The organism is Stenotrophomonas muris (assembly GCF_052751275.1).
On the sequence record NZ_CP199879.1, the window covers coordinates 1,354,912 to 1,465,774 of the forward strand.

A 110,863-nucleotide genomic window follows, 5' to 3' on the forward strand; every position below is an offset into this window, starting at 1 on the left:
ACCAGGCCAGCCGCTCCGCCGTTCTCGCCGGCCGACTGGATGCCCTGGGCGACGCTGGCCTGCAGGTTGGAATTGCCGCGCGAACCCGACAGGGCATCGGCGCGCTGCACGGTCTTCAGCAGTTCGCGGGTGTTGGCGTCGTACTCGATCGAGACGATGGCGGTCTTGACGATGGCCAGGCCGCGGTCGGACTTCCACTGGTAGCCCTGCTCGACGGCGGCAGACAGGCTCTGTGCAAAGCCCAGCGAATCCTGCTGCAGTTTGGTGATGCGGTTGCCCTTGCCCGGGTCGTTCGTGTACAGGCTGAAGGCCGGGGCCAGCGAACCGACCACTTCATTGAACAGCTGGCTGGCGGCGGCGTTGTCCAGGTCGGTGAAGTCGAACACCTGACCCGGCTGCAGGTAGCTGGCCGGCACGAAGTTCTTCACGAACAGGATCGGGTCGACGATCTTGAGCGTGTAGGAGCCGCGCGTGACCGCACCCACCTGGGTGCTGAGGAAGCCGTCGTCCCAGTAGATTTCCGACTGGGTACCGAAGCGGTTGTCCGGCAGTTCCTTCAGCGACACGAAATACGCCGCCTGCTGCGAACCCGGCTGGCCGCCGAACTTGAAGCGCTCCCAGCTCTGCTTGATGAACGTGCTGACCAGGCCGTCGCCGGCGAAGATCGACTGCGAGTTCAGATCGTCCGAACGCCACTCGTAGCCACCCGGTTCGGCGACGAACGCGGTGATCGCGCCGTCCTGGAACAGCAGCAGGCCGTAGCCCTCCGGCACGATGATCTTCGAGCCGTTGGTGATGATGTTGGACGAGCCGCTGGTATTGGAGCCGCGGCCGGCATTGGTGCCGCGCGGTACCGCCGCGAACAGGGCCGCCGTCGAGGGCAGGCCCGTGGGCACGGTGTAGAAGTCCTTCCACTGGTCGGCCAGCACACCACCCACCGCACCCTTCACCGCCTGTACCAGACCCATGTCCAACTCCCTGTGATTCGAGGGCAGGCACCATGCCTGCCGAGCTGGACTGACTATAGAGGAGCGGGATGGGCCGCCGCCACCGCCGCGCGCGCCTGCCATTCATCATGGCGCGACGGCGACGGCAGGCTTTCAGGCCATGCCGCGCGCGATCAGGGCATAGCCGATCATCAGTGCCAGGCACAGTGGCAGGGTGAGGAAGGAGGCGATCATCCAGCGCAGCGCCTTGCGCGAAGCCTCGGTGGCCGCGCCGATCTGGCCGCTGGCGACCAATGACGTGCTGCGGTTGGCGTAGACGGTGGCGACGATGCCGAACGGCCAGAAGCCGGCGATGATGCTCAGGATGGCCCACATCAGGTAGTTCCTGGGGGGCACGGGTGGCGGGGTGCGGTCCATGCGGTCGATCTCCTTGATCGTGCTGCGGTCGGGAGCGCGAGTATGCCGACAGGCCAGGTGCAGCGGAAGGCATGCCACCCGTGCGTGGTGCGCAATCTTCTGCTGGTCGATGGGTCATTGATCGGGGGCGGCGCCGCGGCAGGCAGGCGCGGTGGCCTGCGGGCCTGGGCGAGCAGGCGGTGCAGCCGTCGCGGCGGCGCAATACGTTCCCGTCCCTGGTTCGCTCAGACGCGTTGATCATCAGCGTGGATGGAATCCCGGCGCCTTGCCTTCACCTGCTTTGCGGTGCGCGGTGCACGGAAACGCGGGCGACAAATATCCGGCGCGGATATTCACGTCATTATCATGCTTATTTTCTGGAAACTCGTTTCCCATAATCCAGGGACGCGATGGCCGGAACACAGGGAGCGCCGCGTCACAGGCAGTGCCGCCCTGTGGCGCACGACCCCGGCCTGGACGACGTCCGCCTTGCCGACCTCCAGCAGCGATGGCAGTTCCCGGCACTGCGGGAGCGGACAGCGTGCACGGCACCAGCGGTGCGACCAGCGGGCACGGCATGCGGCGTGGACGTCGCAGCATCCCGCGATGATGCCGGAGGGCCTGCATCGCGAGATCGCCCGTTGCAGATGCATCGGGTCGCCATTCCAAAGGGGAGTTTCGATGCACAGGCAAGTCAGTGAGATGCTGCAGCGCGCTTATCGGCCCTATCCGTCATTGCCCGAGCTGCTGGGCGCGTTCGTGAAGGAGCTGTCCCAGCACAAGGTGATGCGGGGTGGCCAAGTGCGGTTGCGTGGTGCGGTGGCAGGGGCAGCTGCGGGGTTGCCAGCTGCGTCCGGGCAAGAGGTTTCCTTGCAGCGGGTTCCCATCCGCTATGGCGGCGAGGTGTTGGGTGAGCTGCACCTGGAGGGCGAGAAGGGCCGGCTGGATGGTAGTGCCCTGGCGCTGGGGGAGCAGTTTGCCCAGCGTTGCGCGCATCTGATCAAGCGCTACGAAGCCAAGGCCTGGGCCGAACAGGCATTGAGCCGGCCGCTGTTGCTGGTCGGCGCCGGCGAGGCGCTGAAGCAGATGGATGAATTCGTGGAACGCGCGGCGGCCAGCCCGTTGCCGGTCCTGCTGCGCGGCGAGTTTGGTACCGAGAAGATGGAGCTGGCCGCCGCCCTGCACAGTGGCGGCCCTTCCCGGCAGGGCCCGTTTGTGGAAGTGAACTGTGTTCACCCGCTGGGCGAAGCCAGCGACTGGTTCGCGCGCGCGCAGGGCGGGACGCTGTACTTCCACGAAGTCGACGAACTGCCGGTGCCGCTGCAGGGGCAGCTGTCACATCGCATGCGTGGGCTGCCTGCCGCTCAAGCTGACGCGCTGGCGGCCGGCCCGATACGGGTGATCGCGTCGACCAGCGCGGACCTGGAACAACGGGTGAGAGAGAAGCAGTTCTCGCGCGCCCTGCTGGCTGGGCTGGAGTTCCTGACCGTGGATATTCCACCGCTGCGCGAACGGGTGGAGGACATCGGCGCGCTGGCGGCGCGTTCGCTGGAGCTGCATGGATTCAATCCCCGCGTGCTGGGCGACGATGTGCTGGAAGCCCTGTGCGCGCACGACTGGCCCGGCAATCTGCTGGAAATGGAGCGGGTGGTGGTCCGGCTGGCGGTGATGACCGGTGGCCGATGCATCCGTCGTGAGGATCTTGCACGCCACGCGCCGGATCTGGCTGCAGGCCACGTTGCCAGCGATGTCGGGCGCGCCCCGCAACGGCTGCCCGCGGTTGAGCAGACCGTCGGTCCTGCGCCCGCGCAGCCGGATACGCCGCGGGCAGCGCATGAAGGCCTGCACGACGGTCTGAAACGCGCTCTGGCCTACCTGAAGGACCATGCCGCAGAGCCGCTCACGCTGGGCGACCTTGCCCGTCAGGCCCATGTGAGCCAGTCACACCTGGGATTCCTGTTCCGCAGCGAGCTGGGCACGACGTTCAAGCTGCTGCTGCAGCAACTGCGCATCGAGCACGCCAAGCAGCTGCTGCGGGATGGGCAGCGCCTGCGCATTACCGATGTCGCACTGCAGGTCGGCTTCGGTGACCTGAGCCACTTCGAAAAGAGCTTCCGGCGCGCGGTAGGGGTCAGCCCGCGCAGCTACCGGCGAAGCCCGCACCAGTAAAAGCAACGCCCCGGTGCAGGCGCGGGCCTGCCCGGGGCGTTGGGATGGCAGACGCAGCGTCAGCGCGCGTTGGCTTCGGCAGCGCGCTGCACGGCATGTTCGGCCGCTTCGTCCGCGCGTCGCGCGGCCTCGGCGGCGGCCTCGACCGCGCGTTGCGAAACCTTCATCGCGGCGCGGATGCCTTCTTCACTGGCAGCCATTGCGGCGTCCGCCAGTTCCTGGGCGATCTCCATCGGGGTTCTGCCCGCCGGATGGGCGGGAGTGGGCTTGCCGGGAAGCGGGGTCGGGAAGGTCATCGTCGGTGCTCCTGCTGGGGATGAGGGGGGAACACCGTCACTGCGCTCCCCCAGGATGTGGCGCAATGCCGCCTGGGCATCGGCCAAGATCTTCTGCGCCTGTTGCCGGGCCGCCAGGCGTCCGGCAGCAACGGCCGCGCCGGCTGCCGAAGCAAAGGCCTCTGTTGCTGCCTGCACGCCATCGCCATCTGGCGCCGGAGCCGGGTTCACACTGCATCCTTCTGATAATCCACCCGCGCTTCATCGCCCAGGTGGCGGCGGGTTCGGCGGTAATCCTGCAGGGTGATCACATTGTCCTCCACCTGTATCAGCGCCTTCGCTCTGGAACCATCGATCGCGAACTGCACGCTGGCACCGTCCTGGCCCAGCCGGCCACGGGAAACCGGATGTTCGTTGAGGAATTCCTGCGCATCGCGCAGCTGCCACCGCGCGGCCTCGCGCAACCGGCTGTCATCCTGCAGCAGTTCGGGTTCGTCGTCGAAGCAGGCCGCCATCTGCTGGGCGGCCAGCGAGATGCGGGCATAGCCGATCTGCCGGTGCGCGGCCAGGCTTGCGTCGATCGCCTCGCGCACCTGCTCTGGCGACGGCAACTGTGGCAGCTGCGGCCCGTCCAGGAAGCCGAACAGGATCGGCAGCACCTGCTGCAACGCACGGGTGGCACGCGTCAGCCGATGTTCGCGGCTGCCACCTCCTGTGCTCACCCGCTGGTAGAAGCGGAAGTAGTCGGCAAACTCGATGGGCCTGCGCGCGTGCAGCAGCGCGAAGCCGGCAGCGTCGGCCAGGTCGTCGCGCCCTGCGGCGGACATGCCCACCTCACCGGCCAGCTGGTGGAGCGCCACCGATTCGCGAAAGTCCAGCTGCTGCAGCAGGGGTGCGTCGACCGCGCCGATCGAAGCCAGGAACGCGCGCGAGGCGCCGAGCTCGGCGTTGGTCAGCAGCCGGTGTTTTTCCAGCACTCGCTGTGCCTCGTTGTGCGACAGGCGTGTCTCGTCATCAAACTCCATGTTGCGCAGGGCACCGAGGTCGCTGGCACCAAGGCTGAGCAGCTTGACCGGGCCGATCTGCAACCCGGTGCGCGGCAACCATGTCATGCGCGAACCGTGCAGGCCCTGTTGCACCCCATCGAGCATCGTGCCCTCGTCGGAGAAGGCGTAGCGGTGCTCATGCGATTCCATGGCCCACTTCAACCAGTGCTCGCCGCCGTCGATGAACTGAAGGACATGCCTGCAGGATTGACTGATCAGGTTGGCCTGGGGGATGGAACGACCGGCAATGAAAATGCTCATGCGTGGATCTCCTGGCGGCCTCACTGGGCCGGAAATTCCTTGAGGACGGTCGCAGCGGCATTGCCGACGCGGTTGAAGTCGGCGGTGGCCCCCTGCATCATGTTCTGCGCCTGCGTGAGCACCCTTGCATACTTTTCGTCCCCCGTCGCCAGGTACTGGGCCATGGCCACGCCGGCCGCGGTGGTCGCGATGGTTGAGACATTGCGCAGGGCGTCGGCGGCATCCTGTACGGCGATCGCCGCAGACTGGGCCACCGACTGGTAGGCCTTGCCGGCACCACTGGTCGTCACGACGGTCGCTGACATGGTGGCCGTCTGCACCTGGTTGATCACATCGATGATCTGGGCGTTGACGTTGCTCGGGTCCATACGGGCTCCTTGATGGGCGGGTGGGGCCGCAGGCGGCCTGCAGTCTGTCAGGCCCCGGCGTCAGCGTCGTCTGCCGGGGAAGGGGAAGGGGAAGAGGAGTCTGGCGCGGGATCCTGGGCGGGACCTGCGTCCGGATCCGGACCGGACGCGGGGTCGGGCGCAGGACCGGGCGCGGGCGCTGCCGCATTGCCTGCAAGCGTTTGGAGTGCATGCAGGCTGCTGGTAGCGGCCGCAGCGTCGGCAGTGGCACCGTGGGTCTGTGCCTGCAGGACGCTGATGGCGGTCTTTCCTTCTGCGGTGGCCGCGGCGATCACCGCCGCAGGCGAAGGGGGCGCCGGCACCGGGCCGGGCAGGGGGATGACCTGCGGTGGTGGCGGCGGAGGGGGTTCCGGAGCGGGTGGCGGCACCGGCCAGGGAGCGTTGATCATCTTCGCGCAGGTGGCGGTGACCGCTGCGTTGCTGACCATGCCTGCACCCTGCTGGCGCGCGACGGCGTTGTGCATGGCGGTGCCCAGCGTCTCCAGCATCACCATGTCCAGCATGCTGAAGGACTGCGCCGGACCCTGGGCCACCAGCAACGTCGAGGCGGCGCTGACGCTGTCGACGATCTGGCTGTTGACGGTGTTCTCACTGCTCATGACGGAACGGCTCCCTTCTGGATGATCAGGGCCAGGACCTGGGCCAGGCTTGCGCCGGCGGTCACCTGGCCGCGTTGCTGGTTGGCCACCGCGTTCTGCATTGCCAGGCCGAGGCTGTCGGCCATCGCCAGGTAGGTGGCGGACATCGCGAACGAGGGGGCAAGGGCGATCGCCACACCGGATCCGGCGCTGGTGGTTGCCAGCAGGTAGCCGGTGGCGGGCGATGCGGCCATCGATCAGGGGCCCGACGTGACGCCGCCCTGGGCGGGGGCGCGGTGGTTGGCGTCACGCCGGGCCGACACGTCAGCGCAGGCCCAGGATTTCGCGGGTGGCCACGCCGTTGGAGGCGGTGTCGATCGCATACAGCGTGGACACCCCCTGGGTGGTCGACGCCTGCATGGTCACGTAGGACTGCTGCTGGTTGTTGGTGGCGTTGTGCGCGGCGTTGGACAGCGCCTGGCTGGTGGCCACGAACAGGTTGCCCATTGCGATGGCTGGCGCATCGCCAAGCACCTTGGTGTTGACCTGCGAGACCGAATCGGTGATCTGGCTGTTGACGGCGGTGGGAAATGCCATGGTGGAAGCTCCTAGGGTGGACAGCACTACAGGAACGGAGATTGCCGGCACTCAATGGAATCAGCCGAGAATCTTCCGGGTGGCGGCGCCGGTGGCGCCGGTATCGACGGCGTAGAGCAGCGCGACGCCCATCGTGGTCGCGGCCTGCGCCGTGACATACATCTGCTGCTGGGCGAGCGTCGCGTTGTGGGCGGCATTGGCCAGCGCCTGCGCGGTGGCCTGGTACAGCGTGCCCATTGCCGTGGCAGGCGCCACGCCCAGCAACTGCAGGTTGGCCTGGCTGACCGAGTCGGTGATCTGGTCGTTGACGGCCGTGGGAAATGCCATGGCTCAGCTCCTTGCCTGCCGGCGCATCACGCGCCGAGGATCTGCTTGGTGGCCACGCCGGTGGTGGCGGTGTCGATCGAGTACAGCGTGGCCACGCCCATGGTGGTGGCCGCCTGCGCCGTCACATAGGACTGCTGCTGCGCATTGGTGGCGTTGTGGGCGGCGTTGGCCAGCGCCTGCGCAGTGGCCTGGTACAGATTGCCCATGGCCACGGCGGGCGCGTCGCCCAGCACCTTGGTGTTGGCCTGGGTGACCGAATCGGTGATCTGGTCGTTTACAGCGGTCGGGAATGCCATGTCGATCTCCTTGAGGTTGGCGGGTCAGCGATGGAACGACAGATCAGGAGCCCAGGCCGCGGACGCGGGTGCTGAGGATTTCCTTGCTCGCTACCGCCGTGGTGGCGGTATCGATCGAGTACAGAGTGGCCACGCCCATGGTGGTGGCCGACTGCGCGGTGACGTAGGACTGCTGCTGCGCGTTGGTGGCGTTGTGGGCGGCATTGGCCAGCGCCTGTGCGGTGGCCTGGTACAGATTGCCCACTGCCACGGCGGGCGCGTCGCCCAGCACCTTGGTGTTGGCCTGGGTGACCGAATCGGTGATCTGGTCGTTTACCGCGGTTGGAAATGCCATGTCCTGCTCCTGCGAAAGGGTGGAAGTGCGTGGTATCCAGTGTCACGGTGCGTTGCCTGCAGCGGCCTGGGCTTCACCGTGGGGCCAGAGTAGGAAATGGCGCCGCCGCCGGATTGGCGGAATCGACGGAGAATGCGGTGGGATCACCGTGAAGGTGCGGCGTGAATACGGCGGAACTGATGATCATCGCCGTCGTCGCCAGCGCTGGCGCGTTGCCCTGGAGCACACACAGGGCCTGCGCGTGGGCAGCGCGATCCGGCGGCGAGGGGCTGTCGGCCACAGCGTCGCCGGATCGGGCGGGTCAGAGCATGTAAGGGATCTTGAACGCCAGCGTGAAGTCCGGTGCATCCGGGGTCAGCCCGATGCCCAGCAGGGTCACCAGCGTGGTGTGCTGGTTGAGCGCATACGTCACACCCAGATTCAGTGACGCCGCGTTGGCGTCGCTGCCAATCACTTTCATCCACTTCCCGCCCTGGAAACGGGTGGAAGCGCGGGCGCTGATGCGGTCGCTGAAGGACAGGCTGAGACTGGTGCGCTCGTTGAACGCAAAGGCCACGCCGGCGCCGAAGTAGACCGAGCCGCCGAGCTTCACGTCACCTGGGTTGACCGTGTCGGGGTTGCTGTCGATGTCACTGAAACCACGCGGGAACGAATGCACGTAGCCGAGGTTGGCGAACAGGATCGCCGGATCGGCTGTCTTGACCATCGACAGCCCGACGTTGGCCTGCCACACGCCATTGCCGGTCGGTTGTTCCTTGGGCACGGCGAAGCGGATGTAGTCATCGTCATCGCGCTCGATCACTTTCCAGTCCAGGCCGTAGGGCGCACGCCCGGTGGGCGCGGTCACTCCGGCGGTGAGTACGGCTTCCGGGCGCCAGCCGCGCTCGCCGAACAAGCGGTAATTCGCACTCAGGCCGATATCGCCCAGGCCGTTGCCATTGGTCTCTTCCTGCGCGATCGCGGCCGCCGCACCGCCGGCACCGCCCTTCTGGTAGACGGTGCGCCGCGCCAGGTATGGCACGTCCAGGTTGAGCGTCAGGTTCGGGCTGACGCCCCAACGCGCGGCCAGATTGTAGGTGAGCGAATCGGACTCGACGTTCTCGATGGCGATGTTGCCGAGGAAGATCGCATCCAGCGCCAGGAAGCCATTGAGGGTGAGCTGCTTGCGGTCGTAGCGGGCGTAGGTGAGGCTGTTCTCGACGGTGAAGCGGCGCGAGAACAGCGCCGACTGCTGCTGTTTCACATCATCCACGCTGCGCCGCGATTCCTGCTTTGCCTGCTGCGCCTCGGCGGCACTGCTGGCATAGCCTTCGCTGCCCGGTGACGTCTGCAGGGGCGAGCCATGCTCGACGGGCGCAGCCGTAGACGGGGCCATCGGGCCAACCTTCCCACTCAGGCGCGCCTGCATCGCCTGCACCTGCATGTCCAGTTCGCGCAGCCGCCGCACTTCCTGCGCGTAGTTGGATTTGAGCTGCTCCAGCTGGCTGGCCAGCGCCTGCACGTCGGCGCCATCATCCGCCGCGGGTGGCGCGGCGAAGGCGGTGCCCGCCAGCGCCGCCAGCGCCAACGGGGTGATCCTCATCAGGGTGTGCATGTTCGTGTCCTGCGTTGTGGAGCGCTTCCCCCAACGCCGTGCCGTGGTACTACCGGCCCGGCCCCATGCCGCGGTTCATCGCAATCGCCTGGGCCACGTTCTGGCTCAACGGCAGGTTGCCGCCCGCGGTATCCCGCACCAGCTCCAGCCGCAGCTGGTTGCTGGCGATCTGGCCGTCACCGGCCAGGGCGATGCCCTGGCCGACGCTGCCGTTGCGTATCCATTGCTGGACCAGGCCCTGGCCATCTACCTGCAACAGCAGGCGTGCCTGGTTGCCGTCGAGCACCGCGGAGGCCGAGACGCCTTCGGCCTGTGCGCTGATCGAATGGGCACCGTCACCCGGCAGGGCCGGCACCGCGCCATTGCGTACCACCAGCGTGGTCGCATTGCGGGCGACGTTGCCATCGCCGGCCACCTGCACGCTTTGCACCACGCCGCTGGCGTTGGCCAGGCCGCTGCTGTCGATGCGGCGACCCTGCGTGTCCGGCAGCGGCGCATCTGCGGCGGTGACGTGCACGCTGGGCTGGAAGCTCAGTTTCGGGCTGCCCCCGCCGCGGAAGTCCATGCCCAGGGTCAACGCACCCTGCAACACGCTTCCGTTGCTGGCCTGCCACTGCGAGACCATCGTCACCCCGAACCAGGCGACAGTATTGCCGCCCACGGTGTAACGGCCCCGCATCAGGTTCAGTTCGGGATCCGGGATTTCCTTCAGGCCGCGCCCGGGCGCCGCGTCCGCCGCCTGCAGGGGCAGGGCGGGGCAGGCCAGCAGCAGGACCATCAACAGGCGGTGACGGAACATGGCGGAACCTCCTTCAGAACAGGTCGGCGTGGCTGAAGCCGAAGTCGACCAGTTCGGCATCGGTGATCGGCCCCTGTCGCGCGTAGAGCGCGCGGGCACTGGGCCGTTCGCTGGGTTGCAGCAGAACCGTGTTGCGATCGAAATCGCTGCCGATCACCACGAAGACGGCACGCGATGGCCACGCAGCGAGGAATTCAGGCAGCGCCAGGCTGCGGTTGCCGAGGATGGGATCAGCCACCTCGACCACACCGTCGCGCACCTGCTTGAGCACCACGAAGTGGCGGAAGCCGCGCACGTCCATCAGCACAAGACCGGGAACGCGAAGCGTGCGCAGGCGTGTTTCATCGATACGATAGCCGCGCCCGCGCATGCCCAGCGATTCCACGTAGCGCTTGATGTCGAGCAGCGAGAAACCACGCTCGGCCACCAGTGCTGGATCGGACACCCCCATCATTCCTTCGATCACCGTCGCTTCGTCGGTCTGCAGGTGATAGGCATGGCGCAGGATGGTTGCCAGTGCGGCCGCCCCGCAGCTGTAATCGGTGTGCTGGCGCACCACGTTGCGGTAGCGCCGTTCCTGCATGCTTTCCACCTTCTGCTGCAGCAGTGCGCCATTGGGTAGCACGCTGGCGAAGCCGACGTCGCCCGCCCGCGCCGATGCACCGCCCAGCAACAGCAGGCAGGCCAGCAGGCATATCGAGAGACGGTGGCCGATCATCACGTTCTCCAGCAGCAGGAGGGAGCCCCTGCCCCAAGGGGGAGGAGGAACAGGGGCTCCCGGGAACCCGGCCATTGGCGGACGGCCGGGGTGGTGCACTTACTCGCCGTTGCCGCCACCACCGCCGGTGCTGGGCTGGGCTACGGCCAGGGCCAGGCTGTTGGCCTGCAGGTTGCCGGTGCCCGCCGCCACGTTCACGCCGATGTTGCCGGAGGCGCCGGAGAAGGCACTGCCGGACAAGGCCGACGTGTTGGTGGCGTTGACGTTCACCCAGCGCGTGGTGCTGACCGTGCCGCTCAGGCTGGCGTACAGATCGGCCACGCCCAGTTCGACGAACTGGCTGGTGCCGCTTTCACGCGTATCGAAGCCCAGGCCGCCCACCCCCGGCCGGTTGGGGTTCATCGTGGCGTTCTGGATCTCGTTGTCCAGGTCGATGTGGCCGGTACTGTTGCCACCCGGGTGCGGCAGTGCGCCGTTCCACGTATCCAGGTAATAGTTGGCCATCTGGTAGGCATTGCCGGTGCCGCGGTAGGTGCCGGCGCCATAGCCCCACGTCAGGCCGCTGACGCCGCCATGCAGGCCGACCTGCACGGTATCGGTGTAGGACTGCACGAAGCCGGCATTGCTGACCGTGTTGCCGGTGGAGACCTGGTTGGAGCTGATGCTCGACTGCGCCACCGCCGTGGTTGCGACCGAGGCCGCGAGCGCGTTCTTCTGCTCGTTGTTGTTGCCCGAAGCAATGTTGACACCGATGTTGCCTGACGCACCGCCGAAGGCATTGCCACCGAGACCTGCGGCATTGGTGACGCCGGAGTTCATGGTCGCGTTGCCGAAGCCGGCCTGGTTGACGAACACCTCGGCGTCGGCCATGCCGAAGCTGAAGGACGCATCGGCAGCGGACAATGACGCGGCATTGTCCTGGGCGTTGTTGTCCCCCGATACCACGTTGAAGCCGAGGTTGCCGGAGGCGCCGGCACCCACGCTGTCACCGATGGAGGCACTGTTGGTGACCAGGCTGTTGCTGGTGGCGTTGCTGCTGATCGACTGGCGGTTGTCGATCACCGCAATGGCCGCCGAGTCGAGGTCGATGTCACCGGTGATGGTGGGGTCGCCGGAGAAATTGACGTCGGTGCTGAGGCGCAGGTCCTTCTCCAGGTTCACGTCGACGCCGTGGTTGTTCTTTTCCTTGCGCTCGTCGGCCTGGATGGTGCTGTGCTTCTGCACATTGACGTTGACGGTGCGGTTGCGTACGTCGTTGTCGGTGTGGTTGTGGGTGTCGTTGCGGGTTTCGCTGACGGTGTGGTTGTGGTTGATGTTCGCGTTGGCGTTCTGGTTGTCCCAGCCATTGGCCGCAGCGGCGGTCGAGGCAGTGGCAATCGCCATGGCGAGCATGGTCCGTTTGACGGTCGCTTTCATGGTGCCCTCTCTCTCATCGGGTGGTGCATCGGTTGGGTGGTTGTCACGGGCGGTCCTGCACGACCAGGCCCAGCACATTGGCCGTGTCGTTGCCGCTGCCCGCGATCTGATTGAGTTGCAGGACCCCGTCGAATCCCCGCAGCGCGGTGCTGGTGACACCGGCGCTGCGGGTGCCGGTCGCGACGCCGCGACCGGCGTCGTCCCGCCCCCCTGCCAACGCGGAACCTTCGGCGGCCAAGGCCGTATCGTCGGATTCGCGTATGCCCTGTCGAGCCAGCGTCGCGCTGACGACGTTGAGCGTCGTGTTGGCGATGCCGCTGGCCTGGTTGATGGATGCGATGCCGCTGGCACCGGCCAGCGCGTTGCCGTCGATGACGGCGGTGGCGTGCGCCGGTGCGCTCAGCACGCGGTTGCCGGCCCGCAGTTGCCGGTTGCCGATCGACACGTCGGCGCGTTCGCCGGTGGCGATGCCATGCAGGTTGGCCTGCAGGTTGAGGTCACCGGCCGCCTGGTTCACCGCGATGGCGCCGTTTGCACCCGCCAGGGCGTGACCGTCGATGCGGGCCACGTCGAGGTAGGCGAGCATGCCGCTGTAGTCGTCGGCCTGCGCCATCAACGGCGTGGCAAACAGGACCAGCAGCAGCCAACGTGCCCGCTTCACTTGCCACCTGCCGGGGCCGGGCCCTGCAACGGGAACTGGGCGAGCGCGCCGCGCACGGTATCGCCGATGCCGCGGGTGCTGTTCCCGACCGCGCCCAGTGGGCCACCCAGTGCGCCACCGAGGCTGCTGCCGAGCATGCCGTCACTGCTGCGTCCCGGCGTGCCGCCCAGGGCCTGCTGGGCGACCCGTTCGACGGTGGTGCCCGTGGGGGTCGCGGTCGCAGCCGTGTGCCCCGCCCCCATGCCGGCATAGTCCTCATCGCTCAGCTCGTCCATCGCGTTTGCCGGGGTACCCGCACCGAGCGCCGTCGCAATCTCGCGCTGTGGTTTCGGGTCGGCGATCAGCGCCATGCCCGGGGGCGCCATGCGATAGGCCGGCCGCGCGGCCACATCCCGCAACAGGACGATTTCGCCCGGTTGTGCCTTCACGCCCTGGCGGGCACCGGAGGCAGAGGCGCCCGCGGCGCCCGACAGCAGGGCCACGGCCAGCATTGCCAGCAGGCCGCGAATGGGGGTGATGCCGTCCATGCCGATCTCCCGTGATGGGTGCGGCGGAACCACGCATCAACCGTGCCAACCCTGAAAGGCTTGGCAGCCAGGGGGGTGGGCACTGGCGGGTGTGGGGCGTTGCTGCCGCGTCGTTACAGCGGCGTGGGAAAAATGTTGGGATTGCGCAGCGCCAAGCGCCGTAGGGCAAGGCAGGCGCCCGACTGTCGCATGGGTGTTACAGGTGCCGCCGCGGACTGTAACGATGCCGCTTCAGCCAGTGCCTTCTTGACGCGCCGCTCATTGCGCCGCCGTTTAGCGCAGCGCTAGGATCCGCGCAACAAAGGCCGCCGCGGTGGCCGTAGAGGTCCCGGCGGAGGGGCGGCACGCCGGTGATTGCCTGACAGTCCGCCGACGGTGTCCGGATGCTGGGGGAAGCATGGCAGCGGTCCCGGAGGCTTCTGCGTCACGATGCGTGCTCTGGTTCGGCGAGCCGCTGGCGAACGAGCGCAGCGCGCTGGCAGCCGCAGGCTGGTACGTGCGTCGCATCCATCCCGACCCGGCGATGGCCATCGGCCTGCGCGGGCGCGACCGGCTGCTCGCCGTGCTGGATCTTCGCCATCTGGATGCGCCGGCCCTGCAATTGCTGGCGCCGTGGATCGAACAGCACGCGCATCTGACGTGGCTGGCGGTGCTGCCGCCTGGCGCAGGGGCCACGCCTGCCGCGTGGCTGCCCTTGTTGCAGCGTTGCATCTCGCGGTTCACGCTGCCTTTCGGCCTGCAGGACCTGGTGGCGGCGATGCGCCAGCAGTTCGACGCGGAGGATCCTTCTGCCGACGAAGTGTGCGGCGGGCAGGGGCCGCGCGCATTGATCGGCGAGAGTCCTGCGCTGCATGCGGTGCGCACCGTACTGCACAAGTTCGCGCCGGTCGATCTGCCGGTGCTGGTCACCGGCGAGACCGGCACCGGCAAGGAGTTGGCGGCACATGCACTGCACGCGTTGTCCGGCCGTGCGGGCAAGCCGTTCATCGCGGTCAACTGCGGTGCCATCCCTGCGAACCTGGTGCAGTCGGAGCTGTTCGGCCACGAGCGTGGTTCGTTCACCGGCGCCGACAAGCGCCAGATCGGCGTATTCGAATCGGCACACGGCGGCACGGTGTTCCTCGACGAGGTGGGTGACCTGCCGGCCGAAGCGCAGACCAGCCTGCTGCGCGTGCTGCAGGAGGGCACGTTCGAGCGCGTGGGCAGCAGCCAGCCGCTGCGGGCGGACGTGCGGGTGCTCGCGGCCACCCACGTCGAACTGGAGCACGCGGTGGCGCAGGGGCGGTTCCGCAGTGATCTCTACTATCGCCTCAACGTGCTGCGCGTGCTGATGCCGCCATTGCGCGAGCGCGGCGCTGATGTGCAGCTGCTGGCCGAGCATTTCCTGCGCTGCTTCCGCCTGCGCCACAGCGTGCGTGCACGTGGCTTTGCACCCGCTGCGCTGCAGGCGATGCGGCGTTTCGAATGGCCCGGCAACGTGCGCGAACTGCTGAACCGGGTGCAGCGGGCGGCGATCATGGCCGAAGGCGAGCTGATCAGCGAGCGTGACCTCGAACTGGGAGGGCCCGTGCATGCGCCGCCGGGGGCGATGCTGCACGATGCCCGCGGCCAGGCCGAACGTGATGTGCTGCTGCAGACGCTGCGGCAGACCGGCTACAACGTCTCCGAGTGCGCGCGGCAGATGCAGATCTCGCGGGTGACCGTGTATCGGCTGTGCCGCAAGCATCGGCTGGAGCTGCCGGCGCAGCGCTGATCAGCCGGCCGGCACGTGCTTGAACAGGCGCAATGGCGTGCCTGGAAGACGCTCGATCACGCCCTTGGCCTCCAGGTCCAGCTGCACGGCTTTCAGCCACCAACCGGCCGTGGCGCCTTGCGGAAACAGCGATGCGGGCAGGTGCGGCAACAGCGCCTGCTTCGCCTGCGCCACCGTCATCCCGGGAGGTTGCCTGGGCAAGGCACGCAGCAGGGCCGCGCGCATGGCCATGTACTTGGCGCGATCCACGCGCTGGATGTGCCCGGGCGTGGTGATGCTCTCGATCTCGATCCGCTCGGGCTCAGGCATGGCTGTCTCCCGTGATCTCGATGCGTGGGCTGCGGAAGCCCATGGAGATCCACGCCTTCAACAGCCGGGCATGGAACCGCAGCGAGTGGGTCTTCAGGTTGGGCACGTCGCCGGGAAGGACAGACGCGTCGGGAAGATCGTTGACCATCGTCCGCATCTCCACGGCGGGGCGTATCGCGTCCGGCCACAACAGCCCATACAGGCTCAGCCAATGGCCACCGCTGAACTCCAGGAAGAGCGGCGTATTGCAGCAGCCCGCCACGACGCGGCGGCTGCCGGCCGTGCTGGACAACCGCCACGCGTGCAGCCGGGAATGCCCGGCATCGATGCGGACGCGATCCTTGCGCTGCATTACGAAATGCGTCTGGCCCTGAGGTCCCAGCACCTGCGGTACGCCGGGCATCGCCTGCATCCGGACGCCGGCCCTGCGGCAGCTGTCGCAGCAGCATTCGACGCTGGCGATGGGGCTGCCGGTGGTGGTCAGGCGGACCTGGCCGCAGGCGCAGGCAAGGGACTGTTGGGAAGGCATCTGCATTTTCTCCTGGGGTACTCAACCTCTCGACGAACGGGCGCGTGGGAAATCGACACCCACTGCCTTCAGGGCGGCATCATCCGGTAGCGGACGCGGTACAGGTCCAGTCCCTCACCACCGGCGCGTCGCGCCGAGTAGGTCAGCGTGTCGCGGCGCGAGCCATCCAGCATCGCGCCGTAGCTGTCGCCGCTGGGCGCGTTCACGGGCGATGGCAAGGCATGGCCTGCGTCATAGCGGCCTCCACGTTCGTAGGCAATGAACTGGCGCACCGGTGCGCTGCCGAAGTCCTGGGCGCGGGCAAATACCACCGTTCGGCCGTCGCCCAGGAAGGTGGCATCGAACTCCTGCGCTGCGGTATTGAGGTCTCCCGCCAGCGGCCGTGCCGGCTGCGCGACGCCGCCGATCATCGCCGCGCTGTAGAGGTCATGGCCGCCAGCACCGCCCGCACGATCGCTGGAGAACAACAGCGTACGACCGTCGGGCGAGAGCATCGGCGCGAACTCATCGGCCGCGCTGTTCACTGCGGGGCCAAGATTGACTGGCTCCCCGAATCGACCGTCGCTCCCCATGCTGACCCGATACAGATCGTCACCGCCCTGGCCGCCTGCGCGGTCCGAGCAGAAATACACGACGCGCCCATCTGCGGAAAATGCGGGATCGAAGTCGCGCCCCGGCGTGTTGAACGGCACTGGCGTGGCCGGCCGCCAGCGGTCACCTTCGCGGTGCGAGATCCAGATGTCGTAGCCCCCAGGCCCCCCCGGCCGGTTGCGGCTGAACCACAGGGCGGTATTGCCGTCCGGACTCAGGGTCAGCCGGATCTCGTCATGCTGTGTGGAGGCAATGCCGGGGGCGAAGCGCTCGGCGGGGCCGATGATCCGCAGCACCACGGGCGGGGAGGGCACGGGCAATGCCGATGCCAGCAGCATCACGGCCAGCAGCGCCTTCATGCCTGTCGCTCGAAGTCGCTGACCCAGTTGGTTTCCCAACTGCGTCCACCATCGGCGGAGGCCGCCTGTTCCCAGCGCGCCGAACGCGGGGTGATGCGTGACCAGATCACCCGCGTCTGGATCGCCCGTCCCTCGTGCTGGTCCTCGCCGAAGAAGCGGCCGACACCGGCCTCGAACCCCCCGCGCAGTGGCGCGCCGATCCGGGTCGGCGCGCGGCCATCCAGCCACCAGCTGAGCCAGTGCCGCTCGGCCGCATTCCAGGCGCGGATGCCCATGCCGCGCAGCGGTGCTCCAGGCACGTCCATCAGGTTGTCGCCCACGTTGCCGAATCCGCCCAGTACCGGCCAGTTGTGCAGGGTGCCATTGAACGCGTCCCACGCATCGCTGCCTGCCAGCCGAGCGCGCAGGCGGCGATGGCGCACGTTCCAATGGCCCACCAGGAAATCAAAATCGCCCGGTGCATCCGGCAGCTTCGGAAGCGGAGTGGGGATCGCAGCAGTGCGCCGGAACCAGTTGCGCCAGTTCACTTCCCAGTGGGCACCGGCATCGTCGGAGAACGCCTGCTCCCACCACGGCTCATCGCCGTGGATGTCATGCCAGCGGAACCAGACCTCGATGGGGCGTCCCTTGAAGTCATCGCGACCACGGAAGCTGCCGCCATCGCCTGCGAAGGCGCCGCGCACGGGCGCTTCGATATGGGCAGGGGTGCGCCCATCGATCCACCAGATCGACCAGGTGGAAGACACCGGATCGAAGGCACGCACGCCCAGGCCCCTGTAGGGGCCCGAAGGCAGTGCCATGACGTTGTCATCGATGGTGCCGAGCCCGCCCAGGGTGAGCCAGACCGCGCTGGCGCCGGTGAAGGCGTCCCAGCGGGTATCGCCCACCAGGCGCTCCTTCAGGCGTTGGTGCCGGACCTGCCAGTTGCCCTGCAACCATTTCCAGTCTGCGCTGGGGCTGGCCAGGGCCCACCCGGAGGGCAGGGCGGTGGACGCTGCCGTGGCGGCCAGGGTGGCCAGGAACTGCCGTCGATCCATGTGCGTTATCCCGCGCCGGAGGTGCCTCCATCGTTGCGCGTGCGAGGGGGATTGACCACGCGGAAATCGGGGCTCAGGCTAAGCCACACTTATGGTGACCCAACGCCAGCTGCCATCGCTTGTCGCCATCCGCGCCTTCGAGGCGGCGGCACGGCTGGGCAGCTTCGCCCGCGCCGCCGAGGAGCTCGACACCAGTGCGGCATCGGTGAGTTACCACGTGCGCCGGCTGGAGGCCCAGACCGGGACCTGCCTGTTCCTGCGCCACGCCCAGCATGTGGAATTGACCGCCGCCGGTGCGAGCGTCGCAGTGGAGGCCACCCGGGCCTTCGACGCGCTGCGCGCCAGTTTCATGCGCGCCGCTGACATGGATGCGGCACGACTGCGCCTGTCCGTTCTACCGACGCTGGGCACCAGCTGGTTGACGCCGCGCCTGGGCAGTTTCCGCGCGCGCCATCCAAGCATCGTGCTGGAACTGGACCTGTCGGCAGAGCCGCAGGACCTGGCCGCCGGGCGTTTCGATGCCGCCATCCGCAACGGGCATGGTGCGTGGCCCGGGCTGCAGGCCACGCCCCTGTTCCCCAGCATTTTCACTCCGCTGTGCGCGCCAGCGCTGCTGCCGGCGGCAGACGGGCTCGGTCGGCGGGCGTTGGAGGTTCCACTGCTCGGCAGGCCTGACTGGTGGGCGCTGTGGTTTTCCGCACATGGTGCTGTTCCGCCACCGGACCCGGAGAGCTTCGTCACCCCCTTTGCGATGGAGCATCTGGATGTCGGTGCTGCCATTGCCGGGCAGGGCATCGCCATCGGCTCGCCGATCCTGTTCCAGGCCGAACTGGACAGTGGGCGCCTGGTGCAGGCACATCCCGGTGTGGCCAGCGACGGGCGTGGTTTCTGGTTCGTGGCACCGACGGCGCGCAGCCGCAGCACCAAGGTCATCGCATTCGGTGACTGGCTGGGCGAGCAGGCCGCGCAGGCCAGGCGTGCGTCGCGACATCATCTGGCACACGCGGTGACGCCATGAACCAGAGCCCGGAACTGTTGCGGCGCCTGCTGCGTGCCAAGGACCGGATGGACCACGCCAGTCACGAGGACTGGCCGGTGGCCCGCCTGGCCGAGGTCAGTGCGGTATCGCCTGCGCATTTCGCGCGTTCGTTCAAGCAGGCATTCGGCCTGCCGCCGCACCGCTACCTGCTCAGCCGCCGCATCGAACGGGCCGTGGCGATGCTGCGTGACACCGAGCTGCCGGTCACCGAGATCGCCGCGCAGACCGGCTGGAGCAGCCTGGGCACCTTCGGGCGCATCTTTCGTGACATCACCGGCGACAGCCCGGGCAATGTGCGCCAGCGCGAGCGCGCCGGCGAGGCGACGCCGGCCAGCGTGCCGGAATGCCACGCACGTGCCGCGCAGCGACCGGACCTGAACATCGCAGTTTTGGAGAAGCGCCGCCGCGAGGCGGTTGCTAACGTGGATCCCACCTGAGGGAGGTCCCATGACAAACACTGTGAACACGGTCGGCCTGTATGTGCGCGACCAGGATGAGGCGCTCGCGTTCTACGTCGGCACGCTCGGCTTCGAAGTGCATACCGACGTGCGCAATGGCAGCTACCGCTGGCTGACGGTGCGCAGCCCCGGCCAGGACGGATTCCAGCTGGGCCTGTTCGTGCCCGGTCCGCCCACCCACGATGCGGCCACCGCGCAGGCGCTGCAGCAGCTGGTGGCCAAGGGCGCAATGCCGCCGCTGGTGCTGGCCGTGGATGACTGCCAGGCGCGCTACACGCAATGGCTGGCGCAGGGCGTGGAGTTCACCCAGGCGCCGGTCGAACGCTACGGCGCCATCGATGCGGGGTTCCGCGACCCGTCCGGCAATGGCTGGAAGATGATCGAAGCGCGCTCCGAAGCGAGGCGCCGTCAATGAGCCGCGGTGGCTGGGCGCGGCCCGTACATCGCTGGACCTCGATCGTCTTCACCCTGGCGGTGATCGCCAACTTCGTCGTCCGCGGGCTGGGGCAGGGCGAGCCTGCAGCGTGGATCACCTATTCGCCGCTGCCGCCACTGTTCCTGCAGCTGTTCACCGGCCTGTACCTGTTCGTGCTGCATTACGCCGGGAAACGCCGCGGCGCCGCGCTGGGCGCTGCGGGCTGAGGCCGCCTCAGGCGGCTGCGTCGGCGGCGTAGGCCGCCAGCACTGCCGGCAGCTGCTCCATGCGCTGGAAGATCACCTTCGCGCCCGCAGCGCGCAGGGCCTCCGGCGTGCTGTGGTGCGGGCCGCCCTCGCTGAAACCAAACACGGTCGCACCTGCCGCGACGCCGGCGGTGGCGCCGGTCACGGTGTCTTCGATCACCGCGCAGCGCTTCGGGTCCACGCCCAGCGCTGCGGCGGCGGCCAGATAGACATCCGGGTGAGGCTTGGTGTTCGGCATGTCCTGGCCACTGAACACATGGGCACCGAAGGCATCAAGGATGCCGACCTTGCCCAGCTGCAGCTTCACCTTGAACAGGTCGGCACCGGAGGCGCAGGCAATCCGCCCGCCGGTGGCCGCGGCAATCGCACGCACGGCCTCGGGCGCCCCCTGGATCGCCTCTAGGTCCTGCTCCAGCGCACGGTTGCGCTGCTGGCGGAATTCCTCCAGCCATTGCTCGGTGAACGGCTTGCCGGTGCGCTCTGCGATCAGCCCAGCCAGATGAGCCACGGACTGGCCGAGGAAGACCTCGCCCGCCTGCGCCGGGGTCAGCGGCCAGCCGCGTGCGGTCAGCATTTCCGAGAGCACACGGGCCACCAGCGGCTCGGAATCGACCAGTACGCCGTCGCAGTCGAACAGCACGGCATCGAAGGGGAAACGGGACATCTACTACTCCGGGAACAGCCAAAGGGGCGACGTGCCCGCCATTTTCCCATAGCGGGTCGGGCGGGGCACGCGGGCCACAGGAACGCTAGACTGCCAGGTCAGCCCGCCCAGCGCCTGCACGGGAATACGCCTTGAACCGATTGCGATCATTCTTCAGTGCGTACCCCATCCAGTTCGCGATGGCCGCCAAGCTTTACGTGCTCTGTCTGTATCTGCCCGTAGCCCTCCGCCTGGTCGAATTCGGGCGCCGTCTGGGCCCGCCCGAGGCCTCAGGTGAAATCGGCTACGCGCTGGCGGAGCTCGGTTTCCACCTGAGTCTGTCTGCCGGAGCGGCGGTACTGGTGTCGATGCTGCTGTTCGGGCGTCGCGGCGCGCTGCGGATCCGCCACCCGGTGATCGCTTCGATCGCCTTTTTCGGGTTGCTCGTCGTGCTGGATCGCGCCATGCGCATTCCGATGGCGCAGTTGCCGTTTCCAGTCTACAGCGTCGCCGCCATCAGTCTGATGCCGCTTGCGCATGCACTGGTCCTCACGCTGCTGGCCTTGGTGCCGGCGCTGCTGATGCAGCGGCGCATTCCTGCCGAGGGCGGGCACCATCACCTCATCAGTGCCAGCATCGCCGGCGCGGTGACGCTGGTGGCCGGCAGCTGCCTGCTTCCCATCCTGGTGGCGCAGCTGCCGGTGGGATTCTCGCCCGGCGAGTTCATCATGCCCGTTGCCGACGGCGCCGCGCAGCTGCAGATTGCGAGCCTGATCCTGCTGGTGGCCTGCGCGCTGGCCACGTTTGCCGGCCTATGGGCCGGCGCGCCGTCGCCGGAACCCGCATCGACGGCGCGCACGATGGTGGTGTCGCTGATCCTGCTTGCCACGGCGCTGCTGATCATCCTGGCCAGCATGGCTTATCTTCTGCGAGCGCTGTCCGCTGGGGCGCCGACGACAGGTCGCGGGCCTGTCGTTGCCACCGTCGTCGGCGCCGCAGTGCAGTTCCTGCTGGCCAGAGTGCTGGCGTCACGATGGCTGCGCGCACAGGCATCGTGACGTTCCTCTGCCCCCCGATCAGCCCAGGTCACACCCGGCCGGCTGCGGCCAGGTGGTGGCCGGCAGCATGTTCTTCAGCGAGGCCGGCGCGTTGATCGCCACGTAGCTGGCGCCCAGCAGTTCCTCCAGATCGGAAATCGTCACCAGGTAATTGTCCAGGCTGCCCAGGTTGGCCTCGTTGGGGATGATCCAGCTGATCGCCTTGGCGGTTCCGGTGTTCGGGTCGCGGGTGATGATCGTCTTCCAGAAGAACTCCGGCGTCGGAATGCCATGGCTGGCCAGGAAATAATCGTTGGCGGCATCGCCGTAGACCACGCCACCGTAGACGTCCACCGGCGCGATGTCGCGGTAGCACTCGGCCACGTTCTCGGCCTTCACCCAGATGCCCTGGTTGAAGCTGGACACCTGCGGCACGATGTTGGTCATGTAGTTGGCGCGACGGATGTAGGTCGCGTCGTAATCCATGTGGTTGGACGTGACCAGATGGCCACGGTCATAGCCGGATTTGATGCTGGCGTAGGACGCGGTGCTGGTCTGGCCCAGGCAACCGGCCGGCAGGTCCGGGTCCTTGTAGAAGCTGGACGGCCGTGCGGCCGAACCGGTATCGGCGGTGAGCGTGTACTCGTAACGGGTGGCACTGTGGATGCTGCAGTCGTAGGTGAGCACGAAGCCGCCCTTGTTGAGGGTGACTACCTGGGCCTGGGCTGCGCCGGCAAAGGCGCTGAGGACGAAGGCAAAGACGAAGCTTGCAAGGCGCATTGCGATTCTCCAGCAAAGAGTTCAGGACGCAGCTGCCCGCCACGACCAGGCCCGGCCTGTGTCATGTGAAGGCGTTGCGGATACGGGTGATGCGGAGTGCAGTAGAGCGAGGCCGCGATGAGGAGGGCCCGGAAGGCCGCGCGGTGTCGCAAGCGTCACAAGCTGTCGTCTTTTGGTCAACGACGAGAACGCGAAGCTGTGACCGGGTGCAAGCACTGGTGATGTGTCAGATCACGCGGTCCGTGGCTGACATGCGTACGTGCTAAGCACCCTTGCAGGTGTGAAGTGCATGCTGGACCGCGCATCCTCCGCGGCCCGGTTCCGCACCGATTGGCTCTACAAGGAAGCCTCTTGCCCAGCATCCGGCGCCAGGCAGGCGGCCCTGCTTTGCTCGCTCGAGTCCGCAATGACCGCCTCGCTGAAACCACTTCGGCTCAAGTACAGGCGATTCCACCGATCCAGTGCATCGCCGTCACGCGCCCAACAGGCGTAGCGTGTAATGGTCTCCAGATTGTCGATGGTCGGGTAGCGCTGTGCGATTTCGTCCAGCCCCTGGCGCATCAGCGGCCAATCGGGTGTCGCCGCGCGGAAGTGATCGGCCGAATACGCGGTGGCTGACCAGTACAGCCGTGCGTAGCGCATGGCCCGCTTTTTCTTCGGGATACTGGCCATCGAGCGCCGTGCGAAGGCTTCCATCTTCCGTGCGCTGCCGCCCCAGGCCGGCGTGAAGTGCTGCAGGGCAATGAAGTGCAGCGGCTCGTAGTCGGGGAAGGCCTTCGCTGCACGGTCGACGAGCGTCAGTAGTTCTTCGTCATCCGCGCCCTCGCGCAGCGCGATCAGCACGCTCATCTCGTGCCAGAACGGGTCGCCGCCGGCAACGCCCTCATGCGATTGCAGGTAGGCCTGCGAAGCCGCGTTGTACTCATGGAACTGAGCCCAGTCTTCGGCATTGACGGTGTTGGCGTAACCATTTCCGCGGTAGCTCCAGGCCAGGTTGAGCGGAATCCGTGCAGTCATCAGGTGGGCTGCCGGCGACTTTGGCGCATGCTGAACCCAGCGCGCCGCCCAGGCCGACCAGCGGTTCCAGGCCTCCACCTCCTGCCGCGCCGTGCCGATTGCACGCGACATGCAGAGGTAGAAACGGCCCAGCCGGGATTCGCCGGCGGCGTTGAGCTCGCCCGTGCGGAGGCGCGCGGCCATCGCGTCCAGTGCCGGAAAGTCGTCGTTGGACATCAACTGCGCGATTTCGCTGCAGTCATCCGTGACGTCGGGGTCCCGGGCCGCCACGGCTGAAGGGGCGAACAGACTGGCCACGCTCAAGAGCGTGCCGACGAAGAGCGTCCTGCGCATCGGGGGGGCATCCTTGCATTGATGGGAGCCTGCGGAGGACCGCAGTGCCGCGAAGCATACCAAGGTGCGCTTTGCGCCATGCTGCGTCGCAAGGTGCCAGCCACCATTCGCACTGGTACGGTCCGACCCGTTGCACCACCACCGACGGGGAGAGACGACGATGCGCAAGCTTTTGCTGCTGTTGATCCTGCTGACCGGCCTGGCGCCCACCGCCTGGGCCGCCACGGTCAAGACCACCCATCGCACCATTCCCAGCTGGGATGGCACGCCTCTCGGGGCCTTCGTCATCGAGCCGCAGGATGCCGGCAGCGGGCGCTATCCGCTGCTGGTCATGCCCAGCAGCTGGGCGGTGCCCAGCGTGGAGTACGTGGGCGTGGCACAGTCGCTGGCGCAGCGCGGCTATGTGGTCATCAGCTACAGCTCGCGCGGCTTCTGGGAGTCGGGTGGCAGCATCGACATCGCCGGGCCCGCCACGGTCGAGGATGTCAGCGCGCTGATCGACTGGGCGCTGGACAACACCCGCGCCGATCCGGCCAGGATCGGGGTCTCGGGCATCTCCTATGGCGCCGGCACCAGCCTGCTGGCGGCGGCGCGCGATCCCCGCATCAAGGCCGTTGCCGCACTCAGTGGCTGGGCCGACCTGCAGGCGTCGCTGTACAGCCATGACACACCCAGCGCCCAGGGCATCGCCCTGCTGGTGGCGGCGGGCCTGGCCACCGGCCGCCCCGGCGCGGAGCTGGCCACCATCAACCGCAATGTGCTGGTCGGCAATTACCAGGGGGCGGTGGACTCGCTGCTGCCGGTGGCCGCACAGCGCAGCCCGGCCAGCGGCCTTGAAGAGATCAACGCCAACCAGCCGGCGGTATTCCTCGCCAATGCCTTCAATGACAGCCTGTTCCCGCCGGGCCAGCTGGTCGATTTCTTCAACCGCCTGAAGGGGCCCAAGCAGCTGCAGTTGCGCCACGGCGACCATGCCCTCAACGAGGCCTTCGGTGCGTTCGGCATTCCCAATGAGGTCTATGCCGCCGTGGGCGACTGGTTCGACCACTACCTGAAGGGCGTGGACAATGGCATCGATCGCCAGGCAGCGGTGCAGCTGAAGTCGCAGAAGGGCAGCTGGAGCCGCTATCCGGACTGGCAGGCCACCAATGCGGGCGCCGTCAGCTACGGCCTGACCGCACCCTCCGGTTTGCTGCTGCCCACTGGCGGCCTGGCAGAGAACGGTGGCGCTACCGGCTGGAGCTACCGCATCGGCAGCGGGCTGCTGACGGCTGCCAATTCCGGCGTGGTGATGGCCTCCGGTGCACTGCAGATGATCAACCTGCCGCCCGGCGCCTATGTACCGTTCGTCGGCCGCAACGCCGCCGGCGTCTGGCAGGGCCCGATCTACTGGAGCGCACGTCGCCTGGATGGCGCACCGGAAGTGCGGGTGACGGTGACGCCCAGCCGCGCCAATACCACGCTGTATGCCTACCTGTATGCCGAAGACGTGCTGGGCAACGGCCAGCTGGTCAGCCACAAGCCCTACACCCTGCGCGGGGCCGTGCCCGGCCAGCCGAAAACAATCGATCTCCGCCTGGAAGCCAGCAGCTGGAACCTCCCGGCCGGCAGCCGCCTGACCCTGGTGGTCGATACCGTGGACCTGCGCTATGCAGGCATCAGCCAGCTGGGCGGTGCGGTGACCTTCAGCTCACCGGCCAACGCGCCTTCGGTGCTGAAGGTGCCCCTGCATTGACGTGGCGCCGCGCCCGTTGCGGCGGGCGCGGCACGACAGACCTGAAAGTTGCCAGACTGGAGCGCAATCCAGTCGAGAGGTGAATCGATGGCGCTCGCATCGTTGCTGGTCGGCGCGGTACTGGCAGCAGGCACCCAAGGCTGTGCCACAGATTGGCCGAGCACGCTGTTGATGGATCTGGAGGCTGCTGACGCGGCCCTGCGCGGCAGCCATCCCGGGGTGGTTGACCCGCACAATCCCGGCTTCGTCTCCCAGATGGACGGCGCCCTGTCACTTGCACGGTCGCGCGCGCGCCAGGTCGACAGTTTCGCCGGCTACTGGTGGGCGATGAAGGGCTATGCGGCCACGTTCAACGATGGCCACGTGAGTCTCAATCCATTGGCGGGCGCCCCCATGCTGCCGGCCCGATGGCCCGGGTTCCTGACGGGCTTCGAAGGTGACGCGCAGGTGGTGATGGTCGTGGATGGACGCCCCGGTCGGCCGCCCATGGGCGCGCGATTGCTGTCCTGTGATGGCGTCGATGCACAGGCACTGGCTGAGTGGCGCGTGGGCGACTTCAGCGGGCGCTGGAACCTGCAGGCGAGCCGTATCCACGCTGGCGGCGAGGTGCTGCTTGAACAGGGCAACCCGTTCGTGCCGACGTTGCACAGCTGCGTCTTCTGGGTGGATGGGCGCCAGAGCGCCTACACGCTGCAATGGCTTCCGATTGATACGGCAACACGCGAAGCGCGACTGGCCGATACCCGTCGCAGCTTCCGCCCAGCCAATGGCTGGCACACATTGGCCGGTGGCGGCTACTGGATCACCACCAGCAGCTTCAATGCCGATCCAGCCACGCGCAATGCCCAGCAGCTGACCGAGCTTTTGCAGCAACTCATCACCCCGGTGGCCGACGCACTGCAGCAGGCACCGCGGGTGGTGCTGGACGTGCGCGGCAATACCGGAGGTGCGTCGCACTGGAGCATCGCGCTGGCCCGTTTGATCTGGGGGCCTGCAGCGGTGGATGCATTGCGTGACGAGAGTTGGGCGGAATGGCGGACGTCGGAGGCCAACATCGCGCAGCTGCGCGGCTTCCTGCAGAAGCTGAAGGCAGCACACGACGCGTCGCCCGAACTGCTGCACATGCTGGAAACGGTCACCGCAGGGATGGCCCGTGCCGGTGCGAACGGTGAGGCGCTGTGGCGCGAACCGGCGGACGCGCCGGTTGGGCCGATGCGTCCGCCCGCTGCAGCCGTTCCGGATCGCAGCGGCAGGGTGGTGATCGTGGCGGACGCCTCCTGCGGCTCAGCCTGCCTGGATGCACTGGATCTATGGAAGCGGCTGGGCGCTCTGCAGGTGGGGGTCGAGACGTCCGCCGACAGTGTCTACATGGATATCAGGCCTCAGCCATTGCCCAGTGGGCTGAGCCGGATTTCGGTGCCCATGAAGGTCTACCGCGGTCGCGGGCGCGGTTCGAACGAGCCCTACGTGCCGGATCGCCGCTACGCGGGGGACATGCGGGACACGCAGGCGCTGGAGGCATGGATCCTGGAGGGCAGGGACTGATCGGACCTGATCGGAACCCGCCGCCCGCGCTGCGCTGATGGAGGATCATTCCCCCTGTGGCAACAGCACCCGGATCATCTCGTGCTGCCTGGACAGATTCGCCCGTTGCACGAAACCCTGGACGATCGAGGCTGCCACCTTGCGCTGGTTGTCCATGTCCAGCAACGGCGCGATGGCCTGCCCGGAACCGTCGGGGCTGTCCCGGAACGGGCAACCGACCGGGCCAGCCGTGGTGAATGTCAGGATCGCCTTGGCCACGCGCGCCGACGGCGAACGCGGCGCATCGAAGATCACCAGCGTTCGCTCGTAACTGATACCCGTCGCACGTACGGTCGAGTGCAGGGAATCCTCGATGGTCATGTGCGCGCCGAGATCCTCGGCAAGCGCATTCAAGCAGTTGGCCGCCGTCGCCTTGCGCAGCGTTGCAGGGTCGGTGCGGATGATCATCGCGCAGTCGACGCCGGAGATCGGCACCTGGGTGACATCCAGGTAGGGGTTCTGTGCCAGCGTCCCGACCAACGCCAGATCGTCGCTGTAGCCACAGGATGCGGCAGATGTCTGCAGGCGTTGCAGCAGCGTTGCGACCCGCTGCGCGACCCACTGCCGCCCCTGCCGCAGGCGATGCGTGTGGGTGGCCGACAGGGCGCCGTGATCGAATCCCGAAGATGACGCCTGCATGCGCATTTTGACCTCACGCATGCAGGCATCGACCTGCTGCATGCAGTCCCTGTCATCGGCGAACACCGGCGCCGCCGAGATGCCATCGATCACCCTGCCGAACGTCGCCAGGTCGCCCTGCTGGTCGCGGTACCAGTCGTGGATGCGCTGCACATTGCGGCGACGCTTCTCCAGCTTGTCCGCACCCGGCCAGCCGGGATAGGCGGCGATCTCGCACAGCATGGTCAGGCCTTCCCACAGGTGGTACTCCATGCTGGGCAGGGGCAGCCGCCAGCGCTCTTCCGCGCCGGCATCCTCGGCAATCACCAGATGGTTGCGGATGATGTCCGACCACACTGTCACGGCCTCCACGGTATCGCGGCGCGGCGTGGTCACATCGATCAGTTCCATCAGGATCGGCCGCGGCGTCACCGGGTCGTCGCCGACAGGCGCCTTCGGATCCTTCACCCATCGCGCGTGCCAGGTGTAGCCCATGCGGTACAGCACGAACGGCTTGATGCCGTCGTTGAGGATGATGCCGGGTGGCGGCGGAGGGGCAGGTGGCGGCTGCACGGGCAGTGGCGGCTGCGGCGGGGGCAGCACGGACGGGCTGGCCAAGGCCGTGGAGGTGCCGATGCCCTTCAGCGGTTCGCTGGTGAACAGATGCAGGCCCGCGCGGTCACGCTGGTAGACCTTCCGGAACGCCTGCGGAGTGTCACAGGTCACCAGGCACTGCTGGCCGGGCGGCACATGGATGTCCACCGGTGCAAGATCCACCACTTGGCCGGCCAGCGGATTCTGGTTGGGTGGGAAGACACTGATCTCCAATGCGATGTTGAGGCCGGCGCCGAGCATCACCTCGATCACGATGTCCTCCACGCCGCCGTGCAGGGCGTCCTGGGCCGGGATCGGAATCCAGGGATTGATCACCACCTGCGTATCCCAGTCGGACCGGCCGAAATCGAACAGCGTCGGTGGCGGCTGGGCCGGGCGTTCAAGCAGTGCGTCCAGTGCGTTGCCGCCCTTGACGTAGAAGAACATCAGCGGCTCGTCAGGCTTCAGGCTGTAGTCGCGCCGTACCTTGCTGGACAGGCTGCGCAGCTGGTCCTTGATGTCCGACAGGGCCTTGACCACGACCGAGCGGACGTCGGGATACGCCTGCGCGTTGTTGATCTGCGCGGTGAGCTGCTTGCTGATGTGGCGCCGGGCCTCGCGCTCGGGCGTGCTCTCTTTCATGGTGGGCCTCGCTGGGCTTGCAGGGGATCACATGGGTTCGCGCTGGAGGCTCAGGCGGGTGACAGCAGGGCGGCGATCTCCCGGTACCAGTCGATCTCCTGGCTACCGGGCCTGGCGCTGGCCAGGGCCTCGTCAACCTCCAGTGTTCCTTCGCCCGGAACCTCCACACGTGCCCCGAGGACATTGCGCAGATTGGCCACCGGCACCCGTCCGATGCTCGCCACCTCCCAGTCGGTCACCAGGCAGGACTGGGGGCGCGCAGGGCTGCTGGCACTGGCCTGGACGTTGTTCTCGGCCTCCTGCGCCATCCGCAGGAGCTCCTCGGCCGTGGTGCGGAAGCGAACCAGGGAGAAGCTGCCTCCCCCATCCGGAAACAGCCGGGCACGCAGATCGCATGCGGCGCGTCCCTGCCCAAGCCAGATGCCAAGCTCCTCCTCGAACTCGCGGCGCGCGGCGCGCTCCTTGCGTTCGTTGTTCAGGCGGCCGCCGCCGGGCAGGGCCCATTGCCCCGCCTGGTTCACCAGCGCCGGGGGCAGGCCATCCGACCACGCCCCGACTTCCGCCACCAGGCGTTGTGCCAGTATCAACGCAGCGGCCCAGTTCGGCGCACCCCGGGTGGGCGGCGGCAACGCGATGGAGAGCTCCCGCAAGGTTGCACGCGCAGCGCTGAACGTGGGAGGGGTTCTTGCGTCCTCGCGGAACAGGCTCTGCAGAGCGGCCAGCGTCTCCATGGCGATGTCATCGGTCTGCGGATGCGTGCGTTCGGCGCTTTCAAGCGCCCGGTCCAGTGCGTCCATGGTGCGGGGCAGCGTGCGTTCGCCGCGGTAGGCGACTGACCCTGCGGCGCGCCAGGCGCCGGAAAGCAGCTTCTTCACCAGATCCCAGTCCTGCTCTGTGCCACCGCCGGACGCGTTGCGGATGGCCAGCACAGCGGCCATCGCCTCGGCAGAAAGTACGACCACGGAATTGCTGCCCCACCAGCTGTTGAGCACCCGTTTGCGGACGACCAGATAGTGGGCTCCATCCCAGACTGCGACGTAGACCTGGTTCATGGTGCACCCCTCCGTTCAACCTGCGTGGAGGGGGCTGGGCGCATTGCCGCTGTGCCAGCGATAGTCCGGGAAAGGCATGCCATGTCTCGCTCCTGTGGGCTCGAAAGGTGGGGGCGGCGACGTTGCCATCGGGGGTGCAGGCCGTGCGTCGCCGCGAATCCACTGTAGGAGCGAGGGGCGAGGGAGGATCGGCGCCAGCCACGATGTATGCGGCGGAACCGACGGAACAGGAGCGCGGGTGCATTGATTTCCCCGCATTGGCGCAGAGCCCGTGGCCGCCCAGGGATCAGCGACTGCCGGCGCCTGCCTCCGGGTCGTGCAGCACGCGCAGCTTCTTCTTGTTGATCTTGCCGACGCTGATCACCTGGCTGTTCCTGAAGGACTACCTGCGTTGAGTGGCAGCCGCTGCAGCGTCAAGCCTGGCGGTCGAGACACCATGCTAGCCTTCCCCTTGGCAGGAGTGCCTGACAGGGGGAAGGCATGGACACACGACGCCGCGTTCCCAGCGTATTGACTGCATCCGGCATGCTCGCACTGGCACTGTTCGCCAATGCGCTCGCGCATCCGGGCGGGCTCGACAAGCAGGGGTGCCACACCAACCGGAAAACGGGTGAGTATCACTGTCATCGAGGCGCTCCAGCGGCACCTCGATACGTCGACACTCCGCGCAGCAGTTTCGCCCCCGCGCCCGCGCGCAGTTCCCGGGTGTTTGCCAACTGCGCGGAGGCCCGCGCCGCCGGGGCGGCGCCGGTACGGCGTGGTGATCCGGGCTATGGCCCGCACCTCGATCGCGACAATGATGGCGTGGGCTGCGAACCCTATCGCGGCCGCAGGTAGGGCATGGCCCGCCTGGCTTCAACTCCCGTTTCCCCGCATTCGTCGGCAATCGCCGGGGATCGGTCGCACGATCTCCCCGTATGGCAGGGCCATGCCCTAGGCTGTTGGGATTGAACTGCTGGGATGCAAGCAACCATGAACCGCTGGATTTTCCTGGCATTGGCCACGCTCCCGTTCACTGCCGGTGCCGTGGTCATCCGTGATGATGTGGACGACGCCCGGTATCAGATCGATGCATCGGCCTTCCCCGCGCTGGCCGACATGCCGGGCGAGGGGCACGGCGTCCTGATCGCGCCGCGCTGGGTGCTGACCGCCGCGCATGCCGCGCCGATGGAAGGGAGGGGCGCCACCATCACCATCAATGGGAACGGCTACGGCGTCGAGCGTGTCTTCCTGCACCCCGGCTACCGGAAGATGCCCGAGGCGCTGGGCAAGGAAGCGATGGCAACCGGGAGCGCGTCGAAAATCCACGCGTTCCTGGCAGCATCGGATGACATTGCACTGATCAAACTCGCCGCACCGGTGAGCGATGTGCCGCCGGTCGCACTCTACCGTGGCGCCGACGAGGTCACGCAGGTTGCCGCCCTGATAGGGAGAGGCGCCACCGGCAATGGTGCGACTGGCCTGGTGCCCGGCGGGCCGCATCGTACGACGCTGCGGCGGGCCTGCAACGCGATCACCGGCGGCAACACGCGCTATCTCTGGTACCGGTTTGATCCGCCTCCGCAGGGCCTTCCCCTTGAAGGCGTGCTCGGCAACGGCGACAGCGGCGGCCCGCTGGTGATCGAGAAAGATGGGGCCTGGCAGCTGGTGGGCCTCGGTTCCTGGATCACCGCCGTACCCGAGCATGCGCTGGAAGCGGGTTTCTATGGGCAGGTGGTCTACAACGTGCGTGTGTCCCGCTACATCGACTGGATCGAAAGCATCATCGAGCGTGACGCGTCACTTTAATTCTTGTTCCCGTAGCCCGGCGGTGCGGAGCAGGCGTAGCGGAAGCAAGCGCGCCTTAACGATTCATGGTCTCGAACAAGCGCACGGTGCGGATCTCAGCCGGTGCGACGGGCGCTCGTATCCTTCCTGGCATGAGTCCTCCCTTCGATCTTCCAGAGTTCATGACGGTCACCCGGCCCTCCGGCTGGGTACGGAGCGGCGAGCGCTGGGACCTGTGGTGGAACGGGCGCTCGGTGGCCAACATCGTGCCGCATGCCGAACTTGGCTTCCGGGTCTACCTGGATGCACGCAGGATGTCCCAGACCAAGGTGGTGGCCGCCACGAATGTGCGGCAGGCCAAGCGCTACGCCGAGCGCTGGTGTGCTGCGCGGCTCTGCCCACAGCTGCGGCTGCGCGAGGCAGTGGCACGCCTGGTGGACGTAGCGCCGGAAACAGGCGCTGCGCCGTCGCCCGCGCTTTCGCGGGAACAACGGCAGCAGGCCCGCCGCCTGGCCGAGGCCGGGGCGGGGGAGGTGGTACGGATCAAGCAGGCACTGGCGCCGCGACAGCCCGCGATGAAGACCCGACCGGAAGTGCAGGGGCGGGGTGGAGCCTGGTCGATACCCGGCCGGGCTCCGTCAAACCGACATTCGAACAACAATTCCTCCCCAGCCAGGGTTATGCCGAGAGTTCTTCGCGAACGATCCTCGCTCCCGCGCTGAGTGCGCGCAGCTTGCCCCTGGCCACGTCGCGCGCCAGTGGCGCCATGCCACAGTTGGTGCTCGGGTAGAGCTTGTCGGCGTCCACGAACTGCAGCGCCCTGCGCAGGGTGTTGGCCACGTCCTCCGGGGTTTCCACCGTGGTGGAGGCCACGTCGATGGCACCGACCATCACCTTCTTGCCGCGCACCAGCTCGATCAGGTCGATCGGCACATGGGAGTTGTGGCATTCCAGCGAGATGATGTCGAGGCTGGAGGTCTGCAGCTTCGGGAACGACTCCTCGTACTGGCGCCATTCCGAACCCAGCGTCTGCTTCCAGTCGGTGTTGGCCTTGATGCCGTAGCCGTAGCAGATGTGCACCGCCGTCTCGCACTTCAGCCCTTCGATCGCACGCTCCAGGGCGGCCACGCCCCAGTCGTTCACCTCGTCGAAGAACACATTGAAGGCCGGCTCATCGAACTGGATGATGTCAACGCCGGCGGCCTCCAGTTCCTTCGCTTCCTCATTGAGGATCTTCGCGAACTCCCAGGCCAGCTTTTCGCGGCTCCTGTAGTGCGCGTCGTACAGCGTGTCGATCATCGTCATCGGGCCCGGCAGCGCCCACTTGATCGGCTGCGTGGTCTGGCGGCGCAGGAACTTCGCATCCTCCACGAACACCGGCTTCGGGCGGCTCACCGCGCCAACCACGGTCGGCACGCTGGCGTCGTAGCGGTTGCGGATGCGCACGGTTTCGCGCTTCTCGAAGTCGACGCCGCTGAGATGCTCGATGAAGGTGGTGACGAAATGCTGCCGGGTCTGCTCGCCGTCGCTGACGATATCAATGCCGGCGTGCTGCTGTTCCTGCAGGGACAGGCGAAGGGCGTCCTGCTTGCCTTCAAGCAGCGCTTCGTCCTGCAGCTTCCAGGGTGACCAGAGTGTTTCGGGCTCTGCCAGCCAGGAGGGTTTGGGCAGGCTGCCTGCGGTGGAGGTGGGGAGCAGCGTCTTCGTCGGCATTGTGTCGTGTGTCCTGGGGCGGTTGGTAAATCGATGGATCAGCGGGCGGCCCACTGCTCAAGCACGGCGCGGTACGGCTTGATGAAGTGCTCTTCGGTGAACCTGCCCTGCTTGACCGCCAGCTGGCTGCGCTCTTCGCGGTCGTAGACGATGCGGGTGGAGGAGTAGTCCTGGTGCTTCAGGCTGGGCTGGTAGACCTTGCCGGCCACGGAATTGGCGTTGTAGATCTCCGGGCGGTAGATCTTCTGGAAGGCTTCCATGGTGCTGATGGTGCCGATCAGTTCCAGGTTCGAGTAATCGCCCAGCAGGTCGCCCTGGAAGTAGAACGCCAGCGGCGCGACGCTGCCCGGTGGCATGAAATAGCGCACCTGCAGGCCCATCTTGTCGAAGTACTGGTCGGTGGGGGAGAACTCACCCTGGCGGTATTCCACGCCCAGGATCGGGTGATGGTTCTCGGTGCGGTGGTAGGTCCTGCTGCTGGAAACACTGATGCAGATCACCGGCCCCTTGCTGAAGTTGGCGCGGTAGGCGTCCGAGCGCAGGAAGTGCTGGAACAGCTTGCCGTGCAGGTCGCCAAAGCCCTCCGGAATGCCGAAGGTGTCCTTGCCCTCGTTGCTGGCCGGCAGCACGACGCTGAAGTCGTAGTCGCGCACGTAGGACGAGAAGTTGTTGCCAACGATGCCCTCGCTACGCACGCCGGTCTGCGTATCGACGATGGTCGGCCGCAGCACTTCGATCAACGGGAACGGATCGCTGCCGTCGGCGCCGTCGATGTGCATCTCCACGGTGATGATGTCCAGCTCGACCGCATAGCGGTCCGCATTCGGGTTGTCCCAATGTGCCAGGTCGTTGAAGCGGTTGTTGATCATGCTGATCGTGTTGCGCAGGTTCTCCCGCCGCGACGCGCCGCGGGCCAGGTTGGCGAAGTTGGTGGTGATGCGCGTGCCCTCGGCCGGCTGGTAATCCTCGTTGAAGGGGATGTGCGTGATGCTGAAGGTGAAGGTATCGGTCGTCATGGCGGCGTTCCGGGTTGCGGGGTGACATCCAGATGCAGGTCGGCGGCGTCTGGCATTCAAAGCGTTGCGGTGGCCTCTGCGGTAGCGGGAGGCGCGGCGCGATGGGACAGCGCCAGCAGGGGCATCGCCCGCTGCACGGCCAGTCGCGCACGCTGGATCAGTGCGTCGTTGTGCACGCGGCCCTCGGCGAAATCGCGGTCGGTGGCGTAGACGCCCAGGGGCAGGGTGCGGGCCTGGAAGAAGCTGAAGAGCGGGCGCAGCTGGTGGTCGATCACGAGGGCGTGGCGCTCGCTGCCGCCGGTGGCGGCCAGCAGGATCGGGGTGTCGACCAGCGCATCCTGGTCGATGAAGTCGAAGAAGTGCTTGAACAGGCCGGTGTAGGAGCCGCGGTAGACCGGCGTGGCCACCACCAGGACGTCGGCCTGTTCAACCGCAACCAGCTGCCGCTCCACGGCCTCGGGCAGCTGCGAGCGCCACAGCGCACCGGCCAGCTGCGGTGCCAGCTCACCGAGTTCGATCAGCTGCTGTTCGCTGTGGATGTCCTCGCCGATCAGGTCCAGCAGATGCTCGGCCAGGGCGGCGGCCCGGGAGGGGCGTTGCAGTCCGCCGGAAACGGCGACGATACGGAGGGGGCGGGTCATCTGTTCGCTATCAGCGGGGGAGGGGAGCGCCTTCGGGCATCTGCAGGTGCGCAGCCCTGCAGGCCGGCTGGGTCAGCAGGCTGGCAGGCAACCGAAGGCATGACCCGATCCTAGCCATGCCCTTCCATGACGTAAAATGGTATTACTTCACCAATCCATGAATGAGATTCATCGTCATGTTGGAACGGATCCACCTCAGCATCGTGCAGCAGGTCGAACAGCAGGGCTCGCTCACCGCGGCCGCCGGCGTGCTCAACCTGACCCAGTCGGCGCTCAGCCACAGCATGAAAAAGCTGGAGCAGCAGCTGGGCACCGATGTCTGGCTGCGCGAGGGCCGCAGCCTGCGCCTGACCCAGGCCGGGCAGTACCTGCTGGCGGTCGCCAACCGGGTACTGCCGCAGCTGGACCTGGCCGAGGAGCGGTTGGGCCAGTTCGCGCAGGGCGAGCGCGGCGCGCTGCGCATCGGCATGGAATGCCATCCGTGCTACCAGTGGCTGCTGAAGATCGTCTCTCCCTACCTGGCGGCGTGGCCGGACGTGGATGTGGACGTCAAGCAGAAGTTCCAGTTCGGTGGCATCGGCGCATTGTTCGGTTACGAGATCGACCTGCTGGTCACGCCCGATCCACTGCTGAAGCCGGGCCTGAAGTTCATCCCCGTGTTCGATTACGAGCAGGTGCTGGTAGTGGCCAGCAACCACGCCCTGGCCAAGGTGGACCACGTAAAGCCGCGCCAGCTCGGCCAGGAAGTGCTGATCAGCTACCCGGTGCCGTTCGAGCGCCTGGACATCTACAACCAGTTCCTGCTGCCGGCCGGCATCACCCCGCGGCGCCACAAGGCCATCGAAACCACCGACATCATGATGCAGATGGTGGCCAGCGGCCGCGGCGTGGCTGCCATGCCGCGCTGGCTGGTGGAGGAGTACGCCACGCGCATGGACGTGGTGCCCGTACGGCTGGGCGCCAAGGGCATCCCCAAGCAGATCTACCTGGGTGCGCGCGAGGCCGATACCGGTATCGACTACCTGCAGGCCTTCATCGAACTGGCCCGCAACAGCTCGCCGCTTGCCGGCAATGCACGCGAGGCGCGCTGATGCCGGCCGGTACCTCAGCGCACGCGGAATCCTTCATCAACGCCTTTTCACTGGAAGTCAGCGCGAAGGCCATGCCTGCGCTGCGCGCCGAGGCGGATCGGATCCCGCGCGGTACGGTCATCTCCATTCCCTGGCTGGCCAGCGAGGATGACGACGCCCGCCTGGCCGCCGCACGCACGGTGCGCGCGCTCGGCTTCGAACCGATGCCGCATCTCTCTGCCCGGCGCATCGGGTCGCACGTGGCACTTGAACGCTTCCTGGAGCGCGCGGCCGGCGACGCCGGGGTCGCGCGTTGCCTGCTGATCGCGGGCGACCTGGCCACGCCCGCCGGACCGTTTGCCGATAGCGCTTCGATCATCCAGACCGGTGTTCTGGAGCACTCCGGGATCAAGGTCGTTGGTATCGGCGGACACCCGGAAGGGCATCCGGTAATGAGCAGTGACGAACGCTGGCAGGCGCTTGAGCGTAAATGCCAGAGCATCGAAGCGCGCGGCATGGCCCCCTTGATCGTCACCCAGTTCGCCTTCGATGCCGATGCCGTGCTGGCCTGGCTGGATGCACTGCGCGCGCGTGGCATCAGCGTCCCGGTGCTGGTCGGCGTGCCGGGCCCGGCCAGCGTCTCTCGCCTGCTGCGCTACGCCGCGATGTGCGGCGTGGGCGCCAGTGCATCGATGCTGGCCCGGTATGGCATCTCGATCGGCCGGCTGCTCGGCACGGCAGGGCCGGAGGTGTTCGTCGATTGCCTGGTGAAGGGGCTGACCCGCGCCCATGGCCAGGTCAGCCCGCATTTCTTCCCGTTCGGCGGTATTGCGCCGTCGCTGGAGTGGGTGGCGCAGTACCGGCGGCGCATTTCCATCAGCCAGCGCCGATGATCTGCGTCATGGCACGGATCGCGTTGTCCGGGTGCCGGGTTGATCCAGCGAAGGCGTCGGCCTGGAAAGCCTCCCATTGCAGCCACGCATGCCCAGGTCGAGGCGCTCTGCAATGCCCTGCGGGTTGATATCTCCGGCGCGATTGATTAGCACGACGAGCGTTCTTCGATCGGTGGGACGGTGCCGGAGATACCCGGTAAAGCCTGCGGTCCCGCCGCCATGGCCGACTACCTTTCCGCCATCGGAAACTTCCCAGCCGGCCCCCCAGCCCGCCTTGCTGCCATTGGCGAGGAGTGTGTCGCACCACATCCGCTTCAGGGCCGACTCGGGCAACAGTCGATGCTGGTCCAGCGCCACAGCAAAGCGCGCCATGTCGTCGATGCTGGCGAGCAGGCCGCCGGCGGCCCATGCCGAGCCCGGAGCAGTGGGGGGCGGTGCGCGCCAGTGGCCATCCTGGAACAGATGCCCCTGGGCAACACGGCGCCGATCGTCGGCACGACGCGGTCCCGCATCGCGCATGCCCAGCGGCGACAGTATCTCCTCCTGCAGAACCCGCCAGTAGTCCATGCCGGTTGCATGCTCGATGGCCAGGCCGAGCAGGATGTAGTTCGTATTGGAATAGGCGTGCCGCGCACCGGGCGCAAACGCCAGCGGCCGCTCGGCCACCTCTGCGAGCAATTCACGGGGGGCTGGATTCGTCGGCATCAACCGCAGGAAGTTGTCTTCATTCAGATAGTTGGGAATGCCTGAGGTATGGCTCAGCAGCTGCAGCAGCGAAGTGGATGCCCATACGGAAGGCAACCCTTCCACGTACTGGCCGATGGGCGCGGTGACGTCGAGCAGATGCCGCTGCTGGAGCCGGAATATCAGCAGGGCCGTGAACAGCTTGGTGATCGACCCCAGTTCGAACACGGTATGGCGATCAATCGGTGCAGGCCGGGTGTCATTGAGCCTCCCGGTCGTGGACAGCGCGGCAATGCGCCCGTGATCGACCAGAACGGCCGCCATGCCAGGCTGCCGTTCGGCCTGCAGCAATGCGGTCAGCGAACCGCATCCCGCCAACGTCGCCCGGCTCGCCAGCGCCGATGGTGCTGACAGGCCGCAGCCGGTAGCCAGCAGCGCCGCACACAGGCGGCGTCGAACAGGGTCGTGGTACATGCACGTGGCTCGCAGCGGCGTCGTGGTGATGGTAGCGCGGACCGAGGGCCGGCCCGCTCAGGGTGAACCGGGTGAATCCACCCCGACAGCTGCCGGGGACGCGCAGCATGCCGGCGGGTCATCCGCGATGGCTGACAGCTGTCACTGGCTGCAACCCGGGCGGAAGCGAATAGTGAGCGCCAAGGCGAGGACACCTCGCCACCACTCAGCCACCACTCACCAGGGGGACCGCTCATGAACATGCTCCAGCAACTCGCCTCGCAGACGCCGATCTGGGTCTGGCTGCTCCTGGCCTTCCTGGTCACCCGTGGCATTGCCGCCATGAAGCCGGCCCAGACCTCGCTGCAGAAGCTGGCGATCGTGCCCGGCCTGTTTGCCGTCTGGGGTGCGTGGTCGATCAGCCATCGTTTCGGCGCGTCGCTGATCGCCTGGAGCGAGTGGCTGGCCGGCATCGCCACGGGGGCCGCGCTTGCCTGGCTGCTGTTGAGTCGATTGAAGCTGACGCTGGACCGCAGCACCGGCAAGCTCTGGCGCAGCGCGGACTTCAGCCTGCTGCCGCTGCTGCTGGTCACCTTCCTGGTGAAGTACGGCTTCGAGGTCGCATTTGCGGTGTCGCCGACGCTGACCGCCAGTGCCGGCTTCAGCGCCGCCTACCTGCTGCTGACCGGCGGGTTCACTGGCGTCTTCGTGGGCAAGTACTGTCGCTACCTGGCCTCGCTGCGGATGGATGCGGCGGGGAAGGGACTGGAAACCGCAGGTTGATTGACCTGGTAGTGCCGGTCGCTGGAGGCTCCGCAGGTCATCGGCAATCGAGTTTGGCGTTACCATCGGAGCGGCTGCACCTCCCGTGAGAGCCCGGGATGGATGGAACCATCTGAGCAGGAATCGATAGTGGAAGCGATACATCCGGTCGGCGTTGCAGGGGGAATGCGGATCATCTGGTTTGCCTGGGTATCAGGTGACCATGATCGGGTGATGTCCAGCAATGGAAGGCCTGTCTGCGATAGCAGCAAGGAAGGGCTGGAGGGTCAGGTTGCCACGCGCGGCCGAGTCCTGGACTGGGAAGGAGAGTCCGTCATTGACCTCGACTGGCTGATCTCGTCTGTAGATTCAGGGCGGGAGGTCGACCCCGGCGAGGTCGTGGATGCATGGAATTTCATGACGGACCTCTCCAGGGTGATCGACAACGCCCCCAATCAGCTGTTTCATGCCGAGTTGATGGAGACCTATGACATCTTCTTTTCGCAGTGCGAGGTCGCTCAATCGCTTGGTCTGAGATCGATTTCCATTGCAAGGCGCGATCTGGATCGAGCCCTTGTTGTCCTGCGCGACGGAAGGCGAATGGTGCAGGGCATCCAGTTGAACATTGAAAGTCCTATGCCGTCGCCAACCGTCGGGCGCACGCATGAGATCCATTGATCTGTGGACAATGAAACGGAACGCCAGGAAGGCTGGGTTGCGGGTGGTTGGCAACTTTCTGATTGTTTCGTACACGCGCGATGTGATCTCCGGGTTTGCCATGGACCCAGCGCCGTCCTCCATCTATGTATGGACCTTCGCACTTCCGGTCTATGACGGCCTGCCACACCTGCATATGTCTCTCGGCCAGAGGGTCGCTTGCCCGGAAGATCCAAAGGACTTTTTCCGCGGCACGCACGAGGCTCACCTCGCAATGCTCGAAGGGGTGAGAACAGCTGCGGACCTTCTGATGTATGTTGAAGAGGCCGGTTTCGAGGGCGATTACTGCCAATGGGTGAAGTACCTGTCCACCATTCGCCTGGGCGATTTCCCGGCCGCAGACGCTGCACTGAAGAATCTGCTCGCACTGCCGGTGTCCAGCGCGATCCGCGGAAGACTGGACAGGATGCTGGAGGCAATCGGGCGAGGTGGCGAATCAGGCGCGCGGCAGCTTCTGCAGGAATGGTCGATGCAGACGGCCCGATTGATGGGTGGCAGCAGCACATTCGCCTGGAGTCAGGACAGCACAAGCGCGTGAACCGTGCGGTTGCTCACGCCTCCCCACGCCACTGGCTCATCAGCATCTGAAGGAATCGCTCTGCGGTGGGCGAGAGCAGGGCACCCCGTCGGCGGACGATGCCGATCGTGCGCGACACCACCGGGTTGCCGATCGCGCGCGTCACCAGGGTGGGGTGATCCCCGTCCGGCGTGGCCATCTTCGGTAGCACCGACACGCCGATGCCGGCCTCGACCATGCCCAGTGACGTCGACAGGTGCGTCACCTCGTAGTGCCAGCTCAACTTGAGGTTCTCGCGCGCCAGCGCGCCGTCCAGCAGCGTGCGGTTACCGCTGGTGCGATGCACGGTGATCAGCTGGTGCTCGGCCAGATCAGCCCATTCCACTTTGCGCTTGCGGGCCAGCGGATGATCGCGCCGGCAGGCGAGGACGAAGGGGTCCTCGGCCAGCACGTCGAAGTCGAGATTCGGATCGTTGGCGCCCATGAAGTTGATGCCGAACTCGACTTCACCACGTTCCACTGCCTGCAGACCCTCCGTGGCCGGGATATCCAGAATGCGGAAGCGCACGTTCGGGTGTGCTTCGTGGAAACGCGCCATCACGCTGGGCAGGAAGTAGAACGCCGCCGTCGGCAGGCACGCGATGGTCACGGTGGCGCCGCGGGTGTCTTCGCGGCCGCGCAGCGAGAACAGCGAGCCATCGAATTCCTCCAGCATGCGGCGCACCAGTGGCAGCAGGTTCTCGCCGACAGCGGTGGTACTGACGCTGCGCGTGGTGCGCTCCAGCAGCGGCGAACCCACGGCCTGCTCCAGCTTCTGTATCCGTCGGCTGAGCGCCGGCTGGGAGACGTGCAGGATTTCAGCGGCGCGATGGAAGCTGCGTGTCTCCGATACCAGCAGGAACGCGCGTAGATCCAGGATTTCGCAATTGATGCTCATTGGGTATCAATCATCCAAAAATCAGCAATTCACAGATCAATTAGGGTCATGCCAGTATCGAATCACAGAGGGGTCATTCATCCCCTATGCGCATCAATCTAGCACACGTATGTCCAACGATCTGCTCAGCATTCCCTGCGTGCTCATGCGCGGCGGCACCTCCAAGGGCCCGTTCTTCCTGGCCAGCGACCTGCCGGCGGACACCGCCGAACGGGATCGCCTGCTGCTGGAAGTGATGGGCTCGGGCCATCCGTTGCAGATCGACGGCATCGGCGGTGGCAACGCACTGACCAGCAAGGTGGCGATCATCGACCGCTCGAGCCGGGCGGACGCTGACGTGGACTACCTCTTCGCCCAGGTCCGGGTGGAGCAGCAGGTGGTGGATACCTCGCCCAACTGCGGCAACATGCTGGCGGCCGTCGGCCCGTATGCCATCGAGCGTGGGCTGGTGCAGGCGCAGGATCCGCAGACCGAGGTGCGCATCCACAACGTCAATACCGGCAAGCTGATCATCGCCACGGTGGAAACGCCGGGCGGCACTGTGGCCTACCGCGGTGATACGCGCATTGCCGGCGCGCCGGGCTCAGCCGCGCCGGTCAGGCTGTCCTTCCTTGATGCGGCAGGCGCCCGCACCGGCAAGCTGCTGCCCAGCGGGCATGCGCAGGAAACCATCAATGGCGTGCCGGCCAGCCTGGTGGACTGCGCCATGCCGATGATGCTGGTGCGTGCCGAAGACCTGGGCGTGCGCGGTGATGCCTCGCCCGCCGAACTGAACGCGGACGCGGCGTTCATGCGCCGGCTGGAAGCGCTGCGCATCGAGGCGGGCGCCCGCATGGGCATCGCCGACGCCGGCAACAAGGTCATTCCCAAGCCGGTGCTGCTGTCGGCGCCGCAACAGGGCGGCGATCTGCAGGTGCGCTATTTCATGCCGCACCAATGCCACACCGCACTGGCCATTACCGGTGCGGTCGGCCTGGCCACCGCCGCCGTCACGCCGGGCACGCTGGCCCACACTTTGGTCGGATGCCGGTCCGTTCCCGGCAGCATTACCCTCGAACATCCGAGTGGGGCCCTGGAGGTGGGCCTCAGTCGCAGCTCGGGCGATTCGCCGGTGATTGCCAGCGTGGTCCGCACCGCACGCCGCTTGTTCGAGGGGCGCGTGTACGCGACTTCGCCCGCGCCCGCCACGGCCAGTGCCACCCAAGCCCGCCAATGGACGTCAGCGGCATGATCTGAACCCGGACGGGCCTGCGTAGACGCGCATGCCCGCCATTACAACGTAGATGCTTCACTCCTGGGAGGGATGATGTACAAGCAGTTCTTCTTGGCCGCGCTGTGCGCGGCCGGTCTGGCCGCGGCCGGATGCAGCAACAGCGGGCGCAGCGAAGGCGCATCCGCCGGCGGTGGCGACAATGCCCCGGTACGCATCAGCGTCGGCTCCTACAACCTCAACAACCTGCCGTTCTTCATCGCCGACGCCAAGGGGTACTTCAAGGACGTCGGCCTGCAGGTGAAGACCGAGAACTTCGCCCAGGGCGGCTCCAAGGTATTGCAGGCGCTGGTGGCCAATTCCACCGACGTGGCCGTCGGCTTCTACGACCACACCATCCAGATGCAGGCCAAGGGCAAGGACGTGGTGGCCTTCGTACTGCTCTCGCGCAACTCCGGCCTGGTGATGGCCGGCCGCGAGGATGCCACCTTCGATCCGGCGCGCCCGGAGACCATCAAGGGCCAGAAGGTCGGGATCACCGCGCCGGGCTCCTCGTCCGACTTCTTCGTCCGTCACTTCCTCGCCCAGCACGATATTCCGGCCGACAGCATCTCGTTGATCGGCGTCGGCTCGGGCGCCGCAGCGGTGGCCGCGCTCGAGCAGGGCAAGATCGACCTGCTCGTCAACTATGATCCTGCCGCCACCCTGATCACCGAGCGCAAGGTCGGCAGGATCATCCTCGACGCGCGCAGCGACGACGGCGCCCGCCAGGTCTATGGCGGCCTGTACCCGACCTCGGTGATGTACGCCAACCAGAGCTTCCTGGACACGCGACCCGAAGCGGCCGAGAAGATCGCCCGCGCCGAGCAGATGGCCTTGAAGTTCATCGCCGACAACAGTGCTGAAGACATCGTGGCCGCGCTGCCGGACAGCTACGTCTCCGGTGACCGCGCCACCTATGCCCGCGCGGTGGAGAACGCGCGCGCGATCTTCACCCGGGACGGTCACTTCACGCCTGCCGATCTGGAAACACCGCTGAAGGTGCTGCGTGAGTTCAACACGGATGTCGCCAAGGCCGATATCGATCTGTCCCGGACCTATACCAATGCCTTCGTCGAGCGTGCCAACGCTGCGGCGCCGGCTGCCCAACCGTAAGCGGAGGTAAACCATGGCCCTCAATGCCACCGTGCGCCAGTTCAATGGCGCGCCGCAGCTGGAGCCTGCACAGACCATGGTCGCCATCAACAAGGTGACCATGTCCTTCGGCGAATTCACCGCCGTACGCGATGTCGACATCCAGGTGGGTGACGGCGAGTTCCTTGCCATCGTCGGACCCACCGGCTGCGGCAAGAGCACCATCCTCAATTCCGTGGCGGGCCTGCTGAAGCCGTCGTCGGGCCAGGTCAGCATCGATGGCCGTGCCGTCAGCGGCGTGCAGGAGTCGGTCGGCTACCTGTTCCAGCAGGACGCGCTGCTGCCGTGGAAGACCGCGTACCAGAATGTTGAACTCGGCCTGCGCTTCCGCGGTGTGCCCGAGGCCGAACGCAAGGCCAAGGCCAACGCGTGGCTGGCCAAGGTCGGCCTGGCCGGCTTCGAGCATCGCTACCCGCACCAGCTGTCCGGTGGCCAGCGCAAGCGCGTGCAGATGGCCCAGGCGTTGATCGTCGAGCCGAAGGTGATCCTGATGGATGAGCCGTTCTCGGCGCTGGACATCCATACCCGCCACCTCATGCAGAACGAGCTGCTGCGGTTGTGGCAGGAAGACCGGCGCTCGGTGATCCTGATCACCCACGATCTGGAAGAAGCGATCGCCCTGGGCGACCGCGTGGTGGTGCTGTCCTCCGGCCCGGCCAGCCGCGTGGTGCGCAGTTTCGATGTGGATCTGGAACGGCCGAGGAACGTGGCCGAAATCAAGCTGGATGACCGTTTCACCGACCTGTACCGCGACATCTGGGCCTGCCTGCGCGGCGAAGTGGAGAAGAGCTATGCACGCCAAGACTGACAAGTTCATCCAGCTCGCGCTGGTGGTCGCCGTGTTCGGTGGCTGGGAAGGCGGCATCGCGCTGGGCGTGATCGATCCGTTCTTCTTCCCATCGCCAACCGCCATCGTGCAGCAGGCCTGGACCTGGCTGTCCGATACGTCGTTCTATCAGCATGTCTACATCACGCTGACCGAAACCGCGCTGGGCTACATCATCGGCACCGGCCTGGGTGTGGCCGGCGGCGTCTGGCTCGGCCTGAGCCGCCGCTCGGCACGCATCCTCGATCCCTTCATCAAGGGCTTCAACGCGATTCCACGCGTGGTGCTGGCGCCGATTTTCGTGCTGTGGCTGGGCCTGGGGCTGTGGTCGAAGGTGGCGCTGGCGGTCACGCTGGTGTTCTTCACCACGTTCTTCAATGCCATGCAGGGCGTGCGCGAGGTGAATCCGGTGGTGCTGGCCAATGCCCGCATCCTGGGGGCGAGCCGCAGTGACCTGCTGCGCCATGTCTACTTCCCCGCAGCGGCGAGCTGGATCCTGTCTTCGCTGCGTACTTCGGTCGGCTTTGCCGTGGTCGGTGCGATCATCGGCGAATACCTCGGCGCCTCGGCGGGCCTGGGCTACCTGATCGCGCAGGCAGAAGGCAACTTCAACGCTGTGGGCGTGTTCGCCGGCATCATCATCCTGGCCGCCTTCGTGCTGGTCATCGACGCGCTGCTGGACGTGGTCGAGAACAAGCTGATCACCTGGCGTCCCAACGCCCAGGCACAGGCCACCAGCTGACCCGGACGGGCTGAGCCCGCCTGCCGCGCCGCCGGGCCGATCCGGCGGCGCGCGCTTCCTTCCCCGATCTTCCCCCGCACCACCGCAACGGGCCAGCGCCAGGCCAGGGGGCCGGCTGGCCGGAGAGAGCCCATGAACCATTCCAACGTGCTGCCGCTGGCAGCGCTGTCGGTCGCGCTCGGCCTGCTGTTGGCCAGTGGCCATGCCGACGCACAGTCCACGTCCTCGCTGCCCGCGCCGCTGAGCCAGGCCGAGCTGTCACGCCTGGTGCAGCAGCAGGCACTGCAGATCCAGCAACTGGAAGCACGCCTCCGCGCCGTCGAGGGCGGGCAGGGCAGTGCGAGGGCACCGTCAACGCCGCCCGCGCCTGCGCTGGAAACGCGGGTGGCCGCACTGGAAACCAGCCAGTCCAGGCTGCCGAAGGTCTCCTGGGCCAAGGGTGCACCGGAGTTCAGCAGTGCCGACGGCACGACGGTGTTCCGCCCCCGTGGCCGCCTGTTCGTCGATGCCTCGAGCACCGACGGTTCGGCGGTCGCCGACCGCAACGTTTCGGGTACCGAGATCCGTTCGGTGCGCCTGGGGGCCGAGGGGCGCTACGGCACCCTGGGCTGGGTCGTGGAGGGCGACTTCGCCGACAACGCGGTGGCGTGGAAGTCGGTCTACGCCACGCTGGACCACACGCTGTTCGGCCTGCCGGCCGATCTCACGATCGGCAACCGCTTGAACGATCGCGGTATCGATGGCTCAAGCAGCACGTCCAACACGCCGTTCCAGGAACGCAACGTGGTCGGCACGCTGCTGCTGCCGCAGCGCGGCCTGTTTGGTATCGGGCTCACCGAGCGGGTGTATGGAAGGGGCTGGCATGCCAGCCTGTCGGTGGCCGGCAACGACCTCAACAACGCCGGCACCGACAACGACAGCCAGACCTGGGCCACCCGCGTCCACTGGAATCCGCTGGACACCGCCGACGCCACGGTGCATCTGGGCGCATGGGCCTTCCACGAGAAGATTCCCGCCGGGGCCAGCGGCGTGGTGCGCAGTTCGGCCATCGCGGGGCATTTCAACGATCTGGTCAGGATCACACCGGGCACGCTGGTGGGCGCCGAGCGCAGCACCGCCTACGGCGCGGAACTGGCCGGCTTCTTCGGCCCGGCGTGGGCAACCGGCGAGTGGGGTACGCGAAGCCTGCGCGGGGCCGATGCCAGCGGGCGCTATGATCGCGACCACGAAGCGTGGGCGATCTCGGCCGGCTGGTTCCTGGCGGGCGCGCTGCCGTCCTACTCGGGCAAGGCCGGCACGTGGGGCAAGGTGAAGGTGGCCGATCCGGTGACGCGCGGCGGCAGCGGTGCGTGGGAGCTGAAGGGCCGCTATGAGGACGTGGACTATGCCGAACTGCCCAGTGGTGGTACCGGTCACGCGTGGACACTGGGCGCGAACTGGTACCTCAACGATTTCAGCCGGGTGATGTTCGAAGCCGTGCGTTGGCAGACCCGCCACCGCAGCGGCAGTGCGGCGGGCAGGGATGAAGGCACCACCTTCAATACCCGTCTGCAGCTGGTCTTCTAGGGCCGGGCCGCCGCCTGCATTCTGGTCACAGCAGCAACAACGCAGCGATGAGTGCAGGCGGCATCACCAGCGCGCCGACGCGCAGGAAGTCGAGCGCGCTGACATGCTCGCCCTCGCGGCGCAGCGCCACCAGCCACAGCATCGTGGCCAGCGAGCCGGTCACCGACAGGTTCGGGCCCAGGTCCACGCCGACCAGCAGTGCGGCACGGGTCTGCGCCGGCAGGTCTGCCACCTGGCCCAGCGAACCGGCGGCCAGGCCGACCGGCAGATTGTTGGCTACGTTGCTCAGCAGTGCAGCGGCGCCACCGGCCAGCCAGCTGGCCTGGTGGGGAGAAGCCTGCGCCATGGCCTGCAGCGCGCTTGCCGCAGTCTGGATGACGCCGGTCTGCGCCACCGCCTCCACCAGCACGAACAGACCGGCCACCAGCGGCAGCACGCCCCAGGCGACATGCCGCAGCAGCGGCAGCGGGCTATGGCGCTGGCGTATCACCACGACCGCCACGCTCAGCGCGCCGGCGCAGAACGTGGCCAGGCCCAGCGGTCCGTTCAGCGCGGACGTCACCAGCAGTACGCTGCCGGTGAACAGCACGCCCAATGCACTCAGTCGGCCACCCTCGGTCAGCGGGCGATGTTCCGGTGCGGCGACCAGCGGCTGCGCGATTTCGCGCCGGTGTACCCAGCGCAGCACCAGGTAGGTGGCACCGATCGCCGCCGCCGACGGCAGCGCGAACTGCGCCAGCCACTGCAGCAGTGGCGGCATGTGCTGGCCGTACACCACCAGGTTGGCCGGGTTGGAGATGGGCAGCACGAAGCTGGCCGCATTGGCAATGAAGGCGCAGACGAACAGGTAGGGCAGGGGATTGGCGCGCGCCGCCTTGCAGGCCGCGTAGACCGCCGGTGTCAGCACCACGGCCGTTGCATCGTTGGACAGGAACACCGTCACCAGCGTGCCGACCAGGAACACCAGGTCGAACAGGCGTCGCCCCGATCCGCCCGCATGCCGCACCGCGTACAACGCCAGCCAATCGAACAGGCCTTCGCGCCGCGCCAGTTCGGCCAGCACCATCATGCCGACCAGGAACAGGTAGACGTCGCGGCCTTCGGCTACCGCGCCCCATGCGGTCTGCAGCGATACCGCGCCCAGCAGCGGCAACAGGGCGGCAGCGCCCAGCGCCCACACATACTCGGGGATGCGGAAGGGACGGAACAGCAGGCCGATGGTGGCAACGGCGACCGCTGCCCAGATCACGAGGGGGGAATGGGGGGCAAGCATGGAGTGGGGGCTTCAGCGGCACCGGCAGCGACCCCGGCGCAGGTGCTCCTGGCGCACGCGATCAGCGGATGGGCGGCCGCTGCAATCATCGCAGGTTCCGGGATCGCCGCATCATACCGTGCGCACTGGCATGGCGACTGCTGGGGGGCCGGGCGCGTTGGTGACGAACCCGGCGTCCGGTGCGGATAGGCAATCAAGCGCGGTATGACTTCAGGCACTGCAGTTTGACTACATGTGTAGTCAGACTGCGGGCACACTCACTGGAAGAGAACGCAATGCCAACGTCCTGCTGGTTGTCCTGCGCCCTGGCCCTCGTGATCGGCATCGCGGGGCCCACCCATGCGACGCCGCGTGCCGACGCCCTCGCCACGATCGAGCGCAACGCGCGTGCTTCGCATTCCGATGCGGTGCTCGTGATGCATGACCGGGACACGCTGCTTGAGCTGAAGCCCGCCCCCGCGCAGGAATCCGTGCACCTGATGTCGGCAACCAAGTCCGTCGTCGCGCTGGGCATTGCGTTGCTGCTGGACGAAGGCAAGCTGGCTTCGATCGACGTACCGGTCAGCCAGATCTATCCGGAATGGAAACAGGGCAGGAAGAGCCGCATCACCGTGCGCATGCTGCTGGACCACACCTCCGGCCTGCAGAACGTGGCCAACGCGGGCGCCGAACTGGAAGGGGCCCCGGACCTGGTCAAACTGGCACTGGCAGCCGAGCTGAGTGACGACCCGGGCGCCGTGTTTTCCTACAACAACAAGGCCACCAACCTGCTGCCCGGCATTGTCGAGCGCCTGGCGGGCGAGCCGCTGGATGCCTACCTGGATGCGCGCCTGTTCAAGCCGCTGGGCATTGCCCACCACACCTGGATGAAGGATGAGGCAGGCACTCCGCTGGGAATGGCGGGCCTGTCCCTGCGTGCCGCCGATCTTGCCGCCATCGGGCAACTGTTGCTGGATGGAGGCGTGGCGCCGGATGGCAAACGACTGTTGAGTGAACGGTCAGTGGCATTGATCACTGCTGAAAGTGCCCGTTCGCCTGACGTGGGCCTGTTGTGGTGGCGGATACCAGCGTGGGAACGCTATCAGCTCAAACCCCGGCTGGATGACCTGCTGGCCGGGCACGGCGTTGACGATGACGTGCGCCGCGCCGTGCAGGCCAGCGCGGGGCGCACGTTCGACAGCCGGGGGCAGTTGATCGCATTCCTCACCGAACGGTTGGGTGCGGACGGGCCGCAGCGTTACGCCAGCCAGATCGCCGCGCGCGGCCTGAAGCTCGCCGATCTCTACGACATCACACGGGGACCGGTCGTCGGCTTTGCCGCCAACGGCTACCTGGGCCAATACCTGATGATCGTTCCGGAACAACGCGTCGTCGCAGTGCGCCTGATCCATCGGCGCGAGAGCCACCGCGCCCCACAGGACGACTACGCGTCCTTCTTCGCCGATGTCCTGCAATTGGCGCGGGCACTGCAGTAGGTGCTGCCGTCATCATGTCCACGCGCTCTGAACAACTTCCTGGAGCCTTCTTCACTGTCGTGCCGCCTAAGGTGGGATGACCCCTTGGCCGCCGGGATACTGAAGCATGTTTGATTACCAGGACTGGACCTTCCACGCCAATGGGCGCACGGTGGTGGCGCGCGTGGCGCTGGACGGCGACGGGGGCGGCACCATCAACCGATACCAGCTGATGCCCGGGCCGGCGCAGTCGGGGCTGTGCATCAAGGTCGCCTCCCAGGACGAGGCCGCGCAGAAACTGGAAGCCGAAGTGATGAAGCTGCTGGGACCGGAGTGGTAGCCCCTGCGTAGCGCCACGGTGAGCGGCTCATCTGCTCCGTCCACGATCACGGCGTTGGCCGCGAAAACGGCGGAGCCGGACGGAACGAGTACGGCGAGCCGACTGCGGCGGCGATGCGCTGGAGAGCGTTCACGGTGCGTTCCTTTCTGGATGACCCGCAGGCGCGGGCATCTTTCCTGCGGCGGGTGAGCGGTGACCGGATGCAGCGGCAGCCCGGTCATCAGTAGCGGGGTGATTCCAGCGCCGCTACGCGCGCTGCCGATTTGCTGCGCTGCATGGTGACAAGCGCGAACCCGGGTGATTACTCTCCGCTGCAACGCGATGGTAGCGCTACCAGTCGGACGGGGATCCAGGGTCCAGGGGCTGCCTTCTTTGCCGCGTGTTTGTCCTGGCAGGCTTGAAAAGCAAGTGTAAGTCGCGGCGTGCTCCAGCAGCCGTGCTGTTCGGTTTGGAATGCGGGCCACGCCCGTGCGTGCCCCTGGGAGGGGGCGGTACATCCATTCGATCGTATGTCAGAGGGGACTTTCATGAGCACTTGCAGTTTCCGTGGCACCCCGGGCCCGAGGTCCGGTTCATGAGCCGCGCGTTGGCGAAGTTCCGGTCCCGGGCCATGTTCACCTTCGTGGGTGGCGCCCTGGTCATCAATCCTGCGTTTGCGCAGGACGCAGCAACGGCAACCGGGCAGCAGCCGCAGAGCCAGTCGCAGCCCACCCAGCTCGATGCAGTGCAGGTCACGGGCATACGCAACAGCCTGAGCCAGGCCATGGACATCAAGCGCGACTCGGCGGGCGTGGTCGATGCGATCAGCGCCGAGGACATCGGCAAGTTCCCCGATACCAATCTTGCCGAGTCGTTGCAGCGCATCACCGGCATCTCCATCGAGCGCCGTGACGGCGAGGGCGCGCAGGTGACCGCGCGTGGCTTTGGTCCGCAGTTCAACATGGTCACGCTCAATGGTCGCCAGATGCCCGGCGCCGATGCATTCGGTGCCTCCGGGCAGGTGGCCATCGGCGGTGTCGACGGCGGCACTCGCGCCTTCAATTTCGCGCAGCTGGCCGCCGAGGCCATCAATGGCATCGAGGTCTACAAGACCAGCCAGGCACAGGTGCCCAGCGGTGGCATCGGCGCGACGATCAACATCCTGACCTCGCGCCCGCTCGACCACGCCGGCATCGTGGCCAATGCCGGGGCAAAGCTGGTCTCCGACCAGAGCCAGCCGTTCGACAACGACCTGACGCCGGAGCTGTCGGGCATCTTCAGTTACAGCAATCCGGAAAAGACCTTTGGCGTCAGCCTCAGCGCGAGCCAGCAGAAGCGCAAGGGCGGCTCGGTGCAGGCCACGGAGAACTACTGGAACGTGCAGCCCTGGACGGGGTCGATGCCGGGCAACCCGACCGTGGTGAACGCCCCGGCCGTCGGCCAGCTCTATGCGCGGCCCAACGACCTGCGCTACGCGTTCTCCGAATTCGAGCGCGAGCGAGTCAATGGCCAGGCCGTGCTGCAGTTCGCACCGACGGACAGCCTGACCCTGACCATGGATTACACCTACTCGACCAACGAGATCACCGAGAATCGTGGCGAGCAGGGCATGTGGCTGCAGAACAGCAACTACACCAATGTCCAGTTCGACACCTCCGGTGCGGTCGCCACCCCGGTCTACATCCGCGAGATCGCCGGCACCAAGGACTTCGGGCTGGAACAGCAGCGCAGCATGCAGGAGTACAAGCTGGGCTCGCTGGGCTTCAACGCGGTCTGGAATGTCAGCGACCGTTTCAAGCTCAGCTTCGATGCGCACAATTCGAAGAATGAAAGCCGCCCCAATGACCCACTGACCGGCGGCGGCTCCATCTTCATGAGCATTGCCGGCACCAACAACTGCACCCGTGGCCCGCATTGCGGTGGCTCCTGGGTACAGGAGTTGAACTTCAACAATGGCCTGCCGGTCGGCACCCAGGTCTGGTATCCCAGTACTGCCGATGCGATCGCCGGGACCAATGGCGTGGTCAATCCGGGCTTCCAGGAAGGCGAGATCGGCACCCAGGTGCTGCGCGTCAACGCGCAGACCCAGATCAGCAAGATCAAGCAGGCGCGTGTCGACGGCGAATGGAACTTCGACCACGGCCGCTTCCAGTTCGGCGTGGATACGAACAAGTCCACCACCCACCGCATCCAGGCCGCCGAGGCCTATTCGACACTGGGCGACTGGGGCGTGGCCAACGTGGACCGGGATACCGCCGCCGGCCTGATGGACCTGCTGCAGCCGGTCAGCATCGTCGGCCTGTTCGATGACTACAGTGCCAACAGCTGGCCGGCCTGGCGCGGCAATGCCGGGCAGCTCGCGCAATGGGCGTCGCGCGAGTACGGCGTCGGCCTGGGCGTGGATCCGCAACGCGCGGCCGACAACTTCGTGGAAGAGAAGACCAAGGCGGCGTACTTCCAGGTGGAGCTGGACGGGGAGCTGGGCGGCATGCGCACCAATACCCGCCTGGGCGTGCGCTATGAAACCACCGACGTGGTGTCGACCTCGGTCATTGCCGTTCCCGAGTCCATCGAGTGGCAGGCCAACAACGATTTCCGCATCGTGCTGTCCGATGAGCAGCAGCCCTTCACCGAGAAGGCCAGGTACAGCTACATCCTGCCCAACCTTGATTTCAGCATCGACCTCACCGAGGAACTGAAGGGTCGCGTTTCGTTCGGCAAGAGCATTGCCCGCGCGCCGTACGGCAACCTGTATGCAGGGCCCGGTGCCCAGCAGCCGTTCGGCTCGGTGCTGATCGATCCCTCGTCGCGCGCCAGCGGCAATTCGCAGAACCCGAGCCTGAAGCCGCTGGAATCGGACAACCTCGACCTGGGGCTGGAGTGGTACTTCGCCGATGCCAGCTATGTGTCATTGACCTACTGGAACAAGTCGGTCAGCAACTTCATCGGCAACACGGTCGTCCAGGAGAGCCTGTACGGCCTCACCGACCCGACCTCCGGGCCGGATGCGCGGGCGGCGTTGGACTTCCTGACCAGCGGCGCCTGCGTGGCCCAGGTCGGGCCGGCCAATGCGGCCGCCTGCTCAGCCAACGACACCTCGCTGTTCACCGCACTGGCGCTGCTGCGCAACAATCCAGCTGGCCTGGGCGCCTACAACGGCACCGATGCGCAGGTACTGGCCACCGAAGCGGCCTACGATCTGTATGGGCAGGCCAACGACCCGCTTTACCAGTTCAACGTCAATCGCCCGATCAACCAGAACAAGTCCAAGCTGCATGGCTGGGAACTGGGCGGCCAGTACTTCTTCGGTGACACCGGCTTCGGCGTGCTGGCCAACTACACCGTGGTCAAAGGTGATGTCGGCTACAACAATGGCGGCGATCCGGGTATCGACCAGTTCTCGCTCACCGGCCTGAGCGACACTGCCAACGCCATGCTGATGTACGAGAAGTACGGGTGGTCGGTGCGCCTGGCATGGAACTGGCGCGACCAGTACCTGATCCTGGCCAACCAGGGTTCCAGCCGCAATCCGTACTACGTGGAGCCGTACGAGCAGTGGGATCTCAGCGTCAACTACGCGCTGGATGACCACTGGTCCTTCAGCCTGGAGGCGATCAACCTGACCGGCGAGGATGTGCGGTGGCGCTCGCGCACCTCGCAGATGATCGTCAAGCTGGCCGACCAGAGCCCGCGCTACATGCTGGGCGTCCGCTACAAGTTCTGAGCCTGGTTGCCGATGCGCCCGGCACGGTACCGCTGCCCGCCAGCGGTGCCGTGCCGGGACGGTGTCGCCGCACCTGCCGCGCCTGCGCTACCCTGCTGGCCAGCCACCCCGCACTGGACTGGATACCTCGATGGCCCGCTATGAAATGCTCAACAACATCGCGCATCGGGACCTGAAGGTCGCCATCGGATTCGGGCCGCAGTTCGGCGATGCGGTGGGCATGGTGCCGGCCTATCCCAGCGAGTTCGCCGAACTGCAGCGCGAGTATCCGATCTTCCTGCGCCGGGAGGCCGGGACCGGGGCGTGGCAGTCCGTGGCCCTGCTGGGTTTCGAGCAGCACGAGAACCTGTACCTGCAGGACGGACGCTGGAATGCCTCCTACCTGCCCGGCGCGGCCGCAAAAGGGCCGTTCCTGATCGGCTTCCAGGAGCACTACGTGGACGGCCTGCTCACCCAGGACGCGGTGATGCACGTCGACCTGGACCATCCGCGTGTCACCTCCGGCGCCGGTGAGCCGGTGTTCCTGCCGCAGGGTGGAAACACGCCTTACCTGGACCACATCGCTGGCGTGCTGCGCGGCATCCACGAGGGCAGTGCCTTCGCGGCCGGCATGTTCACGATGCTCGACGACTGTGGCCTCATCCAGCCGGTCACGCTTGATGTGCAGCTCGCGCCGCATCACCGCGTGGGCGTGAGCGGATTGCACGGCATCGACCGCGAGCGACTGGCGGCGCTGGACAGTTCACGCCTGGCGGCGTTGAACCGCGCCGGTTACCTGGAAGGTGCGTACCTGATGCTTGCGTCGCTGCATAACATGCGCCGCCTGATCGCCGAGAAGCAGCGCCGTCTCCGCGTCCAGGACGGCACCGCGCAGGCGGTCAGGAACTGACCGGTGCAAGCCCGCCTGCCGATACGGATCCTGGAAGGCATCGATCCTGCTGGCTTGCCATTGGCCGCCCTGGTGGAGGCCGGTGAGCCGGTCGTACTGCGCGGCATCGCCAGCGGTTGGCCACTGGTCCAGGCCGGACTGGGTAGCGCGCGTGACGCGATGGCGTACCTGTGCAGCGTCGATGCGGGTGCGCCCATCCAGTACTCGTTCGGCGGCGCCGAGATCGCGGGTCGCCCGTTCTACAGCGCGGACTTCACCCGGCTGAACTTCGAAGTGCGGCGCGGTGTACTCGCCCAGGTGCTGGAAGAGATCGCCGCGACGTTGCATGCGCCGCGGCCGCCAACCTATTACGTGGCCTCGCTGCCGATCACGCGGGCACTGCTGCCGGCATTCGCGCAGGCCAACGATGCCGGGCTGGCGAAGCAGGGCATCGACGCCACCGCCAGCATCTGGATCGGCAACCGGGTGACGGCCTCGTGCCATTTCGACACACCCGACAACCTCGCCTGCTGCGCGGTGGGGCAGCGCGAGTTCACGCTGTTCCCGCCCGCCCAGGTCGACAACCTGTATCCGGGCCCGCTCGATCCCACGCCGGGCGGACAGGTGGTCAGCGTGGTGGACTTCGAGCGCCCCGACTTCGATCGGCATCCACGTTTCCGCGAGGCGCTGGCGCATGCACGCAGCGCGGTACTTGGGCCCGGCGATGCGATCTTCATTCCCAGCATGTGGTGGCACCATGTACGCAGCCTGGAACCGTTCAACGTGCTGGTGAACTACTGGTGGCGAAGCTCGCCGGCCTGGCTGGGGTCGCCGCTGGCGGCGCTGCAGCACGCGATGTGGTCCGTGCGCGACCTGCCAGCGCGTGAGAAGCAGGCCTGGGAAGGGCTCTTCCGTTACTACGTATTCGGCCCCGGCGAGCGCGCCGGGCAACACCTGCCTGACACGGCGCGCGGGGATCTGGCACCGTTCGACGAGCAGCGCGCCCGCCGCATGCGCGCGATGCTGCTGGGCAGGCTCAACCGTTGAGAGAGGGCACCGTGTTGGATACCCAGAGCACGCCTGCAGGGCGCATCCGCAAGGTGGTCATTGCCGGTGGCGGTACGGCGGGATGGCTGGCCGGCTGCGCGCTGGCGCATCAGTTCCGTGACCAGCTGCAGATCACGCTGGTCGAGTCCGAGCAGATCGGCACGGTCGGCGTCGGTGAGTCCACCGTGCCGCCGATCCGCACCTTCCATCGCTTCCTGCAGATCGACGAGCAGGAGTTCCTGCGCGCGGTGGCCGGCACCTTCAAGCTGTCGATCTCGTTCGAGAACTGGCGCCTGCCGGGGGATCGCTTCTTCCATCCGTTCGGCACCATCGGCCATGGCACCTGGGCGGCACCCTTCCATCACTTCTGGCTGGACAGCCTGCGCCGCGGCATGCCCTCGGAGCTGGGCGACTTCAGCCTGGAGAGCATCGCATCGCATGGCGACCGCTTCTCGCTGCATACCCAGCCGCAGGCCAGCTATGCGTATCATTTCGATGCCAGCCTGTATGCGCGGTTCCTGCGCCGCAGGGCCGAGGCCCACGGCCTGCACCGGATCGAAGGCAGGATCGCCCAGGTCAGGCAGCACGCGCACGACGGTTCGGTGCAGGCGCTGGTACTGGACGACGGCCAGGTGATCGAGGGCGACCTGTTCATCGACTGCACCGGCTTCCGTGGCCTGCTGATCGAGCAGACGCTGGCCACCGGCTACGAGGACTGGCACGAATGGCTGCCGTGCGACCGCGCCGTGGCGGTGCAGACCGAAGCGGTGGCGCCGCCGGTGCCCTATACCCGGGCGATCGCCCACGAAGCGGGGTGGCGCTGGCACATCGCGCTGCAGCACCGCGTTGGCTGCGGGCTGGTGTATGACAGCCGCCACCTGTCCGATGACGAGGCCGCAGCGAAGCTGCTGCGCGATGCCGGGGCTCCACCCTTGCGCGATCCATGGAAGGTGCCGTTCCGCAGCGGGCGCCGGCTGAAGGCCTGGAACAGGAACGTGGTGTCGCTCGGGCTGGCCAGCGGCTTCATCGAACCGCTGGAGTCGACCAGCATCCATCTGACGATCAGCGCGGTAGTGCGCCTGATCCAGCTGTTCCCGTTCGACGGCATCAGTGCGTCGCTGGTGAAGCTGTACAACGATGTCAGCCGCCAGGAAATGGAGCACGTGCGCGACTTCATCATCCTGCACTACCATGCAACGCAGCGCACCGAACCGATGTGGAAGGCGTGTCGCGAAATGCGCGTGCCCGAATCGCTGCAGCAGCGGCTGAGCGCGTGGCGCGAGCGTGCACATGCGTGGCAGGACCCCGGCGAGGTTTTCCGCGTGGAATCCTGGACCAGCGTGCTGCTCGGGCAGGGCATCGCGCCCGGTCCCGCCCACCCGCTGGCGCGGGCCGTGAGTGACGCCGATCTGCGCACCCTGTTGAAGGGCATCCAACAGCCCGTGCAGCAGGCTGCCGCGCAGATGCCGGCGCAGGCGGAGTTCATCGCGCAGTACTGCAGGTCCGGCGTGGACGTGTGGCGTTCGACGGCAGCAGGCGCGTAACAGGGTTTTGCGTTGCAGCACGCTTTTTCCGCTGCAGCTGGTTACAGTGCGGCAACACCGCTGGCGATGACGCGCGCGGTGGCAACGAGGGGGCCGGACACCACGCCCCCTTTTTGAGTCCACGGAATGTTAGCGCTACCTTTTTTTGATCGGAGGCGGTTTCGATGGGTCTGGTTGCAGGGATCGATGCAGGGACGCAGAGCCTGAAGGTGCTGGTCTATGACCCGCGGACGCAGGTGGTGGTGGCCTCGGCCAGCGTGCCGCTCGCGCTGGACAGCGGTGCCGACGGCAGCCGTGAACAGGCGCCTGCCGGCTGGGTGTCGGCCCTGCGCGACTGCTTTGCCAGGATCGACCCCTCGCTGCGCGCTCGCATCGTCGCACTGGCGGTATCGGGGCAGCAGCATGGGTTCGTGCCGGTTGATGATGCTGGCGAGGTACTGGCGCCGGCCAAGCTGTGGTGCGACACCAGCACCTCGGCCGAATGCATCCAGATCATGGACGCCGTGGGCGGGTTCCAACGGACCATCGCGCTGGCGGGCAACCCGATCCTGGCCGGCTACACAGCGTCCAAGCTGCCCTGGACCCGGATCCACCGTGCCGACGCCTATGCGCGGCTGGCGACCATCCTGCTGCCACACGACTACCTGAATTTCGTGTTGACCGGGCAGCGGTTCTGCGAGCTTGGCGATGCGTCCGGAACCGGCTGGCTGGACGTGCGCACACGCACCTGGTCGCAGGAACTGCTGCGCGCCACCGATCCTGATCGTGATCTTGCCGCCTGCCTGCCGCCGATCGCCGCACCCGACGCCCTGTTCGATATCGCGCCGAAGGCCGCGGCCGCGCTCGGGCTTGCAGCGGCGGTGAAGGTGGCCGTTGGCGGCGGCGACAACATGATGGCGGCGATCGGCACCGGCTGCGTCACGGAAGGTCGACTGGCGATGAGCCTGGGAACCTCCGGAACGCTGTTCGCCTATTCCGGCTCGCCAATGATCGATCCGGACGGCGCGTGGGCGGCGTTCTGCTCGTCCACCGGTGGCTGGCTGCCGCTGATCTGCACCATGAACTGCACCGTAGCCACCGAACGCGTGGCCAGCGCCTTCGGTTTCAGCACCCGCGACGGCGATGCGCACCTCCACGCGACGCCGCCGGGCGCAGGGGGGCTGGTGATGCTGCCGTTCCTCAATGGCGAACGCACCCCCGACCTGCCGCTGGGCAAGGGCGTGCTGGCTGGCCTGGACATTGCCAATTTCACCCCGGCGCACGTGTACCGCGCCGCCGTGGAGGGCGCGACCTACAGCCTGAAGTACGGCTACGACGCCTTCGTCCGCGCGGGCATGCAGTTCGATCGCATCGTGCTCACCGGCGGCGGCAGCAACAGCGCGGCCTGGCGTCAGCTGGTGGCTGATGTGTTCGGCCTGCCGGTGGACGTCCCGGTGCAGGCCGAAGGCGCGGCGTTTGGTGCGGCACTGCAGGCGCTGTGGGCGCTCGCCCGGGCGCAGGGAGACGCCACCTCGATCAGCGACATCACCGCGCGCCACGTCACCGTCGATCCCGCGCAGTCCGCACGGCCGGATCCGGATCGCAGTGCTGCCTATGCACGGGCCTACGCACGCTTCCTCAGCCATCTCGATGCCATCACGCCGCTGCAGCGCGGCTGATGGCTCCTCCACGACACCCCGTACAACGACAGGAGCACGCACCATGAGCACGCAGCCCTTCATCGGCGCCAAGGAGTACTTCCCCGGCGTCGGCCGCATTCCGTTCGAGGGCAAGGGCTCGGACAATCCGCTTGCCTTCAAGGTCTACGATGCAAACCGGGTCATCGGTGGCAAGACCATGCAGGAGCATCTGCGCTTCGCCGTGTGCTACTGGCACACCTTCTGCAATGCCGGGCACGATCCGTTCGGCCCGGGTACCCGACAGTTCCCGTGGGAGGCAGCCTCGCCACTGGCCACGGCCGAAGCGAAGGTGGACGCGGCGTTCGAGTTCTTCACCAAGCTGGGCGTGCCGTACTGGTGCTTCCACGATATCGACCTGGCGCCGGATGCCGACGACATCGGCCAGTACCAGAAGAACCTCTCGCACATGGTGGCCCTGGCCAAGGCGCGCCAGGAGGCCACCGGCGTCAAGCTGCTGTGGGGCACGGCCAACCTGTTCTCGCACCCGCGTTACATGAACGGCGCATCGACCAACCCCGACTTCGCGGTGGTCGCGCGCGCAGCGGTGCAGGTCAAGGCCGCGCTGGAGGCCACGGTCGAACTCGGCGGCGAGCACTACGTGTTCTGGGGCGGACGCGAAGGTTATGCGTCGCTGGCCAATACCCAGATGAAGCGCGAGATCGAACATTTCGCGCGCTTCCTCGCCATGGCCCGCGACTACGGCCGCAGCATCGGCCTGAAGGGCAACTTCCTGATCGAGCCCAAGCCGATGGAGCCGATGAAGCACCAGTATGACTTCGACAGTGCCACGGTGGTGGGCTTCCTGAAGGAGCATGGGCTGGACAAGGACTTCAAGCTCAACATCGAAGCCAACCACGCCACGTTGTCCGGGCACACCTTCGAGCACGACCTGCAGGTTGCGTCCGACCATGGCCTGCTCGGCAGCATCGATGCCAACCGCGGCAACGCGCAGAACGGCTGGGACACCGACCAGTTCCCCAGCGATCTGTACGACACGGTGGGTGCGATGCTGGTCGTGCTGCGCCAGGGCGGGCTGGAGGGCGGGTTGAACTTCGATGCCAAAGTGCGCCGTGAGTCGACCGACCTTGAGGATCTGTTCATTGCCCATATCGGCGGCATGGATGCGTTCGCACGCGGGCTGGAGGTTGCCCATGCACTGCTGACCGAGTCGCCCTGGGAGCAATGGCGCAAGGAGCGCTACGCGAGTTTCGACAGCGGCGCCGGCCAGGAGTTCGAGCGTGGCACGCTCAGCCTGCCGGACCTGGCGGGCCTGGCCGCCCGCCTCGGCGAACCGCACCAGGCCAGCGGCAAGCAGGAGCGTTACGAAAACCTGCTCAACCAGTACCTGCTGCGCTGAGCGCGGCAACGGTGCACTCAAGGGGACGGGAATGAACCAGGCAGCAGGCAGCGGTGAGAACACCCGGCTGATCGTACTGATCAGCGTGGTAGCGACGATTGGCGGTTTTCTGTTCGGCTTCGACAGCGGCGTGATCAACGGCACCCAGGACGGCCTGCACCAGGCGTTCCGGTCCGGTGAATGGATGCAGGGGTTCGAGATCGCGTCGATGCTGCTGGGCTGTGCGGTGGGCGCGTTCAGTGCTGGCCGCCTGGCCGACCGCCTCGGCCGTCGCAACGTGCTGATCCTGTCGGCGGTGATGTTCCTGCTGTCGGCACTCGGTGCCGGGGCGGCGGCCTCGTCGGGCTGGTTCATTGCGGCGCGGGTGGTGGGTGGGTTCGCGGTAGGCGCGGCGAGCGTGATCTCGCCGGCCTACATTGCCGAGGTCGCTCCGGCCCGCTATCGCGGCCGCCTGGCCACGGTGCAGCAGATCGCGATCATCACCGGGCTCACCGCTGCCTTCCTGTCCAACTACCTGCTGGCGGCCGCAGCGGGCGCGTCGACCGAGCCGCTGTGGGCCGGGCAGGCTGCCTGGCGCTGGATGTTCTGGATGCAGGCCGCGCCATCGCTGGTGTTCCTGCTGCTGTTGCTGACCATTCCTGAGAGCCCGCGCTACCTGGTGGTCAAGCGGCGCAAGGACGACGCGCTGCGCGTGCTGACCCGGCTGCTCGGCAACGACAAGGCCCGCGCCACGCTCGAAGAGATCGATGCCTCGCTGTCCAACGACCACCATCGCCCGCGCCTGTCCGATCTGAAGAGCCGGGCGACCGGGCGGATCCGCCCGATTGTGTGGGTCGGCGTCGGGCTGGCCTGCTTCCAGCAGCTGGTCGGCATCAACGTGGTGTTCTATTACGGCGCCGTGCTGTGGCAGGCGGTCGGCTTTTCCGAAAACGACGCGCTGCTGATCAACGTGCTGTCCGGCGCGCTGAGCATCGGCGCCTGCGTGGTCACGGTGCTGCTGATCGACCGGATCGGCCGCAAGCCCCTGCTTTGGTTCGGCTCGGCCGGGATGTCGCTGTCGCTTGCACTGGTGGTGGTCGCGTTTGCAAGTGGTTCACTGGCCGACGGGCATCTGCAGCTACCCGGGCGCATGGGCACGCTGGCGCTGGTGGCGGCCAATGCCTATGTCGTGTTCTTCAACCTGTCGTGGGGGCCGGTGATGTGGGTGATGCTGGGCGAGATGTTCCCGAACCAGATCCGCGGTTCGGCACTGGCGGTCGCCGGCGCAGCGCAATGGACCTCCAACTTCGTGGTGACGGTGACGTTCCCGATGCTGCTGGCCGCGGCCGGGCTGGCGGCCACCTACGGCATCTACCTGGTGGCGGCGATCATCTCGGTGATTTTCGTGGTCCGGCATGTGCACGAGACCAAGGGCAAGGAACTGGAGCAGATGGAAGGATGAGCGCCATGACATCGCAGACCTCCGTATCCCGCAGCGGCATGCTGCTCGCAGTAGTGATGCTGGGATTGCTCGGTTGCCACGGCCAGGACCGGCCCGCCGCCACTGCGGGAACCGCCAGCGACCCGTGGCCGCAGGTCACCTGGCCACTGGCCGCGGATCCTGCTCTGGAGAAGCGGATCACCGACCTGATGGCCGGCATGACGGTGGAGGAAAAGGTCGGCCAGCTCGTGCAGGGCGACATTGCCAGCCTCACCCCCGATGACGTGCGGCGCTACCGCCTTGGTTCGATCCTGGCCGGTGGCAATTCCGACCCCGGTGGCCGCTACGATGCGTCGCCAGCCGAGTGGCTGGCGCTGGCAGACGCCTTCTACGACGCCTCCATGGACACGTCGAAAGGCGGCAAGGCCATTCCGCTGCTGTTCGGCATCGATGCCGTGCACGGGCAGAGCAACATCATTGGCGCCACGTTGTTCCCGCACAACATCGGGCTGGGCGCCACGCGCAATCCGGAGCTGCTGCGGCAGATCGGTGGCATCACCGCGCTGGAAACCCGCGTCACCGGCATGGAGTGGACGTTCGCACCGACCGTTGCGGTACCCCAGGATGATCGCTGGGGCCGCAGCTACGAGGGCTACTCGGAATCGCCCGAGGTGGTGGCCAGCTATGCCGGCGCCATGGTGGAGGGATTGCAGGGCAGGGTGGGAACACCGGAGTTCCTCGATGGCCGCCATGTGATCGCCTCGGTGAAGCACTTTCTCGGTGATGGCGGCACCACCGACGGCAAGGACCAGGGCGACACCCGCATCAGTGAGCCGGACCTGGTGCGCATCCACGCCGCCGGATACCCGCCGGCCATCGCCGCCGGCGCGCAGACCGCGATGGCATCGTTCAACAGCGTCAATGGTGAAAAGATGCATGGGCACCGGCACTACCTCACCGATGTGCTCAAGGGACGCATGAACTTCGGTGGCTTCGTGGTGGGCGACTGGAATGGTCATGGCCAGGTCAAGGGCTGCACCACCACGGACTGCCCGGCCACGATCAACGCGGGCCTGGACATGGCGATGGCCTCGGACAGCTGGAAAGGCTTCTACGAGACGACGCTGGCTGCGGTGAAGGACGGCCGGATAACGCCGCAGCGCCTGGACGATGCGGTGCGCCGGATCCTGCGGGTCAAGTTCCGCCTGGGGCTGTTCGAGGCCGGCAGGCCGTCCACGCGGGCCGTTGGCGGGCAGTTCGCACTGATCGGCGCGCCGGCACATCGCGCGGTGGCCCGGCAGGCCGTGCGCGAATCGCTGGTCCTGCTGAAGAACCAGAACGGCGTCCTGCCGCTGTCGCCGAAGCAGCGGATCCTCGTGGCCGGCGACGGTGCCAACGATGTCGGCAAGCAGGCCGGGGGCTGGACGCTCAACTGGCAGGGCACCGGCACCACGCGCAAGGACTTCCCCAATGCGGACTCCATCTACGAGGGCATCGCGCGCCAGGCCAGGGCGGCCGGTGGTGAAGCCGTGCTTGCCGTTGACGGTCGCTATGCAGTGAAACCCGACGTGGCGGTGGTGGTGTTTGGCGAAGACCCCTATGCCGAGTTCCAGGGGGACCGGCCCACCTTGGCCTACAAGCCGGGCAACGAAACGGATCTGGCGCTGCTCAAGCGACTCAAGGCCGATGGCATACCGGTCGTCGCGGTCTTCCTGAGCGGGCGGCCGCTCTGGGTGAACCGGGAAATCAATGCCGCCGATGCCTTCGTGGCCGCGTGGCTGCCGGGCTCGGAAGGCGCCGGCATTGCCGATGTACTGCTGCGCGGAAGCGATGGCCGGGTGCAGCACGATTTCAAGGGCAAGCTCAGTTTCAGCTGGCCGCGCACCGCCACCCAGTACGCCAACAACGTCGGCCAGAAGGACTACGATCCGTTGTTTGCGTTCGGCTTCGGCCTGACCTACGCCGACAACGGCGACCTGGCCGCGCTGCCGGAGGCATCGGGCCTGACCGGCAACGAGGGCGCGACCGGCGTGTTCTTCGCGCGCGGTGATGCAGGCCCCGGCATGGCGCTGCGCCTTGAGCAGGCCGCAGGCCAGGGCCTGACCGTGACCCGCGTGCCGGACGCATTGCCCGATGATCGGCTGAAGATCACCGGCGTGGATCATCTGGCGCAGGAGGATGGGCGACGCCTGGCCTGGTCGGGCAAGGGCGAGGCCGTTGCTGCACTGCAGTCGCACACGGCGCTGGACCTGCAGCGCGAATCCAACGGTGACCTGATGCTGCTGACCACGCTGCGCGTGGACGCTGCGCCGGAGGGTGAGGCGTGGCTGTCGGTCGGTTGCGGCGTGGGCTGCTCGGCACGCATCGCCATCGGGCCGTCGCTGGCGGCGCTTCCACAAGGCCAGTGGAAGCGCGTTGGCGTGCCGCTGAAGTGCCTGGCCAAGGCGGGTGCAAAGCTGGACGCGATCGACCGACCGTGGTCGGTGGTGACGGCCGATGCGATGACGATCTCCGTGTCACGCGTCGCGCTGGGCGCACTGAACGAAGCCGAGGTCGCCCTTGGATGCGGCGCATGATTGCTGCCGGCCTGACCGGCACCCTGCCGCCTACTGCGCAGGCGCAGGCATGAGGGCGGGGCCTTCGCTACCGGCGCGTGGGCGGTGCGGCTACCGAACCGCGTGCGATCAGCCGATGCGGCATCACATGTTCGCGCAGCACCGTTGCGTCCCCCGCAGGACGGCGGATGGTGCGCAGCAGGATGTCGATGGCCGCGTTGGCCATCGAGGCGATGGGCTGGTGGATCGTGGTCAGTTCCGGCCACACGGTGGTGGCGGCCGAGGTGTCATCGAAACCCACCACCGACAGGTCGCGTGGCACTTCCAGCCCGCGCCGATGCGCCACGGAGATGGCGGCGGCGCCCATGTCGTCGTTGCTGGCGAAAATCGCGGTCGGTGGCCGGCGCTGGGACAGCAGCTTCTCGGCCGCTGCCAGGCCGGACCGGTAGGTGTAGTCACCGTGCTGGACCAGGCCGGGCTCCACCGCCAGCCCGGCCTCGCGCAGGGCGGTGACGAAGCCGTCGTAGCGGAGCGCACTTGCGCTCAGGTCATCGCGCCCACGGATGAAACCGATGCGGGTGTGTCCCTGCCGGAGCAGGTGATCGGTCATTTCCCTACCCGCACTGAAATCGTCGATGCGGACGCAGGACAGGGCCTCGCTCAGGCGACCCGATGCGATGGCCACCACCGGAATGCCAGCCTTGACCAGTTCGCTTACGGCGGCCTGCGATTCGCACAGCGGCGGCGGCAGGATCACGCCGTCGACGCGTCCGGCGAGCGCACGCGCCGCCCTGCGTTCGGATTCGGCATCCAGGTTGTCCCAGTAGTCGATGACCAGCTGGATGGCGGAACTGGAGGCGACGCGCAGCAGGCCCACCAGCAGTTCGCGCAGGTAGGCGCCGCTGGGGTTGGTGTAGATCAGCGCAATGCGCGTGTGCTGTGCAGCGGCCAGCGAACTGGCGGCAAGATTGGGCGTATAGCCCAGCTCACGCACGGCGCGCAGCACGCGCTCGCGGGTGACGTCGCGCACCTTGCCCTGGTTGATTACCCGCGACACGGTCATCGGCGAAACGCCGGCAAGGGCCGCAACCTCGTCGATCGTCACGCCTGCGGTTCTGCGGCGAACCGATTTCTTCGGCTTGTCCAATGCACGATCCCTTTGTTCTTGGTGGCGCTGCCGCGCGGGTGCGAAGGACGATGATGCGCTGCCCCGGGCCCGGACGTAGTCTACAAAGGCGCATGTTAACGCCGTTGTTGCGCGCTGTCGGCACGCAGCTGTGGGCCCTGCTCGTGCTGCTGGCCTGTGTTGGCGGGGCACGGGCGGAGGATGGCTATGCGCTGTGGATGCGCTACCAGCCGGTTGCCGCAACGGTCGCTGCCGATTACCGGCGGCAACTGGCCGAAGTGGTGGCCCCGGATCGCACGCCGATGCAGCGCGCCACCCGCGACGAGCTTGCGCGCAGCCTCCCTGGATTGCTGGGAGCGGCGCCGCCAATGCGAACGGCAATCAGTACCGAGCGTGCCCTGGTGCTGGGCACGCCGCAATCTTCGACACTCGTCGCCGCGTACGGCAACGAGATCGCCACGTTGGGCAACGAGGGGTTCCTGATCCGGCGGGTCCGGATCGAGGGGCGCGATGTGCTGCTTGTGGCGGCACGCCAGGATGTCGGCGTGCTGTATGGCATGTTCCATCTGCTACGCCTGCTGCAGCGTGGCACCCCGCTGCAGGCGCTGGATGTGCGTGAGTCGCCGCAGGTCGCACTGCGTGTGCTCAACCATTGGGACAACCTGGATCGTTACGTCGAGCGTGGCTATGCGGGCAGCTCGCTGTGGGACTGGCAGACGTTGCCGCAGTGGCGTGACCCGCGTTACACCGACTACGCCCGTGCCAACGCCTCGCTCGGCATCAACGGCACCGTCCTCAACAACGTCAATGCCAGTGCGCTGAGCCTGTCGCCGGCCTATCTGGCCAAGGCCGCCGCGCTGGCCGACCTGTTCCGGCCCTATGGCATCCGGGTCTACCTGAGCGCGCGCTTCAGTGCGCCCATCGAGCTTGGCGGCCTGGCAACGGCTGATCCGCTGGATCCGGCTGTGCGGCGCTGGTGGCGCGACAAGGTCGATGAGATCCATGCGCGCATTCCGGATTTCGGCGGTTTCCTGGTCAAGGCGAACTCGGAGGGGCAACCCGGCCCGCAGGATTACGGTCGTTCCCATGCCGACGGCGCCAACCTGCTGGCCGAGGCACTGGCGCCCTACAACGGCGTAGTGATGTGGCGCGCCTTCGTGTACTCGCACCAGGTTCCCGAAGATCGCGCCAAGCAGGCGTACAGCGAGTTTGTCGGGCTGGACGGTGCCTTCCGCCCCAACGTGATCGTGCAGGTGAAGAACGGTCCCATCGACTTCCAGCCGCGCGAGCCGTTCCATCCGCTGTTCGGCGCCATGCCACGCACGCCGCTGATGATGGAACTGCAGATCACCAAGGAGTACCTGGGTTTTGCGACGCACCTGGTGTACCTGGGAACGCTTTACGAAGAAGTGCTGCAGGCCGACACCCATGCACGTGGCGAGGGCTCCACGGTCGCCCGCGTGATCGACGGCTCGTTGGAAGGTCATGCACTGACCGGCATCGCCGGCGTTGCGAACATTGGCGTAGACCGCACCTGGAGCGGCTCGCATTTCGACCAGGCCAACTGGTACGCGTTCGGGCGACTGGCATGGAATCCGCAGCAGTCCGCGCGCGGCATTGCCGAGGACTGGGCCGCGCTGACCTTCTCGCCCGACCCGCAGGTGACCGGCCCGATCGTGCGGATGATGATGGACTCGCGCGAGGCGGCAGTGGACTACATGACGCCGCTTGGGTTGCATCACCTCATGGCACGCGGCCATCACTACGGTCCCGGCCCCTGGGTGGACGGCGGCCCGCGTGCGGACTGGACGTCGGTCTACTACCACCGTGCAGACCGCAACGGCATCGGCTTTGACCGCAGCGCAAGCGGAAGCAACGCCGTGGGGCAGTACTTCCCGCCGGTTGCCGGGGTTTATGGCGATCCGGCGCGGGTGCCCGAGTCGCTGCTGCTGTGGTTCCATCACGTGCCGTGGGACCGCCGCATGCGCTCGGGCAGGACGCTGTGGGACGAACTGGTCGGGCGCTATTCGCGGGGTGTGCGCCAGGTGCAGTCGATGCAGGCGACCTGGGCGGGCCTGCGTGACCGGATCGATCCGCAGCGGCACCAGCAGGTGGCGGCGTTCCTGCAGATCCAGCGCGAGGAAGCGCAGTGGTGGCGCGATGCCAGTGTGGCGTACTTCCAGTCAGTCAGCGGCCGACCGCTGCCGGCGGGAGAACGGCCACCGCCACAGCCGTTGTCGTACTACCAGGCGTTGCAGTTTCCCTTCGCACCCGGAGATGGGCGATGAACCGGTTCGGATGGTCCGCGCGCGCGGCGGCGTTGATGGTGCTGGCGTGGCTTGCCGCACCGGTGGCGGCCGGCGAAACGACGGGTTTGCTGCACCCGCTGTTCCAGGACCATGCGGTCCTGCAGCGCGACCGGCCGATCACCGTCTGGGGCCAGGCAAGCCCTGGGCAGGCGGTATCGGCCACCTTCGCGGGCCAGGCGGTGGCCACACAGGCCGATAGGGCAGGCCGCTGGCAGGCCATGTTCCCCGCCATCGCCGCAGGCGGCCCGTACACCCTCGAGGCAACCGCCGGGACCCGGCGTGAGACGGCGCGGGATCTTCTGGTCGGCGACGTCTGGTTGTGCGCGGGGCAGTCGAACATGGAGCTGCCGGTCTGGCGCTCGCTCAACGCAGCCAGCGAGATCGCCTCGGCCACGCTGCCACGGATCCGGCTGTTCAGCGTGCCGAAGGACGCGGCCGTGCAGGCGCAGGAGAGCTTCAAGGGTGACCCTGGATGGACGCGGGCAACGCCCGATTCGGTGCGCGGTTTCTCTGCAGCCTGCTTCTATTTCGCCCGCGAACTGCAGCGCACGGTTGCCGTACCGATGGGGCTGATCCAGGCAGCGTGGGGCGGCTCGCGGATCGAGGCCTGGACCAGTACCGATGCCCTGCGCGGGCAAGGTGGCATGGACGAGGCCCTCGATATTCTCGCGCGCTCTGCCCGTGATCCGCTGGAGGCACGCGCAGCCTGGGGCCGCCACTGGCAGCACTGGTGGGAGACGCGCGAAGGGGCGCTGCCGGGCGACGCACCTTGGCGCGCGGATACCGATGACCGCGCATGGTCGCACGCACCGGCCACACTGGGCGCATGGGAGCGGTGGAACGAGCCCGCGCTTGCCGATTACAACGGCATGGTCTGGTATCGCACGCAGGTGGTGCTGAGCGCTGAACAGGCTGCACGCGGCGCGACCCTGGAGCTGGCATCGGCCGACGAGGTGGACGTGACCTGGGTGAACGGGGTCGCCGTCGGCAGCCAGTACGGCGCCGGCCAGAGGCGCTATCCGTTGCCGAGTGGCCTGTTGAAGGCGGGATCCAACAGCATTGCGGTCAACGTGCTGGACACCTACGGCGAAGGCGGCCTGGCCGGCCCCTCAACGGCATACGGCCTGCAGTTCGACAACGGCGAGCGCGTGGCACTGCAGGGCCTCTGGAAATACCGGGTGGCGGCGGGCCAGCAGGCGCCGCCTTTCGCGCCATGGCAGGCCGCCACCGGGCTGTCGACGCTGTACAACGGGATGATCGCACCGCTCGGGGGCTTCGGGCTGCGCGGCATGCTCTGGTATCAAGGTGAATCGAACACCAGCGATGGTGCGGCGTATGCGATGCGGTTGCGTGCGCTGCGCGAGGACTGGCGGCGGCAGTTCGGTGCGCGCACGCCACTGCTGCTGGTGCAGCTGGCCGGCTACGGCCAGCCGCCGGTGGTGCCCGCCGCCAGCGGTTGGGCGCAGGTGCGTGAGGCGCAGCGGCGCGTCGCCGCCGAGGATGCGCGGAGCGGGCTCGCCATTGCCATCGACATCGGCGACGCCTACGACATCCATCCGCCGAACAAGCAGGAGCTCGGGCGCCGCCTGGCGCGCGTGGCGCGCCACGTGGTGTACGGCAAGCAGGACGTGGCGCCGTCGGGTCCGCGAGCGGTAACGGCCGTGCGGACGCCCGCTGGCGTGGCCATTGCGTTCGAGGATGTCGAAGGCGTGCTCACCGCGACCGGCGCGCTGCGTCCGATTGGTTTTGAACTGTGCGGGACCAGGGGTGATACCCGCCACTGCGACTACGGCGACGCCGAACTGGATGGGCGCCGGATCCTGCTGCGCGGCCCGCTGTCGACGCACGCAACGCATGTCCGCTATTGCTGGGCCGATGGCCCGGTGTGCACGCTACGCGACCGCAGCGGGGCACCGGCAGGCCCGTTCGAACTTCCCATTGCCGAAGCCGAGACGCGACGATGATGACGTTGTCCAAGCAGTCCCCTCCGGTCCGCGACAGGGCCGGCCTGAGGTCGATGGCGCGCCACCTGCTGGCGGCGGCACTCCTGCTGTCGGCCGCAACCAGCCCGGCCAGCGCGCCGCCGGACGCACCGCCGGTGTACTTCGACTGGTTCGAATACCGCGGCCACGACGCGGCCTTCGACACGCCGCTGCCGGCCGGCCACTACCGCAATCCGGTGCTGGCCGGCTTCCATGCCGATCCCAGCATCGTGAGCGCGAACGGCCGGTTCTACCTGGTCAATTCCAGCTTCACCTATTTCCCGGGCATTCCGGTGTTCGAGAGTGCCGACCTGGTTCACTGGAAGCAGATCGGCAACGTGATCGACCGCGCCACGCAGCTGGATTTCGACGGACTGAGCGTCTCGCGCGGCATCTTCGCGCCCACCATCGAATACCACGATGGGGTCTTCTACGTGGTGACCACGGCCACCGACAGTGGCGGCAACTTCATTGCCACCGCGCGCGACCCGGCCGGTCCGTGGTCCGATCCGCACTGGCTGCCCGGCATCGATGGCATCGATCCATCACTGTTCTTCGATGACGACGGCAAGGTGTACCTGGTCAACAACGATGCACCGCCCGGCCCGCCGCGCTACGACGGGCACCGCGCCATCTGGATGCAGCAGATCGATCTGGCTGCCTTCAAGCCGGTCGGGCCGCGCCGGGTGCTGGTCGACGCGGGCGTGGAGCCGGCGAAGAACCCGATCTGGATCGAAGGACCCCACATCTACAAGCGCCAGGGCTGGTATTACCTGTCCGATGCCGAAGGCGGCACCGGGCCGCAGCACTCCCAGGTGGTGCTGCGCAGCCGCACCGTGTGGGGCCCGTATGACCCCTACTCGGGCAATCCGATCCTGACCCAGCGCGAGCTGCCCGACGACCGACCGCTACCGATCACCAATGCCGGCCATGCCGACCTGGTCGAAGGCCCGGACGGTTCGTGGTGGGCGGTGTTCCTGGCCAGCCGCAACTATCAGACGCGGCACTACAACACCGGGCGCGAGACCTATCTGCTGCCGGTGCGCTGGCAGGACGGCTGGCCACGGATCCTGCCGGCCGACCAGCCCATCCCCTACGTGGTCAAGGCGCCGTCGTGGATGCAGGGCGAGGCATCCCAGGCCCGCTCGACCGGCAACTTCGTCGAGCGCGACAACTTCGATGGACCGAGGCTCGATCGCCAGTGGCTGCGCGTGCGGGTGCCCAAGCACGCCTGGGCCGACCTGGCCACGCGCCCGGGAATGCTGGCCGTGCACCCGCTTGCCGAGGATCTGGACACGCTGCGCAATCCCGCGTTCCTTGGCCGACGCCAGCAGCACCTGCGCTTCGAGGCGAGCGCCGCGATGAGCCGGCCGGGGCCTGGCGTGGCGGCCGGCCTGGCGGCGTTCCAGAGCGAGGCGTACTGGTACTTCCTTGGCGTTCGCAGCCTTCCGGACGAGCGACTTTCGCTCTTCCTGGAAGTTCGTGATGGCGGTGGCAGTACGCGCATCGTGGCGACCCGCGAGGTGCGGGCACCGGACGCGTTGCGCCTGAAGATCGACGGCAACGAGGGCGACTACGCGTTCTCGTTCGATACCGGCGACGGGCAGGGCTGGCAACTGCTTGCAGGCAAGGTGGATGGCACCGTTCTGAGCACGGACCGGGCGGGCGGCTTCGTAGGCGCACTGCTGGGTCCCTTCGCGCGCGATGAGCGCACCGGGAGAAGCAAATGAGGCTGTCGCTGTCGTCCAACGCCCGTCGCCGCACGTTGCGCCGCGGGCTCACTGTGTTCGTTCTGACCTGCATCGCGGCGGCCGCCTCCGCAGCCGCGCCGCGGCCCTGGCTGGACGTTTCGGCCAGCTTCGAGCAACGGGCTGCCTCACTCGTCGCGCAGATGACGCTGGATGAGAAAGCCGCGCAGATGCAGAACGCCGCGCCGGCAATCGAACGCCTGGGTGTGCCCGCCTACGACTGGTGGAATGAGGGACTGCATGGCGTGGCACGGGCAGGGCAGGCCACGGTCTTTCCGCAGGCGATCGGCCTGGCCGCGACCTTCGATGTGCCGTTGATGGGGCAGGTGGCCACGACGATCAGCGATGAGGCCCGCGCAAAGCACCACCAGTTCCTCCGCGAAGGCGCGCACGGCCGTTACCAGGGGCTGACCTTCTGGTCGCCGAACGTCAACGTCTTCCGCGACCCGCGCTGGGGCCGCGGACAGGAAACCTATGGCGAGGACCCGTACCTCACCGCGCGCATGGGCGTGGCCTTCGTACGTGGCCTGCAGGGCGACGACCCCGTCTACCGCAAGCTGGACGCCACCGCCAAGCATCTGGCCGTGCACAGCGGGCCGGAGGCCGACCGCCATCACTTCGATGCACGGCCCAGCCGGCGCGACCTGTATGACACCTACCTGCCGGCATTCGAGGCGCTGGTCAAGGAGGGCGACGTCGATGCTGTGATGGGCGCCTACAACCGCGTGTACGGCGAGTCCGCCAGTGCCAGCCGTTTCCTGCTGCGCGATGTGCTGCGACGCGACTGGGGCTTCAAGGGCTACGTGGTCTCGGACTGCTGGGCCATCGTCGACATCTGGAAGCACCACCATATCGTGACCACGCGCGAAGCCGCTGCGGCGCTGGCGGTCAGGAATGGCACCGAGCTGGAATGCGGCCAGGAGTACGCCACGCTTCCGTCGGCCGTGCGTCAGGGTTTGATCAGCGAAGCGGAGATCGACGATGCGGTGACCCGTCTGTTCACCGCACGGATGCGCCTGGGCATGTTCGACCCGCCGGAGCGGGTGCGCTGGGCGCGCATTCCGGCCTCGGTGAACCAGGCCCCGGCCCATGATGCGCTGGCGCTCAAGGCCGCGCAGGCGTCGCTGGTGCTGCTGAAGAACGACGGCATCCTGCCGCTGTCACGCGACATCAAGCGCATTGCCGTGGTCGGACCCACTGCCGACGACACCATGGCGCTGCTCGGCAACTACTTCGGCACACCGGCCGCGCCGGTCACGATCCTGCAGGGCATACGCGAGGCGGCCAAGGGCGTCGAGGTTCGCTATGCCCGCGGCGTGGACCTGGTGGAGGGCCGCGACGATCCCGGTGCCACGCCGTTGATCGAGCCGACCTTCCTGCGGCCTTCGGCGGACTCGCCCGAGCGTGGCCTGCGTGGCGAGTACTTCCGCACGCCCGACCTGTCCGGTACGCCGGCCCTGGTGCGTACCGACGCGCAGATCGGCTTCCGCTGGGACCGCGGCTCGCCGACCGACAACCTGCTGGCACGCGGCGAAGCGGCACCGGGGCAGGGGATCCCGAACGACCGCTTCAGCATCCGCTGGAGCGGCCAACTGCTGCCACCCGTGTCCGGCCGCTACCGGCTGGAGGTGGCCGGCGATGATGGCTACCGCCTGTACCTGGACGGGAAGCGCGTGATCGATCACTGGGTGAACACAGATCGCCTGCATGCCGAGGGCATCGAACTGGAGCTGCAGGCCGGGCGTGCCTACGCGCTGACGCTGGAGTACTACGACGACGAGCGCGATGCCGGCGTGCGCCTGGGCTGGCGCATGCCCGGCGCCAAGGCGCCGTTCGATGAAGCGCTCGATGCCGCACGCGAAGCCGATGTGGTGGTGTTCGTCGGTGGCCTTACCGGCGATGTCGAAGGCGAGGAAATGACGGTCAACTATCCAGGCTTTGCCGGTGGCGACCGTACCGACCTGCGGTTGCCCGCGCCGCAGCGCACCCTGCTGGAGGCCCTGCACGCTACCGGCAAGCCGGTGGTGATGGTGCTCACCGGCGGCTCGGCCATTGCCGTGGACTGGGCGCAGTCGCATCTGCCGGCGATCCTGATGAGCTGGTACCCCGGGCAGCGCGGCGGCACCGCCGTCGGCCAGGCGCTGTTCGGCGACATCAATCCCGCCGGCCGGTTGCCAGTGACGTTCTACAAGGCCAGCGAAGCGTTGCCGGCATTCGACGACTACGCCATGGAGGGCCGCACCTATCGCTACTTCCGCGGCACGCCACTTTATCCGTTCGGTCACGGCCTGTCGTATACGCGGTTCGACTATGGAACGCTCCGCCTCGATGCAGCCAGGCTCCGCGCCGATGGCCGCCTGGGCGTTGCGGTCGATGTGACCAACGCAGGCACGCGCAGCGGTGACGAAGTGGTGCAGCTGTACGTGCGGCGCGAGCACGCTGGCAGCGGCGATGCCGTGCAGGAGCTGCGTGGCTTCCAGCGGATCCATCTGGCCCCGGGCGAACACCGCACGGTGACGTTCACCCTGGAGGCAGCGCAGGCCCTGCGCCACTATGACGAAGCGCGCGCCGCGTATGAGGTGCGGCCCGGTGCCTACGAGGTCAGGGTGGGGGCGTCCAGTGCCGATGCACGCGCGCAGGGCAGGTTCACGGTGGTGTCCGCGCATGACTGATCGCTCTCGCCGGCATCGATTTCCCTCCGCCCAGATCCCTTTTCCAGGACGTCCGCTGCATGGCAAGCACTGAACACGCGCTATCGGTACGCGAGAAGCTCGGCTACAGCCTGGGCGATCTCGCCGCCAACCTGATCTTCCAGACCCTGATCACCTACCTGGCGTTCTTCTACACCGACGTCTACCGCCTGCCAGCTGCGACCGCGGCCACGATCATCTTCGTGGTGGGCCTGCTGGGTGCGTTCGTGTTCACGCCCTTGATCGGCATCGCGGCTGACCGGACGACCACCCGTTGGGGCCGCTTCCGGCCGTGGATCCTGTGGACGGCCATTCCTTTTGGCGTACTGTCCCTGCTGGCGTTCAGCACGCCGGACCTGGGCGAGCGCGGAAAGGTGATCTATGCACTGGCCACCTACGCGCTGCTGGTGTGCGTGTACGCAGCGAACAACCTGCCGTACTCGGCGCTGAGCGGCGTGCTGACCGGCAGCATGGCCCAGCGCAACAGCCTTTCGGCCTACCGCTTCGTGGCCGTGATGATCGCGCAGTTCATCATCCAGGTGCTGCTGATGCCGCTGGTGCTGATCCTGGGTGACGGCGACCGGGTGCGCGGCTTCGAGCAGGTCATGACCGCATTCGCCATCATCGGCACAGCGTTCTTCCTGATCACGTTCGCCACCACCCGCGAACGCATCGTGCCGACGCGCGAACAGACCGGCGGCATAGTGCAGGACCTGTCGGACCTGCTGCACAACCGCCCGTGGCAGGTGATGCTGGCCCTGACCGTGCTGGTGTTCATCAACCTGGCATTGAAGGGCGGTACCTACATCTATTACTTCCAGTACTACATGAGTGAAGCGGCGCTGGCCGGCTTCCTTGAAAACTCGGGGTTCAACGGCCTGGTCAGCGCGTTGAATGCTGCGCTGGCCAGCGCCGGCTTCGCGGCGTTCACCTGGCCGAAGGACGCGGCCACCTCGGCGTTCAGCCTGTTCAACGCGTGCGGCATCCTCTGCATGATCCTGGGTATCGGCGCATCGCGACGGTTGGCGGACCGCTTCGGCAAGCGCGACGTCTTCGGTGGCGCCCTGTTTGTCTCGACCCTGTTCCTGCTTGCCTTCTACCTGTTTCCACCCACGGCGGTGGCGGTGGCGTTCGGCGCCTTCATGCTGCATGGCTTCTGCTACGGCATCACCATCCCGTTGCTGTGGGCGATGATCGCCGACGTCGCGGACTACTCGGAGTGGAAGAACCATCGGCGGGCAACCGCGATCATCTTCTCGGCGATGCTGTGCGGTCTGAAGATCGGCCTCAGCGTGGGCGGCGCGCTGGTCGCCGCGATCCTTGCCCACTACGGCTACCAGGCCGGCCTGGCGCAGCAGCCTGAGGCCGTGGTGCAGGGCATCCGCCTGACCGTAAGCGTCTACTGCTCCCTTCCTTTCCTGCTCGCCGTGGCGCTGCTGGTCTTCTACAGGATCGACAAGCGCACCGAAACCCGCATCGAGCAGGACCTCCACCTGCGTCGCCGTTCCGCCGACGCCTCCGTGTAACTCCAAGATGACGACCATGATCGACCTCTCTGCCGGCGAAGACGGCCAGGCCAGCGAAGCCCGTCTTGCGCAGCTCACCGCGCACGCCATTTCGCAACCGCTGGTGACCCACATCTATACCGCCGACCCTTCGGCGCATGTGTTCGAGGGGCGCCTGTACATCTATCCGTCGCACGACATCGACGGCGGCCAGCCATTCGACGACGAAGGTGGCCACTTCGGCATGCAGGATTATCATGTGCTGAAGATGGATACGCCCGACGGCACGGCCGTCGATTGCGGCATGGCGTTGCATGTGCGCGACGTGCCCTGGGCCCGGAAACAGATGTGGGCCCCCGATGCCGCCTGCCGTGATGGCCGCTACTACCTCTACTTCCCGGCCAAGGATGCCGAGGGCCGGTTCCGCATCGGCGTGGCGATCGGTGCGCGGCCGGAGGGCCCGTTCGTGCCCCAGCCGGAGCCGATCAAGGGTGCGTACTCGATCGACCCGGCCGTGTTCGAAGACGAGGATGGCAGCCACTACCTGTACTTCGGCGGCATATGGGGCGGGCAGCTGCAGAAGTATCGTGACAACCAGTACAGCGAGGCCCACGAGGAGCCCGAGGGCAGCGCACCGGCGCTGGGCCCGCGCGTGGGCCGCCTGGATGCCGGCATGACCGAGCTGGCCGAACCCACCCGCGAAGTGCAGATCCTGGATGAGCATGGCCAGCCGCTGCGCGCGGACGACCATGCGCGCCGCTTCTTCGAAGGTCCGTGGCTGCACAGGTACCAGGGTCGCTACTACCTGTCGTACTCCACTGGCAACACCCACCAGCTGTGCTACGCCATCGGCGACAGCCCGTATGGACCGTTCACCTATGCTGGCGTGATCCTCACCCCCGTGGTCGGTTGGACCACCCACCACTCCATCTGCCAGTTCGAAGGACAGTGGTACCTGTTCTATCACGATGCACTGATGTCCGGCGGCATCACCCACCTGCGCTCGGCCAAGTGCACGCCGCTGCACATGGAGCCGGACGGAGGCATCCGCACGATCAACCCATATGGGGCCTGAGCACATGCTGCCGGTGGATGATGCGCTGGCTCCGCTGCCAGCCGGTGAGCTGCACTGGCTGAGGTGCGGCGAACTGGAGGTTGCGCTCGCCGCAGGGGCGGGCGGGCGCGTGGCGCACCTGCGCTACCGGGGCGTGGAATGGCTGGTGGATGCGCAGCAGGCAGGCCCGGCGGTGATCGCGTGGGGCTGCTACCCGATGGTGCCGTGGGCCGGGCGCATCCGCCGTGGACAGTTCCGTTTTGACGGCAGGCCGCATCGGCTGCCGCTCAACTTCGACGGGCATGCCATCCATGGGGTGGGTTTCTCGCGACCCTGGCGGATCGATCGCCTGGACGCGGCGGCAGCCCGGTTGTCGCTGGAGCTGCCGCGCGACGGCTACTGGCCTTTCGGTGGCGCTGCCGTGCTGGACCTGCAATTGCAGGCTCACAGCCTGCGGATGGGCCTCTCGGTCCAGGCCGGCGGGCAGGCGATGCCGGCGGTGCTGGGCTGGCACCCCTGGTTCCGGAAGCCGGAACGACTGCTGTTCAGTCCTCGCTCGATGTATCCGCGGGACAGGGAAGGTATTGCCACGCTGCCCCGCGTGGAGCCCACCACCGGCCCCTGGGATGACTGCTTCATCGCCGACGGTGACATCACGCTGATACGCGAAGGCCAGCACCTGCGGCTGAGGTCGGACCACGACCACTGGGTGGTCTACGATGGTACGCCGCACGCCACCTGTGTCGAGCCGCAGAGCGGCCCGCCAGATGGCTACACCCTGGCACCGCACCGGCTGGAGCCCGGCCAGCGCCTCGCGTTGACGTTCGAACTGGCGTGGGCTGCGTACAGCACCTGAAACCCGGCCAGGGCAGGCGATCACCCGGATGGCGGGCGGTCGGTACGCCGCCTGGACCGGCCGGGGACCCGGTGCCTGACACGGGCCGCGCCCCAGGACCACCTGACATTTCCTACAGGTTCCAGTCGATCCGCATGCCCGCGATCAGCGCATCCGGCAGGTCGTGCTGGCGTGCGGGCTCATTGAACTGGTCGGGGTGCACGATGTAGTGCAGGTTCGGTGCAACACGAAGCTGCGGGGTGAGCTGGATGCCGTAGCTCAGCTCCATCATCACCTGGCTCCCGTGCGGGGTGCCGCTGCCACCGGCTGCGGCGCGGGCGAGGCGCAGGTCTTCCAGCGCGATGCTGCTGTACTTCTGCTGGGTCACGACGAAAGCGATGCTGTCCTGCGGCCGCCGGGCGAACGTGCCTTTCTGCACCAGCCCGGCCTGCAGGAAATGATCCTCGATCAACTGGCCGGAGGTGCCCTTGAGCGCCGCACCGAAAAGGGTCAGGCCGCGGCCGGCACCATCACTGGTGAGTTGCTGCTCGAAGCGGGCGAACGCGCCTGAGCGACCGTGACGCGTCGCGTACTCCTGGCCACTGAGCAGCGCGGGAATGCCATTGGCATCGCGCAGGGGATCGCGATAGGTCGAGTTGTCCTGCCAGCCACCGAGTTCGTAGCGGGCTTTCAGTCGTGCCGAAGCAGGGCTGCGCCAGCCGATCGTGTAGGGCACGATCCAGCCGGTGGCCTGGTTCGTATTCCACTTCAGGCCATGCTGGCCATCCTCGGCCTGGCTGGGATCAACCTGGTAGGCGCCGACGCGGACATAGACATCGGGCGTCACCCAGGCCGTGGCATCGGCCATCCAGCTCGACACCGGCCACCAGGTGAAACTGCTGGTGCGGAATACGTAGGTCGGGTTGCCACAGGCCGAGTTGCCCTGGAAGTACTGGCACAGGTCCGAACCCAGGTGGTGGATGTTGGCGACGCTGCGCCCTGCTTCCAGCACCAACCGGTCGTTGAACAGCTTCTGTTCGAGGGTCAGGTTGGCCAGGCGCGTGCCCTGGCCGCCGTAGATTTCCTGCACCGAGGTGCTGTTGCCTGTACTGCTGTTGGCGAGATTGGTGCCATGGCGGTTGATGCCGTAGGCCTTGACCGTCGCACCTCGCCAGCCAAACGCCGCGTCCAGGTCCACGTCGGCACCGAACATCAGCTGGCCGGCATAGGCCGTGCCGCTGCGCTTGCCACCGTCGAGCGTGGCGGCCGCTTCGCCGGTGTAGGCGAGCTTCGGAGCGAAGACGTCGCTCGCGTCGGCGGCTGCGGCCAGTGATGGCAGGGCCAGCAGGATCACTGTCGGCAGCAGGCGGCGGGAAGGGGAGGTCATGGGCGGGTTCCTTTTACAGGGTGGGAGCCGTGACCGGCTTCTTGAGCACGCGCAGCGCGACCGCAGTGACGGCCACGCCGGCCACGAGTGCCAGCAGGTAGATGCCAAGGTGGGTGACTGCGTTCGGGATCGGCAGCACGAACACGCCGCCATGCGGCACCTTCAGTTCGACGCCTGCGGCCATCGAGATCGCACCGGCCACGGCAGAACCAAGGATCAGCGCCGGAATGGTGCGCAGCGGATCACGCGCGGCAAAGGGGATCGCGCCTTCGGTCACGAAACTGAGGCCAAGCACGCCAGCGGCACCGGCCGTGCCACGCTCCTCGGCAGTGAAGCGGCTACTGAACAGCCATGTCGCCAGTGCGATACCCAGCGGCGGCGTCATGCCGCCGATCATCGTCGCCGCCATCGGCGTGTAGACCTGGCTGGAAATCAATGCGGTGGAGAAGGCGTAGGACGCCTTGTTGACGGGTCCGCCCATGTCCACCGCCATCATGCCGCCCAGCAGCAGGCCAAGCAGGATCGCGCTGCTGCCTTGCATGCCGCGCAGCCAGTCGGTCAGCCAGGCCAGCAGCCCAGCCACCGGCGTACCGATTACATACATCATCAACAGGCCGACCAGCAGCGTGCCCAGCACCGGCAGGATCAGCACCGGCTTGAGGCCTTCCAGGCTGCGCGGCAGCCGCAGCGCACGGTTGATCCAATGCACGCCGTAGCCGGCGATGAAACCGGCCAGGATGCCGCCGATGAAGCCCGCATCCATGTTGACTGCCACCAATCCCCCGATCATGCCCGGGGCGATGCCCGGGCGATCGGCGATGGAGTAGGCGATGTAGCCGGCCAGTGCCGGCACCATCAGCATGAAGCCGGACTTGGCGCCGATCTGGAACAGCGACCAGGCCAGCGTGCCCTTGTGTGCATCGTCGAAGGCATAGATGCCGCCGAGCGCGAACGCCAGTGCGATCAGCAGGCCGCCGGCAGTGACGAACGGCAGCATGAACGACACGCCGGTCATCAGGTGCTTGTAGGGGCCGGTGACCCTGGCCTTCTCGGTGGTGCGACCTGAAGCCACCGTGCCGGTCTGCACGCCAGCCTCGGCCAGCGCCTTGCGGATCAGGTTCTGGCCGTCATTGATCGCCGGCTTGGTGCCGCTCTTGAACAGGCGTTTGCCAGCAAAGCGCGACAGATCGACTTCGCGGTCGGCGGCGATCAGCACCAGGTCGGCGGCAGCGATTTCGCCGTCGCTCAACGCATCCTGCGCGCCGACCGAGCCCTGGGTTTCCACCCGGATCGCGTGGCCCAGTGCCTTGGCCGCCTGCTGCAGGCCTTCGGCCGCCATGAACGTGTGGGCGATGCCGGTCGGGCAGGAGGTGACGGCGACGATGCGCTTGCCCGCGTCATCCCTGGAAGGGGGTGCCGATGCTGCGGCGAGCTGCGCCAGCACGGCGAGCGGGTCGTCCAGCACTTCACCGAGGCCGGCGCGCACGATCTGGGCATTGCCGAAGCGGGCGCTGTCCGCCTCGCCGTCACCCACCAGCAGCAGCTGCGTTGCGGCGGCAGCCTGCGCGTCGGGCAGTGCCCCGGTCACGCCCTGATCGCTGTGGATTTCGATCGCCAATTCGACCCTTTGCTGGCGTGCGGCGCGGCGCAGCGCTTCGGCGGCAAGAACGGCCTCGATGCTGCGTTCGCCAGCGGCGATGACTACGGTGGAAGCTTGCATGGCAACTCCTGGAATTCTTCGGGTTCGTCCTTGCAGCAGGGGCCATCGGTGGCCCAAGGCCAGCCGCAGCTCCCTCTGCAGGGGTTTCAATCCAACCGCTCGATCAGTACATCGCCGGCCCACGCGCGCACCTGCGCCGGGTCCAGCCGTCGCGCGTCGCCACTCTCCAGCCGGCTCATCGAGAACGCCGTGGCCAGTCGCGCACAATCGGCCAGATCGGGGGAGGGCTCCAACAAGGCGGCGGCGATGCCGGCGACCATGGCGTCGCCGGCACCGACCGTACTGCCCTGCGCCAGTCGCGCCGGCCGTGCAACCAGGGCGCCGCTGCGATCAATGAACAGCGCGCCGTCGGCGCCCATCGAGATCGCTACGAGTGCAACTCCGCGTTCGACCAGGGCCCGGCCCGCGGCGCGCAGGGCGCTGCGATCCAGCAGCGGCGTGCCGGCCCAGGCCTCCAGTTCATGGCGGTTGGGCTTGACCGCGTAGGGCAGTGCACCCTGTGCACCACTCAACGCGGCGGCAAGCGCGTCGCCACTGGTATCCAGCAGTACGCGCGCGCCGGCGGCGCGCACCTGCGCCTGCAGTCGGGCCCATGCATCGGCTTGCAGCCCGGACGGAAGGCTGCCGGACAGCACCACCGGCAGCTGCGGCTGGAGCAGTGCGTCGAGTCGGCGCGATACCGCGTCCAGATCGGCGTCGCACAGTGACAGGCCGGGCAGGTTGATGTCGGTGGTCTCGCCGTTGGCATCTTCCACCAGCTTGATGTTGGTGCGGGTACGGCCCGGAATGCGCAGACACGCGTCTGCGATGCCCCGATCGGAAAACAGTGCGCTGAACACGCCGTCGTTGCCATCGCCGAGCACGCCCAGCGCAGTGGTCGGCACGCCCCAGTCTGCCAGGCAAGCGGCCACGTTGATGCCTTTGCCGCCGGCGTCGTCGCGGGAACTGCGGGCGCGATGCACGTGACCCGGTTGCAGGTGCGCCAGCCGCACGGTCTGGTCGATTGCCGGGTTCAGGGTAATGGTGACGGCGCGGGCGCTCATGCGCGCACTCCATCGAGGGCACGCACCTGCTCAGCGGTTTCGCAGTCCAGCGCCGTCGCAGCCAGCGTTCGCAGATCGGCCAGCGCGCTGCCACGCAGGCGTGCTTTCACGGCCGGGATGTCGTTCGGGGTCATCGACAGTTCGTCCACGCCCAGGCCGGCCAACAGCAGTGCGCCGAACGGATCGCCGGCCAGCCCGCCACAGACGCCCACCCAGCGCCCATGCAGTCGTGCGCCTTCCACCGTGGCGCGGATCGCGCGCAGCACGGCCGGATGCAGGCTGTCGGCCTCGGCGGCCAGCTCCGGATTCTGGCGGTCGATCGCCAGCACGTACTGGGTCAGGTCGTTGGTACCGATCGAGAAGAAGTCGGCGTGGCGGGCCAGCACATCGCTCTGCGCCGCAGCGGCCGGCACTTCGATCATGATGCCGATCGGTACCCCGGGCGCCTGCAGTGCTGCGCGCTGGCGCTCGCAGATGGCGCGCAGTGCGACCAGCTCGCTCACCGAGGTGATCATCGGGAACATGATGGACAGGCGCGCGCCGTCTTTCGCCGCGCGGTACAGCGCACGCAGCTGCGGTTCCAGCAGGTCCGGCCGGCGCAGCAACAGGCGCGCGCCGCGCACGCCCAGGAACGGGTTTTCCTCATGCGGCAGCTCCAGGTGCGCCACCTGCTTGTCGCCACCGATATCGAGCGCACGCACGATCAGTGGGCGGCCGCCGAGTGCCTTGGCCATCGCCACATACGTGGTGTACTGCTCATCCTCGCTGGGCGTACTGCCACGTTCAAGGAACAGGAATTCGGTGCGCATCAGGCCGACGCCTTCCGCGCCTTGCTCCAGTGCCAGCGGCACCTGCTCGGGCAGGTTGACGTTGGCGCCGATGTCGATGCGGTGGCCGTCCGGCGTCTGTGCCGGCTGCGCGCGTTGCGCCGCTTCACGCTCGCGGATCTGCTGCTGTTCGGCGATCCACGCGCGCGCCGAGGCGAGGTCGGCCTCGGACGGAGACAGGTAGAGCCGCCCGCTGCTGCCGTCGATGATCGCCTCGCGACCGGCGCTGATCGCGAGCAGTTCGCCCCCCCCGGCGACCAGCGCCGGCAGGCCGAGGGTGCGCGAGAGGATGGCGGTGTGCGAGGTCGGCCCGCCCTGCGCGGTGGCCAGGCCAATCACGCGGGTAGTGTCGAGGTTGGCCGTGTCGGACGGCGACAGGTCCGCCGCGATCAGGATGCACGGGTGCGCGGGCAGGTCGGCCAGGCCGCCACCGGCGGCCGACGGATCAAGCTGCGCCAGCACTCGGCGGCCAACATCACGCAGGTCGGCGGCGCGCCCGGCCAGCACCGGGTTGCCCAGCGCGGCCAGGCCCGAGGCGATGTGTTCGATGGCCTGGTGCCAGGACCATGCGACGCCATGGCCTTCGACCATCAGCTGGCAGGTACGGGTAATCAGGTCGGTGTCGTCCAACAGCGCGGCATGGGCCTTGAAGATGGCGGCGTCCGAGGCGCCAAGCCGGCGCTGGGTGTCATCCTGCAGCGCGGCCAACTGCTGGCGGGTACGTGCGAGCGCGTCCTGCAGACGCGCCCCGCCTTCGCCGAGCGGGGCCGGGCGATCGGCGACCTCGGCCTGCGTGCTGGCCAATACATGCACCGGGCCGATTGCCAGCCCAGGGCTGGCACCGATGCCGACGATGGCAGCCTGTGCCTCGGGCGGATTCCAGCCTGCCACCGGCGTGGCCTTGCGTTGTGCTGCGCGTTCGGCGTCGGCCTTTTCCTGTGCCACCAGGTCCTCCATGACCCTGCGCAGCGCGGTCAGCAGGGCAGGGGCATCCGCCCCCTCGGCAGACACGCTGACGGCATCGCCATGACGCAGGCCAAGTTGCAGCAGCGCGACCAGACTCTTGGCGTCCGCTGCCTGGTCGCCGGCACGCACCTGGGCGCGGGCCGCAAAGCGGCGCGCCGTCTCTGCCCAGCGCGTGGCCGGGCGCGCGTGCAGGCCGCTGGGGTAGGCAATGGTCCAGTCAAAGCGCTCGGCCAGATCGGTGGCCGGTACCTGGGCGGTCGTGATCGCAATGTCGCCGGTCAGCGCGTTGACGATCTCACCCGCATCGGTGGTCGCAAACAGGCGCTGCAGCGTTGCCTCATCCTGGATCAGCCGGGTCAGGCGGCGCAGCAGGGTAATGTGGGTATCGGACTGGGCAGCGATGCCAACCACCAGGCGGGTGACCTGCCCCGGATTCCATTCCACGCCTTCCGGCAACTGCAGCACGGCAATGCCATCGCGGCGCACCAGATGGCGGTCCTCGCCAAGCCCGTGCGGGATTGCCACGCCATGGCCAAGGAAGGTGTTGGCCAGCGCTTCGCGCCGTCCCATGCTGGCCTCGTACCCCGGCGCCACGCAGCCGGCCGCGACCAGCATCTGCGCGACCTGGGCGATCGCATCGGTCTTGTCCTGCGCCCGCGCGTCCAGGCGGATCAGTTCCCGGCTGACGGGGGAGGGGAAGGTCTGGGGCGACAAAGGGCGGCTCCGGCAAAAGGATGGCTGGGCATATTGGGAACGTTCCCACCGCCTATTTCAATGTGCACTGCACAAAATGCCAATAGCTCTTTGGCGTTAGCATTGTCCTGAACAGCCGCCGGGCCATGGCAGGCGCACTTTTCCGGGAACGTTTCCAATGAGTATCAGCATCAATGACGTCGCGCGTGTAGCGGGGGTATCCAAGTCCACCGTGTCGCGGGTGCTCGGGGGCGGCCCGGTCAGCGAAGAGGTTCGCGGCCGGGTCGAGGTGGCGATCCGCCAGACCGGCTATCGGCCGAACCTGCAGGCAAGGCGGCTGCGCTCCCGGCACACCGGCATCATCGGGTTGATCGTTGCGGATATCCGCAACCCGTTCTTCACTGCGCTTATCCGTGCGGTGGAGGAGGTCGCCTATCGCGAAGGCCTGCGCGTCACGCTCTGCAACACCGACGAAGACCCCGAGCGCGAGGCGCTGTACCTGCAGTTGATGCACGAGGAGCGCATCAGTGGACTGATCTTTGCGCCCACACGGACCACGGTGGGGCGGCTGGAACGGCTCACGCTGGACTTCCCGACGGTACTGGTGGACCGCGCCGCGGCCAGCGGGTCGATCGACAGCGTGGTGCTGGACAATCCCGCGGCGATGGGCGCCCTGGTCGAGCATCTCGTCGAGCGTGGCTATCGCCGCATCGGCGGCCTGTTCGGCAGCACCAGCACCACGGCGGCCGAGCGCCGCGACGGCTATCTTGCTGCGATGCGCACGCACGGATTGGAGCCGGATTACCGTGAAGTCGAGCCAACGGCCGAGGCCGCCATCGCAACGGTCGACCAATGGCTGGCCGGCCCTTCGCGTCCCGACGCGCTGGTCACCAGCAACAGCCTGCTGCTCATGGGTGCATTGAAGGCGGCACGTAGCGCCGGTCTCGCCATTCCAGGAGAGCTGGCGCTGGCAGGGTTCGACAACGAGCGCTGGACCGAGCTGGTCGAACCTGGCATTACCGTGGTCGAGCAGCCGGTTGAAGACATGGGGCGCGCTGCGATGTCGCTGTTGCTGGAACGCCTGCGCATGCCGGAGCTGCCCGTGCGCAGGCTGGTGATGACGGGAAGGTGCGTGGTGAGAGGGTCGACGGCTGGGCGATAGTCCGGCACCGGCCTGCGGCAGCCGCCAGATGTTGGCGGGTCATGCGTTGTCTGCTACAAGCCAACTGTACGCAGACACAGTGGAGGATCGCCTTGTCAGAGCCCTATTCAGCACTGCTCCGCCTGAAGATTTCCCACCACGATCTTTCCAGATGGCTGGCAGCGCCCGTGCCTTCATCATCCCGTTGGTCCGACTGGCGAGGCATCTCCGGGCAGTGGCGCATGGAAAACGGTCAATACCTTGCCTCGTGCAGCGACGAGGCGTTGGACCACCTGCTCGCGGATTGCCAGGCGCTGTTGGCCCGCTACCCCGACAATCGCGCCGCATTGAAGGCTTTCCTTGCCTCTGCACAGGCCGGGAATATCCAGATTGCCGCCTATGACCGCACTGCTACGCACTTTGTCGCGGGATCGCTGACGTATTCGGAGAGCCTTTACGATCTCATCGCGTTTCTTGCCGTGGCACGAGGCGCCGCCGACTTCCTGAAGGGGGGCGACGAAGGCGTGGCACTGATCCACGACTATCTCTGGGCCGAGGAAGGTGAGCAGGAGACGGTTGCTGCGATTGGGCTGGCCGGCCCCGGGGAATCCGGATTCCTGTCATCCGCAGACCTGGATGCCGCCACCGAGCCCTTCGAAACATTGGTGGAGGCCATGCTGGAAGCCGAGGACGACCCGGAGTTTCGTCCGCGCAACCAGCTTGATCGGCTTTGACCTCTGCCGCGTGGCGTCCATGAAAGCAACAGCCAGGGCCTCAACATGAAGAGACATCACCAACCCCAGGCGCGCCGCGTCATGCGTCGGCTCCTCGCACTTGGCCTCTGCGCGCTGGCTGGGTCCGCTTTGGCCGGAACAATGCAGCCGGTACGGACCTGGCTTGTCAGCGGCACGGAACTCATTACCCTCCTGCAGGGGAAAGGCGATGACGGGTTCTGCGACGGCGAACAGTGCCGGAGCCTGTCCAGCGCTCGCGCCAGCGGCTATATCCTGGGCGTCGCCGATGCCAGCCGCGGACAGTGGTGCGGGCAGCGCCAGATCCTTCCGCATGAACTGGTCGACCATGTGTCTTCCCATCTCCGGCAACTGCCCCGCGAGCGATTGCAGCAGGATGCGTCGCCACTGGTTGTCGAAGGGCTGCGCACGGCGTTTCCCTGTGGTCGCGGCACACCACGTGGCAACAGTGCCGAGCCCGGCAATGACCAATGAAGCACGCCGCGCCCGCTTGGCGACGATGCGGACGTCCTACACCCTCGCGACACGGTGCATTCACGGCCACCGACATTCGCGCTCGCCACACTGCATGTTCCTTCCACAGCACGAGGTGCCCCATGGCTACCTGTGATGTCTGCGGCAACAACTACGACAAGAGCTTTACCCTGCAGCAGGGCGGGCGCAGCGGCACGTTCGATTCGTTCGAGTGCGCGATCCACGCATTCGCACCCCGCTGCGCACACTGCAAATGCGCCGTCATTGGGCATGGCGTTGAAGGAAATGGCCAGATCTTCTGCTGTGCACATTGCGCCGGTCATGCCGGCGTACAGGGTATATCCGACCGGGCCTGAGCTGCCTTCAGCGCCCTCCTGCTTCCTGCCCAGAGACAAGCGAAGAAAGCCGCGCGATCCGGGCTGCACCCGAATCAGCCAGCAGCGCCAGTGCGCGCCGCTTCCGGGATGGCAGCCCCGCCACGACCTCCGATGCCAGCACGACGTCGAACTCTCTGGCGTTGGCATCCAGCGCGGTGGCCAGAACGCACGAATCGCCCGTCATGCCACTCAGGCACAGGCGGCGCACGCCCAGTTTGGCCAGCAGAATCGGCAAGGGACTGGCCAGGAACGCCGAGTGCTTGGGCTTGAGCACGAAGTAATGACCGGGCAAGGGCGAGAGAAGGCTGGCAATTCGTCCCGCCGGACCGCCGTCGCGCCGGCACTGTTCCACCTGCTGGCGGAAATCGCGCTTCCAATCCGAGAAATTGTCATTGGCGTAGATGACCGGCCACCCGCGTTCGTCGAAGTGATCCCTCAGGCGCCGGATCTGCCGGGCCGCCCGCTCTGCCGCGGGCGCCAGCTCCTGCGCGCCCGGGAAATCGAAACGGCTGAACATGTCGATGATCAGCAAGGCCGTCGACGGATCATCTGCCATGGTTCAATCTCCTGTCTGGGTATGCGGCGCCTCGACCGGCTTGGACTGCGGCGAATCTTTCTGGCGCAGGAAGATCGTCAGCACCACCAGAGACAGCACGGCCAGGAACTCGCTTTGCCAGTTCTGCATGGATTCGAACCAGAATGTGCTGCTGGCGAGGTGCTCCACAAAGCCTGGCGGCGGCAATCCCTTCAACTGCTGTTCGGCCTCCTCGGCGCGCCAGCTTCCCAATGCATGCAGCGTAAAGCTGAACAGGAACAACAGCCCGAACGCAATCGCCAGCGAATGACCGTAAAGAACCTTCCACAGGCCACCGCGCCTGACCGGCCAGGGCGTGCGGCCGGGTTCGATGCGATTCTGTTCCTGCGCGGGGTCCAGCGGCCGCGATTCGGCCGAACCGCGCTGGCGCAGGCTGACCGTCAGCAGAACGTACATCCCCATCTGCAGGAATTCGCTCTCCCAGTTCTCGAACGTAGCGCTGACGAAGTGCCCGGTAGCCAGGTAGTGCGAGAAATCGATCGGCATGCGTCCGTGCTCGACCAGTTCCTGGTTGTGCACGTGATGCCCCGCAACTGCCTGCCCCACAATGAACACCAACGTGAGCGCAAGCAGCACCAGCGAGAGACCGTTGCGTTTCCACATGCAAGACCTCGTTGAGGCTGCTCCAAAGACCGTCCATGAAGCTTGCGCCGACAAAGAGCCATGCCTCGTGATTGCTGCGCATCCGGAATGTGAGGCGGACTCAACGCTTCCCCGTCGGATCGGGATCAGGGCGCTCGTAGTCCTCCGGTACCGCCTTGGGGCCATCGCCGTCGTCGGGCATGTCGTGCTCCTTCCATCTGGCTCGATCATTGCGTCGTTTGTCCGGCGTGTGCGCCTTTGACTGATCGTCCGCATCCGTCGTTGGATTGAAGGGCAGTTTGTCGTTCATGGGCAGCTCCTGCGGCGAGAGAGTGAAGCCTGCGCCGCGCCGGGTTAACGCCACGACGCTGCAGAATGAACGCCGCGCACACCGGGATGTCACTGCAGCCGGATGGCGGCCTTGCGATGCTGAAGGCCCGAGCTCCTGGAGCAGCACGATGCAGGCATTGACCTATCACGGCCGCGGGGATGTGCGCGTCGAGACTGTGCCCGACCCGGTACTGGCGGCGGATGACGATCTGATACTGCGGGTGACCGCCACCGCCATCTGCGGTTCAGACCTGCACCTCTACCGCGGCAAGATTCCTGATCTGCACGATGGCGATGTACTGGGCCACGAATTCATGGGCGTGGTGGAAGAGGTCGGCAGCGGCGTGACCCAGGTGAAGCCGGGCGATCGCGTGGTGATTCCCTTCGTGATCGCCTGTGGCGAGTGTTTCCACTGCAGGCTGGCCGAATATGCCGCATGCGAGACCACCAATCCTGGCAAGGGCGCGGCGCTCAACCAGAAAGGGCTGCTGCCTCCAGCTGCTTTGTTCGGATACAGCCATCTGTATGGCGGCGTAGCCGGTGGCCAAGCCGAATTCGTACGCGTGCCGAAGGCCAACGTGGGCCCGTTGCGCATTCCGGAAGGCGTGGCCGATGAGCAGGTGCTGTTCCTGTCTGACATTCTCCCGACCGGCTATCAGGCCGCGCTGAACGCGGGTGTGAAGCCCGGCTCGACGGTGGCCATCTTCGGCGCCGGTCCGGTTGGGCTGATGAGCGCGGCCTGTTGCCGACTGCTGGGAGCAGAGACCATCTTCATGGTCGACCACCTCCGTTACCGCCTGGACTATGCACGCCGTGCTTACGGCGTGACCCCCATCGACTTCAAGGAGATAGAAGACCCGGCCGATTACATCCTTACCCAGACCAGTGGGCGGGGCGTAGACGCCTGCATCGAGGCCGTAGGCTTCGAGGCCGAGGGCAGTGCGTTGGAGTCAGCGTTGACCGCTGTAAAGCTGGAAGGCAGCAGTGGCGTGGCGATACGGCAATGCATCGCGGCAACGCGCCGTGGCGGCGTGGTCAGCATTCCAGGCGTCTATGCCGGCTTCATCCATGGTTTTCTGCTGGGTGATGCGTTCGACAAAGGACTGACATTCAAGATGGGCCAGACCCATGTGCAGGGGCTGATGCCGGAACTGCTCGACGCAATCATGGAAGGAAAGCTGGATCCGGGTGACATCATCTCGCACCGGATGCGCCTGGCCGACGCTGCGCAGGGCTACGCGATATTCGATGCCAAGGATGACGACTGCCGCAAGATCGTGCTGACACCCTGAGCATGCTGCCATGAGCGCGATTGCCGCCGGTGTCTACGCACTGTGGCTGGCTGCCGGCTGGCTGGACTTCCATTTTCACCGGCGGACCGACCTTCCACACACCTCCGCGATGCGCGAAAGCCTGTTGCATGGGGTGCAGTTGCTGCTGATCGGCAGCGGAGTGCTCGCATGGCTCCTGCTGGAAAACACGCTGTCGCTCGTCACGTTTCTGGCACTTCTGGTCCTCGCGCACGCAATCGCCGGCTACTTCGACACCGTCAGCGCGGACGGCAGACGACGCATCAGCCCGGCAGAGCAGCATGTGCACAGCGTGCTCGATGCCGCGCCGTGGGTCCTGCTGGGCTGGGTGGGCTGGCAGGTCCACCCCCGGTGGTCGCTCGACGTGAAGCCTGCAGCACCGGGCGTCTGGTGGCTGGTCCTGCTGCCGGCGCTGGGCGTGGTCGTGCTGCCATGGTTGTGGGAGCTGCGGCAGTGCCTGCGCGCACGGCGGCAGCGCCGGCAAGCGAGCGCGTGAGGATGATCGCGCAGAGAATTCATGCGCCGGCTACGCCTCCCAGACAGTGATGTGACCGCTTGCCGCCTACGTTCGACATGTCTCTCCATTTCAGGCTCCTTCATGCAGCATGTGACGTCGCCATCCCCGCTGGAGGGCCGCGCTCGCGAGGTAGTGGTCCAGCGGCCCGACCTGCCATTGCCCGGAAGCGGCCGCACGCTGCGGCGGTGGCAGGCGCTGGCGGCATGGGGGGCGGAAGACCTGTGCCTGGCCAAAGTGCTTGAGGCGCACTACGACGCCCAGGCGATCATCGCCGAACTGAACGCGCCCGCCCTGGCTGAAGGCCAGCTACTGGCGGTCTGGGCCGCGGAAGGTCCAGCCAACACACTCCGCTTCGATGCCCACGGCCAGCTCCATGGTGACAAGCCCTGGTGTTCCGGCAGCGCGTGGGTGGATGCGGCATTGGTAACCGTCCGCAACGCGCAGGGCGTGTGGCTGTGCCAGGTCGCGGCGAAACACTGGCGCACGCTTGCAGATGAGCCCTGGCCGGCCGTTGGCATGGCCGGCGTTCCGTCCACCACGGTGCGATTCGACGGCGCGCCGATGGCGCTTCTGGGAACGCGCGATGAGTACCTGCAGCGACCGGGCTTCTGGCACGGCGGTGCGGGCATCGCGGCAGTCTGGTTCGGCGCGGCGGCCGCCTTGGCCGAGCGCATGCGGCCAGCCTGCAGCGAGGGGAATCGCGCGCGATTACTGGGTGAAGTGGACCTCGCCTTGGGCCCGGCGGCGGCGCTGCTTCGCGAAGTGGCGGCACGCATCGACGCCGCGCCGGAATCGGCGCATCGCGAAGAGGTCGTGCGCCTGCGCTGCGTGGTCGAGCGCGCGGCGACGCGTGTCCTGGATCTGGCGGGGCGCGCATTGGGCCCGGCGCCGATGTGCCTGGAGGATGCCCACGCCCGTCGCTGCGCGGACCTGACCGTGTTCCTTCGGCAGAACCACGCAGATCGCGATTGGGAATGGCTGGGCGGCCAGCGGGCGAGCCAGGAGGCGACATGGGCGCTGTAGCCAGGACACCCCTGCAGGGGGAAGGAACGCAGGAGCAGGCATGGCTGCGCTGCGATTGGCTGTGGCAGCGGCCGGCAACATCGGCCAATGCCCTCTGCGCCGGCCATGATCGCGTCGTGGTGGTCGCACCCCATCCAGACGACGAGATCCTCGGCTGTGGTGGACTGCTCCGTCACGCTGCGGAGCAGGGCATGGAGGTACGCGTCGTCGCCGTGACCGATGGCGAAGCGTGCTATCCGGACGAGCACTGGTGGACGCCAGAACGCCTGCGCTCGGCGCGACGCGCCGAGCTTGCCGCAGCGCTGGGCGAACTCGGTATCCGGCCTGGATCCGCGTTTCATCTCGGCATCGCCGACGGCGCGGTCAGTGCGCACGAACAGGGCCTGGAAGACTGGCTGCAGCAGCACCTCCAGCCGAGCGACCTGGTCCTGGCACCCTGGCGCTTTGATGGGCATCCCGATCATGAAGCCGCAGGGCGTGCTGCCTGCAGGGCGGTGCGGGCAGTGGGCTGCCGACGCCTGGAGTACCCGGTGTGGGGCTGGCACTGGCTTGACCCCGCCTGCGCACATATGGCGTGGGAGGTTCCCAGGCTGATCGACATTTCAGCAGTGGCTGCCGCAAAACGAAACGCCATCGCGCACTTCCGGACCCAGACCGGCGAGGTGCCGGAACTGAACAGCCCGCCGGTGCTGCCCGCACATGTACTGACCCGATTCTTCCGGAACTACGAGGTATTCCTGGCATGAGCGCGCAACCGTACTTCGATGAACTGCATGAGCAGGAGGATCCCTTCGGCTATCGCAGCCGATGGTATGAAGAACGCAAGCGTGCGCTGCTGCTGGCCAGCCTGAGCCAGCGCCAGTTCACTCGGGGCTGGGAGCTGGGATGCTCCAACGGCGTGCTGACCGAGGCCTTGGCCGCCCGCTGCGAGCGCCTGCTGGCCACCGACATCAGCCCACGCGCAGCGTTCCGGGCCCGCCGCAATCTGGCCCACCTGCCGCATGTGCAGGTCCATTGCGCCAGCCATCCCGAGCAATGGCCGCCGGGCCGCTTCGACCTGATCGTCTGCGGGGAAATGGGCTACTACCTGGGTGCAGCAGCGCTGCACGAGCTGCGCGCCGGCATCGATTCGGCCCTTCGCGACGACGGACTGCTGGTCGCCTGCCATTGGTTGCCTTCGTTCCATGGGCGCGCAAGTCGCACCGACGTCGTGCATCGGTGCCTTGGCCAAGGCCTGCACGAAGCCTTCCACTATCGTGATGCGGACTTCGTGCTGCAGGGCTGGACGCGCAGCGCACTATCGCTGGCCCGCAACGAGGGCCTGCGATGATCGGCATCCTGGTTCCGGCCCATGACGAGGCAGCCAGCGTGGAGCGCTGCCTGCAATCGATCCGAAGGGCAGCCCTGCATCCCGAGCTGCACGGCGAAGCAGTGCAGGTGGTGGTTGCACTGGACAGCTGCTCGGATGCCACCGCGTCCATCTGCCAGCAGCAGCGGGTCGATACGGTGCGCCTGGAAGCACGCTGCGTCGGCGTTGCCAGGGCAGCGGCCGCCGCTGAGCTGCTCGGACGCGGTGCGAGATGGCTGGCGAGCACCGATGCCGACAGCGAGGTACCTCCCGAATGGCTGGTTGCCCAGCTTGAGGGCCGGTGCGACGCCTTCTGCGGACTGGTGGACATAGCAACCACCTCCAGGACGGAGAAGCGCCTGCGACGCGCGTTCCAGAAACGGCAGCAGTGGGGCGACGATCATGGGCGCATCCACGGTGCCAATTTCGGCGTCTCCGCCCAGGCCTATCTGGCGGCAGGGGGATTTGCTCCCCTGCGCTGTGGAGAGGATGTTGCACTGGTGAGGAGGCTGCAACGCCTCGGCGCTGACGTAAGGTGGGCCGGCGCTCCCATCGTCATGACCAGTGCCCGCCTGGTGGGACGCGCGACCGGAGGGTTCTCGGCCTACCTGGCCGGAATGGAGGGTGCGCGCCCCGCCACGGCGGCAGATCGGCGGATGGCGGTACCTGGAAGCGCCTCGGAAACCACGCTGAATTGGGCATGATGTGATGTTTTCCCGGCTGGCGTTTACGGTTTCGCCACGATGCCCGTCCTAGAGTGAAGCGCTGGAAGAGCAGGAGTGGCACCATGCCGAATCGAGCCATCGCCTACGTCAGCGAGGCCGTCAGTGGATTCTCGCCGGAACGTCTGAAAGCGCTGATGGACGATGCCGCGCGCTTCAATCGGGGCGCAGGGGTGACCGGGGTGCTGCTGTTCGACGGCGAACGCTTCCTGCAGTACATGGAGGGCCCTGCCGATGGACTGGATGTGGCCTTCTCCCGTGTCGCCGGCGCCAGCAGTCACATCCACCTGATCGAACTTGCGCGGGGGCGTGTCGGCCAGCGGCGGCTGCCGTTCTGGCCCATGCGTTGCCTGTCCGTCACTGCAGATGAGCTGCGCGAGATCGCCTGTGCCGACTGGACCAGCTTCATCCAGCGGGCAGCGACCGGACAGGCCGATGCCACGGCGATGGACAAGCTGCTGCTGATTGTCGAGCCCTACGCAAAGGCCGCCTGAGCCGGAAACCTGTTACTGCAGTGTGCCGCAGGGGAGAGGATGGAGCGAGGCAGGTTGTGAACCGCCTCATTTGGCTCTACGGCAAGGGCAGCATCATGGAAGGGCAGGACACTTCCTGCGTCAGAAGGAATCAACGTGCCCCTCCGCGCAATCGCTTACGCAAGTGAGGCGATACCGGGGCTTTCCATGGACCCTGTGGACGACCTCGCCAGGGCCGCTGCCCGCTTCAACTTCGAAGCAGGCGTGACGGGTGTGCTTCTTTACGATGGGCACCGCTTCCTCCAGTACATCGAGGGGCCGGAAGACAGCATCAACGTGGTGTACAGCCGTATCCTCGGTGCCCGCAGCCATTGCGAACTGCTTGAGCTGGGCCGGGGCAGGGTGTCCGGCCGGTTCTTTCCCTATTGGTCGATGCGGCTGCTCTGGACCGACCCTGCCGACATCCGCAGCGTCGCTCGTGGCAACTGGAGCGGGCTCTCCCGCGGTGGTGCGCTGCGCCAGCTGGGGCAGGTGGTAGCCCCACACCTGGCGTAATCCCGGCGTCTGCCGCTCAATGCGTGGCAGGGGGCGCGCATGCGTCTCCCACGACCTGCTGGACGGCTTCCTGCAACTGGTCGATGTGGAACGGCTTGGCCACGAAGGTTGCGCGGCGGTGGCGCAGCGGCACCAGCTGGTCATAGACCGCAGAGACGAACAGGTAGGGAATGCCGAGTTCCGCCAGTCGATCGGCCACGGGGAACACCACGCCATCGCGGAGCTCCACATCCAGAACCGCGCCATCGAAACGTTGCGTATCCAGCAGCCCCAGCGCATCGAACACGCTGTAGGCGTGGGTCACCCGGCCGCCGCCGTCTTCCAGCGCCTGTTCCATCAGTGCAGCCAGGTCGAGCTGGTCTTCAACCAGCAGCAGGTTGCACCTGCGCTGGTCCATTTCCGATTGCATGCGCGCATGCCTGTGTTGCCTTGGGAACTGCAGTGTGTGCTGTATTGCATCAACGGCGCGCGTGGGCCGTGTCAGCCCAGCGCGAAGCCGCCCCGCGCAGGTGCTCCATGCCGTCGATGCGGCGTGGAAGGCGGTGCGCCTTTTTTGACGGCGCGTTGGCGGCGGCCATGGATACTGCCGCCGTCCCCCAGCACTGGAGCCATGACCATGCCTCGATCCGCCACCGACCCCACCGCCCCCTGCGCATTGCGCGTGGAGTGCATGTCCCTGGATTGCGGCGGCGCTGCGATCGTCGTGGAGCTGGATCGCACCCCCGAACGGGCATGGATGAAGTCGCTCAAGCGCGCCCTGCAGGAGGATGACGTGCTGGAGGGTGCCCAGGCCAAGTTCGATGGCCGCTTTGTCTACGTCGTGGGCGTGGAAGGGGGCGCGCACCGTGCGCAGCACCGGGTGATCCAGGCGTTGAAGGCGTCCGCAGGCGCGCGCGCACCCGCAGCAAGCCCCCGTCGCGACGCCGGCAGCGCTGTAGTGTCCGGCGCGATGCCCGCCTGAGTTCGCGGCAGGCGTTGCCACGCAACAGCGGATGTTATGGCCGCATCAGCGCCAGGTGCAGCGCGCACGCCCGCCGGCTCACGCCGGCCGACGGGGCAGTGATTGCTGCCTCGCCACCATGGTCTCCGGAGGCATGTCGCCCCACTACCGGAGACCGTGATGGCAGACCCGAACACCGTCCGCAGCGAGCGCCTGCTGAAATGGCTGCAGGATGCCTACGCCATGGAGCAGGAGGCGGAGACCATGATGAAGGCCATGGCTTCGCGCATCCAGAACTATCCCCATCTTGCCGCACGCATCGGCCAGCACGTGCTGGAGACGCAGCAGCAGGCCGCCTCCCTGCGCGAGTGCATTGAAGCGCTCGGCGGAAGCGTGCCCACCGCCAAGGGGCTGTTCGCGAGCATGACCGCAGCGATCCACGCCGCCGGCAACACCCTGATGGAGGACGAGGTCGTCAAGAGCATCGGCATCTCCTTTGGCTTCGAGAACACCGAGATCGCCACCTACCGGGCACTGGTGATCGCGGCCGAGCGGGCCGCCGCGCCGGATATCGCGGCCGTGTGCGGCCAGATCCTGCAGGAAGAGATCGCCATGGCGCGCTGGCTGGAAGAGCACCAGGACAGCCTGGTCGGCGCCTTCCTCAACCGTGACGAAACGCCTGGCGCCCAAGCCAAGCGTTGATCCCGATCCCGCCTGCCATACACAGGAGACAGTCCCATGTTCTTCCACCACAGGAAGCTGATGTACACCGTGCGCGTGCGCGAATCCAACCCGCAGCTTGCCAGCCTCATGCTGGAACAGTTTGGCGGCCCCCAAGGCGAACTGGCGGCTGCAATGCGTTACTTCACCCAGGGACTCGGTGAATGCGATCCGGGCCGCAAGGACCTGCTGATGGACATTGCCACCGAAGAGATCAGCCACCTGGAGATCATCGGCACCATCATCGCCATGCTCAACCGCGGCCCGAAGGCCATCCAGTCCGAGGGTCTTGCCGAAGCCGAGGACATGCGGCTGCTGGGCCAGAACAGCACCAGCCATACCGAACAGATCCTGTATGGGGGCGGCCCGGCGCTGGTCAATTCCAGCGGGGTGCCGTGGACGGCGGCCTACGTCGATTCGATCGGGGAGCCCACCGCCGACCTGCGCTCGAACATCGCCGCCGAAGCCCGCGCCAAGCTGGTCTACGAACGACTGATCACGGTGACCGATGATCCAGGCATCAAGGACGCACTGCGCTTCCTGATGACGCGCGAAATCGCCCACCAGAAGTCCTTCGAAAAGGCATTGCACAGCATCCAGCCCAACTTCCCGCCGGGCAAGCAGCCGGGTGACCCCGTCTTTACCGACCTGTACATGGACATGTCGCAGGGCGACGGCGCCGATGACCTGCTGGGCAGCTGGAACAGCGGCGAGCTGTGGGAGCGGGTCAGCGACCGCGAGGCCCAGGCCGCTGTGGACGGCGGTGACGGCAGCGCCACGGTGGGCCTGGACCCACGCGAGCAGGCGGCGGTGCAGGCCATGACCCTGCGAACGCTTTCCGATCCCGAAGCACGGCCGACAACCGGTGCCGAACTGGGCGCCGGGCCGGGCGCCGGTGCGCTCGACCTGCCGCCACGGGAGCCTTGACGCGGGACAGGCCGGGGCGGGCCTCCGCCCCACGTTTCGCGTGAAAAAAAGTGGGCGGACACGCTGTCCGCCCACATGGGGTGCAACCGGTCAGTCTCGATCAACGCTGCTGGCCACCGCGGTTGTTGTTGCCGCCACGTTCCTGCTGTTGCTGACGAGCGCCCTGGTTGCCACCCTGGTTGCCGCCGCCATGGCTGTTCTGGCCGCCTTCGCGGCCGATGTCGGCCATGTGCTGGCGATCCTGGCTCACCGCTTCGCCGCCCTTGCGACCGGCTTCGCGCGCTTCTTCAGAGCTGAATTCATGGGCGTTGCCCGACTCATGCGCGGCGCGGCCGCCCTTGGCGGCGATCTCGCGCTGCTTGTCTTCGTCCATCGAAGCGAAGCCGCGGTTGCTGCTGCCCTGGTTCTGGTTCTGGTTGGCCATGGAAAGTCTCCTTGGAGTGAGCCGCCCGATTGGCGGCAGCGACCATCTTCCAGATCCGCCGCTAGACGGCGGTGGCACCACCGCCAACGTGATGTCATGCGCAGGCACGCGCTTCCTCATGCATTCTCCACGAAAGCAAATCCATCGGCGGAAGACACGGCATGCCGGTCGTGGTGCTCGAGCCGGGTGTCAACGCAGCGCGGCGTTGGCACGTACAGGTTCAACGCCGCCTCCACGCCGGTGTCACCGCGCGTTTGATCCGCACCGCTAAGGTAGAGCCATCTGCAACAACCCGGTGCTGCCATGCCTCTTCGTGCCATTGCATATGTAAGTGAAGCCACCCGAAACCTGACTGAAGAACGGCTGCAGCAGCTTGTCGCGGACGCGATGCTGTTCAACGAGTCGGTTGATGTGACCGGCGTCCTCCTGTTCGACGGCACGCGCTTCCTGCAATATCTCGAAGGTCCGGAGTCCGGTGTCAGCGCGGCGTACACCCGCATCCTGGCGGCCGACAGCCACAACGGTCTGGTCGAACTCAACCGGGGCAGGGTGGGGCGGCGGCAGTTCCCGCACTGGCGCATGCACAGCGTGCGCGTGGATGAGCTGGCGCTGGGAAAGATCGCGATCTCCGACTGGACCGGCTTCGTGCGCAGCGCCTCCGCGCTCGCTCCTGGCACCAGTGCGCTTGATCGACTGCAATCGGTGGCGCAGGCGCCGCCAGGCGCCGGCGATGGCCGGTTGCTGGAGCCGGACGGACCGGTAGCACGATGAGCGCAGCCGACGCCCCGGGCACGCCAGGACGTGTACGGATCGGCTGCGCAGGCTGGTCGCTGTCGCGCGCGGCGCAGGCGGCGTTCGGCGCAGGCGACAGCGTACTGCAGCGCTATGCCACCCGCCTGCCGATGGTCGAGATCAATTCCTCGTTCTACCGCCCCCACCAGGCGGCGACCTACGCCCGGTGGGCGGCGAGCGTGCCCGCGGGTTTCCGCTTCGCGGTGAAACTGCCGCGCGTGATCAGCCATGAACGCCGGCTGCGCGACGCGATGCAGCCGCTGGCGCTGTTCCTTGATGGCGTGATCGCGCTGGGGGACAGGCTGGGGCCGCTGCTGCTCCAGCTGCCGCCCAGCCTGGCGTATGAGCCGGCAACCGTAAAGGCATTCCTGCACGGACTGCGCGCACGCACCTCGGTTGATGTCGCCTGCGAACCGCGCCACCCCAGTTGGTTCACCGCAGACGTCGATACGCTGCTGAGCGACCATGGCATCGCACGGGTCGCGGCTGACCCGGCCCGGGTACCGGCAGCAGCTGTCCCGGGCGGTGTCCGCACGTGGAGCTACTGGCGCTGGCACGGGCAGCCGCAGATCTATCGCAGCCCCTACAGCGAACAGGCGCTGGCGGGGCTGGCCCAGCACCTGCAGCGTGAAGCCGCTGCGCAGCGCCGCGCCTGGTGCGTACTGGACAACACCGCGCTGGGCCACGCGACCGGCAACGCCCTGCACCTGCAGGCACTGCTGCAGGAGAACGCGCATGCCTGAGGGCCCGTCCATTGTCCTGCTGCGCGAAGCCGCCAGCCGCTTCAAGGGTCACGTCGTGCGCGGCGTCTCCGGCAACAGCCACATCGACCTGTCACCGCTGCAGGGACGCAGGGTCAAGGCGGTTCGCAGCTGGGGCAAGCACTTCCTGCTGGAGTTCAGCCACCACACGCTGCGCATCCATCTGATGATGTTCGGCAGCTGGCGCATCGACGAACGGAAGCCAGCTCCTGCACGGGTGTCGCTGGCATTCGACAACGGGGAACTGAATTTCTACGCGTGTTCCGTCCGACTGATCGACCAGCCGTTGGACGACGTCTACGACTGGCGGGCGGACGTGATGAACGACGCCTGGGATCCAAAACTGGCCCGGCGCAAGCTGAAGGCACTGCCGGACACCCTGGTCTGTGATGCGCTTCTGGACCAGACGATCTTCGCGGGCGTCGGCAATATCATCAAGAATGAGGTGCTGTTCCGCATCCGCGTGCATCCGGCCACGCGACTGGGCGACCTGCCACCGCGCAAGCTCACCGCCCTGATCAACCAGGCCCGTGCCTACAGCTTCGACTTCCTGGAATGGAAACGGCGCTTCGAATTGAAGAAGCACTGGCAGGTGCATACGCGAAAGGTGTGCCCGCTCTGCGGTGGCCCCATCAGCAAGCTGTACATGGGTACGACGCGGCGACGCACGTTCTTCTGCTCAAACGATCAGGTGCTCTACCCACCCTGAGGCCGCCTTCCATGGCGGCCGAGGGGCATGCGATTCGACTCAGGCGGCCTGCGCGGCCTTGGCATTGCCGCCGCCCTTGGCCAGCAGGGTCAGCTTCTCATCGGTCGCCTTTTCTTCCTCCAGCGTCTCCAGCAGCAACGGCAGGGCATCCTTGTAGCCCAGCTGCTTGGCCAGCGCGGCGATGGTGCCGTAGGAGGCTATTTCATAATGCTCGACCTTCTGCGCGCCACCGATCAGGGCAGCATCGCGCACCGGCCCCTTGTCGATGCTGTCGATCACCTCCTTGCCTTCCTCGACCAGGCCTTCCATCGCCGCGCACTTGATGCGCTTCAGGCGGATGCCGAGCACCTCGACCACCTGGTCGATGCGTTCGATCTGCCCCTGGGTTTCTTCCAGGTGCGTTTCGAACGCTGCGGCCAGATCCGGATTCTCGGCCGCACGGGCCAGGCGCGGAAGCGCCTTGGTCAGCTGCTTCTCGGCGCTGTAGATGTCCGAGAGCTCGTGGATGAACAGATCTTCCGCCGTCTTGATAGCCATGCTGGGCTCCGCTGTGAATGGAGTGCTCAGAGTAGGTCCCGTCCGGTTGCGATCAGGCGGGGAAGGAGTGAAGGCGGCATGTGAATTCCCACGCGGACCCTGCGCGCTGCCTTCACGAAGCAGCGTCTTTCGCGCATCGGCAGGACGCCGTGCCGGCGGCCTTCGCCATGGCTTCACAGTGGCATCGCTCCGTGCCCATGGAATGGCCGGTACGGTCAGTTCACCCCCGATCACGCTGGAGACTCCCATGAGCGATGACAAGAACAACGCCGGCAGCCCGGACCGGGACCGCATCAACGTCAATGAGGATTACGAACTGCGGTACTGGACCACGACGCTGGGCGTGTCCGCCGACGAACTTCGCGCGGCCGTCGCGGCAGTCGGGCCCACGGCGGTTGCTGTCCGGAAGCACCTGGGCAAATAGCGCGGAGCTGGCCATGTCCCTGGTCGAGTATCGCCGCAAGCGTCGTTTTGACCAGACCAAGGAGCCCGAGCCGGGCAAGGCGCTGCCGAAAGGCCAGCGCGCCATTTTCGTGGTGCAGCTGCATCATGCCAGCCGCAGGCACTATGACTTCCGCCTGCAGGTTGGCGATGCGCTGAAGAGCTGGGCGGTGCCCAAAGGCCCCAGTTACGACCCGAAGGTCAAGCGCATGGCGGTGGAAGTGGAAGACCACCCGGTGGACTACGCGGCGTTCGAGGGTGATATTCCCAAGGGCCAGTACGGCGGCGGCCATGTCGCCCAGTTTGACCACGGTGTATGGGCCACGCAGGGCGATCCGGAAGCCCAGCTCGCCAAGGGCCATCTGCGCTTCGAGCTGTTCGGTACCAAGTTGAAAGGCGGCTGGCATCTGGTCCGGTCGGGAAAGCCCGCGCGCCAGCCACAGTGGCTGCTGTTCAAGGACGACGACGGATTTGCCAGCGATATCGAGGCAGACGATCTGCTGGGGGACGTCGCTGAAGCGCCACCGGAGGATCTGAAGCGTGCCGGCGGTGGCAAGGCCGCGAAGAAGCGGCTGACGGCGGTACCTGCCAGACGCGCCCGGCGAAAGAACTGGGCGAAGAAGGCCCTGGCGCTCAGCAAGGCGAAAAGGGCGGCAGCGCCGTCCGGGCCGTTTGAGCCGCAGTTGGCCAAGCTGGGCGAAGCGCCGCCCCAGGGCGGGCAGTGGGTGCATGAGATCAAATGGGACGGGTACCGCATCCTTGCTACGGTGGTTGAGGGCAACGTGCAGCTGTGGTCACGGAACGCGCTGGAATGGACCGCCAAACTTCCCGAAATACGTGATGCGATCGCGGCCCTGGGCCTGACTTCGGCGGCACTGGACGGCGAGCTGATCGCCGGCGCCGGCACCAAGGAAGACTTCAACCTGCTGCAGGCCACGCTTTCCGGCGAGAAGCAAGGCGTCCTGACGTATGCGCTGTTCGATCTGCTGCATCTTGATGGCGTGGATGTCGCCGATGCGCCCCTGCTGGAGCGCAAGGCCCTGCTGCAATCGGTGCTGGAGGGGCAGGGCAGCCCATTGGCCTTCAGTTCGCATGTACAGGGGGATGGCGACCAGGCCTACCGACTGGCCGGTGAGCGGCACTTCGAAGGCATCATCTCCAAGCGCGCCGATCGCAGCTACCACAGCGGCCGCAGCGAGGACTGGCGCAAGACGAAGCAGCTGGCCAGCGACGAGTTCGCGGTGGTGGGCTACACCGCACCCAAAGGCAGCCGCACCGGCTTTGGTTCGCTGCTGCTGGCCCGGCCAGACGCAACGCATGGCTGGCTCTACGCAGGGCGCGTCGGGTCCGGGTTCTCGGATGAACTGATTGGCGACATCAGCAAGCGCATCAAGGGCGGCGGCAGCCGCAAGCCAACCGCGTACGTGCCCACGCAAGACACCGATCTGCGCGCTGCGACCTGGTTCGAACCGCGTTTCGTGGTGGAGGTCTTCTACCGCGGAATCGGTGGGCAGCAACTGTTGCGCCAGGCGTCGCTGAAGGCGGTGCGGGCGGACAAGGATATCGCCGACCTCGCCGATTCCGATCGCGCCGGAGCGGCCCCGGCCGCTGCGCGGTCGCAAGCGCCCGCGCGGCGTGGGCGCCGGGTGGAAAGGGCGCCGGCAACGGATCGCGCGCCCCCCGTGCTGTCGTCCCCAGGCAAGATCCTGTTTCCCGGCGACGGCTACACCAAGCAGGACGTGTGGGATTACTACGCAGCAGTGATGGAGCACCTCCTGCCCGAGGTGGTGGATCGTCCGCTGTCGATCATCCGCTGCCCCAGTGGCACCGCAAAGCCCTGCTTCTTCCAGAAACACCATACAGCCGGGCTGGCGCTGGTCGATTCGGTAAGGCTGAAGGAGGAAAGCGGCATCAACGCCCATTACCTGGTGGTGCGGGACGCAGCCAGCCTGCTGGAACTGGTGCAGTTCAACGCGTTGGAGTTCCACCCTTGGGGCAGCCACGCCGAGGCGCCCGACAGGGCCGACCGGGTGGTGTTCGATCTGGATCCCGGACCGGATGTGCCCTTTGCCGAAGTCAAGAAAGCGGCAACCAACATCCGGAAACTGCTGGCGCAGCTGGAGCTGGAATCGTTCCTGCGAGTCTCCGGCGGCAAGGGCCTGCACGTGGTCGTGCCGCTCAACCCAGGGTGCGATTGGGACCTGACCAAGCGTTTTGCGAAGGGTTTCGCCGATGCATTGGCACAGTCCGAACCGCAGCGGTTCCTGGCAACCGCCACCAAGAGCCTGCGCAACAAGCGGATCTTCGTCGACTATCTGCGCAATGGGCGCGGTGCAACGGCGGTCGCGTCCTATTCGTTGCGCGCCCGGCCGGGCGCACCGGTGGCACTGCCGATCGCCTGGGGTGATCTGGCGAAACTCAAGCGCGCCGACGCCTTCACGATCAAGGACGTGCCCGCAAAGCTCAGACGTCGCCGCAAGGACCCTTGGGCCGGCATCGCGGAAGTGAAGCAGAATCTCGCCCGATGGGCCCGGGCAGACCCGTAGGCCAGGCCCGTGCTGCGTACCGTCTGTCAGCCCGAACCCAACTGATTCGCAGAATACACAGGGCCGGAACATATCGTCGGCGCGGTTGGCCTATGCTTGCGATACGGAATCTGGGGGGATTCGCTACAGGAGCAGCCAATGCCGATCAGGGCAGTCGCATACATAAGTGAAGCGGGCCCGGCCGTTGCGGGTGATCCTTTGGGCCTGCGCAGCGGGAAGCTGGACGACCTGGTCGATGATGCCTCCCGCTTCAACCGGAATGCCGGCGTTACCGGCGTACTGCTGTTCGATGGCGCCCGTTTCCTGCAGTACATGGAAGGACCCGAAGATGGCTTGAATGTGGCGTACTCGCGGGTACTCGGTGCTACAAGCCACACGGGACTGATCGAACTGCAGCGCGGCAGGGTAGGCAACCGGCGTCTCCCGTTCTGGCCGATGCGCTGGCTGCCGACGCAACCCGAGCAGTTGAAGAGTCTTGCCCGCGCAGACTGGTCAGGGTTCGCCCAGCGGACCGGTGACGATGCGCCAACCGAGACGGCGATGGATGTCCTGGCCAGGTTGGTGGAACCCTATGCCGTCGCGGCGTGATCGATCTGCCTAGCGGTCTCCATACCGCGCCGCCCAGGGGATCTCGCCGCTGCACGAATCGAGGTGCCCGGTGCGCATCACGCAGTACAGGCGGGCATCCGGGTCCGCACTGGCAGCGATGTAGTCCAGCGCCTCGGCGAGCATGCGGATGAACTGCGGCTCGGGATAGAACGCCGCCCAGGTGGGCAGCATTTCCTCCAGTTGCGCGATCATCAGGTCGATTTCCAGGTGCGTGCTCACTGCCTGGCCCTCCATGCAGCCAAGTTAGCAACCACGCTGCAAGCAGAGGGTCGCGGTTCGCACAGGCGACGCAGGCATCGTGTCCATGCGGCACTCACCCCGTCTTGATCCTCACCGCGGCACTGCCACGCACGTGAGGATTTCCTGCACGGGCACGCCACCGTCGTTTCACCCGGCAGGGCGTATCAGGGAAGGCTCTCCGATGAACCTGCAAGGATCCTTTTCATGGCCGACCCGTCCCCGCGCGCCAGCTTATGGTCAGCTGACTCCGATCCGCACGGCTTCCGCCCTCTCGCCGGGGCCACGCGCGCGGACGTGCTCGTGGTCGGTGCAGGCATGACCGGCCTGTTGACCGCCGCCCGCTTGGCCGACAGCGGCCTGGATGTGGTGGTGGTGGATGCCGGCCCCATCGGCGGGCGCAACACGGTGATGTCAACCGGCAATCTTTACGCTCCCGTGTCCCGGATGGCAGACCTGATCGCGCGTTGGGGCGGTGACACGGCACGTCGTGTCGTGCAGTGGCGGCAACACGCGCTGCGTTCCATCGAAACACTGGTCCACCGCTACGATCTGCACTGTGGCTTCGAGCGCGTGGCCATGCAGTACGGCGTGCAGGAGCGTTCGCGCGAGGCCACGGCGCAGTTCGAACGCGAGCTGCAGGCCTACCAACGCGTTGGCCTGCATTGCGAGCACCGCCAATCCGGGCTGCCGTTCACCTTGGCCCACGCTTTCCGCGTTCCCGACCAGGCGCAGTTGCATCCGGCGGCGTTCTGCAGGGAACTGGCCCGTCATCTGGTGGGCCGCGTGCGCATCCACGACTGGACCCGGATCACCCGCATCGAGGCTTCAGCCGGAGTGGCGACGGCCCCTGGTGCCCGCATCCATGCCAGGCACTTTGTGCTGGCCACCCACTCGCCAGCAGGATTCAACCTGGTGCAGGCCGAGATGGAGGTGTACCGCGAATACGGCGTAGCGGTACCGGTGGCCAATCCGCCAGAGGCAGGCATTCACTGGATCGCCGACCGGCACCGCTCGCTGCGCGGGGTGCATGGCGCTGATGGCCGCGACTGGCTGGTGCTGGTCGGTGAGACACATCGCACTGGCGAAACCCCGGCGATGGATCCGGCCCAGCATCTGGTCGCCGACGCGCGTCGCAACTTCAGCGTGCAGGGCGAGCCGCTGTGCTGGTCCGCGCAGCAGTTCCGGGCCGCGGATCAGCTGCCCTACATCGGCAGCAGCGCGCACGACAATGTATGGGTCGCTACCGGCTATGGGCCGGACGGATTGACCTGGGCGGGCGTGGCCGCGCGCGCGATCACGGAGGGAATCACGGGAACGACCAGCGAGATCGAGCAGCTGCTCAGCCCCATGCGCTTTACTCCGCTGCGCTCGGCTGCAGGCTGGGCCCGCACCAACGCCACGGTTGCGCGGCACATGGTGGGCGATCGCCTTGGAACCGCGTCGTCGCGCGCTCCCAGCGAGCTGGGCCGCGGGTGCGGTGCGCTGCTGGACGTGGGCGGAGAGCGCACCGCGATCTACCGCGATGATGATGGCCAGCTGCACGCAATGTCGGCGCTGTGCCCGCACCTCAAGTGCGTCGTCCAATGGAATGGCCATGAACGCACATGGGACTGCCCGTGCCACGGCAGCCGCTTTTCCGCCACCGGGGCCCTGCTGGAGGGCCCCGCCAGGCAGGGCCTCACACCGGCGGCGCTGTAGGCCGCCGCCGCAAAGGTGACCTCAGGCTTCGGCGGTTGCATCCGCTTCGCAGGGCATGCAGCGCTCCTTCTTGGACTTGATGTCTGCAGCGGTCTTCGCCAGTGCCTCGTAGCGCTGGCGTATCTCTTCAAGATGGGCCGGCTCCATCGATTCCAAGTTCAGCAGCTCCTGGTTGGCGTCCTTGCTGACCCGGATCAGCTCGTCCAGCTTGATGTGCAGCGCAGCGGTGTCAGCGTTCTGGGTATGCTGGATCAGGAATACCATCAGGAACGTCACGATGGTGGTGCCGGTGTTCACCACCAGCTGCCAGGTGTCATTGAAGTGGAAGGCCGGCCCGCTGGCGGCCCAGGCGATGATCACCCCCAGTGCCGCGACGAACGCCCCAAGACTGCCGGACAACCGCGCCGTGGCCGCCGCGACGCGTGCAAAGCCGCGCCGGATCACTGCTCACCTCCGCCGGCCTCCTCATCCGTTTCGCGGTCTGGCAGTTTGACCCGCTCACCCAGGCGCGCGGCCTGCTCGTCGGGCGTCGGGGCTGCGACGAAGGGCGAGATCGGGTCACTGGCCGGGAACGTCTCCTGCAACGCCTCTTCATGATTGCGATGGTTATGCAGCTTGGCCTGAAGCGGGCTGACCGGATCGGTGCGCTGTGCTTCCGGGTCCGGGTGGGGCAGGTCTTTCTGATCGCGTTGCATGGTGAATCTCCAGGTTGGGTCCCACTGCCGTAGTGGCGGGCCCAGCATAGGAGCCGCACTGTGAGCGGCTGCATCAAGGGTGCGGCAACGTGGCGTCAAGCCTTCAGCCAATGCAGGTTAACAATCAGCCGCGTGGCGCGGTTGGCGTCGGCCACCTGGTGTTCCGACGCTGCACGCAATCACACATCCCCTCACTCCATTCACCCTGCAACAGCGACAATAACCGCCCGTGTGCGCATGCACGTATTCCACTGATTGGCAGCAGGATCGCGAAGATGTCCAACACCCCCTTTGGCGAGTCGTCATGCGCAGCCGCGGCCAGCGGCTGCATCGAGGTCCGCGGCGCACGCGAGCACAACCTGAAGAACGTCGACGTCTCCATTCCACGCAATGCGCTGGTGGTGTTCTCCGGGGTATCGGGTTCGGGCAAATCCTCGCTGGCGTTCGGCACGGTCTTCGCCGAGGCCCAGCGGCGCTACTTTGAATCCGTCGCACCGTATGCGCGCCGCCTGATCGACCAGGCGGGCGTGCCCGACGTGGATGCCATCGACGGCCTGCCGCCGGCGGTGGCCCTGCAGCAGCAGCGCGGTGCCAGCAACGCACGTTCATCGGTGGGCAGCGTGACCACGCTGTCCAGCCTGGTACGCATGATGTATTCGCGTGCAGGCGCGTACCCGGCCCACCAGCCCATGCTGTACGCCGAGGACTTCTCGCCCAATACGCCGCAGGGGGCCTGCAGCACCTGCCATGGGTTGGGCCACGTCTACGAAGTGACCGAAGCGCTGATGGTGCCGGACCCGTCGCTGAGCATCCGCGAGCGCGCCATCGCCTCCTGGCCGCCGGCCTGGCATGGCCAGAACCTGCGCGACATCCTGGTCACGCTGGGCTACGACATCGACGTGCCGTGGAAGAAGCTGCCGAAGAAGGACCGGGAGTGGATCCTGTTCACCGAGGACACGCCGACCGTGCCCGTCTATGCAGGCTTCACGCCTGCCGAGACGCGTGCCGCACTCAAGCGCAAGCTGGAGCCCAGTTACATGGGCACCTACACCGGCGCCCGCCGCTACGTGCTGCACACCTTCGCCAACACCCAGAGCGCGCTGATGCGCAAGCGTGTCTCGCGCTACATGGAAGGCAAGCTGTGCCCCGCCTGCCAGGGCAAGCGACTGAAGCCCGAAGCGCTTTCGGTCACCTTTGCCGGTGTGGACATCGGCGAGTTCATGCGGCTGCCGCTGGATCAACTGGCCGGGCTGCTCGAGCCCATCGCGCAGGGTGACTTCAGTGCACACAGCCACGGCGCACGCACCCGCAGGAGTGCGACGCCCCGCGATCGCGCCAAGCGGGCAGCCACTGGCCGTGCGACCCACGAAGGCGCGCCCGATGTGCGGCTGACCTCGGCCCTGTCGGAGGAAAAACGCCTGGCCGCGCAGCGACTGGCGGGTGGGGTCATGGCGCGGGTACGGCAGCTGCGCGAGCTGGGCCTGGGGTATCTCTCGCTGGATCGCGCCACGCCCACGCTGTCGGCCGGCGAACTGCAGCGCCTGCGGCTGGCCACACAGCTCAGCTCGTTGCTGTTTGGTGTGCTGTACGTGCTCGATGAGCCCTCGGCCGGCCTGCATCCGGCCGACAGCCAGGCGCTGTACGACGCGCTGGACCGGCTGCGCGATGGCGGCAACTCGGTGTTCGTCGTTGAACACGATCTGGAGCTGATGCGACGTGCACAGTGGCTGGTGGACGTGGGACCGCAAGCGGGCGAGCACGGCGGGCGCGTTCTCTACAGTGGCGAGCCCGACGGCCTGCGCCGCATCGAGGACTCGCGCACCGCGCGGTACCTGTTCGACCAGGTGCCTGCGCCTGCCAGCCGGCAACGCAGCGCCGACCGCTGGCTGGAGCTGAAGGGCATCCACCGCCACAACCTGCAGGGCGTGGACGCGCAGCTGCCGCTGGGAGTGCTGACCGCAGTGACCGGCATTTCCGGATCGGGCAAGTCCAGCCTGATGGCGCAGGCGCTGCCCGAGCTGATGCTGCTGCACCTGGGGCACGAGCCCGTGGACGACAGCGCCGACAGTACGCCCGAGGACGGGCCAACCGTGATCGAAGCGACGCGGGGCCAGCTTGCCGGAGCCGTGGATGCCATCCAGCGCGTGGTGCAGGTGGACCAGAAACCGATCGGCCGCACGCCACGCTCCAACCTGGCCACCTATACCGGCCTGTTCGATCACGTCCGCAAGCTGTTCGCCGCGACCCCCGACGCGCGACGCCGCCGCTTCGATGCAGGTCGCTTCTCGTTCAACGTAGCCAAGGGCCGGTGCGAGACCTGCGAAGGCGAGGGTTTCGTAAGCGTCGAACTGCTGTTCATGCCCAGTGTCTATGCGCCATGCCCCGCCTGCCATGGCGCCCGCTACAACGAGGCCACGCTGAAGGTGTTGTGGAACGGCCGCAACATTGCCGAAGTCCTGCAGATGACGGTCGACCAGGCACAGGCATTTTTCGCCGGTGAGGAAGCCATCGCGCGGCCGCTGCAGCTGCTGCAGGAGATCGGCCTGGGCTATCTCAGGCTCGGCCAGCCGGCCACGGAGCTTTCAGGGGGCGAGGCGCAACGCATCAAGCTGGCGACCGAGCTGCAGCGCAGCCAACGCGGCCGCACGCTCTATGTACTGGACGAACCCACCACCGGCCTGCATGCGTTGGACGCAGACAGGCTGCTGGTGCAGTTGCAGCGGCTGGTGGACGCGGGAAACACCGTGGTGATGATCGAGCACGACATGCGGTCTGTCGCACAGGCCGACTGGGTGATTGACGTCGGCCCGGGCGCAGGCGGCGCAGGTGGAACCATCGTGGCGAAGGGTACGCCACGCCAGGTGGCCCGCGCCAAGGACAGCAGGACGGCGCCGTTCCTTGCCAGGGAACTGGCGCTGTAGCGACGTCATCCCCGGCTATCGCACTCCACCACGCCGGGCAGCTGCAAGCCGTTCGCCGATCAGGCGCCGCTCACATAGCGCGGCGCCGGCTGCGCGAGCGAAAGGCCCGGTGCCATCGCCTTGCGTGCGTGCTCGAAGGCGTCCCACTCAGCGATGTCCGGAAGCGCGGGAATGGTCACAAGCTCACCCTGCGCCAGCCCGGCCAGGGACGCATCCACCATGTCTTCGGCGCTCATCACGATGCCCTGTGGCAGGTGCTCCACCGGCAGGCCGGAAAGGTGCCAGAAGTCCGTCGCGGTGGCACCCGGCAGGACGACCTGGACGCGCACGCCCTTGTCGGCCAGCTCATGGTGGAGCGACTGCGAGAACGCCAGCACGAACGCCTTGCTTCCCGCGTAGACCCCGTTGAGCAGCTCCGGTGCCAGCGCGACGATGGAGGCGATGTTGATGATCGTGCCCCGGCCACGTGCCACAAACACCGGCGCTGCAGCATAGGCCAGGCGCATCGCGGCGTTCACGTTGAGCGTGATCATGCGCTCCATCTCGCCGATGTCCGACTGCAGCAGGGGCGCCGTAGCGCCGATACCGGCATTGTTGACCAGCACCTGGATATCCGCTCGGCCTTGAATGACCTTTTCAACTTCGGCACGCCCGTCGGAGGTGGTCAGGTCCGCGGCGACGATGTCCACCGTGCGGCCGGTGCTGCGGGCCAGCGCTTCGGCCAGTTGGCGCAGGCGGTCGGCGCGTCGCGCGACCAGGATCAGGTCATGGCCGGCGTGGGCCAGGCGATCAGCATAGATCGCCCCGATGCCGGACGATGCGCCAGTGATGAGTGCGGTGCCGTGATGGGTAGGGTCGTTCACAGAGGTCAGTCCGAACCGGCGAACGTCGCCGGGGTCAGGGGAAATCTAGGCCGGCTTGTACGTGTCGTAAATGTCGTATATACCTCGTTTACGGCCGCCCCTGAAAAACCGTCATGCCCAGTGTTGGATTTGTCCTGCCCGCCGGATTCCAGACCATGGCGATCGCCGCGGCGTCCGCCTTCGAACTGGCCAATGCCACCGAAGGCGCGCGCCTTTACGATCTGCACATGCTGTCCGAACAGGGCGGGCTGGTGCCCAGCTCGCTTGGCATGGCCATGCAGACAGCGCCGCTTGCGCAGCAGCCGCTGGATACCATGATCGTGGCCGGCCTGCTGGAGCCAGCCCCGTCCAGCGGCGCGCTGATCGATCCGATCCGTCATGCGGCCGCACGCACGCGCAGGACCGCGTCGGTGTGCACCGGCGCGTTCCTTCTCGGCGAAGCGGGGTTGCTGGACGGGCGCCGCGCCACTACGCACTGGTTCCACGCACGTGCGCTCAGGCAGCGCTTTCCCGCCGCGCAGGTGGAGGAAGACCGCATCTTCATCACCGATGGCCCGATCTGGACCTCCGCCGGCATGAGCGCGGGGCTGGACCTGGCGCTTGGCATGATCGAGCAGGACTTCGGTGCGGATCTGTGCAGGGCGGTGGCCCGGAAGCTGGTGATCTACCATCGGCGCGGAGGCGGGCAGTCCCAGCATTCGGTGCTGCTCGAGCTGGATGCCCGGTCTGATCGCATCCAGAACGCGCTGACCTTTGCACGCCGCAATCTGCGCGCCACCTTGTCGGTTGAAGAACTGGCGCAGGCCGCGCATCTGAGCACCCGCCAGTTCAGTCGCGCGTTCCGCGAGGAAACCGGACAATCCCCCGCC

The 110,863-nt window shown here is 67.0% G+C and carries 110 protein-coding genes (2 of these 110 running past the window's edge); 63 read left to right on the forward strand and 47 right to left on the reverse strand.

Annotation, left to right across the window (positions count from 1 at the left end; translation table 11 throughout):
* A protein-coding gene (locus ACUVWL_RS06090; protein ID WP_445978927.1) for an SPFH domain-containing protein crosses the window boundary here: on the reverse strand, positions 1-968 show its 5' portion. It extends 172 nt beyond the left edge of the window; the window shows 968 of its 1,140 coding nt (coding positions 1-968); its start codon is at positions 966-968; its stop codon lies beyond the left edge, outside the window.
* A gap of 132 nt (positions 969-1,100) precedes the next feature.
* Positions 1,101-1,364, reverse strand: a complete 264-nt coding sequence (locus ACUVWL_RS06095) for a CD225/dispanin family protein (protein WP_041863485.1) — start codon at positions 1,362-1,364, stop codon at positions 1,101-1,103.
* Between the two features lie 660 nt (positions 1,365-2,024).
* Here ACUVWL_RS06095 and ACUVWL_RS06100 point away from each other — a divergent pair.
* A complete protein-coding gene (locus tag ACUVWL_RS06100; RefSeq protein ID WP_423179250.1) occupies positions 2,025-3,512 on the forward strand; it encodes a helix-turn-helix domain-containing protein in 1,488 nt (495 codons plus the stop codon).
* A 59-nt stretch (positions 3,513-3,571) separates the two neighbouring features.
* Here the strand turns inward: ACUVWL_RS06100 and ACUVWL_RS06105 are convergent, their stop codons facing one another.
* The 15 genes from ACUVWL_RS06105 to ACUVWL_RS06175 form a co-directional block, all read right to left on the reverse strand.
* Positions 3,572-3,808: a hypothetical protein gene (locus ACUVWL_RS06105; protein WP_049439617.1), complete on the reverse strand. Its 237-nt coding sequence runs from the start codon at positions 3,806-3,808 to the stop codon at positions 3,572-3,574.
* A gap of 206 nt (positions 3,809-4,014) precedes the next feature.
* Positions 4,015-5,094, reverse strand: a complete 1,080-nt coding sequence (locus tag ACUVWL_RS06110) for a hypothetical protein (RefSeq protein ID WP_445978928.1) — start codon at positions 5,092-5,094, stop codon at positions 4,015-4,017.
* Positions 5,095-5,114: 20 nt separating this feature from the next.
* Positions 5,115-5,462, reverse strand: a complete 348-nt coding sequence (locus tag ACUVWL_RS06115) for a hypothetical protein (protein WP_046430815.1) — start codon at positions 5,460-5,462, stop codon at positions 5,115-5,117.
* Positions 5,463-5,509: 47 nt separating this feature from the next.
* Positions 5,510-6,100, reverse strand: coding sequence for a RebB family R body protein (locus ACUVWL_RS06120; RefSeq protein WP_049420461.1), 591 nt, complete (start codon positions 6,098-6,100; stop codon positions 5,510-5,512).
* Positions 6,097-6,333, reverse strand: a complete 237-nt coding sequence (locus tag ACUVWL_RS06125; protein WP_032957589.1) for a RebB family R body protein — start codon at positions 6,331-6,333, stop codon at positions 6,097-6,099. The genes ACUVWL_RS06120 and ACUVWL_RS06125 overlap by 4 nt, the downstream gene beginning before the upstream one ends.
* A gap of 70 nt (positions 6,334-6,403) precedes the next feature.
* Positions 6,404-6,676 carry a RebB family R body protein gene (locus ACUVWL_RS06130; RefSeq protein WP_005416651.1) on the reverse strand — a complete coding sequence of 91 codons (273 nt, stop codon included), beginning with the start codon at positions 6,674-6,676 and terminating at the stop codon, positions 6,404-6,406.
* 60 nt (positions 6,677-6,736) lie between these two features.
* Positions 6,737-7,003, reverse strand: a complete 267-nt coding sequence (locus ACUVWL_RS06135; RefSeq protein WP_445978929.1) for a RebB family R body protein — start codon at positions 7,001-7,003, stop codon at positions 6,737-6,739.
* 26 nt (positions 7,004-7,029) lie between these two features.
* Positions 7,030-7,299, reverse strand: coding sequence for a RebB family R body protein (locus tag ACUVWL_RS06140; RefSeq protein WP_005416649.1), 270 nt, complete (start codon positions 7,297-7,299; stop codon positions 7,030-7,032).
* A 43-nt stretch (positions 7,300-7,342) separates the two neighbouring features.
* Complete coding sequence (locus ACUVWL_RS06145; protein WP_005416648.1) at positions 7,343-7,633, reverse strand: RebB family R body protein; 291 nt, start codon at positions 7,631-7,633, stop codon at positions 7,343-7,345.
* 301 nt (positions 7,634-7,934) lie between these two features.
* Complete coding sequence (locus tag ACUVWL_RS06150; RefSeq protein ID WP_049439621.1) at positions 7,935-9,227, reverse strand: transporter; 1,293 nt, start codon at positions 9,225-9,227, stop codon at positions 7,935-7,937.
* 49 nt (positions 9,228-9,276) lie between these two features.
* On the reverse strand, positions 9,277-10,026 hold the full coding sequence (locus ACUVWL_RS06155; protein WP_111207017.1) for a hypothetical protein: 750 nt from the start codon (positions 10,024-10,026) through the stop codon (positions 9,277-9,279).
* A gap of 13 nt (positions 10,027-10,039) precedes the next feature.
* Positions 10,040-10,744 carry a C39 family peptidase gene (locus ACUVWL_RS06160; RefSeq protein ID WP_046430798.1) on the reverse strand — a complete coding sequence of 235 codons (705 nt, stop codon included), beginning with the start codon at positions 10,742-10,744 and terminating at the stop codon, positions 10,040-10,042.
* Between the two features lie 99 nt (positions 10,745-10,843).
* Complete coding sequence (locus ACUVWL_RS06165; protein ID WP_069116688.1) at positions 10,844-12,160, reverse strand: adhesin; 1,317 nt, start codon at positions 12,158-12,160, stop codon at positions 10,844-10,846.
* Between the two features lie 43 nt (positions 12,161-12,203).
* The gene (locus tag ACUVWL_RS06170) at positions 12,204-12,773 is read right to left on the reverse strand and encodes a hypothetical protein (RefSeq protein ID WP_142235010.1); all 570 of its coding nucleotides are present in this window, start codon (positions 12,771-12,773) and stop codon (positions 12,204-12,206) included.
* A gap of 44 nt (positions 12,774-12,817) precedes the next feature.
* A complete protein-coding gene (locus ACUVWL_RS06175) occupies positions 12,818-13,348 on the reverse strand; it encodes a hypothetical protein (RefSeq protein ID WP_445978930.1) in 531 nt (176 codons plus the stop codon).
* A 397-nt stretch (positions 13,349-13,745) separates the two neighbouring features.
* Between ACUVWL_RS06175 and ACUVWL_RS06180 the strand changes: the two genes are divergently transcribed.
* On the forward strand, positions 13,746-15,101 hold the full coding sequence (locus tag ACUVWL_RS06180; protein WP_445978931.1) for a sigma-54 interaction domain-containing protein: 1,356 nt from the start codon (positions 13,746-13,748) through the stop codon (positions 15,099-15,101).
* On the opposite strand, the gene ACUVWL_RS06185 is transcribed toward ACUVWL_RS06180, so the two are convergent.
* The 4 genes from ACUVWL_RS06185 to ACUVWL_RS06200 all read right to left on the reverse strand — a co-directional run bounded on the left by ACUVWL_RS06185 (position 15,102) and on the right by ACUVWL_RS06200 (position 17,926).
* Entirely contained in the window at positions 15,102-15,410 is a 309-nt protein-coding gene (locus ACUVWL_RS06185) for a DUF6958 family protein (RefSeq protein ID WP_014647247.1), read from the reverse strand.
* Entirely contained in the window at positions 15,403-15,945 is a 543-nt protein-coding gene (locus tag ACUVWL_RS06190; RefSeq protein ID WP_041863476.1) for a GFA family protein, read from the reverse strand. The genes ACUVWL_RS06185 and ACUVWL_RS06190 overlap by 8 nt, the downstream gene beginning before the upstream one ends.
* Before the next feature lie 62 nt (positions 15,946-16,007).
* Positions 16,008-16,889, reverse strand: coding sequence for a TolB family protein (locus ACUVWL_RS06195; RefSeq protein WP_046430791.1), 882 nt, complete (start codon positions 16,887-16,889; stop codon positions 16,008-16,010).
* Complete coding sequence (locus ACUVWL_RS06200) at positions 16,886-17,926, reverse strand: hypothetical protein (RefSeq protein WP_046430789.1); 1,041 nt, start codon at positions 17,924-17,926, stop codon at positions 16,886-16,888. The genes ACUVWL_RS06195 and ACUVWL_RS06200 overlap by 4 nt, the downstream gene beginning before the upstream one ends.
* 91 nt (positions 17,927-18,017) lie before the next feature.
* On the opposite strand from ACUVWL_RS06200, the gene ACUVWL_RS06205 reads away from it, so the two are divergent.
* The 4 genes from ACUVWL_RS06205 to ACUVWL_RS06220 are packed head-to-tail and all read left to right on the forward strand — an operon-like array spanning position 18,018 to position 20,065.
* Positions 18,018-18,944, forward strand: coding sequence for a LysR substrate-binding domain-containing protein (locus tag ACUVWL_RS06205; RefSeq protein ID WP_014647243.1), 927 nt, complete (start codon positions 18,018-18,020; stop codon positions 18,942-18,944).
* Positions 18,941-19,402: a helix-turn-helix domain-containing protein gene (locus tag ACUVWL_RS06210; RefSeq protein WP_014647242.1), complete on the forward strand. Its 462-nt coding sequence runs from the start codon at positions 18,941-18,943 to the stop codon at positions 19,400-19,402. Before ACUVWL_RS06205 ends, ACUVWL_RS06210 begins: the two co-directional genes overlap by 4 nt.
* A 10-nt stretch (positions 19,403-19,412) precedes the next feature.
* Positions 19,413-19,838: a VOC family protein gene (locus ACUVWL_RS06215; RefSeq protein WP_075076944.1), complete on the forward strand. Its 426-nt coding sequence runs from the start codon at positions 19,413-19,415 to the stop codon at positions 19,836-19,838.
* Positions 19,835-20,065: a hypothetical protein gene (locus ACUVWL_RS06220; protein WP_032957563.1), complete on the forward strand. Its 231-nt coding sequence runs from the start codon at positions 19,835-19,837 to the stop codon at positions 20,063-20,065. Before ACUVWL_RS06215 ends, ACUVWL_RS06220 begins: the two co-directional genes overlap by 4 nt.
* A gap of 7 nt (positions 20,066-20,072) precedes the next feature.
* Here ACUVWL_RS06220 and ACUVWL_RS06225 read toward each other — a convergent pair whose 3' ends face one another.
* A complete protein-coding gene (locus tag ACUVWL_RS06225) occupies positions 20,073-20,768 on the reverse strand; it encodes an HAD family hydrolase (protein WP_014647239.1) in 696 nt (231 codons plus the stop codon).
* Between the two features lie 131 nt (positions 20,769-20,899).
* On the opposite strand from ACUVWL_RS06225, the gene ACUVWL_RS06230 reads away from it, so the two are divergent.
* Positions 20,900-21,805, forward strand: coding sequence for a hypothetical protein (locus tag ACUVWL_RS06230; RefSeq protein WP_445978932.1), 906 nt, complete (start codon positions 20,900-20,902; stop codon positions 21,803-21,805).
* An 18-nt stretch (positions 21,806-21,823) separates the two neighbouring features.
* Here the strand turns inward: ACUVWL_RS06230 and ACUVWL_RS06235 are convergent, their stop codons facing one another.
* Together ACUVWL_RS06235 and ACUVWL_RS06240 are read right to left on the reverse strand one after the other, a co-directional pair.
* A complete protein-coding gene (locus ACUVWL_RS06235) occupies positions 21,824-22,564 on the reverse strand; it encodes a DNA/RNA non-specific endonuclease (protein ID WP_142234772.1) in 741 nt (246 codons plus the stop codon).
* Positions 22,565-22,900: 336 nt separating this feature from the next.
* Positions 22,901-23,914 carry a DUF4034 domain-containing protein gene (locus ACUVWL_RS06240; protein ID WP_134808895.1) on the reverse strand — a complete coding sequence of 338 codons (1,014 nt, stop codon included), beginning with the start codon at positions 23,912-23,914 and terminating at the stop codon, positions 22,901-22,903.
* A gap of 160 nt (positions 23,915-24,074) precedes the next feature.
* Here ACUVWL_RS06240 and ACUVWL_RS06245 point away from each other — a divergent pair, with 160 nt between their 5' ends.
* A complete protein-coding gene (locus ACUVWL_RS06245; protein WP_445978933.1) occupies positions 24,075-25,649 on the forward strand; it encodes a S15 peptidase family protein in 1,575 nt (524 codons plus the stop codon).
* Between the two features lie 87 nt (positions 25,650-25,736).
* The gene (locus tag ACUVWL_RS06250) at positions 25,737-27,194 is read left to right on the forward strand and encodes a hypothetical protein (protein ID WP_445978934.1); all 1,458 of its coding nucleotides are present in this window, start codon (positions 25,737-25,739) and stop codon (positions 27,192-27,194) included.
* A gap of 45 nt (positions 27,195-27,239) precedes the next feature.
* Here the strand turns inward: ACUVWL_RS06250 and ACUVWL_RS06255 are convergent, their stop codons facing one another.
* Positions 27,240-29,087 carry a hypothetical protein gene (locus ACUVWL_RS06255; RefSeq protein ID WP_445978935.1) on the reverse strand — a complete coding sequence of 616 codons (1,848 nt, stop codon included), beginning with the start codon at positions 29,085-29,087 and terminating at the stop codon, positions 27,240-27,242.
* 50 nt (positions 29,088-29,137) lie between these two features.
* On the reverse strand, positions 29,138-30,139 hold the full coding sequence (locus tag ACUVWL_RS06260) for an NUDIX domain-containing protein (protein WP_069116705.1): 1,002 nt from the start codon (positions 30,137-30,139) through the stop codon (positions 29,138-29,140).
* A 480-nt stretch (positions 30,140-30,619) separates the two neighbouring features.
* Between ACUVWL_RS06260 and ACUVWL_RS06265 the strand changes: the two genes are divergently transcribed.
* The 3 genes from ACUVWL_RS06265 (at position 30,620) to ACUVWL_RS06275 (ending at position 32,628) form a co-directional block, all read left to right on the forward strand.
* Positions 30,620-30,976: an excalibur calcium-binding domain-containing protein gene (locus tag ACUVWL_RS06265; RefSeq protein WP_329767829.1), complete on the forward strand. Its 357-nt coding sequence runs from the start codon at positions 30,620-30,622 to the stop codon at positions 30,974-30,976.
* 135 nt (positions 30,977-31,111) lie between these two features.
* A complete protein-coding gene (locus ACUVWL_RS06270; protein ID WP_329767828.1) occupies positions 31,112-31,927 on the forward strand; it encodes a S1 family peptidase in 816 nt (271 codons plus the stop codon).
* 65 nt (positions 31,928-31,992) lie between these two features.
* The gene (locus tag ACUVWL_RS06275) at positions 31,993-32,628 is read left to right on the forward strand and encodes a hypothetical protein (protein ID WP_445978936.1); all 636 of its coding nucleotides are present in this window, start codon (positions 31,993-31,995) and stop codon (positions 32,626-32,628) included.
* Here ACUVWL_RS06275 and ACUVWL_RS06280 read toward each other — a convergent pair.
* The 3 genes from ACUVWL_RS06280 to msuE are packed head-to-tail and all read right to left on the reverse strand — an operon-like array spanning position 32,585 to position 35,276.
* A complete protein-coding gene (locus ACUVWL_RS06280; protein ID WP_014647229.1) occupies positions 32,585-33,619 on the reverse strand; it encodes a methionine synthase in 1,035 nt (344 codons plus the stop codon). The two genes, ACUVWL_RS06275 and ACUVWL_RS06280, sit on opposite strands and share 44 nt — an antisense overlap.
* A gap of 38 nt (positions 33,620-33,657) precedes the next feature.
* Positions 33,658-34,635, reverse strand: a complete 978-nt coding sequence (locus tag ACUVWL_RS06285; protein WP_014647228.1) for a DUF1852 domain-containing protein — start codon at positions 34,633-34,635, stop codon at positions 33,658-33,660.
* Positions 34,636-34,691: 56 nt separating this feature from the next.
* Positions 34,692-35,276 (reverse strand): FMN reductase, encoded by a 585-nt coding sequence (msuE, locus tag ACUVWL_RS06290; protein ID WP_041863466.1) that lies wholly within the window; start codon positions 35,274-35,276, stop codon positions 34,692-34,694.
* 176 nt (positions 35,277-35,452) lie between these two features.
* Between msuE and ACUVWL_RS06295 the strand changes: the two genes are divergently transcribed.
* Both ACUVWL_RS06295 and ACUVWL_RS06300 read left to right on the forward strand, forming a co-directional pair.
* Entirely contained in the window at positions 35,453-36,367 is a 915-nt protein-coding gene (locus tag ACUVWL_RS06295; protein WP_014647226.1) for a LysR family transcriptional regulator, read from the forward strand.
* Entirely contained in the window at positions 36,367-37,239 is an 873-nt protein-coding gene (locus ACUVWL_RS06300; RefSeq protein ID WP_445978937.1) for a methylenetetrahydrofolate reductase, read from the forward strand. The genes ACUVWL_RS06295 and ACUVWL_RS06300 overlap by 1 nt, the downstream gene beginning before the upstream one ends.
* 6 nt (positions 37,240-37,245) lie before the next feature.
* On the opposite strand, the gene ACUVWL_RS06305 is transcribed toward ACUVWL_RS06300, so the two are convergent.
* Positions 37,246-38,397, reverse strand: a complete 1,152-nt coding sequence (locus tag ACUVWL_RS06305; protein WP_329890233.1) for a serine hydrolase domain-containing protein — start codon at positions 38,395-38,397, stop codon at positions 37,246-37,248.
* Between the two features lie 234 nt (positions 38,398-38,631).
* Between ACUVWL_RS06305 and ACUVWL_RS06310 the strand changes: the two genes are divergently transcribed.
* The 3 genes from ACUVWL_RS06310 to ACUVWL_RS06320 all read left to right on the forward strand — a co-directional run bounded on the left by ACUVWL_RS06310 (position 38,632) and on the right by ACUVWL_RS06320 (position 40,393).
* Positions 38,632-39,159, forward strand: a complete 528-nt coding sequence (locus ACUVWL_RS06310) for a DUF6622 family protein (RefSeq protein ID WP_075076936.1) — start codon at positions 38,632-38,634, stop codon at positions 39,157-39,159.
* A 129-nt stretch (positions 39,160-39,288) separates the two neighbouring features.
* A complete protein-coding gene (locus tag ACUVWL_RS06315; protein WP_329767824.1) occupies positions 39,289-39,816 on the forward strand; it encodes a hypothetical protein in 528 nt (175 codons plus the stop codon).
* A 10-nt stretch (positions 39,817-39,826) separates the two neighbouring features.
* The gene (locus ACUVWL_RS06320) at positions 39,827-40,393 is read left to right on the forward strand and encodes a hypothetical protein (protein WP_032958916.1); all 567 of its coding nucleotides are present in this window, start codon (positions 39,827-39,829) and stop codon (positions 40,391-40,393) included.
* 13 nt (positions 40,394-40,406) lie between these two features.
* Here ACUVWL_RS06320 and ACUVWL_RS06325 read toward each other — a convergent pair whose 3' ends face one another.
* Positions 40,407-41,309, reverse strand: coding sequence for a LysR family transcriptional regulator (locus ACUVWL_RS06325; protein WP_010485668.1), 903 nt, complete (start codon positions 41,307-41,309; stop codon positions 40,407-40,409).
* Positions 41,310-41,418: 109 nt separating this feature from the next.
* On the opposite strand from ACUVWL_RS06325, the gene ACUVWL_RS06330 reads away from it, so the two are divergent.
* The 5 genes from ACUVWL_RS06330 to ACUVWL_RS06350 all read left to right on the forward strand — a co-directional run bounded on the left by ACUVWL_RS06330 (position 41,419) and on the right by ACUVWL_RS06350 (position 46,847).
* A complete protein-coding gene (locus tag ACUVWL_RS06330; RefSeq protein WP_014647220.1) occupies positions 41,419-42,540 on the forward strand; it encodes a 4-oxalomesaconate tautomerase in 1,122 nt (373 codons plus the stop codon).
* Positions 42,541-42,615: 75 nt separating this feature from the next.
* A complete protein-coding gene (locus ACUVWL_RS06335; protein ID WP_041864185.1) occupies positions 42,616-43,674 on the forward strand; it encodes an ABC transporter substrate-binding protein in 1,059 nt (352 codons plus the stop codon).
* A gap of 13 nt (positions 43,675-43,687) precedes the next feature.
* A complete protein-coding gene (locus tag ACUVWL_RS06340) occupies positions 43,688-44,521 on the forward strand; it encodes an ABC transporter ATP-binding protein (protein ID WP_014647218.1) in 834 nt (277 codons plus the stop codon).
* Positions 44,505-45,281: an ABC transporter permease gene (locus tag ACUVWL_RS06345; RefSeq protein ID WP_005409726.1), complete on the forward strand. Its 777-nt coding sequence runs from the start codon at positions 44,505-44,507 to the stop codon at positions 45,279-45,281. The genes ACUVWL_RS06340 and ACUVWL_RS06345 overlap by 17 nt, the downstream gene beginning before the upstream one ends.
* 132 nt (positions 45,282-45,413) lie before the next feature.
* Complete coding sequence (locus tag ACUVWL_RS06350) at positions 45,414-46,847, forward strand: OprO/OprP family phosphate-selective porin (RefSeq protein ID WP_111205711.1); 1,434 nt, start codon at positions 45,414-45,416, stop codon at positions 46,845-46,847.
* 25 nt (positions 46,848-46,872) lie between these two features.
* On the opposite strand, the gene ACUVWL_RS06355 is transcribed toward ACUVWL_RS06350, so the two are convergent.
* A complete protein-coding gene (locus ACUVWL_RS06355; protein ID WP_445978938.1) occupies positions 46,873-48,120 on the reverse strand; it encodes an arsenic transporter in 1,248 nt (415 codons plus the stop codon).
* Between the two features lie 275 nt (positions 48,121-48,395).
* On the opposite strand from ACUVWL_RS06355, the gene ACUVWL_RS06360 reads away from it, so the two are divergent.
* The 10 genes from ACUVWL_RS06360 to ACUVWL_RS06405 all read left to right on the forward strand — a co-directional run bounded on the left by ACUVWL_RS06360 (position 48,396) and on the right by ACUVWL_RS06405 (position 64,108).
* A complete protein-coding gene (locus tag ACUVWL_RS06360) occupies positions 48,396-49,595 on the forward strand; it encodes a serine hydrolase domain-containing protein (protein WP_445978939.1) in 1,200 nt (399 codons plus the stop codon).
* A gap of 106 nt (positions 49,596-49,701) precedes the next feature.
* Entirely contained in the window at positions 49,702-49,914 is a 213-nt protein-coding gene (locus tag ACUVWL_RS06365; RefSeq protein WP_046430752.1) for a hypothetical protein, read from the forward strand.
* Between the two features lie 574 nt (positions 49,915-50,488).
* A complete protein-coding gene (locus ACUVWL_RS06370; protein WP_014647213.1) occupies positions 50,489-53,617 on the forward strand; it encodes a TonB-dependent receptor in 3,129 nt (1,042 codons plus the stop codon).
* 130 nt (positions 53,618-53,747) lie between these two features.
* Positions 53,748-54,506 (forward strand): SapC family protein, encoded by a 759-nt coding sequence (locus tag ACUVWL_RS06375; protein WP_049439668.1) that lies wholly within the window; start codon positions 53,748-53,750, stop codon positions 54,504-54,506.
* 3 nt (positions 54,507-54,509) lie between these two features.
* Entirely contained in the window at positions 54,510-55,532 is a 1,023-nt protein-coding gene (locus tag ACUVWL_RS06380) for a cupin-like domain-containing protein (RefSeq protein WP_049439670.1), read from the forward strand.
* An 11-nt stretch (positions 55,533-55,543) separates the two neighbouring features.
* Complete coding sequence (locus ACUVWL_RS06385) at positions 55,544-57,076, forward strand: tryptophan halogenase family protein (protein WP_445978940.1); 1,533 nt, start codon at positions 55,544-55,546, stop codon at positions 57,074-57,076.
* A gap of 164 nt (positions 57,077-57,240) precedes the next feature.
* Entirely contained in the window at positions 57,241-58,734 is a 1,494-nt protein-coding gene (xylB, locus tag ACUVWL_RS06390) for a xylulokinase (RefSeq protein ID WP_445978941.1), read from the forward strand.
* Between the two features lie 43 nt (positions 58,735-58,777).
* Positions 58,778-60,112 (forward strand): xylose isomerase, encoded by a 1,335-nt coding sequence (gene xylA, locus ACUVWL_RS06395; protein ID WP_032959039.1) that lies wholly within the window; start codon positions 58,778-58,780, stop codon positions 60,110-60,112.
* Positions 60,113-60,143: 31 nt separating this feature from the next.
* Positions 60,144-61,553: a sugar porter family MFS transporter gene (locus ACUVWL_RS06400; RefSeq protein ID WP_046430740.1), complete on the forward strand. Its 1,410-nt coding sequence runs from the start codon at positions 60,144-60,146 to the stop codon at positions 61,551-61,553.
* Complete coding sequence (locus ACUVWL_RS06405) at positions 61,550-64,108, forward strand: glycoside hydrolase family 3 protein (RefSeq protein WP_445978942.1); 2,559 nt, start codon at positions 61,550-61,552, stop codon at positions 64,106-64,108. The genes ACUVWL_RS06400 and ACUVWL_RS06405 overlap by 4 nt, the downstream gene beginning before the upstream one ends.
* A 67-nt stretch (positions 64,109-64,175) precedes the next feature.
* Here ACUVWL_RS06405 and ACUVWL_RS06410 read toward each other — a convergent pair whose 3' ends face one another.
* Positions 64,176-65,234 (reverse strand): LacI family DNA-binding transcriptional regulator, encoded by a 1,059-nt coding sequence (locus ACUVWL_RS06410; RefSeq protein ID WP_014647205.1) that lies wholly within the window; start codon positions 65,232-65,234, stop codon positions 64,176-64,178.
* A gap of 92 nt (positions 65,235-65,326) precedes the next feature.
* Here ACUVWL_RS06410 and ACUVWL_RS06415 point away from each other — a divergent pair, with 92 nt between their 5' ends.
* From ACUVWL_RS06415 to ACUVWL_RS06445, 7 genes are read left to right on the forward strand one after another with little or no spacing between them, the layout of a single operon-like run.
* Complete coding sequence (locus ACUVWL_RS06415) at positions 65,327-67,501, forward strand: alpha-glucuronidase family glycosyl hydrolase (protein ID WP_445978943.1); 2,175 nt, start codon at positions 65,327-65,329, stop codon at positions 67,499-67,501.
* Positions 67,498-69,486, forward strand: a complete 1,989-nt coding sequence (locus tag ACUVWL_RS06420) for a sialate O-acetylesterase (protein WP_164076899.1) — start codon at positions 67,498-67,500, stop codon at positions 69,484-69,486. The genes ACUVWL_RS06415 and ACUVWL_RS06420 overlap by 4 nt, the downstream gene beginning before the upstream one ends.
* A 53-nt stretch (positions 69,487-69,539) precedes the next feature.
* Entirely contained in the window at positions 69,540-71,234 is a 1,695-nt protein-coding gene (locus tag ACUVWL_RS06425; protein ID WP_445979158.1) for a glycoside hydrolase family 43 protein, read from the forward strand.
* Positions 71,231-73,924 carry a glycoside hydrolase family 3 protein gene (locus ACUVWL_RS06430; RefSeq protein WP_080355729.1) on the forward strand — a complete coding sequence of 898 codons (2,694 nt, stop codon included), beginning with the start codon at positions 71,231-71,233 and terminating at the stop codon, positions 73,922-73,924. The genes ACUVWL_RS06425 and ACUVWL_RS06430 overlap by 4 nt, the downstream gene beginning before the upstream one ends.
* A 59-nt stretch (positions 73,925-73,983) precedes the next feature.
* Positions 73,984-75,468 (forward strand): MFS transporter, encoded by a 1,485-nt coding sequence (locus ACUVWL_RS06435; protein ID WP_049439691.1) that lies wholly within the window; start codon positions 73,984-73,986, stop codon positions 75,466-75,468.
* Between the two features lie 16 nt (positions 75,469-75,484).
* Positions 75,485-76,522, forward strand: coding sequence for a glycoside hydrolase family 43 protein (locus tag ACUVWL_RS06440; RefSeq protein ID WP_053494329.1), 1,038 nt, complete (start codon positions 75,485-75,487; stop codon positions 76,520-76,522).
* A complete protein-coding gene (locus ACUVWL_RS06445) occupies positions 76,512-77,357 on the forward strand; it encodes an aldose epimerase family protein (protein WP_445978944.1) in 846 nt (281 codons plus the stop codon). Before ACUVWL_RS06440 ends, ACUVWL_RS06445 begins: the two co-directional genes overlap by 11 nt.
* Before the next feature lie 112 nt (positions 77,358-77,469).
* Here the strand turns inward: ACUVWL_RS06445 and ACUVWL_RS06450 are convergent, their stop codons facing one another.
* From ACUVWL_RS06450 to ptsP, 4 genes are all read right to left on the reverse strand, one after another.
* Entirely contained in the window at positions 77,470-78,723 is a 1,254-nt protein-coding gene (locus ACUVWL_RS06450) for a carbohydrate porin (protein ID WP_142234746.1), read from the reverse strand.
* A gap of 13 nt (positions 78,724-78,736) precedes the next feature.
* Complete coding sequence (locus ACUVWL_RS06455; RefSeq protein ID WP_445978945.1) at positions 78,737-80,443, reverse strand: PTS fructose transporter subunit IIC; 1,707 nt, start codon at positions 80,441-80,443, stop codon at positions 78,737-78,739.
* A gap of 86 nt (positions 80,444-80,529) precedes the next feature.
* Positions 80,530-81,486 carry a 1-phosphofructokinase gene (gene pfkB / locus ACUVWL_RS06460; protein ID WP_445978946.1) on the reverse strand — a complete coding sequence of 319 codons (957 nt, stop codon included), beginning with the start codon at positions 81,484-81,486 and terminating at the stop codon, positions 80,530-80,532.
* Positions 81,483-83,993: a phosphoenolpyruvate--protein phosphotransferase gene (gene ptsP / locus ACUVWL_RS06465; protein ID WP_262225117.1), complete on the reverse strand. Its 2,511-nt coding sequence runs from the start codon at positions 83,991-83,993 to the stop codon at positions 81,483-81,485. Before ptsP ends, pfkB begins: the two co-directional genes overlap by 4 nt.
* Positions 83,994-84,150: 157 nt before the next feature.
* On the opposite strand from ptsP, the gene ACUVWL_RS06470 reads away from it, so the two are divergent.
* From ACUVWL_RS06470 to ACUVWL_RS06485, 4 genes are all read left to right on the forward strand, one after another.
* On the forward strand, positions 84,151-85,134 hold the full coding sequence (locus ACUVWL_RS06470) for a LacI family DNA-binding transcriptional regulator (protein WP_014647193.1): 984 nt from the start codon (positions 84,151-84,153) through the stop codon (positions 85,132-85,134).
* 92 nt (positions 85,135-85,226) lie between these two features.
* A complete protein-coding gene (locus ACUVWL_RS06475) occupies positions 85,227-85,847 on the forward strand; it encodes a hypothetical protein (protein ID WP_227863764.1) in 621 nt (206 codons plus the stop codon).
* A gap of 81 nt (positions 85,848-85,928) precedes the next feature.
* Positions 85,929-86,339, forward strand: coding sequence for a Rap1a/Tai family immunity protein (locus ACUVWL_RS06480; RefSeq protein ID WP_049439705.1), 411 nt, complete (start codon positions 85,929-85,931; stop codon positions 86,337-86,339).
* Between the two features lie 122 nt (positions 86,340-86,461).
* A complete protein-coding gene (locus tag ACUVWL_RS06485) occupies positions 86,462-86,695 on the forward strand; it encodes a hypothetical protein (protein ID WP_142234742.1) in 234 nt (77 codons plus the stop codon).
* 7 nt (positions 86,696-86,702) lie between these two features.
* Here the strand turns inward: ACUVWL_RS06485 and ACUVWL_RS06490 are convergent, their stop codons facing one another.
* From ACUVWL_RS06490 to ACUVWL_RS06500, 3 genes are all read right to left on the reverse strand, one after another.
* Positions 86,703-87,272 carry a cysteine hydrolase family protein gene (locus tag ACUVWL_RS06490; RefSeq protein WP_046430718.1) on the reverse strand — a complete coding sequence of 190 codons (570 nt, stop codon included), beginning with the start codon at positions 87,270-87,272 and terminating at the stop codon, positions 86,703-86,705.
* A gap of 3 nt (positions 87,273-87,275) precedes the next feature.
* Complete coding sequence (locus ACUVWL_RS06495) at positions 87,276-87,914, reverse strand: DUF6766 family protein (protein ID WP_014647188.1); 639 nt, start codon at positions 87,912-87,914, stop codon at positions 87,276-87,278.
* Between the two features lie 100 nt (positions 87,915-88,014).
* Complete coding sequence (locus tag ACUVWL_RS06500; protein ID WP_445978947.1) at positions 88,015-88,203, reverse strand: hypothetical protein; 189 nt, start codon at positions 88,201-88,203, stop codon at positions 88,015-88,017.
* Between the two features lie 148 nt (positions 88,204-88,351).
* Here ACUVWL_RS06500 and ACUVWL_RS06505 point away from each other — a divergent pair, with 148 nt between their 5' ends.
* The 8 genes from ACUVWL_RS06505 to ACUVWL_RS06540 all read left to right on the forward strand — a co-directional run bounded on the left by ACUVWL_RS06505 (position 88,352) and on the right by ACUVWL_RS06540 (position 94,171).
* A complete protein-coding gene (locus ACUVWL_RS06505; protein WP_445979159.1) occupies positions 88,352-89,515 on the forward strand; it encodes a zinc-dependent alcohol dehydrogenase in 1,164 nt (387 codons plus the stop codon).
* A 10-nt stretch (positions 89,516-89,525) separates the two neighbouring features.
* Positions 89,526-90,029, forward strand: coding sequence for a hypothetical protein (locus ACUVWL_RS06510; RefSeq protein ID WP_126412232.1), 504 nt, complete (start codon positions 89,526-89,528; stop codon positions 90,027-90,029).
* A 102-nt stretch (positions 90,030-90,131) separates the two neighbouring features.
* Positions 90,132-91,073, forward strand: a complete 942-nt coding sequence (locus ACUVWL_RS06515) for an acyl-CoA dehydrogenase (protein WP_445978948.1) — start codon at positions 90,132-90,134, stop codon at positions 91,071-91,073.
* A complete protein-coding gene (locus ACUVWL_RS06520) occupies positions 91,061-91,819 on the forward strand; it encodes a PIG-L deacetylase family protein (RefSeq protein ID WP_014647183.1) in 759 nt (252 codons plus the stop codon). Before ACUVWL_RS06515 ends, ACUVWL_RS06520 begins: the two co-directional genes overlap by 13 nt.
* On the forward strand, positions 91,816-92,403 hold the full coding sequence (locus tag ACUVWL_RS06525; protein WP_046430711.1) for an SAM-dependent methyltransferase: 588 nt from the start codon (positions 91,816-91,818) through the stop codon (positions 92,401-92,403). The genes ACUVWL_RS06520 and ACUVWL_RS06525 overlap by 4 nt, the downstream gene beginning before the upstream one ends.
* Positions 92,400-93,125 carry a glycosyltransferase gene (locus tag ACUVWL_RS06530; protein ID WP_126412224.1) on the forward strand — a complete coding sequence of 242 codons (726 nt, stop codon included), beginning with the start codon at positions 92,400-92,402 and terminating at the stop codon, positions 93,123-93,125. The genes ACUVWL_RS06525 and ACUVWL_RS06530 overlap by 4 nt, the downstream gene beginning before the upstream one ends.
* 83 nt (positions 93,126-93,208) lie before the next feature.
* Positions 93,209-93,637: a BLUF domain-containing protein gene (locus tag ACUVWL_RS06535; RefSeq protein ID WP_126412222.1), complete on the forward strand. Its 429-nt coding sequence runs from the start codon at positions 93,209-93,211 to the stop codon at positions 93,635-93,637.
* A 186-nt stretch (positions 93,638-93,823) separates the two neighbouring features.
* A complete protein-coding gene (locus tag ACUVWL_RS06540; protein ID WP_050483464.1) occupies positions 93,824-94,171 on the forward strand; it encodes a BLUF domain-containing protein in 348 nt (115 codons plus the stop codon).
* A gap of 16 nt (positions 94,172-94,187) precedes the next feature.
* Here the strand turns inward: ACUVWL_RS06540 and ACUVWL_RS06545 are convergent, their stop codons facing one another.
* Positions 94,188-94,580, reverse strand: coding sequence for a response regulator (locus ACUVWL_RS06545; RefSeq protein WP_014647178.1), 393 nt, complete (start codon positions 94,578-94,580; stop codon positions 94,188-94,190).
* A gap of 207 nt (positions 94,581-94,787) precedes the next feature.
* Between ACUVWL_RS06545 and ACUVWL_RS06550 the strand changes: the two genes are divergently transcribed.
* The 3 genes from ACUVWL_RS06550 (at position 94,788) to ACUVWL_RS06560 (ending at position 96,758) form a co-directional block, all read left to right on the forward strand.
* Positions 94,788-95,132: a hypothetical protein gene (locus tag ACUVWL_RS06550; RefSeq protein ID WP_100450505.1), complete on the forward strand. Its 345-nt coding sequence runs from the start codon at positions 94,788-94,790 to the stop codon at positions 95,130-95,132.
* A gap of 159 nt (positions 95,133-95,291) precedes the next feature.
* Positions 95,292-95,813, forward strand: coding sequence for a ferritin-like domain-containing protein (locus ACUVWL_RS06555; protein WP_053494316.1), 522 nt, complete (start codon positions 95,292-95,294; stop codon positions 95,811-95,813).
* Between the two features lie 36 nt (positions 95,814-95,849).
* Positions 95,850-96,758 (forward strand): manganese catalase family protein, encoded by a 909-nt coding sequence (locus ACUVWL_RS06560; protein ID WP_445978949.1) that lies wholly within the window; start codon positions 95,850-95,852, stop codon positions 96,756-96,758.
* 100 nt (positions 96,759-96,858) lie between these two features.
* On the opposite strand, the gene ACUVWL_RS06565 is transcribed toward ACUVWL_RS06560, so the two are convergent.
* Positions 96,859-97,182, reverse strand: coding sequence for a KGG domain-containing protein (locus tag ACUVWL_RS06565; protein WP_014647174.1), 324 nt, complete (start codon positions 97,180-97,182; stop codon positions 96,859-96,861).
* Positions 97,183-97,485: 303 nt separating this feature from the next.
* Between ACUVWL_RS06565 and ACUVWL_RS06570 the strand changes: the two genes are divergently transcribed.
* From ACUVWL_RS06570 to ACUVWL_RS06580, 3 genes are read left to right on the forward strand one after another with little or no spacing between them, the layout of a single operon-like run.
* Complete coding sequence (locus tag ACUVWL_RS06570) at positions 97,486-97,953, forward strand: BLUF domain-containing protein (protein WP_445978950.1); 468 nt, start codon at positions 97,486-97,488, stop codon at positions 97,951-97,953.
* A complete protein-coding gene (locus tag ACUVWL_RS06575; RefSeq protein WP_445978951.1) occupies positions 97,950-98,717 on the forward strand; it encodes a DUF72 domain-containing protein in 768 nt (255 codons plus the stop codon). The genes ACUVWL_RS06570 and ACUVWL_RS06575 overlap by 4 nt, the downstream gene beginning before the upstream one ends.
* On the forward strand, positions 98,710-99,444 hold the full coding sequence (locus ACUVWL_RS06580; RefSeq protein ID WP_445978952.1) for a DNA-formamidopyrimidine glycosylase family protein: 735 nt from the start codon (positions 98,710-98,712) through the stop codon (positions 99,442-99,444). Before ACUVWL_RS06575 ends, ACUVWL_RS06580 begins: the two co-directional genes overlap by 8 nt.
* Before the next feature lie 39 nt (positions 99,445-99,483).
* Here ACUVWL_RS06580 and ACUVWL_RS06585 read toward each other — a convergent pair whose 3' ends face one another.
* Positions 99,484-99,981 carry a YciE/YciF ferroxidase family protein gene (locus ACUVWL_RS06585; RefSeq protein ID WP_005416567.1) on the reverse strand — a complete coding sequence of 166 codons (498 nt, stop codon included), beginning with the start codon at positions 99,979-99,981 and terminating at the stop codon, positions 99,484-99,486.
* A 247-nt stretch (positions 99,982-100,228) separates the two neighbouring features.
* On the opposite strand from ACUVWL_RS06585, the gene ACUVWL_RS06590 reads away from it, so the two are divergent.
* The 3 genes from ACUVWL_RS06590 to ACUVWL_RS06600 all read left to right on the forward strand — a co-directional run bounded on the left by ACUVWL_RS06590 (position 100,229) and on the right by ACUVWL_RS06600 (position 103,556).
* Positions 100,229-100,405 (forward strand): DUF3606 domain-containing protein, encoded by a 177-nt coding sequence (locus tag ACUVWL_RS06590; RefSeq protein ID WP_014647169.1) that lies wholly within the window; start codon positions 100,229-100,231, stop codon positions 100,403-100,405.
* A gap of 13 nt (positions 100,406-100,418) precedes the next feature.
* Positions 100,419-102,968 carry a DNA ligase D gene (gene ligD / locus ACUVWL_RS06595; RefSeq protein ID WP_445978953.1) on the forward strand — a complete coding sequence of 850 codons (2,550 nt, stop codon included), beginning with the start codon at positions 100,419-100,421 and terminating at the stop codon, positions 102,966-102,968.
* A gap of 138 nt (positions 102,969-103,106) precedes the next feature.
* A complete protein-coding gene (locus ACUVWL_RS06600; protein ID WP_126412216.1) occupies positions 103,107-103,556 on the forward strand; it encodes a BLUF domain-containing protein in 450 nt (149 codons plus the stop codon).
* 9 nt (positions 103,557-103,565) lie between these two features.
* Here the strand turns inward: ACUVWL_RS06600 and ACUVWL_RS06605 are convergent, their stop codons facing one another.
* The gene (locus tag ACUVWL_RS06605) at positions 103,566-103,796 is read right to left on the reverse strand and encodes a hypothetical protein (protein WP_126412214.1); all 231 of its coding nucleotides are present in this window, start codon (positions 103,794-103,796) and stop codon (positions 103,566-103,568) included.
* Positions 103,797-104,021: 225 nt separating this feature from the next.
* Between ACUVWL_RS06605 and ACUVWL_RS06610 the strand changes: the two genes are divergently transcribed.
* Positions 104,022-105,515 (forward strand): FAD-dependent oxidoreductase, encoded by a 1,494-nt coding sequence (locus ACUVWL_RS06610; protein ID WP_445978954.1) that lies wholly within the window; start codon positions 104,022-104,024, stop codon positions 105,513-105,515.
* A 21-nt stretch (positions 105,516-105,536) separates the two neighbouring features.
* Here ACUVWL_RS06610 and ACUVWL_RS06615 read toward each other — a convergent pair whose 3' ends face one another.
* Together ACUVWL_RS06615 and ACUVWL_RS06620 are read right to left on the reverse strand one after the other, a co-directional pair.
* Positions 105,537-105,959, reverse strand: a complete 423-nt coding sequence (locus ACUVWL_RS06615; protein ID WP_014647164.1) for a low affinity iron permease family protein — start codon at positions 105,957-105,959, stop codon at positions 105,537-105,539.
* Positions 105,956-106,210, reverse strand: a complete 255-nt coding sequence (locus tag ACUVWL_RS06620) for a hypothetical protein (RefSeq protein WP_014647163.1) — start codon at positions 106,208-106,210, stop codon at positions 105,956-105,958. Before ACUVWL_RS06620 ends, ACUVWL_RS06615 begins: the two co-directional genes overlap by 4 nt.
* Positions 106,211-106,485: 275 nt before the next feature.
* Between ACUVWL_RS06620 and ACUVWL_RS06625 the strand changes: the two genes are divergently transcribed.
* Positions 106,486-109,131 carry an excinuclease ABC subunit A gene (locus ACUVWL_RS06625; protein WP_445391658.1) on the forward strand — a complete coding sequence of 882 codons (2,646 nt, stop codon included), beginning with the start codon at positions 106,486-106,488 and terminating at the stop codon, positions 109,129-109,131.
* A gap of 59 nt (positions 109,132-109,190) precedes the next feature.
* Here ACUVWL_RS06625 and ACUVWL_RS06630 read toward each other — a convergent pair whose 3' ends face one another.
* On the reverse strand, positions 109,191-109,994 hold the full coding sequence (locus ACUVWL_RS06630) for an SDR family NAD(P)-dependent oxidoreductase (protein ID WP_227863779.1): 804 nt from the start codon (positions 109,992-109,994) through the stop codon (positions 109,191-109,193).
* A 155-nt stretch (positions 109,995-110,149) separates the two neighbouring features.
* On the opposite strand from ACUVWL_RS06630, the gene ACUVWL_RS06635 reads away from it, so the two are divergent.
* Positions 110,150-110,863: the 5' portion of a GlxA family transcriptional regulator gene (locus tag ACUVWL_RS06635; RefSeq protein WP_229653766.1), read on the forward strand. 186 nt of this gene lie beyond the right edge of the window; 714 of the gene's 900 nt are visible here — the first part of the coding sequence; the start codon lies at positions 110,150-110,152; its stop codon lies beyond the right edge, outside the window.

Bases quoted from the DNA above. Each gene is read 5' to 3' on its own strand.
- ACUVWL_RS06095 (WP_041863485.1), bottom strand. From the start codon at position 1,364: ATGGACCGCACCCCGCCACCCGTGCCCCCCAGGAACTACCTGATGTGG.
- ACUVWL_RS06100 (WP_423179250.1), top strand. From the start codon at position 2,025: ATGCACAGGCAAGTCAGTGAGATGCTGCAGCGCGCTTATCGGCCCTAT.
- ACUVWL_RS06105 (WP_049439617.1), bottom strand. From the start codon at position 3,808: ATGACCTTCCCGACCCCGCTTCCCGGCAAGCCCACTCCCGCCCATCCG.
- ACUVWL_RS06110 (WP_445978928.1), bottom strand. From the start codon at position 5,094: ATGAGCATTTTCATTGCCGGTCGTTCCATCCCCCAGGCCAACCTGATC.
- ACUVWL_RS06115 (WP_046430815.1), bottom strand. From the start codon at position 5,462: ATGGACCCGAGCAACGTCAACGCCCAGATCATCGATGTGATCAACCAG.
- ACUVWL_RS06120 (WP_049420461.1), bottom strand. From the start codon at position 6,100: ATGAGCAGTGAGAACACCGTCAACAGCCAGATCGTCGACAGCGTCAGC.
- ACUVWL_RS06125 (WP_032957589.1), bottom strand. From the start codon at position 6,333: ATGGCCGCATCGCCCGCCACCGGCTACCTGCTGGCAACCACCAGCGCC.
- ACUVWL_RS06130 (WP_005416651.1), bottom strand. From the start codon at position 6,676: ATGGCATTTCCCACCGCCGTCAACAGCCAGATCACCGATTCGGTCTCG.
- ACUVWL_RS06135 (WP_445978929.1), bottom strand. From the start codon at position 7,003: ATGGCATTTCCCACGGCCGTCAACGACCAGATCACCGACTCGGTCAGC.
- ACUVWL_RS06140 (WP_005416649.1), bottom strand. From the start codon at position 7,299: ATGGCATTCCCGACCGCTGTAAACGACCAGATCACCGATTCGGTCACC.
- ACUVWL_RS06145 (WP_005416648.1), bottom strand. From the start codon at position 7,633: ATGGCATTTCCAACCGCGGTAAACGACCAGATCACCGATTCGGTCACC.
- ACUVWL_RS06150 (WP_049439621.1), bottom strand. From the start codon at position 9,227: ATGCACACCCTGATGAGGATCACCCCGTTGGCGCTGGCGGCGCTGGCG.
- ACUVWL_RS06155 (WP_111207017.1), bottom strand. From the start codon at position 10,026: ATGTTCCGTCACCGCCTGTTGATGGTCCTGCTGCTGGCCTGCCCCGCC.
- ACUVWL_RS06160 (WP_046430798.1), bottom strand. From the start codon at position 10,744: ATGATCGGCCACCGTCTCTCGATATGCCTGCTGGCCTGCCTGCTGTTG.
- ACUVWL_RS06165 (WP_069116688.1), bottom strand. From the start codon at position 12,160: ATGAAAGCGACCGTCAAACGGACCATGCTCGCCATGGCGATTGCCACT.
- ACUVWL_RS06170 (WP_142235010.1), bottom strand. From the start codon at position 12,773: ATGGCGCAGGCCGACGACTACAGCGGCATGCTCGCCTACCTCGACGTG.
- ACUVWL_RS06175 (WP_445978930.1), bottom strand. From the start codon at position 13,348: ATGGACGGCATCACCCCCATTCGCGGCCTGCTGGCAATGCTGGCCGTG.
- ACUVWL_RS06180 (WP_445978931.1), top strand. From the start codon at position 13,746: ATGGCAGCGGTCCCGGAGGCTTCTGCGTCACGATGCGTGCTCTGGTTC.
- ACUVWL_RS06185 (WP_014647247.1), bottom strand. From the start codon at position 15,410: ATGCCTGAGCCCGAGCGGATCGAGATCGAGAGCATCACCACGCCCGGG.
- ACUVWL_RS06190 (WP_041863476.1), bottom strand. From the start codon at position 15,945: ATGCAGATGCCTTCCCAACAGTCCCTTGCCTGCGCCTGCGGCCAGGTC.
- ACUVWL_RS06195 (WP_046430791.1), bottom strand. From the start codon at position 16,889: ATGAAGGCGCTGCTGGCCGTGATGCTGCTGGCATCGGCATTGCCCGTG.
- ACUVWL_RS06200 (WP_046430789.1), bottom strand. From the start codon at position 17,926: ATGGATCGACGGCAGTTCCTGGCCACCCTGGCCGCCACGGCAGCGTCC.
- ACUVWL_RS06205 (WP_014647243.1), top strand. From the start codon at position 18,018: ATGGTGACCCAACGCCAGCTGCCATCGCTTGTCGCCATCCGCGCCTTC.
- ACUVWL_RS06210 (WP_014647242.1), top strand. From the start codon at position 18,941: ATGAACCAGAGCCCGGAACTGTTGCGGCGCCTGCTGCGTGCCAAGGAC.
- ACUVWL_RS06215 (WP_075076944.1), top strand. From the start codon at position 19,413: ATGACAAACACTGTGAACACGGTCGGCCTGTATGTGCGCGACCAGGAT.
- ACUVWL_RS06220 (WP_032957563.1), top strand. From the start codon at position 19,835: ATGAGCCGCGGTGGCTGGGCGCGGCCCGTACATCGCTGGACCTCGATC.
- ACUVWL_RS06225 (WP_014647239.1), bottom strand. From the start codon at position 20,768: ATGTCCCGTTTCCCCTTCGATGCCGTGCTGTTCGACTGCGACGGCGTA.
- ACUVWL_RS06235 (WP_142234772.1), bottom strand. From the start codon at position 22,564: ATGCGCCTTGCAAGCTTCGTCTTTGCCTTCGTCCTCAGCGCCTTTGCC.
- ACUVWL_RS06240 (WP_134808895.1), bottom strand. From the start codon at position 23,914: ATGCGCAGGACGCTCTTCGTCGGCACGCTCTTGAGCGTGGCCAGTCTG.
- ACUVWL_RS06245 (WP_445978933.1), top strand. From the start codon at position 24,075: ATGCGCAAGCTTTTGCTGCTGTTGATCCTGCTGACCGGCCTGGCGCCC.
- ACUVWL_RS06250 (WP_445978934.1), top strand. From the start codon at position 25,737: ATGGCGCTCGCATCGTTGCTGGTCGGCGCGGTACTGGCAGCAGGCACC.
- ACUVWL_RS06255 (WP_445978935.1), bottom strand. From the start codon at position 29,087: ATGAAAGAGAGCACGCCCGAGCGCGAGGCCCGGCGCCACATCAGCAAG.
- ACUVWL_RS06260 (WP_069116705.1), bottom strand. From the start codon at position 30,139: ATGAACCAGGTCTACGTCGCAGTCTGGGATGGAGCCCACTATCTGGTC.
- ACUVWL_RS06265 (WP_329767829.1), top strand. From the start codon at position 30,620: ATGGACACACGACGCCGCGTTCCCAGCGTATTGACTGCATCCGGCATG.
- ACUVWL_RS06270 (WP_329767828.1), top strand. From the start codon at position 31,112: ATGAACCGCTGGATTTTCCTGGCATTGGCCACGCTCCCGTTCACTGCC.
- ACUVWL_RS06275 (WP_445978936.1), top strand. From the start codon at position 31,993: ATGGTCTCGAACAAGCGCACGGTGCGGATCTCAGCCGGTGCGACGGGC.
- ACUVWL_RS06280 (WP_014647229.1), bottom strand. From the start codon at position 33,619: ATGCCGACGAAGACGCTGCTCCCCACCTCCACCGCAGGCAGCCTGCCC.
- ACUVWL_RS06285 (WP_014647228.1), bottom strand. From the start codon at position 34,635: ATGACGACCGATACCTTCACCTTCAGCATCACGCACATCCCCTTCAAC.
- msuE (WP_041863466.1), bottom strand. From the start codon at position 35,276: ATGACCCGCCCCCTCCGTATCGTCGCCGTTTCCGGCGGACTGCAACGC.
- ACUVWL_RS06295 (WP_014647226.1), top strand. From the start codon at position 35,453: ATGTTGGAACGGATCCACCTCAGCATCGTGCAGCAGGTCGAACAGCAG.
- ACUVWL_RS06300 (WP_445978937.1), top strand. From the start codon at position 36,367: ATGCCGGCCGGTACCTCAGCGCACGCGGAATCCTTCATCAACGCCTTT.
- ACUVWL_RS06305 (WP_329890233.1), bottom strand. From the start codon at position 38,397: ATGTACCACGACCCTGTTCGACGCCGCCTGTGTGCGGCGCTGCTGGCT.
- ACUVWL_RS06310 (WP_075076936.1), top strand. From the start codon at position 38,632: ATGAACATGCTCCAGCAACTCGCCTCGCAGACGCCGATCTGGGTCTGG.
- ACUVWL_RS06320 (WP_032958916.1), top strand. From the start codon at position 39,827: ATGAAACGGAACGCCAGGAAGGCTGGGTTGCGGGTGGTTGGCAACTTT.
- ACUVWL_RS06325 (WP_010485668.1), bottom strand. From the start codon at position 41,309: ATGAGCATCAATTGCGAAATCCTGGATCTACGCGCGTTCCTGCTGGTA.
- ACUVWL_RS06330 (WP_014647220.1), top strand. From the start codon at position 41,419: ATGTCCAACGATCTGCTCAGCATTCCCTGCGTGCTCATGCGCGGCGGC.
- ACUVWL_RS06335 (WP_041864185.1), top strand. From the start codon at position 42,616: ATGTACAAGCAGTTCTTCTTGGCCGCGCTGTGCGCGGCCGGTCTGGCC.
- ACUVWL_RS06340 (WP_014647218.1), top strand. From the start codon at position 43,688: ATGGCCCTCAATGCCACCGTGCGCCAGTTCAATGGCGCGCCGCAGCTG.
- ACUVWL_RS06345 (WP_005409726.1), top strand. From the start codon at position 44,505: ATGCACGCCAAGACTGACAAGTTCATCCAGCTCGCGCTGGTGGTCGCC.
- ACUVWL_RS06350 (WP_111205711.1), top strand. From the start codon at position 45,414: ATGAACCATTCCAACGTGCTGCCGCTGGCAGCGCTGTCGGTCGCGCTC.
- ACUVWL_RS06355 (WP_445978938.1), bottom strand. From the start codon at position 48,120: ATGCTTGCCCCCCATTCCCCCCTCGTGATCTGGGCAGCGGTCGCCGTT.
- ACUVWL_RS06360 (WP_445978939.1), top strand. From the start codon at position 48,396: ATGCCAACGTCCTGCTGGTTGTCCTGCGCCCTGGCCCTCGTGATCGGC.
- ACUVWL_RS06365 (WP_046430752.1), top strand. From the start codon at position 49,702: ATGTTTGATTACCAGGACTGGACCTTCCACGCCAATGGGCGCACGGTG.
- ACUVWL_RS06370 (WP_014647213.1), top strand. From the start codon at position 50,489: ATGAGCCGCGCGTTGGCGAAGTTCCGGTCCCGGGCCATGTTCACCTTC.
- ACUVWL_RS06375 (WP_049439668.1), top strand. From the start codon at position 53,748: ATGGCCCGCTATGAAATGCTCAACAACATCGCGCATCGGGACCTGAAG.
- xylB (WP_445978941.1), top strand. From the start codon at position 57,241: ATGGGTCTGGTTGCAGGGATCGATGCAGGGACGCAGAGCCTGAAGGTG.
- xylA (WP_032959039.1), top strand. From the start codon at position 58,778: ATGAGCACGCAGCCCTTCATCGGCGCCAAGGAGTACTTCCCCGGCGTC.
- ACUVWL_RS06400 (WP_046430740.1), top strand. From the start codon at position 60,144: ATGAACCAGGCAGCAGGCAGCGGTGAGAACACCCGGCTGATCGTACTG.
- ACUVWL_RS06405 (WP_445978942.1), top strand. From the start codon at position 61,550: ATGAGCGCCATGACATCGCAGACCTCCGTATCCCGCAGCGGCATGCTG.
- ACUVWL_RS06415 (WP_445978943.1), top strand. From the start codon at position 65,327: ATGTTAACGCCGTTGTTGCGCGCTGTCGGCACGCAGCTGTGGGCCCTG.
- ACUVWL_RS06420 (WP_164076899.1), top strand. From the start codon at position 67,498: ATGAACCGGTTCGGATGGTCCGCGCGCGCGGCGGCGTTGATGGTGCTG.
- ACUVWL_RS06425 (WP_445979158.1), top strand. From the start codon at position 69,540: ATGGCGCGCCACCTGCTGGCGGCGGCACTCCTGCTGTCGGCCGCAACC.
- ACUVWL_RS06430 (WP_080355729.1), top strand. From the start codon at position 71,231: ATGAGGCTGTCGCTGTCGTCCAACGCCCGTCGCCGCACGTTGCGCCGC.
- ACUVWL_RS06435 (WP_049439691.1), top strand. From the start codon at position 73,984: ATGGCAAGCACTGAACACGCGCTATCGGTACGCGAGAAGCTCGGCTAC.
- ACUVWL_RS06440 (WP_053494329.1), top strand. From the start codon at position 75,485: ATGATCGACCTCTCTGCCGGCGAAGACGGCCAGGCCAGCGAAGCCCGT.
- ACUVWL_RS06445 (WP_445978944.1), top strand. From the start codon at position 76,512: ATGGGGCCTGAGCACATGCTGCCGGTGGATGATGCGCTGGCTCCGCTG.
- ACUVWL_RS06450 (WP_142234746.1), bottom strand. From the start codon at position 78,723: ATGACCTCCCCTTCCCGCCGCCTGCTGCCGACAGTGATCCTGCTGGCC.
- ACUVWL_RS06455 (WP_445978945.1), bottom strand. From the start codon at position 80,443: ATGCAAGCTTCCACCGTAGTCATCGCCGCTGGCGAACGCAGCATCGAG.
- pfkB (WP_445978946.1), bottom strand. From the start codon at position 81,486: ATGAGCGCCCGCGCCGTCACCATTACCCTGAACCCGGCAATCGACCAG.
- ACUVWL_RS06470 (WP_014647193.1), top strand. From the start codon at position 84,151: ATGAGTATCAGCATCAATGACGTCGCGCGTGTAGCGGGGGTATCCAAG.
- ACUVWL_RS06480 (WP_049439705.1), top strand. From the start codon at position 85,929: ATGCGTCGGCTCCTCGCACTTGGCCTCTGCGCGCTGGCTGGGTCCGCT.
- ACUVWL_RS06485 (WP_142234742.1), top strand. From the start codon at position 86,462: ATGGCTACCTGTGATGTCTGCGGCAACAACTACGACAAGAGCTTTACC.
- ACUVWL_RS06490 (WP_046430718.1), bottom strand. From the start codon at position 87,272: ATGGCAGATGATCCGTCGACGGCCTTGCTGATCATCGACATGTTCAGC.
- ACUVWL_RS06495 (WP_014647188.1), bottom strand. From the start codon at position 87,914: ATGTGGAAACGCAACGGTCTCTCGCTGGTGCTGCTTGCGCTCACGTTG.
- ACUVWL_RS06500 (WP_445978947.1), bottom strand. From the start codon at position 88,203: ATGAACGACAAACTGCCCTTCAATCCAACGACGGATGCGGACGATCAG.
- ACUVWL_RS06505 (WP_445979159.1), top strand. From the start codon at position 88,352: ATGCAGGCATTGACCTATCACGGCCGCGGGGATGTGCGCGTCGAGACT.
- ACUVWL_RS06510 (WP_126412232.1), top strand. From the start codon at position 89,526: ATGAGCGCGATTGCCGCCGGTGTCTACGCACTGTGGCTGGCTGCCGGC.
- ACUVWL_RS06515 (WP_445978948.1), top strand. From the start codon at position 90,132: ATGCAGCATGTGACGTCGCCATCCCCGCTGGAGGGCCGCGCTCGCGAG.
- ACUVWL_RS06520 (WP_014647183.1), top strand. From the start codon at position 91,061: ATGGGCGCTGTAGCCAGGACACCCCTGCAGGGGGAAGGAACGCAGGAG.
- ACUVWL_RS06525 (WP_046430711.1), top strand. From the start codon at position 91,816: ATGAGCGCGCAACCGTACTTCGATGAACTGCATGAGCAGGAGGATCCC.
- ACUVWL_RS06530 (WP_126412224.1), top strand. From the start codon at position 92,400: ATGATCGGCATCCTGGTTCCGGCCCATGACGAGGCAGCCAGCGTGGAG.
- ACUVWL_RS06535 (WP_126412222.1), top strand. From the start codon at position 93,209: ATGCCGAATCGAGCCATCGCCTACGTCAGCGAGGCCGTCAGTGGATTC.
- ACUVWL_RS06540 (WP_050483464.1), top strand. From the start codon at position 93,824: ATGGACCCTGTGGACGACCTCGCCAGGGCCGCTGCCCGCTTCAACTTC.
- ACUVWL_RS06545 (WP_014647178.1), bottom strand. From the start codon at position 94,580: ATGCAATCGGAAATGGACCAGCGCAGGTGCAACCTGCTGCTGGTTGAA.
- ACUVWL_RS06550 (WP_100450505.1), top strand. From the start codon at position 94,788: ATGCCTCGATCCGCCACCGACCCCACCGCCCCCTGCGCATTGCGCGTG.
- ACUVWL_RS06555 (WP_053494316.1), top strand. From the start codon at position 95,292: ATGGCAGACCCGAACACCGTCCGCAGCGAGCGCCTGCTGAAATGGCTG.
- ACUVWL_RS06560 (WP_445978949.1), top strand. From the start codon at position 95,850: ATGTTCTTCCACCACAGGAAGCTGATGTACACCGTGCGCGTGCGCGAA.
- ACUVWL_RS06565 (WP_014647174.1), bottom strand. From the start codon at position 97,182: ATGGCCAACCAGAACCAGAACCAGGGCAGCAGCAACCGCGGCTTCGCT.
- ACUVWL_RS06570 (WP_445978950.1), top strand. From the start codon at position 97,486: ATGCCTCTTCGTGCCATTGCATATGTAAGTGAAGCCACCCGAAACCTG.
- ACUVWL_RS06575 (WP_445978951.1), top strand. From the start codon at position 97,950: ATGAGCGCAGCCGACGCCCCGGGCACGCCAGGACGTGTACGGATCGGC.
- ACUVWL_RS06580 (WP_445978952.1), top strand. From the start codon at position 98,710: ATGCCTGAGGGCCCGTCCATTGTCCTGCTGCGCGAAGCCGCCAGCCGC.
- ACUVWL_RS06585 (WP_005416567.1), bottom strand. From the start codon at position 99,981: ATGGCTATCAAGACGGCGGAAGATCTGTTCATCCACGAGCTCTCGGAC.
- ACUVWL_RS06590 (WP_014647169.1), top strand. From the start codon at position 100,229: ATGAGCGATGACAAGAACAACGCCGGCAGCCCGGACCGGGACCGCATC.
- ligD (WP_445978953.1), top strand. From the start codon at position 100,419: ATGTCCCTGGTCGAGTATCGCCGCAAGCGTCGTTTTGACCAGACCAAG.
- ACUVWL_RS06600 (WP_126412216.1), top strand. From the start codon at position 103,107: ATGCCGATCAGGGCAGTCGCATACATAAGTGAAGCGGGCCCGGCCGTT.
- ACUVWL_RS06610 (WP_445978954.1), top strand. From the start codon at position 104,022: ATGGCCGACCCGTCCCCGCGCGCCAGCTTATGGTCAGCTGACTCCGAT.
- ACUVWL_RS06620 (WP_014647163.1), bottom strand. From the start codon at position 106,210: ATGCAACGCGATCAGAAAGACCTGCCCCACCCGGACCCGGAAGCACAG.
- ACUVWL_RS06625 (WP_445391658.1), top strand. From the start codon at position 106,486: ATGTCCAACACCCCCTTTGGCGAGTCGTCATGCGCAGCCGCGGCCAGC.